Origin of the sequence: Bacillus cereus group sp. MG20 (assembly GCF_040459885.1) — a bacterium.
Taxonomy (GTDB): domain Bacteria; phylum Bacillota; class Bacilli; order Bacillales; family Bacillaceae_G; genus Bacillus_A; species Bacillus_A cereus.
Genome location: NZ_JARVHF010000001.1, coordinates 57,672 through 173,014, shown reverse-complemented (window position 1 = coordinate 173,014; position 115,343 = coordinate 57,672). Strand labels below are relative to the sequence as shown.

Below are 115,343 nucleotides of genomic sequence, written 5' to 3'. Positions count from 1 at the left end.
ACGGAGCAAATAATGAAGGGACATTTCATGAAGGGGTTAATTTAGCGGCGATTTGGAAGTTACCAGTTATTTTTATCGCAGAAAATAACGGTTACGGTGAAGCAACTACATTTGAATATGCTTCAAGTTGTGATTCTATTGCTGATCGTGCAAAAGCTTATAATATTCCAGGTGTTCAAGTAGATGGAAAAGATCTTCTAGCTGTATATAAAGCTGCTGCAGAAGCAGTGGAACGTGCACGTAATGGTGATGGTCCAACAATTATTGAATGTATGACATATCGTAATTATGGTCATTTCGAAGGTGAAGCACAAACATATAAAACATCAGAAGAAAAAGAAGAACATTTAAACGAAAGAGATGCAATTGTAAATTTCCGTAAGCATTTAATTCATGAAGGTTTATTAACGGAATCTGAACTTGTTGATATGGAAAAAGCAGTAGATGATGCAGTACAAAGATCCATTGAATTTAGTGAAAATAGTCCATACCCAGACGATGAAGAATTATTAAAAGATGTATACGTTTCTTACAAATAAGAGGAGTGTGAAAAATTATGACTAGAACAGTAAGTATGTCAACTGCAATTAATGAAGCAATGAAAATCTCAATGCGTCGTGATGAAAATGTAATTTTAATAGGTGAAGACGTTGCAGGCGGTGCACAAGTTGATCACCTGCAAGATGATGAAGCTTGGGGCGGTGTGCTTGGTGTTACGAAAGGACTTGTACAAGAGTTTGGCCGAAATCGTATATTGGATACACCAATTTCTGAAGCGGGTTATATGGGAGCTGCGATGGCCGCTGCTGCAACTGGGTTACGTCCGATAGCTGAGTTAATGTTTAATGATTTTATCGGTAGTTGTCTTGACCAAGTATTAAACCAAGGTGCGAAATTCCGTTATATGTTTGGAGGTAAAGCAAAAGTACCCGTTACAGTACGTACGATGCATGGCGCTGGTTTTAGTGCAGCAGCTCAACATTCACAAAGTTTGTACGCATTATTTACGAGCATACCAGGTATTAAAGTTGTTGTTCCTTCCACACCGTATGATGCAAAAGGCTTATTATTAGCGGCAATTGAAGATGATGATCCAGTAATCTTCTTTGAGGATAAAACACTTTACAATATGAAAGGTGAAGTGCCAGAAGGATACTATACAATTCCATTAGGAAAAGCAGATATTAAACGGGAAGGTTCTGATGTAACAATTGTCGCAATCGGAAAGCAAGTTCATACAGCGCTTGCAGCTGCAAAGCAATTATCGAAAAAGGGGCTTGAAGTAGAAGTAATTGATCCACGATCTTTATCACCACTTGATGAAGATACTATTTTATCATCTGTTGAAAAAACAAATCGTCTTATCGTCATTGACGAAGCGAATCCTAGATGTAGTATTGCAACAGATATTGCGGCAATTGTAGCGGATAAAGGTTTTGATTTGTTAGATGCACCTATTAAACGAATTACAGCACCACATACACCTGTTCCGTTCTCACCACCACTTGAAAAGTTGTATTTGCCAACACCAGAAAAAGTAATTGAAACTGTATCAGAAATGATCGGAGACCAATCTTTATTACATGTGTAATAAAACGATGAGAAGGGAGAGAGAGACATGGCTGTAGAAGTTGTAATGCCGAAGTTAGGTATGGCGATGAAAGAAGGTATTATTACGAGCTGGAATATTAAAGCAGGCGATAATGTAGCAAAAGGAGAACTAATTGCTAGTATTAATTCAGAAAAAATTGAAACGGAAATTAAAGCGCCAGCTGATGGTACGGTACTTGATATAGCTGTAAGTGAAGATGAAGGAGTGCCGCCTGGTACTGTAATTTGCTACATCGGTAAACCGAATGAAAAGGTAGAAATGCAGGAAAGCACACATGTTGTAGAAGAAAAAACATCTAATATAGAAGTACAAAATGTACAAAATGTACAAAATCAAGAAGCAAATGAGAAAGAAGTATCGAAGCAAAGAATTAAAATTTCACCTGTAGCCAAGAAAATTGCAAAGTCTGAAAATCTGGATATCAAGGCATTAGTTGGTACAGGTCCTGGCGGAAGGATTACAAAGGCAGATGTATTAAAAGTACTTGAGGTAAGAGTAAACGTTCCGGAAATATCTGAACGAGAAGAAAGTAAAGCGATTCCTGTTACTGGTATGCGTAAAGCAATCGCAAATCGTATGCACGCAAGCTTACAAAATAGCGCACAATTAACGTTAACGATGAAAGTAGATGTAACAGATTTAGTTGCTTTACATAAAGAAATAGCGGAAGTTGTACAAAAAAGATATGATAATAAATTAACTATTACGGATTTCGTCTCGCATGCTGTTGTATTAGCACTTGGAGAGCATAAAGAAATGAACAGCGCTTATATAGATGATGCAATTCATCAATTTGAACATGTGCATTTAGGCATGGCAGTCGCATTAGAAAAAGGGTTAGTCGTTCCAGCTATTCGCTTTGCAAATAATTTATCTTTAGTAGAGTTGTCTAAAGAGATTAAGAATGTGGCACAAAAGGCACGAGCAGGTAGCTTAAGTAGTGATGATATGCACGGAACGACATTTACAATTAGTAATTTAGGTAGCTTTGGTATTGAATATTTCACACCGGTATTAAATACACCTGAAACTGGTATTTTAGGTGTAGGTGCAATTGAACATGTTCCTGTATTTAAAGGGAAAAAATTAAGAAAAGGAAGTATGTTACCTTTAAGTTTAACATTCGATCATCGTGTATTAGACGGTGCACCAGCAGCTGCATTTTTACGCACAATTAAACATTATTTAGAAGAACCTATAACAATTCTTTTATAAAGAGAAGGTGAGAGAATGAGTAAATTAGTTGTTATTGGGGGCGGACCTGCTGGCTATGTAGCAGCAATTACCGCGGCTCAAAATGGCAAAGATGTCACTCTTATTGATGAAGCTGACCTTGGCGGAACATGTTTAAATGTTGGGTGTATGCCGACGAAATCACTGTTAGAAAGTGCTGAAGTACATGACATTGTGAGAAAAGCGAATGATTATGGGGTTACGCTTAATACAGGAAGTATATCAATTGATTGGGATCAAATACAGGCGAGGAAATCACAAATCGTAATGCAACTCGTCCAAGGAATACAATATTTAATGAAGAAAAATAAAATTAAAGTTGTAAAAGGAAAAGCGAAATTCGAAACGGATCATCGTATGCGAGTTGTACAAGGAAATAAAGAAGAAGTAGTTGATGGAGAGAGCTTTATTATCGCAGCTGGTTCCGAACCTACAGAATTACCATTCGCTCCGTTTGATGGAAAATGGATTTTAAATAGTAGCCATGCCATGTCTCTTGAGAGTGTACCATCTTCATTGTTAATCGTTGGTGGTGGTGTAATAGGATGCGAGTTTGCAAGCATTTATAGTAGACTTGGCACAAAAGTATCGATAGTTGAAATGGCACCGCAATTAATACCTGGTGAAGATGAAGATATCGCGAATACTTTAAGAGAGAAATTAGAAAAAGATGGGGTGAAAATTTTTACGGGAGCAGTTTTAAAAGGTTTAAATAACTATAAGAAGCAAGCTTCATTTGAATACGAGGGAATTACTCATGAAGTAACTCCAGAATTTGTTCTTGTTTCTGTAGGAAGAAAACCACGAGTGCAACAATTAGGATTAGAAAAGGCAGGGGTTCAGTTTTCAAATAAAGGGATTGCTGTGAATGAACATATGCAAACGAACGTATCGCATATTTACGCAGCTGGTGATGTGATCGGTGGAATTCAGCTTGCTCATGTTGCCTTCCATGAAGGAACGACAGCAGCATTACACGCAAGCGGAGAAGACATGAAAGTAAATTATCACGCTGTGCCCCGTTGTATATACACAGCTCCAGAAATAGCTAGTGTCGGGTTAAGTGAAAAAGGTGCAAGAGAACAATATGGTGATATTCTCATCGGAGAATTTCCTTTTACAGCGAACGGAAAAGCTCTTATTTTAGGAGAACAAGTAGGTAAAGTAAAAGTCATTGTAGAACCTAAATACCAAGAAATTGTAGGGATTTCTATTATCGGTCCTCATGCAACTGAACTTATTGGTCAAGGAACCATAATGATTCATACAGAAGTTACCGCTGATATAATGAGAGATTATATTGCAGCACACCCTACTTTATCAGAAGCAATTCATGAAGCGTTAATGCAAGCGGTAGGACATGCTGTACATGCTTAAATGGAAATATAATAAACCACTATTCTCTAAACAAATAAGAGAATAGTGGTTTGATTTTTTATTAATAGAATATCTTATTATTTTTTAATTTCAATCGCTGAAGTAATATCGTTCCAATCAGGAGCTAAATTAGCAGTTTTACCATACCAATCAGCGTGTTTAAATATAACACCTTTTCCATATCCTTGTGTTGAAGAGTGCTCCCAAAGTGTCGTTGAATAACTTGCAGAAGGTGAGGCTGTACTTACAGAAGAAATTCTGTCATTCCAGCTAGATGGTAAGTTTTTAAAGCCGCTGCTCCAGTAAATATATTGACCACCTTTATCTTTATGTTCGTAAAAATCAGTACTACCAGCACCGCTACCTAAAGGATTAATATTATTTTTAATTGCTTTTTTATCCTTTGCAATATACGCATCCAATGTTTCACGGCTAGTAAAACCATAAGCTAGCCAATCTCCATTTTCATTTTGCTCTGGTAATACCATAGTAATTTGGATATCTTTCTTATCCTGATCACTTAATTTTGCAAATGAATTAACATTTTGTTCATCCACTTTTAAATAATCAAATGACTTAATTGTGTTACTTTTTTCCTCAGCACTTACTGCACCTAGTCCTCCAGTTAATGCAAAACCCGCTACTAATGTCCCTGCTACTAATTTCTTCAACATATAACCATCCCTTTTTGTTTGAATTTTTGTACAGGTGAATCTTGTACAGCTAAAATGTATTCTAATTTTATACTTTTGTAAATATTCTGAAGTTTTAGAAATAATAGGCGGAATATTTACATTTTTACATTATTTCTTTAGAAAAAATGGTTATTGGAATGATATAATAAGTGGATGTATTGCTTTTACTGGATGTAAAGATATTTTAGGAGAGGTGTCATTGAAATATTTTACAAGAGAATGGTATAAAAAAATGCAAGTTTTAGAATTTATAAGTTTTATAGAGTCTATAAAAGAATGGTCGGAAATGGATATACAAAGTTTAAAGGAAGAAATAGAGGAAAGGAAAATAGATTTATTAAAATTCCTTCCTGAATCGATATACTCAATTATACAAAACATAACAATTAATTCAGAATACCCATCAGGTGAACTGAAAAAACTTATGCAAGAGTGGACAACAGATTATGAGAAAAGAATGGCACAATTAGATCAATCATACGTAGAATATTTTAATTCCATTGAGAAAAAACTTCCGTCAAATGTCGCTCAGTTACACAAGACATCACTACACGATAGTGTAATTAAAGTAATAAAGAGAGAATCAGAAGATACTTTGTCTATCGTATTAGATTGCAGTGGTACTTTTAGTGAATTTGATAAACTTGAAGTAACCTTTATAGGAGTAACACAGTGTTCTATGCCGGAAAACTTTGAAAATGCTTGGTGGTTATATCATGAAATAGCTCTTACTGAAGATGGTTTTGAACTTGGCGTTTTATTTGACTCTCCGTTTAGAGAAGTGACGATTTGCGCAGCAGATGTATTACTTGTGAAGAAATAATGTTGTATGGAGTATTACAAACGTTTGACATAATAAAAAAATAAAGTTAATGTAGATACATGAAGTCTACAATAGGAGCTGTACTATGAAATATTCTAAAGCTACAAATTATGCTCTTCATACAATGCTTTTTCTGGCAAAGGCCACACCAAATAAGTTAGTTAGTGTTCACCAATTAGCAGAAATGCAAAATGTTTCACCAACGTACTTGTCTAAAATACTAACTAAGTTGACGAAGGAAGGGATGATACACTCATCATCTGGTCCAAAGGGCGGTTACTCGCTTAGTAAGAATTGGGAAGATATTTCATTTTTAGATATTATACATGCAATTGAAGGCAAAACATCATTGTTTGACTGTTGTTTACATGACAAACCTGGATGTTTAATTAATGAGGCAATGCTCGCAGCAGAAGAGAAAATGGAAGAAGAGTTAAGAAATCAAAAAATCGTAGATCTTGCGAAAAAAATAAAAGTGGATTTTTAATCTGCTTTTATTTTTAAATTAATTAAGGATAAAAAGGCTCTTTAATATCTTTAATTGTAGTTAGAAAATGATATGAAGAAGGAGAGAAGATGATGAATAATTTTTGGAATGATCGATATAAATCAGATGAATATTTTTACGGGGAAGAACCTAATACATTTATTAAAGAACAAGCATTTCGTTTAGCAAATCACAATAAAGTAATAGCATTTGCGGAGGGAGAAGGTAGAAATGCTGTATTTCTAGCAAGACAAGGGAACGAAGTAACAGCTATTGATTATTCGGAAGATGGATTAGAAAAGACAAAAAAATTGGCAGAGAAGCATAACGTAAACGTGCATACAAAAAAAGTAGATTTATTAGCTGATAGTTTGCCAGAAAATGAATATGATGCAGCAATTATGGTATTTGGACATTTTCATGATGATTATAAAAAAATGATATTAGGTAAAATGATACAAACGATAAAGCCTGGTGGATTAATTATGTTTGAAGTTTACTCAAAAAAACAAATAAACTATGGTACTGGTGGACCAAAAGATGTTGATATGCTGTATGATCCAATTGATATCCTTACTTGGTGTGAAGAACATAAGGTAATTCATTTCTTTAATGGAGAACAAGAGCGAGTTGAAGGGAAAGGGCACACTGGTTTAGCTGATGTTATTCAAGTTGTTATTAGAAAATTAATATAAGTGTTAATGAAAGTGTTAAATGTATGAATGTAAAAAGACCAGTCGTATAAGACTGGTCTTTCTATTTAGATACTAAATTATCAAGCTTCCAATATGTATTTGTTAACGGCGCAGCTTTGCTATCTATGTATAAATACATATTATTTAAATCTTTTGGTGAAGTTTTCAGTTCAAATACAACGTCAGTAGTTAAAGAGAATTCGTGTGGAACATTTTTATAGTGCTCGTCATCTATCGGATGAGCTTCACCTTCATATTTCTCACCAGTTTTTTCATCTTGTATGAAATATTTTATTTCCGAAAGATCAATAGTTTGTCCATCGTCTCGAACATTATTAATCATAACACGAGTAGTAAGGCGCCGCTCTTTGTCTATTTTTTCAAACTTTGCATTCTCAACTGTCGCTCTATAGTATTCATTTTTAACTATTTCTCCATAGTGCATTGCATTCTTTTCGAGAGCGCTCTTTTCTTGTTTTGATGTAGTATTGCTATTACATCCTGTTAATATTCCAGTAAATAATAATGCTGTACATGTCGTTTTGATTAATGATTTCATAGTAATCCCTTTCTGTATTAAAAAGTAAAACATAGGAATAATTTCACATCAATAGGAAGGTAAATGGAAGTATTTTTGCGTAATATACAGATATACATTTATTTGGTTGTCAAGTTAACAGGATAGAAAGAGGGAGAAGACTGTATAAAACGGAATAAATAAGAATTGAAAATATTGTAAAACGGAAGAGGCATGCATATAATTAAAATAAAGTTTAAGTTTCTGAACCTTCAATAACGGTGGTGATAACATGTTTACTGAAGAACGTCGAGAGAAAATTTTAGAACTACTTAATACAGATGGAAGAGTAATAGCAAAGGATCTTGCGGAAAGATTTGATATGTCTATTGATTCTATAAGAAGAGATTTGTCTATTATGGAAAAGGATGGTTTATTAAAAAGAACGCACGGAGGTGCAATTGAACTTACGCGAGTGAGAAACTTAGCTGCGGAACCAACTAAACGTTATAGTGATAGCTCAATATATGAGGACACAATTGCAAGAGTTGCGGTATCTTATATACAAGAAGGTGATTCAATTTTTATTGGTGGGGCTTCCGTTCATAATGTGATGCTGAAATATTTACCGGAAGTATCATTTACGGTTATTACGAATTCTATAGAAATAGCTGGTTATCTACGAGAATATAAGAATATTGATACGTATTTAATTGGCGGAAAAGTAAAACCTTCAGGGAATATTACTGATACACTTGCCTCTGAATTGATAAGTAGATTTTCTATTGATCTGTATTTCTCTACAGGTGGAGGCATTTCATTACAAGGTATTAGTACCGCAACACCTGAAGTTGCTTATTTTAGTAAAAGAGTAAGTGAAATTGCTAGAAGAAATATTTGTTTAGTTCCGCATAATAAACTTGGAATAGATTGTTTTATAAGAGGAGAGTCTCTAAAAAAAATTGACATTATTATAACTGACGAAGAGGCTAGTAAAGAAACTGTTCAGGACTTTGAGAAACAAGGTAAACAAGTTGTAATAGCGCCATTATATTCATTTGAAAGGAGTTTGACATGATTGTAAAAGAGCAAGAGTTTCATATAAATGGATTAACTTATACAATTCGTTCTGCAGCTGAGAAAGATGCTGACCAGTTATCGAAAATTAGAGTTCAGATTGATGGAGAAACTGAAAATATGGATAGAGATGCTGGAGAGGGATTTATAGATAATCTAGGATTTCAAAAAATAATAAAAACAGATAGTGAAGAGACGAAGAATCTCTTTTTAGTTGCAGAAGTGCACAATCGAATCGTTGGATTTTCAAGGTGTGAAGGATCAAATTTTAAGAGATTATCTCATAAAGTGGAGTTTGGCGTTTGCATTATAAAAGAGTTTTGGGGATATAAAATGGGTAAGAGCCTATTACAACAATCTATTAAATGGGCTGACGAAAATGCAGTAAATAAAATATCTTTACAAGTATTAGAGACAAACGAGAAAGCTATTCATCTTTATAAAAAATTAGGTTTTGAAGTAGAAGGCGTTTTGAAAAATGACAAAAGACTATCGGACGGAAAGTATTATAATACGGTAGTGATGGGAAGGTTTACTGATACTTTTCATAAAAGAGGTGAAGAAGTATGTTTTACAGAAGGAAGTACTATGTAGTGAAAAATGAATTCATAGAAGTATTTAATGATCATTTCAATAACACGAACTTACCTAATCAATTAAAGCATGGTTCTAAGCTAATAGGACGCTGGATGAAAGATAATAAGAATGGTACGTCTGAAGTATTTGCCATATGGGAATATGATAGTTATGAACAGTATAAAGAAATAGAATCGAAAATTAGAAGTGACGAGAGGCATATTAGAAGAATACATGAATGGTATGAAAACCATGGCGGGAAAGAATATGTTTTACAGGAGTACATAGTAGAGATGAAAAATGAAGAGTTAGTATGTACTGTAAAGTAATAGGGGTGAGGGATAATAGGAATGAAAACAAAATTATATTTTAGTTTAGCATCCACTATTTTATTTGCAATAGCCGTGATTGTTTTCTTTATAAACGGTAATCCACAAAAGTGGTTTTGGTTATGTATTTTCTTTGCTTCCATTATACAAAATATAGTGCTACTAAAAAAGAATAAAGAAGTGCATTAAGATATTCAAATTATTAACATATTTGTGTCGTCTTTCTAGTTTTATTGAAAACGCTTTTATTCAGTTTTATAATAAAAGTATGTTTTTACAGATCTCCAAAACAATGAATAGGGAGATGATACAATGTTAGCTTCACCGTTTTACTTACATACATGGAAAAAGTTTATTAATGAAGGAGTCCTTGATTCGAACCGTATAAACGAAAGAATTTCAGAGTCATGGCATCGATGTAAACAAGCAAATGTGAATCCTCACATGAATAAAGGTCAGAAAATTTTATCTTCTAATTTTTTTCAAGATCAAAAGAAAAAGAGTGAAATCTTCCTAGATATCGCAATCCCTCAAATACAAAATATGAGAAAAACCATTGATGAACTACAAATGATGGCATTATTAATCGATCCAGATGGTTATGTTCTATCGTTAAGTGGAAATAAACAAACGTTAAAGCGAGCGAAACATATTAATTTTATTGAAGGTGTAAAATGGACGGAAGCAGCTGTGGGGACAAACGCAATAGGAACAGCGCTAGAAATTGAAGAAGCTATTATGATAAGTGGTACTGAACATTACTCCGTGGTATCTCATAACTGGAGTTGTGCGGCTGCTCCCATTCATAATGATGACGGGAAATTAATTGGTGTTCTAGATTTCTCCTGTCCAATTGAATTTTCGCATCCATATATGCTCGGTATGGTAACTTCAATTGCACATGCGATAGAACGTGAATGTAGCATAAGAGTTCATCAAAATGAATTACACTTAATTCATCGTTTTTTAGATGTCATTGATAGTGATGAACAAGTAGTTATTTGTAATCATCGTGATGTTATCGTTTCTGCGAGTAAGAGCGTTCGTGTACGAATAAATAATTGGTCAAGAATGAAACTTGAAGAGTTAATGCACCATGGATTAGAAACTAAATTAGAGATACCAGTATATAGTAATGAAAGAATGATTGGGAAATGTATGTATTTAAAGGAAAACGAACAAATGAATACATATTCTGCTCTCACATTTATAAAAGGAATTACTTTTCCAGGAGTTACTGGGACAAGCAGAGCATTTCAACACACACTAGAAGAAATTATGCTTGTTTCACCGACTGATGCTAGTGTGTATGTATGTGGTGAGACAGGAGTGGGAAAGGAATATGTCGCGAGAGCGATTCATGAAAATAGTCCAAGAAAAGACGGGCCCTTTATAGCTGTTAACTGCGGTTCTTTGCCTAAAGAATTAATAGAAAGTGAATTGTTCGGTTATGCTGAAGGTGCATTTACAGGTGCGCGACGTCAAGGATATAAAGGGAAATTTGAACAAGCGAATGGAGGAACATTATTTTTAGATGAAATTGGTGAAGTACCACCAGAGATGCAAGTAGCATTATTGCGTGTTTTACAAGAACGTACAATAACTCCAATAGGAAGTTCAAAAGAGGTACCAGTAAATATTCGTATTATTACTGCCACACATAAAGATTTACTACGGTTAGTAGAAGAAGGGAAATTCCGTCAAGATTTATATTATCGTTTGCACGTTTATCCGTTATATGTTCCATCGTTAATAGAAAGAAAAGAGGATATCCCATATTTTATACAACATTTTTGCGAACAGAAGAATTGGAATGTTGTATTTCCGAAGAGTATTTGCAATCAATTTTTACAACATACATGGCCCGGAAATATTCGAGAACTAGTAAATGCATTAGAACGCATTTACATTTTGTCGCAAGGACGGGAAATATGCGAAAAACAAGTCGCTCTTTTGATACAAACAATGATGGGAAATCAACAACAACTTGAGTTACAAGTTGAAAATAAAACCGAACATACATTGAATTTTCGCGAAAAAATACAGCGTGATAGCATGATTGAAGCATTACAAAAGACAAACGGAAATGTTTCATTAGCTGCAAAACTATTAGATGTACCCCGTAGTACATTTTATAAACGAATGCAAAAATATAAGTTATAAAGTAGATTTTTGTAATCTACTTTTTCTTTGTGGGCTCATGTTCTGTCGGAATGTGCGCTTACCGGGGAAATAATAGAATTGTTAGAAGGGAAATTTCCTAATGGGGGTTAGTGTGTGAAGTATATTGAAATTGGCTTCGGAAATAGGTGGTTCGTTCGAACAGAAACTGAAAATAAAGATGGAACTGAATTTGAAGAACGAGGAATTATAAAACCTATTTATTTTGAGTCTTTATATGTACGAGTGTGGTTTCGGAAAACGTGTTTAATTTTTGATACGAAAGAAAGGTTTAAAAAGGTTAAGAAGAGGAGGATTGAATATAAATTTATAGTTGGAATTGTAAGTAGACTGGATAAAGAAGAAGTGGGCTAACATGCGTAGTTATATTGGACAGGAAATTCTTTTGACTTATATCAAATTCATAAAAAGCAATTTTACTAAATATAAATTGTTAATACAACCACTAAAAATTATTATCAAGACCTAAAAGCTAAAAATCTTTAAAAAATAAAGGTGAGCGCATATTAGTCATGTATAATATGTACTCACCTTTATTTTCTTGTTCAAAGCACCCGTTAGTCACTCATGGAACATGGAATAAAGTGTGGTATTGATTTAAAATAAAGTTTGATAATTTATAAAAAAGATTGATAAAACCCTGTATTAATATAAGGTTTTTTTTTGCCCCTTAAATTTCAGTTGTATTGTTCAATTAAAGGGGGAAATTTCCCCATTTTTTATACCAGCTTAACGTTGATTCGGGAATATTGAACTTCGCTACCTGCTAATTGAATTCTACTTCATCTGGAGACCTTTAAATTAAAATGTTTCCTTTCTTCTGACAGACTTATTAAATTTCGAAAACAATCAATTCAATCATCTTTTCGTATAGAAAAACTTATTAAGAAACATGCACTAGAAAAAATATAAATCATATATAGGAGATATCCCGTTTGAATGCTTGAGGAGGATATTATGAAACCTATGTTACCTAGTGAAAAATATTTCGGTAATTTAGAACTAGTTTATGCATTTTATGGGGCTATGCCTACAGGTGTTACTGTTTCAGAAACCGGTCGTATTTTCATTTGCTTTCCGAAATGGGGAGACGATGTTAAATTTACTGTGGCGGAAATTTTTGAGGATAAATTGCAGCCTTATCCTAATTTACAAACCAATTTGGTTAACCCCGAGAATATCCCAATGACTTTCATCAGTGTCCAAAGTGTAGTTGCTGATGGAAGGGGAACGCTTTGGATATTAGATACAGCGGCACCCAATTTTCCTGAACCTATTAAAGGGGGGGCAAAATTAGTCGCTGTTGATTTAGAAACCAATACAATAAGAAAAGTATATACCTTTACAGAAGATGTTGTCCTGCCTACAACTTATCTGAATGATGTCCGTTTTGATTTTCGTGTTGGAAAAGCAGGTTATGCCTATATAACGGATTCTTCTTCAAGAGGACCAGGAGCTATTATCGTCGTAGATTTATCAAATGGAAACGCGTTTAGACGGTTAAATGGAGCAAATTCAACTTCACCCGATCCCTATTTTTTACCGAAAGTAGAAGGTCAAATTTTAATGAATCGAAACAAAGACGGTTCAACTTCTCCATTTAGATTGGCGTCTGATAGTCTTGCGATTTCTCCTGATGGAAAGATATTATTTTTTGCTCCACTAACCAGTCGGCATTTGTTCTCGATCTCAACAGAAGCCCTGAGAGACAGAACGATATCGGACATGAATTTACCTTATCATGTGGAGTATTGGGGAGAAAAAGGTGCGTCTGATGGAATGATCACTGATGCAAAGGGAACTGTTTATGCTGGAGATTATGAAAACAACAGTATCCGTAAGATATTGCCAAATGGCATAATGGAAACTATTGCACATGATCCGAGAATTTTGTGGCCGGATACTTTTTCAATTGGTCCGGATCAATATTTGTATGTCATTGTGAACCAATTACATCGACAGCCTAGATTTCATTATGGAAAAGACTTACGACAGAAACCTTATAGTTTACTTCGTATCAAAATTGATGAATTTCCTGCTCCGACCTTTTCATAATAAAAATAGTCAATTAATTGTTTTCATTGATAGAAAATGATCAAACTTTTTTATAAAACCAAAACATAAACCTGCTGGATAAGAATCCATTTTGATCAATCTTTTTCAAAATGGATTCTTTTTATTTACCATAGAATACGGGTTAACACGATATTTTTAATCAAACTTTATTTTAAAATTACGAAGAAACTCATGAATGTTTTAAAAAATATGGTGAAGTAGTAATACCCGAACTTATGAGTGAAATTAATGAAAAGTTAAAATGGGATGTTGTTAGTTATGTAGATCATAAGGAGTATGCTTTATGGCCACTACTAAAATATTTTAAAAAGATAATTAAACAAGATTCACAAGAATGGAAAACGCGAGGTTTAGAACTGTATAAATTATCTAGTGTAGCAGATATAAAGGGGAGTAATTTTCTTATCCTTTCTATATAGAAATTGCTATTGGTATTATTATACAATAGGTGTCAGAAAATACAGTTGTTTATTATTGGAGTGGGAGAGAATTATATGTCGATGTCGCTATATTATAAAAAAATCCGTGAGCAATTAGGCCGTGAACTAATTCTAATACCGAGTGTAGCTGCTGTTATTAAAAATGAGCAAGGGAAAATCTTATTTCAATATCCTGGTGGAGAATACTGGAGTTTGCCAGCTGGAGCAATTGAGCCTGGAGAAACTCCAGAAGAAGCGGTAGTTCGTGAAGTGTGGGAATAAACGGGTTTGAAAGTGCAAGTAAAAAAAAAAAAAGGGGTATTTGGAGGGGAAAGGTTCCGTCATATATATCCGAATGGCGATCAAGTAGAATATATTGTTGTTGTGTTTGAATGTGAAATTACTAGTGGAAAGATAGATGGTGAATCTTTAAAACTACAATATTTCTCATTTTCTGAAAAGCCTACTTTAGCGCTACCATACCTAGATAATATATTTTTATAGATGTAAAATAACACACCTTACTTATTGAAGGTGTGCTATTTATATAACCCGGTCGTATACATCTCCGTTAACGTATACACAATTTCCTCTAAGTTAATCTTTTTATCATTTTGCGTAATAGTCCAAAGAAACGATTCATTCATCGCGAACCAACCGCGTGCTACAATCTCTTTATTTAAATTAGGTTGTGCTAATCCACTTTCTTGAGAGTAAGTAATATCTTGTTTAATACTTGTTATAAAACGTTCCCGAATCTCATCCCATTTTTGCCGTATTTCTCTTGATAATCCTATCGCTTCCTCTACAACTTGCAAAATAGCGCGTTCTTCATCTGCTAATTGCAGGAATGCTCTAACTTGATTTTGGATCATTATACGTGCTTCCTCTTTTGTTTGTGGAGAAAAAGAGCGCTCAGCAATATTATAAAATTGATTCATAACATCTTCCATTAAACTAATTAGGAGATCATCTTTGTTTTTGAAGTATACATATGCTGTTCCATAACCAGTTTCTGCATGTTTAATAATTTGTGTAATTGTCGTTTTTTGAAATCCATTATTTATAAAAATAGTGTAACCAGAGTGTAATAGTTTCTTCTTCGTTTCTAAGGAGCGGTGTTTTCTTGATGAAAGAGTAGAGTTTTTCAAAGAATCACCTCTTTATACTGAAATATCTGAAAATATAACTATATTGTAAAAGAAGTTCATATATAAAGTCAACTGACACAATATCATTGACGTTGTATCAATTAAGGTGATATATTTCAATTAGTTAGAATAAAAAGAAAATTAAGAGAAGGTGACACCATGTATAAAGAACCATTTCAACCAACTTATGAGTATGCGCTTGAATGTGATAAACATGATGAACTGAAAGATTTTCAAACTGAATTCTATAAAAAAGAAGGTACTATATATTTAGATGGAAACTCATTAGGGCTACTTTCAAAAAGAGCAGAGAAATCATTACTTACGTTGCTAGAATCTTGGAAAGAGTATGGCATTGACGGCTGGACAGAAGGTGAGCACCCGTGGTTTTTCCTTTCAGAGAAATTAGGTAAACTTACAGCCCCTCTTATTGGAGCTTTACCCGAAGAAACTATTGTAACCGGTTCTACGACTACGAATATACACCAAGTTATTGCGACGTTTTATGAACCAAAAGGAATACGTACAAAAATACTTGCGGATGAATTAACTTTCCCGTCAGATATTTATGCACTTCAAAGTCAAATTCGTCTAAAAGGATTAGACCCAAATGAGCATCTAGTAAGAGTGAAAAGCCGAGATGGTAGAACACTTTCTGAAGAAGATATTATTTATGCGATGGAAGATGATATCGCTTTAATTTTATTACCTTCTGTTTTATATAGAAGTGGTCAAATTCTGGATATGAAACGTTTAACAACGGAAGCTCATAAACGCGGCATTCATATCGGATTTGATTTATGCCATTCAATAGGATCTATTCCGCATCATTTCAAAGATTGGGATGTCGATTTTGCTGTTTGGTGCAATTATAAATATTTAAATGCAGGACCGGGTGGCGTTGCAGGAATTTATGTAAATAATAAACATTTTAATAGACTACCAGGGTTGTCTGGATGGTTTAGTTCTAGAAAAGATAAGCAGTTTGATATGGATCATACATTAACAGCTGCTGATCATGCAGGTGCTTATCAAATTGGTACACCGCACGTTTTAAGTACAGCACCATTAATTGGTTCACTTGAAATTTTCAAAGATGCTGGTATTGAACGTTTACGTGAGAAATCTTTACATATTACGAGATACATGCTGAATTTAATTGGACATGAATTAAAAGATTTCGAATTTACAATTGGAAATCCATTAGAGGATGAAAAACGAGGTGGGCACATTTATTTAGAGCATGCAGAAGCAGCACGTATATGTAAAGCACTAAAAGCAAATGGAGTAATTCCAGATTTTAGGGCGCCAAATGGGGTGAGACTTGCGCCGGTCGCTTTATATAACACATACGAAGAAGTGTGGAAATCTTTACAAATATTAAAGAAAATTATGAAAAATGAAGAGTATAAGCAGTTTGAAAATAAGCGAGAGGTTGTGGCATAAATATGAAAACATCAGAGTGGATTGATATTTCACAACCGCTAAATAATAATATTGCAACGTGGCCAGGAGACACACCGTTCTCGTATGAAGTTTCATGGTCAAAAGAAGAAAGTGGCTCAGTAAATGTCGGAAAGTTAACGATGAGTATTCATACAGGCACTCATATTGATGCACCATTTCATTTTGATAATGATGGAAAGAAAGTATTGGATTTAGATGTTCAAGTTTATGTTGGCCCAGCACGGATTATTGACGTTTCTAATCTTGAAAGTATCGGGAAAAAGGAATTAGAAAGCTTTCATTTAGAAGGTGTAGAACGATTATTATTACGTACATCTTCACATGGAAAAGCTGAAGAATTTCCAGAGGTGATCCCTCATTTACGTGCAGACATAGCGTCGTTTCTTTCAGAGAAAGGTATTCGTTTAATCGGAGTAGATGTACCATCAGTTGATCCGCTAGATGATAAAGAATTAGCAGCGCATCATCAATTATTTAAACATGGAATTCATATTTTAGAAAATGTCGTACTAGATCATGTAGCAGACGGTGATTATGAACTTATTGCATTACCACTTGCATTAACTGATGCAGATGGAAGTCCAGTTCGAGCCGTTATTAGACCAATATAAGTAGAATCATATAAAAGGGGCGTTTGGCTAATATGAAAGAAAATGAAAAAGTAATTATGGAAAAAGGGATTCATACGGATTTTAAAGAGAATATGACGTATGGGGAGTATTTACAATTAGATAGTTTACTATCTTCTCAAAAAAGATTATCGGACCATCATGATGAAATGTTATTTATCGTTATTCACCAAGCAAGTGAGCTTTGGATGAAGCTCATTTTACATGAGCTAAATGCGGCGATTGAATCTATTAAACAAGATAAATTACAACCAGCTTTTAAAATGTTAGCACGTGTATCAAAAATTCAGTCTCAAATTATTCAATCTTGGGATATTCTTGCGACATTAACACCATCAGAATATATTGAGTTTCGTGATTCACTCGGTCAAGCTTCAGGTTTTCAATCGTATCAATATCGTATGATTGAGTATGCACTTGGCTATAAAACGCCACACGCATTAAAAATTTATGAAAAGGATCCAGAATTACATGCACGACTTCATAAAGCGCTACATGCACCAAGTCTATATGATGTCGCGATTCAAGCATTAGTAAAAGAAGGATTCCCTATTCATAAAGATGTGTTAAACCGTGATATTACGCAGCCTTATGAAGAAGATGCAACAGTAGAAGCAGCATGGTTGGAAGTGTATGCGGATGTGAAAAAATATTGGAATTTATATCAGCTTGCTGAAAAATTGATTGATATTGAAGACTGGCTACAACAATGGCGTTTCCGTCATATGAAAACAGTAGAAAGAATTATTGGACATAAAATGGGAACAGGTGGATCCTCCGGTGTTTCTTATTTAAAACGAGTACTTGATCAACAATTCTTCCCAGAGCTTTGGAATGTTCGTACGAAATTATAAAAATAAACCTGTCAGTTCATTATGGCTGACAGGTTTATTTTTATTTGAGCACAATTATGTTTAAAATGAAGGAACAAGATATAATAAATGGAGTAACTATATAAATGGAGGTAAAGTTTTTGGATTTCAAGCAACTAGAAAATAAATTCGAAAAGAAAAAAGTGAATACATTTCTTGTTTATCAAAAAGGGGAATTAACAACTGAGTACTATAAAACACCTGAATGTGCAAATAACTTATATAAAATAAATTCGATTACAAAAAGTATTGTATCTTTATTAATTGGTATTGCTCTTGATAAGAGCTATATAAATGATATACATACATCGATTACAGAGTGGATTGAAAATGTACCTGGGGAAAAACATGATTTGACGCTTTATCACTTATTAACAATGACTACTGGTGAGGATTGGAAAGAGTTTGGAAATGGAGTAGTATTCCCAAATGACTTTGTAGAATCAGAGAACTGGGTGCAGTACATATTAGAAAAGCCAATAATTGAAGAACCCGCTACAAAAATGAATTATAATTCAGGTTCTTCTCATTTACTGAGCTATATTATTCAAGAAGCTACTGGAATGTCGACAGAGCGGTTTGCAAAGAAATATTTATTTGATCCATTAGAAATTAACGAATACGAGTGGCAACAAGATCCGCAAGGTATATATGTCGGCGGCTTCGGTATGAAAATGAAATCTACCGATTTATTAAAATTAGGAAAGTTATGTTTGCAAAATGGATATTGGAATGAAAAAGAAATTGTATCAGCGAAATGGTTAGAAGAGTCAAGTAGGGCTCTATTTGAAACATATGAACATGTCGGTGCATATGGATATCACTGGTGGGTATTAGATAACGGAAGATTTCACATACCGTATTGTATATATTTTGCTATGGGATACGGCGGACAATACATCGTTATCATTCCTCAGTTAGAAATAGTAGCTATTATAAGTAGTCATATGCCAAAACGTGGGCTTGTTCCATTAAAACTATTTATTGAGCATGTACAGGGAAATTCTAATTATATATAAGAAAAGGAGGGAATGTATGAAGGATGAAAAAATTTTATCTTTATTTAGATTATGTTTAAGTCTTCTAGTGTGTAGCGCCATTGTTACGCAATTCATAATTAGGGCACAAGTGAAGCCGTTTAATCCAGTTAACTTTTTTAGTTTCTTCACCATTGAAAGTAATATTTTAGTTGCATGTATTCTCCTTTTAAGCAGTATCGGAACAGCTACATTTGGTCGCTCAGAACAGTTTAGTATACTTCGTGGTGCGGCAACGGTATACATACTTACGACAGGACTCGTTTATTTTTTGTTACTAAGAGGGTTAGAAGAGTCACTTCAAACGGCAATACCATGGGTAAATACTGTGCTACATTATATCATGCCGATTGCAATGCTTTTAGATTGGATTTTAAATCCACCTATTAAGAAAATCACTTGGAAACAAGCTGCAAGTTGGCTCTTATTCCCGTGTTTTTACGTTGTATATAGCTTAATACGTGGTCCAATCGTGAATTGGTATCCATATCCGTTTTTAGATCCGAGAATAGGTGGATATGGTAAAGTACTTTTATATAGCATAGGGATAGCTGTAGTAATTGGCGCTATTTGTATATTGGTAAGATTTTTAGGGAATCGAAACTTTAGGAAAGAATTTTAGAAATGCAAGGAACCCCACTGTTTCCATTTTTAACAGTGGGGTTTCATTTTATCCCGCATTAACGGGCAGCCCGATTGGTGAGGGCTGATTAAAGTTTCACTTTATCTACTCGTCTTCTGAAACGACAACTTTATAAATTTCTCCGTCTTCGTTTCAAATTCTACATCAACAAAAACACCATATTCTTTTCCATCTTCACGTAACCACAATTTAAATTTTTCAACAGTTATTTGAATTGTTTTTGGTTTTCTACCTATATGAAGATAGTCAATAATTTCTGCTTTTGGGTATTGTTCTTTCGTCTTTTCTACGGCAAGTTTACCCCATTTGGCATACGGCGGCTGCGCATGAACAATTGATGAGCCTGTATATATATTTGAACATGTTGTTAGGAACAGAATGACGAGTGCGACACGTTTTAACGATTTCTTCATGATGAACTCCTTTCATCCTTTTTTTATATTGTTTACATATTTTTTCAACGATATTAGTTTGGATTTTTTTGTCTTCTTTACATAAAAGCGAGGCTTTTACAAAACATAACCAAGAAATCATTTCCGTAATTAAGGAGGGAAAATTATGCGCCAAAAAGCTATTTTTAAAATAGCAGTTTTACTTGCGTTCATAGGACTGTCTTTAATGGTCAGTAGTATACAACTAAAGAATGTAGAAGCTTTTTCTAATCAAGTTATTCAAAGAGGAGCATCTGGCGAAGATGTCATTGAACTGCAATCTCGTTTGAAATATAACGGATTTTATACGGGAAAAGTGGATGGTGTTTTCGGATGGGGTACATACTGGGCACTTCGGAATTTTCAAGAGAAATTCGGATTACCCGTTGATGGTTTAGCTGGAGCTAAAACGAAGCAAATGCTCGTGAAGGCAACGAAGTATGACAAGTCAACTGCTAATAAAGGGACAACAACGAATAAAGGAAATAGCGGCGGAACTGCACAAGAGAATAAACCACCTCAAAATAAAGGGACAAATGTTCCGAACGGTTATTCTCAAAATGATATTCAGCTTATGGCAAACGCAGTATACGGAGAATCACGTGGTGAACCGTATTTAGGACAAGTTGCAGTAGCTGCCGTTATTTTAAATCGTGTTACAAGTGCGTCATTCCCAAATACTGTTTCAGGTGTAATCTTTGAGCCTAGAGCATTTACAGCAGTAGCCGATGGACAAATATATTTAACGCCAAATGAAACAGCAAAAAAAGCAGTTTTAGATGCGATTAACGGATGGGATCCAACAGGAAATGCTTTATATTATTTCAATCCAGATACTGCGACTAGTAAATGGATTTGGACTCGTCCACAAATTAAAAAAATCGGTAAACATATTTTCTGTAAATAGAGCGGAGGTGGGACAATGTTACGAGGTATTATCATTGTATTATTAACAGTCGGTGTAGTAGGAACAGGCTATTGGGGCTATAAAGAGCACCAAGAGAAAAATGCGGTTTTAATTCGAGCGGAAAATAGCTACCAACGTGCATTCCATGATTTAGCATACGAAGTCGATTTATTACACGATAAAATTGGCACAACACTTGCGATGAATTCACGATCATCTTTATCACCTGCATTAGCGGATGTATGGCGTTTAACATCTGAAGCTCGCTCAGATGTAGGACAACTTCCTTTAACATTAATGCCATTTAATAAAACGGAAGAATTTTTAGCGAATATCGGTGATTTCAGTTACCGTGCAGCCATTCGTGATTTAGAAAAAGAGCCGTTAAATGAGCAAGAATATAAAACGCTACAAACTTTATATTCAAATGCAGGAAATATACAAGATGAACTAAGAAAAGTACAACATCTTGTTTTGAAAAATAATTTACGCTGGATGGATGTAGAAATGGCACTTGCATCAAATCGTGATCCAGCAGATAACACAATTATTGATGGATTGAAAACTGTAGAGAAAAACGTAACATCATATTCTTCTACAAACTTCGGACCGACCTTTACAAGTGCGCAAAAAAATAAAAAAGGCGGATTTGAAGCGGAAGGAAAGGCAATTTCTAAAGATGAAGCGGCGAAAATTGCCAAATCGTTTTTGAATTTAAAAGGAAATGAAAAAGTAGATGTAGAGAAAAGTGGAAAAGGTGCGAAAGAATCCTTCTATAGTGTGAAAATTAAAGATGAAGCAACGAACAATGAGTTCTATATGGATATTACCGGAAAAGGCGGATATCCAATTTGGGTTATGAATAACCGCGAAATTAAAGAACAGAAAGTTAGTTTAAACGATGCAGGTAGTAAAGGTTTAAAATTTTTAAAGGACCATAAGTTTAATAATATGGAGCTTTATGATAGCTCACAATATGATAATGTTGGTGTATTTACGTATGTAGTAAATGAAAATGGAGTACGAATTTATCCAGAAGCAATCCAAATGAAAATTGCTTTAGATGACGGTTCTATCGTAGGGTTCTCCGCAAAAGAATATTTAGCGTCACATCAAAAACGAACAGTTCCATCGGCAAAGCTAACTGCAGCAGAAGCAAGAAAGAAAATCAATCCGGATGTAAAAGTAATGGAAGAACGTAAAGCTGTAGTAGTTAATGATTTGCATAATGAAGTACTTTGCTATGAATTTGTAGGTACTTTAGGAAAAGATACGTACCAAATATTCATTAATGCTAATAGCGGGGCCGAGGAAAAGGTAAAGAAAATGCAAGCTGTTGAAAAAATTTATGATTAAACCTTAAAAGTGAAGTGGTGAAAATAATGAAAACTCTAATATATATATTAATGCTTTGCTTCGTTATAACTGGATGCAGTATTGGAACAAAAGAAAACCCAAACGAAAAGCCGGAACAAAAAAATGTTTCAATGAAAAATATTAATTATACGAATAAATCAAATAAACCAAATGAAAAAGCGGCAGATCATTTAGCATCTTTAGCAGCAAGTGTGCCAGGTGTGAATGATGCGACAGCGGTCGTTGTTGGAAAATATGCTATTGTAGGTATAGACGTAAAAGCAAAACTTGATCGAACTCGTGTTGAATCAATTAAATATTCTGTTGCAGAAAGTTTAAAAAATGACCCTGACGGTGCTAATGCAGTCGTTGTAGCAGATGTTGATACGTATGAACGCCTCAAACAAATCGGAAAGCAAATTAAAAAAGGAAAAACAGGTGAAGGTATACTAGATGAATTAGCGGCTATTGTGGGACGAGTAATGCCACAAGTTCCAAATGATATGATTGAAAATCGAGAAACGAATCCAATTAAAGATAATGATAAACAATTACCAAAAGATGAAGAACAAGAGTTAAGAAAAGAACAGGATGATCAATCAAATAATCATTTGAATAAATGAAATTAGCCTCGTACTTAATTGTGCGAGGTTTTTAAGTATAATATTAAATATTCAGTTTATTTTTAAGGGAATATATGGTTTAATTATGATGGGAGGGACAACTGTTATGATGAAAAAAAGCGCATGTATATTGTTTAGTTTATGCTTAGGTTTCAGTATGACAGCGTGTGAAAAGAGAAAAGAAGTGAAAAATCAAACAGCAACTTCTTCTACTGTGATGGAAAGGCAACAGAAAGAATCTATCAATATAAATCATTTCTCGAACATAAATGAAGGAATGACTTATACAGAAGTGAAAGATTTAATTGGTTTTGAAGGGGATTTACTTATAGAAGAAGGGGTAGAACATTCTACACAAATTAAACAAATTTTTGCTTGGAAAGGAAACGATCCAAATTCATTTGTTGAAATTACCTTTTTAGATGGAAGAGTGCATTCAAAAGCACAGCAAGGTATAAGTTAATAAGCTAAAAAATGGGAGAGTTTAGCATGAACATACACACAGGGGAAATTCAATTAGTTCCGTATAAGGAGAAATATAAAGAAGTTATACAAACATTTACTTTACCAAGTGAACAAGTTCAGTTTACAGCAGATCCAAGCGCATTACTGGAAAAAGCAAAAAGTGATCGTACAAAAAATGTGATTGTTATTTTAGATTACAATAGGGTACCGGTGGGTCTTTTCGCATTGGAAACGGGAGATAGAGTAAAGGAGTTCACAGATAATGAGGATGCTTTACTTTTAACGTCATTTTCTATTAATCACAATAGACAAAGAAAAGGATTCGCTAAAAAGTCATTGTTATTATTAGAAGAGTTTGTAAAACGCTATTTTCCAATAAAAAATGAAGTTGTACTTGCTGTGAATGAAAGAAATATTCCTGCACAAAATTTATATGCAAAAGTCGGCTTCGAAGATAAAGGTTTTAGAAGAATGGGACCAATTGGCCAACAAATAATAATGCATTTACCTATAATGAAATAATGAGATAGAAAACTTACTCTTGAATATTCACGTAGTAGGTTTTTTTATTTTAGTAATATGTAATATATAATATATGTATATAAAATGAAACAGAAATGAAGGATATAAAAAATGAATCAAGATAGAAAATGGAATATCGTTGGGGGAAGAGTGATTAAAACTGGGATTGCAGTTTTTCTTACAGTGTTAGTTTGTGAATTTTTTAACATTCCAACTATTTTTGCTGTAATAACAGCAATTGTTACAATTGAACCAACTGCAACAGACTCAATAAAAAAGGGGCTTATTCGCTTTCCGGCCTCAACAATTGGATCGGCATATGCCATGACGTTCATATTTTTCTTAGGTCATCAAGCAATTTCTTATGCATTAGCTGCGATGTTTACGATCGTTACATGTCAAAAACTAAGGTTACATGCGGGAACATTAGTCGCAACTTTAACTGCTGTAGCTATGATTCCAATTACGGCAGATCATTATTTCACTGCATTTTTAATTCGTTTAGCTACTACATCTATTGGTATTATAGTATCTACTTTAGTGAATTTTTTCATTTTCCCACCACACTACACGAAAACGATTTTTGGATGTACAGAGGATCTATTTGCTAAAACAGCAAATATTATGGAAGAATGGATTACTGCATTAGTTGCAGGAAAAGGTATGAAAAAGGAGACCGCTCAGGATTTATCTAAATTGACTGTACTATTGCATAAGGCGATACAATTTGTTCAATATGAGCAGAAAGATTGGAAATATCATCAACATACAAAGAAGGAAATGAGAAGCTTTTTAACCATGCAGGACCAACTTCATATATTACAGCAAATCATTTACCATATAGATAATTTAGCTCGAGTGTCAATTGAGACTTGTGACTGGTCACAAAGTGAAAGGGAAATATTACAACGAACAATTCATTCTATAATTGCTATATCGAGAAACCGTTGTAATGAAATTGATGAGGAACATTTGACACTTATTGTTGAATTAGACAAGCAATTTTGGAGTTATAAAAATGATTTAAAAGATTATAAACCAAATCATTATCATCACCATTTTTCAAGTGAGTCTATTATTTTATTTGAGGTATTATCTATTCATGATATGTTAGAAGAATTAAAACAAATATCCGAGAAATATGAGTGGGAAAATCGATTCAATTGATAAGTTTATTTTATTGTGAGGGGAATAATATGACACTTTATATTGCATTACTAAGAGGAATCAATGTCGGTGGACATAAAGTAATCAAAATGGCTGATTTAAAACGAGTGTTTGAATCAATAGGGTTAAAACAAGTGAAAACATATATACAAAGTGGTAATATCGTGTTCGAATCTGAGGAAGATATAAACTTTCTAAAGGACCGAATACAATCTGAAATAAAAAATGAATTTGATTTCGATGTTCCAGTCATGCTAAGAACATATGGTGAATTTATAAATATTATTAAACAATGTCCGTATGAAGTTCATTCATTGTTAGAAGGAGAAAGTGTTCATGTTGCTTTTTTAGCTAATGTACTTTCTGAAGAGGAAAGTAGTCAATTGCTTACATTTAAAAGTGAACTTGAAGATTGCTATATAGATGAGAAGGTTGCTTATTTGTTTTTCAAAAATAGCATTCGAAATTCTAAATTAATGAACCAGTTTCAGAAGTTACATACACCAGCTACAGTTAGGAATTGGCGTACTGTGAATAAATTAAAAGCAATTGTAGAGAGTATGTAAATATAAAAAGATGAGGTTTTCTACATGTAGAAAACCTCATCTTTTTACTTATATTGTTTTGCAACTATGAGTTCGACAATAGGATAAATAAAGAATGAAGAGCAAATTGCGATGAACAGAGGGAGGTTTTTAACGCCATCTAAATTAGCCCCCATAGAAAATCCTTCGGAGAAGATTAATAAAAGGAACATTACAACTACAAGCACAAAATACGCAATTTTAAAGCTTTTATATGTAATTTGTTGGCCCATTTCATCTTGACTTTCTTCTGATACACCGTGGGGATCTCCCCAAGTAATGTGATTAATTAAATTACTAAGTATTAACGAGATAGCAAAAATCGTACCACCCAAAATAGAACCTTCAGTGATGTATTTATATGTGCCATGTACTAGTATTGCAATTAACGCTAAAACAATGATTATAAAAATAGTTTTTTTAGTATTCAATAAATAATTGCCCCCCCTCGATTGTAAAAAACTCTTTACAAATATAAGTATAAAATCGGAAAAGTATCATGTCAAATACTTTTTACATATAATATGTAAGTATGCAATATTTTGGTTTTATGATAAATAAAAAATTACAATACATTTGAATGTAAAAGAATGGGCTCGCATATATTTGGAAGGGATGTCAGATTAATTTAGGGGGTAGTTATGTCTATACTTTTAAAAGCTGGTGCAGATGCAGGAAACAACGGTTTGAAGTTAATGGTGAAAGGGCAAGACCCTATTTTTATTCCGAGTATTTATTCTTTATATATAGGTGAGCCGACAGGACTCTTAGATGAGGTAGATGTTTCATTATCTGAATTAGAAAACCACATTGATGTGACTATAAGTTCACCATCGTTAATGCTTAATAATGTACGATACATCGTTGGAGAAAAAGTCATTCAAGATCAATTAAAAGGTACTGAGGTAGAGAAGAAATCAAATAAGTCAACGGATGAGTTAATGGTTATTACAATACTATCAGGTTTGGCGGTAAGCGCTATGCGTCAAAGTCCAACTTCTAGCCATATTAATATTCGTTATGATTTATCTGTCGCTCTTCCTATGCAGCTTATTACACAAGAAATAGCTGCTGAAAATGCAAAACGTTATATGGGAAATCATAAGGTTATTTTCCATTATCCGAACGGACGCGATGTGACAATTAATGTTTCAATTGAGTATTGTAAATGCCTGCCTGAGGGTGCTTCTGGGACGTGGGGCATTGTATACGATGAAGAAGGAAATGTTGTGAAACATAAAATAGAATGTGAGCAAAATCAAGTTTCTGAAATTGATTTTGTAGATAAAACTCTACTCTCTTTTGATATTGGTGCAGGGACGACAGAAGAAGTTGTTTCATTAGGGGTAAATTTCCGTCCGCAACTAAGTAAAGGTTTATCTTATGGTGTAAAAGAGACGTTACTACAAATCATTACGAGATGGAACCGGAAGTATCCAACTAAGACGATTGATAGTATTACAGAATTCAATCAAATTTATTTAAATGATACGCATCCGAGAAATACCTTATTAGTTGAGGAATCACAGCCGGCACTATTAGGTTTAGCAGCGCGTGTCGCAACAGATATTATAAATAAAATTGATGATATGAAAGACGATCCATACGTGTTTATTTATGGCGGGGGTGCAGTAATTATTAAAAATAGTTTAAAAATGATTTTAAAGCAAAAAGGACGACTCAAAAATGTAATCTTTGTAGATAATCCGTTATTTACAAATGCACGAGGGTTATTAGTATATACTTGTTCGCCAAAATATAGAGAGCATAAGCAAAAAGAGTTAGGATTTACAAACTTAACGATAAGTTAGTTGGTGGAAGTATGCGATCTAGGCGATATAAACGTGGTGATCGAGTAAAAATCAATATTCATAAATCGGTATCACCTGAAATGCTTGCGTGGCTGAATAAACAATCAAATCCAACTAATTTCTTCTTTTTTGCTGCGCAGCAATTATTTAAACAAGTAGGAGATATTGACGTTTCAAAAGCTTTACCAAGCAGCCATGTTTTCTCATTATATGTGGAGCCTTCATCCTTATTAAAAGTCGAAGTAAACCCTTTTAAAAACATGACACTAGAAGCAAATACATCCACCGAAAATGCAAAAAAAAAATTATGGGAATCTGTTGATCAATTAGATTGTCCATTTTTTTAAACATAGAAAAATATAAGAAGTCCCATCACTATACATACGAATACAGTGATGGGTTTTTGTTTGTAAATGGAAGGGGGCACAATACAATTTGTGCCCCTTCTGTTAATTATTTGTTTTTCTAAATTTCAGATGTATGTTTAGAAACCGCAGTAATTATGCTTTCCCAATCATTTGGATGATTTTCATGACCTGCCCCTTTAAGAGTTAATAGTACTGAGCTTGGAATTTCATCAATTAGTGCGAGGCCATGTTCAAATGGGAGTGCTGTATCGTCTGTTCCATGAATAACCAATGTTGGTGCTTGTATGGAGTGAAGTACACCTTCATATGCATCATCACCTTGAAGTAAAGCGTGATTAAACATACTTAATAAATTGTTTGCGCGTTCTATTTCTTGTTTTACTTGTGTATAAACTCTATTTTCATCAAATATTCGTTCTGATCCACATAATAGACGAGATCCTGAAACTAAATACTCTGCCACATCATTTTTATTTGTCCAATCAATACTTGCGCTCTTTACATGATGTGTTAAAATCCTTTCATCCATTGGGGGTAAATCGCGAGTATTATTATCAGATCCTATTACACTAGTCGCTAGTAAAGTTAGCGTCAAAATTCTTTCGGGATGTTTTACAGCGGCAATTTGAGCAATCATACCACCTAATGACATACCAAAAAGATGGGCTTTATCAATATGATAAGCGTCTAATACCCCGATTGCATCTTCAGCCATATCTGTTACTGAATAATTTAAAGTGCCAGGTTCATATGTAACAGAGCGTCCAACATCGCGATTATCAAAGCGAATAACAAATTTTCCTGTGTTCGCCAACTGTTCACAAAATTCTTCATCCCAATATATCATTGAACAAGTAGCTCCCATAATTAATAAAATAGCGGGATCATTAGAGTTACCGAAGCTTTCTGTACATATATCAATACCGTTTATTATAAATATCTTTTCACTCATAAAGTTATCCCCATTTCTTTTGAATTTAATTAATAATACAGTTTTGAATAATTCTAAGATGTGTGTAAGATTCTTTTTGAAATTCATCCCGCTATTTGCCGGGCAGTAAGAGCCCGATTGGTGAGGAATGATTAAAGTTTTACTTTATAATGCTTTTTGCATAATTACCCCCAAAAATAAGTATATGGTAATTCAAGGCAAAAAATTTTGAGAAATAATTGTATGTTATTAAAATAAACAGTAAGGAGGAGAGGAAATGAAAGCAATTGTTATTGATCGATATGGCAGTGTTGAAGAATTAAAAGAAAGACAAGTTTTAAAACCGGTTGTTAAGAATAATGAGGTATTAATACGTATTCATGCAACATCTGTTAATCCAGTTGATTGGAAAATAAGAAAAGGTGACTTACAAGAACAGTTACGCTTTTCATTTCCAATCACTTTAGGATTAGATGTAGCTGGAGTTATTGAAGAAGTTGGAGAAGATGTAGAGTGTTTCAATATAGGAGATAAAGTGTTTACGAAACCTGAAAATATAGGAAGCGGCTCTTATGCTGAATTCATTGCAGTACAATTAGATTTAGTATCACATATGCCTAATAATATTAGTTACGAAGAAGCAGCTTCTATTCCTCTTGCAGGACTTACAGCGTGGCAAAGTCTTGTAGATTACGCAAAAATAAAAGAAAATGACCGTGTATTCATTCATGCTGGAGCTGGTGGCGTTGGAAGTTTGGCAATCCAAATCGCAAAATCATTTGGAGCTTTTGTTGCAACGACTGCTAGTAGTAAAAATAAAGAATTTTTACAGTCTTTAGGAGCGGATCTCGTTATTGATTATAAAAAAGATAAATTTGAAGAACTAGTATCAGATTTTGATATTGTGTTAGATACAATAGGTGGCGAAGTGCAAGAAAAAAGTTTTCGAATTATTAAACCTGGTGGTGTTCTAGTTTCCATTGTTCATGAACCACTACAAAAAGTAGAAGGAATAAAATCAGGATTTTTATGGCTAAAACCAAATGGAAAACAATTAGAAGAATTATCAGCTTTAATTGTAAACGGAAAAATCAAACCAATCATAAGTAAAGTGGTGCCATTTAATGAAGCAGGAGTTCGAGAAGCTCATATTTTGAGTGAAGGACAACATGTTAGAGGAAAGATTGTAGTTAAAGTGGAATGATAATCAAGATTACAGCTTATAGAGTAACTAGATTTGAATAACGAAAAAGCTCAACAATAGATAATATTCCATACTATACATTTTCATTTGCGGGTATTATTTATTGTTGGCTATTGTGATATTACTTCTAACAAATACTGTTTCGTATTGTATCGTGTAATTTCTCTAATCCAATTTCCATATCTTTCTCGTTTAACATTGAATAGCTAATTCTTAATTGGTTATCATTTGTTTCGTAGTTTAATAGACAAGCTGTTCCTGGTAAAAAAGAGACATCTACTTCATTTGCTTTTTGTAATAAGGTAAAGGGATCTATCGAATCAGGTAGTGTCACCCATAAATTAAAACCTCCATTTGGTATTTCAAAGTGTAGTTCTTTTAATGGCGATAATATATCAATTGTTAAATCACGTCTCATTTGTAAAGCTGTACGTAATTTTTCTAAATGGTTTTTCATACGCTCTGCACGTAAAAACGGTAGAAGTGCCTTTTGTGTTAATAAAGGACTACCGATATCCATTGAACCTTTTACTGCATATAGCCATTCAAAAATAGGACCATCGGCAATAAGTGCCGCGATACGCAGTCCTGGTGCTAACGTTTTACTAAATCCTTTTATATATATTACGTGGCCATCCTTATCAAAACTTTTGATTGGGGGCGGGATTATAGCATCCTCAAAATATATTTCTCCGAAAGAATCATCTTCAATAATAAAAAATTGATATAGCTCCGATAGTTCTATAAGTTCCATTCTTCGTTCTTTACTCATTACTGTACCTGTCGGATTCTGGAAGGTGGGATTCGTATACAATAAAACGGGATTTTTACTTTGACAAATATCATCAATTAAGTCGGAGCGAACTCCATGATTATCAAGAGAAACGGGAATGATTTGAACACCTTTATTGATGAAAATATCAAGCGCAGCACTGTAACATGGACTTTCTACCAATACAATATCTCCAGGTTTTAATAATGTTTGAGCAATTAAATCAATTCCTTGTTGTGCGCCGCTTGTAATTAATAATTGAGATGGGTCTGTCACTAATTTCTGGTGTTCATTTAAGTAATTTGCTATTTCAACTCGCAATTCATAATCGCCTTGAACTGGCCCATAAGTTGCTAACAACATCGGATTTTTATCCAGCAATTTATGCATTTCATCTGCCAAAAATGGATTTGGTAACAGACGAGGATACAGAATTGCTTGTGAAAAATTATAATATTTACGGTGCTTATTCATTGCATATTGAGAACGCATAACATTAATCGTTTTCGTTTGTTGCCATTTATACGGAATTGGTTTGAAATCTTTCTTTACCCGTTTATATATGTAAGCACCTTTTCCTTGTTCGATGCGTATATACCCTTTCGTTTCTAACTGTTTATACGCTTTACGAACTGTTAATACATTGATTTGTAAATCTGTGGCCATACAACGTAAAGAAGGAAGAGATTCACCATGTGAAAGCATACCACTTTGTATTCTGTCAACAATTTGCATATATATTTGCTTGTAATACGGTATGTTTGTTTCTTTACGCAATACAATCTTCATAGGTTCACCTATTTTTCTTTTTAATTTAATTAAAGCGAAAAATATATAGGGAATCAACTACAACTTGAAGTAACTGTTATATGTACCGATACACTGTTATACACCATAGCCTCTATACTCATTTTAAGAGTAAAAAGGAGGAAGTAAAATGGTCATTTTTAATTACATTTTAGTATGTATTATTTTCGGGACAACATTTTTAACGATTAAAATTGGAATTGAAGCAGGGGCGCCACCGTTGTTTTCAGCAGGAATTCGCTTCTTTTTAGCGGGTATAATCCTTATGATTATTTTTAAATTAAAGCGAAAAGAAATTATGCCACATATATTTTCAAAACGTATTATGTATGCTGGATTTTGTTTAACATTTATGACATTCGCAAGTTTATATTGGTCAGAACAATATATTTCTTCGGGATTAGCTGCTGTTCTTTCTGCTACGGGACCAATGATGATTTTATTAATACAAGCAAAGAGGAATAGGGAGAAATTACAAAAGGAACAACTCGTTGCTTTAGTTATTGCACTAATAGGTGTTATATTTGTTTCTTTACCAGGAATGCATCAACAAGTAAGTTTCATATGGAGTATTGCTTGTATTGTTTTAGTTATAGGAGAGTTATTTTACGGAATAGGCTCTATTCGTTCAAAAGAAATACTTTCAGATTTATCAAATGTATCACCATTTCTTATTAACGGAATTCAAATGTTTTATGGAGGGATTTTACTACTAATCGCATCTATTATTGTAGAACAACCAAATGTAACTGTATTAACTTCATGGAGTGTACAATGGCCTATTTTATATCTCATATTTATCGGATCGATCGGTGGACACGGATTATATTACTGGCTCTTATCAAAAACAAACCCAGTATTTCCATCGACGTGGTTATATGTATCACCATTAATAGCAATTATCGTAGGGTATATCGTATTAGGAGAACCCTTAAATCCTACAATGGGAATGGGGGCTTGTTTCATTTTGATAGGTGTATTTTTAGCAAACCGTACAACAATTGGAGCTTATTTTAAGCAAGGGAAGCTATTAAAGAAGGAGCTTTAAATAGAAACGACTGAAGTGTTTTGAGAACTTAAATAAATAGATGACACAAAAAACATGCTATTACTAATTTGTAGCATGTTTTTCTTATTGGAGCCGTTACCATAATTTTCTTAGAGAATAACGAACACTGTACTTTACGAACAGTGTTCGTTATGTTATAAATAGAACAAGTAATTCAAAAACATGTAAGGTGTGATTAATGATGGAAAGAACGAAAAATACGAAAAAAAGAATTGCCATTATAGGCGCTGGACCAGGAGGATTAACATTAGCTCGTATATTACAACAACATGGTTTAAAAAGTGTGGTGTATGAAAGAGAAACATCCCCAATGAGTCGTCAACAAGGAGGTTCATTAGATATCCATCATGATACTGGTCAAGAAGCGCTAAAAGAAGCAGGATTGTTAGAGAAATTTTATGAATTTGCTAGATATGAGGGAGAAGATTTTCGATTATTTGATAAAAGTGGAAAAATATATTTAGATGAAGAAGCAGATTCAGCTGGCGGGAATCGTCCTGAAATTGATCGTGGTACTTTGCGTGATTTGCTTTTAAACTCTGTTGATTCAGAATGTATACATTGGGGATATAATTTAATAAAAGCCGTTTCTCTAGAAAATGGTATGCATAAACTTCATTTTGAAAATGGACATGTAGATATTGTGGATTTAGTTGTAGCGGCAGATGGTGCTTTTTCACAAATTCGCCCACTTGTCACAGATTCGGCACCGCAATATACTGGAATTAGTATGATTGAATTGAATTTGCAAAATGTCACGGAAAATCATCCGGGAATAGCGGAGTTTAATCGACGTGGTAAAGTCTTTGCACTTTCGGATCAAAAAGGTATTTTGACACAGTTAAATGGAGATGACAGTATTCGAGTATACTTAAGTTTTAGAACTAATAAAGAATGGCTTGATAATTGTGGGATTCCATTTGAAAATGTAGAAGAAGCAAAGAGTCAACTTCTACAATATTTTGAGGACTGGGATGAAACTCTTAAAAATTATATTAGATGTGCAGATGGTGCAATTTTTCCTAGACGAATTTATATGTTACCTGTGGGGCTAACTTGGAATAGTACACCTGGTGTTACTTTAATTGGTGATGCTGCTCATTTAATGTCTCCATTTGCTGGAGAAGGTGTGAACCTAGCTATGCGTGATGCAGCAGAACTTGCACTAGCTATTGTAAAGTATGACGATTTGAACGAAGCAATCAAAACTTATGAAGGAAAAATGTACGATTATTCTTCACAATCTGCTGCTATCTCAAATGATAACCTTGAAATTTGTTTTTCAGAAGATGCTGCTATTAAAATGTACAATCTTATGAATCAACTTCATGGACAACAATAAAACTGGATGTAATTAAGGAGAACTATGGAAGAGAAAACAAATACAACGAATAGCCGTCGTTCGCGACCAGCAAAAGAACCATTGAGTAAAGAAATCATTGTGAAAACCGCATATAACCTCCTGGAGTCTGAAGGAATATCAGGCCTTAGTATGAGAAAAATTGCAAAAGTGCTAGATACAGGACCATCTTCTTTATATGTTTATGTTAAAAATGCTGATGAATTAAGAGCGTTTGTATTAGATTATGGTCTAGGAAACATTGAAGAAATAGATGTCAAAAATGAAACATGGAAAAAAGAATTATTTGAACTTGTATATTCATATTTCAGAATTTTGTTCAATTCCCCTGGAATGGCAGAATTGGCTTTAATGACAATTCCAATTGGACCAAATTCGTTAGCTCTTACCGAACAGATTTTGCACCAATTACACCTAGGAGGAGTAAATGCGAAATCATCAGCATGGGGAGTAGATATTCTACTGTTATATGCTGCTTCAGTCGCCTTTGAACAAACAGCACGTAAAGAAAAGGGAACTACACTTGACGCAATTCGTGCTTCGTACGAAACATTAGATGTAGTAAAGTATCCGATGATTGTAAGCTTAAAAGATGATATGTTGTCTGGTGGAGAAGAAAGGTTCCGCTGGGGATTAGAAGTTGTACTTCAAGGTATTTTACATGCACAATAATAAGGATTTTAAAATCGAGAATTAATGGCGATATTTATATAAAATAAAAAACACACTATGTCTTTAAAATATAGTGTGTTTTTTATAATTAATTCACTTTTTTAATAAAGCCTTTATAATGACGTTTTACAAGCTGGCTTTCTAACGTCTTCATAGTTTCTAGTGCTACACCGACAATGATAAGTAAGCTTGTACCACCAATTTGAGCAGAAGGTGGTAACGTAGCAATTTTCGTGAATACGAGCGGTAATATAGAAATTGCACCTAAGAAAATTGCACCAATAAATGTTAAACGGTATAAAATTTTAGTTACATATTGTTCAGTTGCTTTACCAGGACGAATACCAGGAACATATCCATTTTGCTTTTTCAAATTCTCAGCCATTTGTTCAGGATTTACTTGAATAAATGCGTAGAAATATGTGAAAGCAACGATAAGACCGACATAAAGTGTCATTCCAATTGGATGTGCGAAATCAAGATTTGCAACTAACCATTTTGATACGCTTGAATCAGGGAAGAGCTGCGCAATTGTACGCGGCGTCATTAAAAATGCAGAAGCAAAGATAACTGGTATAACACCAGCACTATTTACTTTAAGCGGTAAATGAGTGTTTTTTGCTCCTTGATATTGATTGTTTCCTGAAACAGCTTTTGCATATTGGATCGGTATTTTACGTACAGCTTGTTGAATGTAAATAACACCAACAACTATCGCTAAAATTACGAGTCCAATTAAAACAATTTTTATTATGTGCATAAATAGCTGATCGCCAGCATTTTGGAATTGTTGTAAATAAATTTGATTTGCAACATTTGGAATCGCGGCAACGAGACCTGCGAAGATAATCATCGAAATACCATTACCAACTCCGTTAGCGGTAATTTGTTCGCCTAACCAAAGTAAAAATGCAGTACCTGCAGTTAAAACTGTCGCAATAAATAAGTATGTAGTCCAGCTTTGATCTGTTATTAATTGTCCACCTGCTATATTATTAAAGCCATAAGACATTCCGATGGCCTGTATGAATGCGAGAATGATTGTAAAGTATCGAGTGAATTGAGCTGATTTCTTACGGCCCATTTCTCCTTGCTTTGCCCATTCCGAAAACTTAGGTATAACATCCATTTGTAGTAATTGTACTATGATGGAAGCTGTAATATATGGTGTAATACCTACAGCAAAGATTGAGAAATGTTGCAATGCTCCTCCACCAAATACGTTTAACATACCTAGAACGTTAGCTTGATCTTGTACTTTTAATACCTCTGCGTTAGTATGAGGAACTGGAATAAACGTGCCAATTCGAAAAACGATTAACATCGCTAGTGTAAAAAGGATTTTCCTTCTTATCTCAGATACTCTCATGAAATTTGAAATCGTACGAAACATTATGTCGCCTCCTATATTTTTATCAGTAAAAAACTGATTATTATACCCTATGAAGTAACCACAAACCTCCTTCCGCACTAAATTCATTTGACAAATGGATTTTCATACACTTTGTAGTTTTCACGGATATAAAAATATAAGGTGTTATATAAGCGACCTATACACTTCACGTAATCATTCAATACCCATAATATATCGAATAAATTAACAAATGTACATACATACGCATTAAAAATGAATAAATAGGGTCATTTTTTACATTTATTTAATGATAAATTGATAGGACATTACTATTCAAGATGGTTATACATGTTATAAAAATAAAAGCGAGCCATTATGATTTATAACTAATATTCATTCAAATGTGTCAGCTAATAGTGTCTCCCAATCTTTAAAGGATAATTTATCATTTATATGTTTTAGTGCGTTAGGTACAAAAATATGACAAATAAGTTCTAAGCTATTACCATCTGGATCAATAAAATAAACAGATGCATTACCTTGATGTGGACGCACAAATGGTTCAATAGATTCATTACTCCCAAACGGAACAGCTTTAATTTGAAGTGAGTGTAACCAATGTAATGATTCTTTTAAATCCTCATAGGAAACTCTAAATGCAATATGACGTAAAGAAGGATGATATTTTGTTTCGTATTCAGAGCCCGCCCATAATCCCAGCCAACTTTTCCCGTCCTCAATCCAAAAGAATGCTGTTGATTCATCGCTCCAGGCTAACTTCAACCCTAGTTTTTCATAAAATTCGATAGATTGTTGTAAATTACTCACTGGTAAATGCGCTTCGTATATTCCTTTAATCAATTAAAATCCTCCACCTTTTTATTTTCTTACAATTAATATATCGATTTAAAAAGAATGTAAAATCAAATAAAAGTATGAAAGTACATACTACTTTAGTAGTAATAGTAATCAATTATATTTCAATTCAAATTCATCGCCCGCTGATTAAAGTTTCACTTTATGTGATTAGAAAATTCTTTTTGTTTAAGAAGGAATAAATATTAAAGAAAGCTAAATAAACAGTGTACGTATTTATAGAGGAGAAGATGTAAATGAAAGTTGTTATAAAAAAATTACCATCATTAGAAGTAGCGTATATAAGACGAACTGGTAGCTACTTTGAACCGCAAGATCATTGGGGAAAGTTACTGAACTGGTCAATTGAAAATAAACTGTATCCACCAGAGCAATCATTTATCGGAATATCATTAGATAATCCTGAACTTGTTGCAAGCCATAAGTGCCGGCATGATGCATGTGTTACGATTCCTGAAAACTTCGATAAAGAAAAGTATCATGATGTGCAATTTAAAAGGTTAGATGGAGGTAACTATGGTCTATACCAGTTTTATGATGAACCTCATAAATTAAGTGAAGCGTATCAATACATGTATGCAGAGTGGCTACTAAATAGTGAGTATGATGCAGATTATGATAGAGATAATTTAGAGTTTTGCTTAAATAATGTTGCTGAAGATCTAGAAGGAAAGTTAAAGGTTGATTTATTTGTGCCAATTAAAAATATACAAAAAAACAAATAACTTCATTTGTGGCTTTAAAAGGAAATTGGAATAGTAGTGAAAGAAAATCTTTTTTCGAAGATAATATTTCTAGCGTAGAAATTAAGTATGTAGGTTACAATGAAAGGAGAATCCACATGGATACATTTGTAAATGACAAGTTTTATGAAACGAGAAATCAATTAGTTGAGGAAATTTCTTTGTTGAGTGATGCTCAATTTAATAGGAAACCAGATAAGGATAAATGGAGTATTGCACAAGTTTGTCATCATTTAGTTTTATTAGATGAGAGAGTGATAACAGTTATTTCCTCAGGGTTAAAAAAGTTAGATAGTACCCAAAATGAGCGTAAAGAAATTCACACTATTTTATTAGATAGAACGAAAAAGTTTATAGCTCCAGAAATGATTGAACCAAGTATAGAACCATTTGAAGTGGAGCAAATGCTCAATATGCTAAACGAATCAAGAAAAGAATTGATTCGTTTCCTGAGTACAATAGAAGATGAATCTATATTAGCGAAAAAATCAGTGATGCATCCAGCTCTTGGAGAATTGCCCCTTGATCAGTGGATAGAACTGATCTATTTGCATGAACAGCGTCATATGTTACAAATCAAAGAGATAAAATTGCTTTGTGAAATTGAAAAGTAAAAATTATTCCCTATTTATTGATACGTATTATAAACAAGGAAAACAATTGATTCATATTGATTCAGAAGAAAACAAAAATAGAATGAAATTTGTTGAAAGTGACCAATAAGCTTAAGAAAATATGAAACTATCCGATTTTCTGTATAAGTGTAACCCCGTCTTAAATGAAGAGCGGGGTTATTTTTTTGAAAGTACACTTCACACGCTTAAGGAAGGAGTATTCTGTCAGAAAACGATAAAATACAATTCTGTTAGGGGATGTATGCAATTTATTCTCTTTATTTTTGCAACAGAACCACCTTCAAAATTATCTTTTGTAGTTGAAGTTTCCTGAATAATAAGTTACATTTTTAAAGTTCAAGCAACTTTATGAAAGTACAAAAAGGGGAGAAATATTATTATTATGCAAAAAATGAAATGGAAGAACTATGTATGTTACTTTGTAATTCTATTACTGCTTGGAACGGCAGTAATAGTCAAACCATCTATCTCTAAGGCTGAGGAATCTGAAGTTAATATTACATTGTTAGGTACTGCAGATATTCATGGTAGATTTATGCCTTGGGATTATGCGCTTGATGGAGCAAATATGAGTGGAAGTTTGACGCAGCTTTATACGGTTATAAAGAAGGTCCGTCAAGAAAATCCAAATACCATATTAGTAGATGCCGGGGATACAATTCAAGGAAACTCAGTAGAATTATTCAACGATAAGCCACAATCGCCAATGATGGTAGCGATGAATACAATGGGATATGATGCCTGGGCATTTGGAAATCATGAATTCAACTTTGGATTAGATACATTGAAAAAAGTTAGTGAGCAATATAAGGGAAAAACGTTAGCAGGTAATATTTATAAGGAAAATGGAGAGCGCTTTCTTCCTGCATATACAATTGTAGAAAAAGGTGGAATTAAAGTCGGGATTATTGGTATGAATACCCCAATGATTAGTGACTTTGAAAAAGGAACCGATCATTTAGAGGGTTTAGTGGTGAAAAATCCAGTAGAAGAGACAAAAAAGGCAATTAAAGAATTAGAAGGTAAAGTAGATGTAATGGTAGGAGTTATGCATATGGGACTAGAAAATGAGAATGGTATCCCTGGTACTGGTGTTCAAGATATTGCAAATGCTTGTCCGGAACTAAGTGCTATTTTTGCGGCTCATATGCATAAACTTGTAAAAAAAGAAGTTGTAAATGGCGTAATTATTACAGAACCAGATAAATATGGAACACATATTTCACGTATTGACCTTACTTTTACAAAGCAAGATGGGAAGTTGGTTTTAAAAGATAAAACTGCTACCGCTATACCTGTAAAAAATGCTGATGGAACAACGATATTATCTGATCCTACACTTGAAGAAACACTAACACCTTTTCACGAATATGCGAGAGGAGATGCAAATGTTGTAGTCGCTCAATTAAAGGGTAGAAATCTTGTTCCTGAAAATGAAATAAAGGGTATCCCAAGTGTTCAGATTCAAGAAACACCTTTATCAGATTTCTTTCATGAAGTCATGCTCTACTACAGTAAAGCAGATGTAGTAGCCCATCAAATTGATAATGATTATGCCCGTTTGGATACAGGTCCTATTAAGAAAAAAGATATCGCGTATAATTACCAATATGCCTTGGGAGAAATTACAGTATATAAGATTTCTGGAAAAGATTTAAAAGACTATATGGAATGGGCAGCAGGATATTTTAACTCATCTCGTGCCGGAGATGTAACCGTTAGCTTTGATAAAACCCGCCGTGCATCTAAATACAGTACGAACGATTTCTTTGGAGGCGTAAAATACGAAATTGACTTAACAAAACCATACGGAAGTAGAATTACAAATTTACGCTCTATTCGTACAAACAAACCAATCAAAATGAGCGATGTTATGACGCTGGGAATGAATGCATATAGAATGGAGGCTCTTCAGGCAAAAGGAGGAGCTTTAGAGGGGCGTAAGTTTGAACAAATTTGGTCATCTAAACAAGAGAATGCATTTGGAGAAACAGGTGGAACCATTCGTAACCTTGCTATTACATATTTAAAAGAGGTAAAGAACGGTGTATACACACCAAAAGTTATGCGTAATTGGAAAATTACTGGTGTAGATTTACATTCTTCAGAGCATAAGGCTGTAGTTGATCTTGTGAATAAAGGGATTTTAGAAATTCCAAAAACAGAAGATGGAAAATACACAAATATAGCATCTATAAATACGAAAGACTCAATTTCAAAAGAAGAGATTGTAGCACTCTCACAAAAAGCAAATATTAATCCAAATCAGTTTAAGCATATAAAAACGAAAGGTGAATTTTACAAAAAACTTAGTAGGATTACTAAAAAAATATAAATTATAAGGTTTCTTATAGTAATTGTTATTTTAATAACATTAAACCCACTCTTACAATAGTAAAGAGTGGGTTTTTATGTTGTTATTTAGAGGTAAGTATACTTTTATTACAATGAATATAGATAATTAATAACTAACCAATTGGATGAGCGCCTATAAGGACTCTCTTTTATTCAAATTAATGTACATATGTGTTCCGTTCATTATTTATAATATTGCCCACAATTTATGTAATTTTGCATAATGTTACATAAATTGTGTATTTTCTCTTTTTTCCGACAGAAATAGACAGTATACTTTGTACAAGCTTTCTATTTCAAAAATTATACGAGGTGAAATAATGAAAAACAAAAAGACATTAACTAAGGTAGCATTAACAACAGGATTAGCTTTAACAGCTGTGGCACCATATGGGGTAGGTCATGCAGAGGAAACAGATCAACTACAAGTTCAAATTCAGGAAGAATCGTTCCGTTCGGGTGAACTGACACAACCGTCACAAAAGACACCAGAAAATGTAGTAAAGGATGCACTTAAGGAGAAAACAGAGCAAGCTCTCTCCAAAAAACAAGTCAATGGAGAAGCAGGAGTAGATTATAAAGTCCTTCAAAAACGTGGTTCGTATGATGGAACTACACTTGTACGTATGCAGCAAACATACGAAGGAAAAGAAGTATATGGTCATCAATTAACTGCACACGTAGATAATAATGGTGTTATTAAAAGTGTTTCTGGTGATAGCGCGCAAAATTTAAAACAAGAAGAATTGAAAAAATCTATTAATCTATCAAAAGATGAAGCAAAACAATTTATTTATACGAAGTACGGGAACGATATCAAGTTTATTACTGAGCCAGAAGTTAAAGAGGTTATTTTTGTTGATGAAAATAATGGACAAGCTAAAAATGCATACCAAGTTAAATTTGAAGCTGCAACACCAAACTATGTTTCTGGTACTTATTTAGTAAATGCACAAAATGGTGATATGTTAAAAAATATGGTACAAGAATCTAACTTAAAAGCCAGTGACAAACTAGTTGGCGCTTTAAAGAAAAGTAAACAAAGCAGTCTTACATCATTAACCGGAACAGGAAAAGATGATTTAGGTATTAATCGTTCATTTGGTATCTCTAAACAAAGTAATGGCAAATATGCTCTTGCTGATTATACAAGAGGGCAAGGAATTGAAACATATGATGTGAATTACAGAGATATTACTAAAGAAGAAAGCTATTATCCTGGTACATTAGCGACTAGTACTTCGGCAACATTTAACGATCCAAAAGCAGTAAGTGCTCATTACTTAGCAACAAAAGTATTTGATTTTTATAAAGATAAATACAAGCGTAATAGCTTTGATAATAAGGGACAAAAGGTAGTTTCAGTTGTACACGCTTGGGATTCTGAAGAGACGAATGATCCGAAGAATTGGCAGAATGCATTAAGTGCTAATAATGGAAGTATGCTTGTATATGGTGATCCTATTGTTAAAGCATATGACGTAGCTGGACATGAATTTACACATGCTGTTACTTCTAGCGAATCTAATCTTGAATATTACGGGGAATCCGGTGCGATTAATGAGGCACTATCTGATATTATGGGAACATCTATTGAGAAATACGTAAATAATGGAAACTTTAACTGGACAATGGGAGAACAAACGGGATCTGTTTTCCGTGATATGGAAAACCCAGCTTCTGTTCCATCTTCACTTGGAGTACCTTATCCAGATGATTACAGTGAATTTAACGATTTTAATGGATGGGATCAAGGTGGTGTTCATTTTAATTCAAGTATTATTAATAAAGTTGCGTATCTCATTGCAAAAGGAGGAACTCATAACGGAGTGACTGTTAAAGGAATTGGTGAAGATAAAATGTTTGATATTTTCTATTATGCAAATACTGATGAGTTAAACATGACTTCTAATTTCAAAGAATTGAGATCAGCATGTATTCGAGTGGCAACTAATAAATATGGTGCAAATACAGCTGAAGTTCAAGCAGTTCAAAAGGCATTTGATGCAGCAAAAATTAAGTAATTTAGAAATATAGTTATCATTCATATATTAATACATTATGAAAAGCAGCTAATATCATTTTAAGGATATTAGCTGCTTTTTTACTTAGCAATGTATTGTTGGAAATAAACTGACTAAGCAATAATTAGGTGCGTTATCTGTAAGAAGTTGCGACAAATAAATAAGGTTTAAAGTGTGTAAAAACAGAAAATTAATAATATATTGACCTCTTGATAGAAAGTCTATAAAATGAAAGCGATAACAAACGATTGCTTTAAAATGATTTCCCTGACCTTTTAGCATTTACAAATATATGAGGGCATACACAAATCTATTTTTTTAAGCATTAATGCAAACGTTTTCGTATTAAAAGGTCATTGAAATACATACGTGAAAATAGCCAATATGGAGGTGAATTAAAAGAGATTTCTAGATTAATTTAAGCAGTGTTATTCAGTGTAAGCATAATAAATCGCTAGTAATATTTGAAGAAAGGGTGTATGTGGTGCAAATTACAAAAAGGTTAATTAACAAATCATTCTTATTACTTACCATAATCGTTATGTTATCATCTGTTTTCTCCTTTCAGAGTGTGAAGGCAATTTCAAATTCGAAAACAACTGAAATTATCATTCATTACAAAGAGAAGCTTGGAAATACAAAAGACTGGAATCTTTGGTTATGGGGTGAAAATGCAAATGGTACATCTTATGAATTTACTGGTGAAGATGAATTTGGAAAATACGCTAAGATAAAAATAGACGGTGACTATAATCGTGTAGGATTTATAGTTCGAACAAATGAATGGGAAAAAGATGGTGGAGATCGTTGGATTGAAAATATAAAGGACGGTCGTGCTGAAGTATGGATTCTTTCGGGTGATGAAAAAGTATATAACTCTAAGCCTTCTTCAGATCTCTCAATTCAAAAAGCAACTATTGATAGTTTCCATGAAATTACTGTAACGACTAATGTCCCATTTAATATTAGGGAAAAGAAAATTGAAATTGAAGGCATTAAAATTAAGAATATTAGTCCTTATGATATAAACAGTGGAGATATTACTAATAAGGTTAAAATAATTACGGAACAGAAAATTGATTTAAAACAAACATACAAAGTTAAAATAGAAAACTTAGCTGATACGAATACTGAAATTGGTAAAGTCATTCGTAGCGAGGAATTTGATAATTTATTTTATTATAGTGGTAACGATTTAGGGAATACATATACCGCGCAACATACAAAGTTCCGTGTATGGGCTCCTACTGCAAGTGAAGCGAAGTTAGTTACATATAAAAAATGGAACGATAAAATAGGTACTGAAATAAACATGCAACAAGGTGAAAAGGGAACTTGGACAGCAGAACTAAAAGGGAACCAAAAAGGGCTCTTTTATACGTATAAGGTCAAAATTGGTGATAAGTGGACAGAAGCAGTTGATCCATATGTGCGTGCTGCTTCTGTAAATGGGGATAAAGGTGCAGTCGTTAATTTAGAAGAAACAAATCCGAAAAAATGGAAAGCAAACAAAAAGCCAAAATTTAAAAATCCGGAAGATGCTATTATTTATGAGTTACATGTACGTGATCTTTCCATTCAACCTGAAAGTAGTATTAAACAGAAAGGGAAGTATTTAGGTGTAACAGAAAAAGGAACAAAAGGGCCAGAAGGTGTAAAAACAGGACTTGATCATATAAAGGATCTCGGTGTTACTCACGTTCAGTTTTTACCGATATTTGATTATGCTTCTGTAAATGAAGAGACTTTAAATGAACCGCAATATAACTGGGGATATGATCCTAAAAATTTCAACGTTCCAGAAGGCTCCTATTCTACAAATCCTTATGAGCCGACTGTGCGAATAACTGAATTGAAGCAAATGGTTCAAACACTACATGATAATAATCTTCGAGTAGTGATGGATGTAGTATATAACCATATGTATAACGCTGCTGAATCTAATTTCCATAAGTTAGTTCCAGGTTATTATTATCGTTACAATGAAGATGGAACATTTGCAAATGGAACTGGAGTAGGAAATGATACTGCTTCAGAAAGAAAAATGATGAGGAAATTTATGATAGATTCCGTCACATATTGGGCGAAAGAATACAATTTAGATGGATTCCGTTTTGATTTAATGGGTATTCATGATTATGAAACGATGAATGAAATACGTAAAGCTGTTAATCAAATTGACCCTTCTATTATACTACACGGAGAAGGATGGGATTTAAATACACCTCTTGCAGCTGAGCTGAAAGCAAATCAAAAAAATGCAGAGAAAATGAAAGGGATTGCTCATTTTAATGATAATATACGTGATGGATTGAAAGGTAGTGTATTTGAAGAGAAGGAAAATGGTTTTATAAATGGAAAGGAAAATATGGAAGATCGTATTAAAAAAGGTATTACGGCAGGTATTGACTACGATACAAATTCGTCTACCTATCAAGATCCAGAGCAGGTGCTAACTTATGTGGAAGCACATGACAATCATACATTATGGGATAAACTTGAGTTAACTAATCCAGGTGACAACGATGAAGTGCGAAAACAAATGCACAAATTGTCTTCTTCAATTTTATTAACATCACAAGGAATTCCATTTTTACATGCAGGGCAAGAGTTTATGCGGACGAAATATGGTGATCATAATAGTTACAAATCTCCAGATTCAATTAACCAGATGGATTGGCTGCGCCGTGCAACGTTTAATAATGAAGTAGATTATATGAAGGGCTTAATAGAATTACGCAAAAAGTACTCAGCTTTTCGAATGACATCTGCAGAGCAAATAAAAACACAAGTTTCATTTATAGGTGCCCCGAAAAATACGGTAGCTTATACAATAGAGGGGAATAAAAATGAATACTTTACGGTGGCTCACAATGCAAATAGAGAAGCGGTTGAAATAACACTTCCATCGAATGGGCCTTGGAAAGTACTAGTAGACGGGAAGCAGGCGGGAAGTAAACCACTTTATGTTGTCCATGACAATAAAATTAAAGTTCCTGCATTAAGTTCATTTGTTTTAAAGTTAAAATAATATAATTTCACATACTGTAATTATATTACAATTTAATAAACAAAAAAAGAAGAACTCACCAAGGTTCTTCTTTTTTTTATGTGAAATTAGCGTTTCCATAATTGTAGATATAAGAGTTCTTAAAAATAGCAAAAGGCAAGACGATGAACCTATTTACAAAATGACAAGAAAATGACAAAACTGTAAGAATGCATGAATGTTTGTAAGAAAGTTCGATGTTTTCCTTTTTCTTTTTTTATTAAAGTGAAAAAGAAGAAAGTGATGTCATAAGAGGTTGATATTTTTAGATAGATACAATAACCAAAACTATTTATGTAATGAAAGTATATGGAAATCAGTAAAACACCTTACTAAAAAGGAGGGATTTGAAATGTCTTTTTCTCAATTCAATATTGATATTTTTCGAGCGATTAATGATTTAGGTAAACAATATTCATTTCTAAACTCAGCCATGGTATTTTTGGCAGAATATATGGTATATATTTTTGCTTTAATTATTTTAGCTTATTGGTTTACTGGGTCCAGAAAAAGTAGAATGATGGTTATTCAAGCGCTGGTTACTTTTGTAATTGCCGAGGTAATCGGGAAAATAGCAGGGAAATTTCATTTGAATTATCAACCGTTTGCAGTATTACCTGATGTTAATAAACTTGTCAATCATGCTATAGATAATTCATTTCCTAGTGACCATACGATTCTCTTTTTTTCGATTTGTTTTTCATTTTGGCTTGTTCGTAAGAAGACTGGATGGTTATGGATTATACTTGCATTTTGTGTGGCAATCTCTCGTATTTGGGTAGGAGTTCATTATCCTTTTGATGTAGTAATAGGGGCTTTAATAGGATGTGTTTCAGCTTTATTTTCGTATTGGTTTATACCGAAATTTTCTTTTATCAACAAGTTGCTTACTCTATATGGAAGAGTAGAGAAACTTGTTTTACCATCAAAAAACAAATCAAAGGGATTTTGAGTATACAAGTATGTGAGTCTTTTGAATTAACCAAATGGCATTACATTAAATCGTCTTGGAGGTCATTTTAAAGGAAAAACTGTTTTACATTGGAAAGTTGGAAATTATATTAAGGCATTTTGCTAACAGGTGATATTTTTCAAGTGATTGCCAACTGTCAGTGAGTGAGTTTCATGTACAGTTATCTACATCCACTGCTAGTAAAGTAAAATAGCTGACGGATATAGTAAAAGGGCTACCATTCAACCGTATTTATAATGCTTTTCATCGAGTCGTGTCAAAGCATGTGGACCTTGCTGTTCAGAAGTCAGCAGATCGATACATAAATGTACTGCAGGGAACACTTTTTAATACATGGGATGTTTCAATATTATCTATAGATATCTGTAAGAAATAAAAATAAATAGATAAGTTTAGAGCATGTTATTATCATTTTTTTAAACATGCTCTTTGTATTTAAAGTAACACCAGCATTACTGACACGTACAAGTTATCAACAATCTTTATGTTGAAAGAATCTTAGTGTACGAATGTTGGTACTACCCCTTACTTAGTAATCTCACAATTTAAGACCTGTCATTGGATAAATGTGGGGAGTTCAATCGATTCTGAATAAAATTAATAGTATCAGTTGCAATTTTTTTACGTTTAAGAACTATCCCGGCATGCCCACATGTATAAATATATCGTGTAGGCCTTTCCCAAGATTTCCACAAGTAGTCTGTATCCTCAGAATGCACATATAGATCGTGCTTACCTGAAATTAATAAAATATTTTCTTTTTTTACTTTTGGTAATGCTTGACTCGGTTCAGTGATTTTCCAATAATCTATTAAATCATCATACGTTACACCATGATGTTCCAAGTCTTCTCTAATAAATTTACCTGGAGTTGTATTCCAAATTGAATAAGAGAGTCGATTTGCATAGAAAATGGATGCTAACACATCAATTTCTTCTTCAACAAGAGAGGTTAAGTTAGTAATAAATCCACCTAAACTAATTCCTATTAGAATCAGGGGACCATTTTTATTTGCTTTAATCCATTTAATCAAAGCTCGTAAATCAGCTACCGCTTGTCTAGTTGCTTGTACTGTTCGTTCAATATTTGCACTTACCATATACTCTCCACTGAAAAAGGATTGATCGGGTGTTCTTTCAAAATGATAGGGTAGAGTGAAATAATACATATTCCACTTCAGGCTGGTCATATGATCGTGGAATATTTTTTTCACACGTTCGTTAGAATCCATTCTCCAACCGTGAACAAAGATAACATGAGGTGCATTTTCATTTTCATGTAAGAATAATTCCCCAGTTACAGAGTCGTTGCGTGAATCACCGGATTGAACCGAGCTTTTATATTTGAATTGCCCAACCATGTATTCCTTTTCCTGTTTTGAATGCTTAATGTCAAAATGAATATAGGATGGTTTTACTTTATAAAAAGATTCTATGTCCTTTATATTTAATGAAGTGTTAGAAAGGGAAGTATACTGAAACGCTACACTTCTTTTTTTGTGTAAATCATATAAGGCGTACCGATCAATGAGTTTTGAAAAAATCAAATTAACCTCCTCCAAAATACATATTGTTTAAAACATGGACAAAATTTATGTTGTAAATTAATTATAAAATATTCTCTTTTCCTAATAGTAGGTGATAAATTTGTATATCATATTATAAAGCTTGCAATAAAATAAAACTATAAATAAATTATACTAAAATCTAAAAAGCAAGTTAATATTCTTATTCATATAAGAGAATATTAACTTGCTTATTTTCGTATTAAAAGATGCACCTTTTAAAGTGACGTGATTTGTATGAGATACAGTAACTATATTAATCCCTATTATAGATATCCAAATAGGTTTCTCTATATTTATTGTATAGAAATTACACAGTAAATATTTTTTGTGCTACATACATTAAATTAATCTTAACCTTTTATATAAATTTATTAAACGGAATAACTCCTTACCAATATTCAAAAACGGCTGCGTTTTTGAATTTGTGTTCTAGCTTTTCTGAAACAGGTAAATAACTACACATAAACTCCTTATATCTCTAGTTAAACTACCGATTAGCTCCATATAAACTCTAGATAACCTATATAGAATACAAGATATCAAGGAGGTAAGAAAAAATGAATTTTATGAAACGAGCAATTCTCAGTATGAAAAAAAGGATAGGAACATCATTAATTTTGATGGCAGTTTTTCTGATTGTTACAAATTTGGTTCTTTCAGGTTTCACAATCCAAAATGCGTCAAAAAAAGCAGCGGATGCTGCGAGAAAAAAACTTGGTGCAGATGTTACTTTAGGTCTTGATTTCGACAAATTAGGTCAAAAAGCTAAGGAAACTGGAGAAATGCCAAATCCACCGCAGCTCGATACAAAAGAAACAGATCAATTAGCGAAATCCAAGTATGTAAAAGACTATAATTACATAGCTAACACTTTCGGTATTTCTGATGGACTTAAACTAGTAGGAGCTTCAGAAGGAGAAGAAGAAGGAAAAGGTAAAGCCGGAATGGCGGCTGTGCGAGGCGGTTCAAGCTCTGGTACAGAAATAGATATGAATGCTTCTTTTATGATTGAGGGAGTTCGCAAGACTGTATTACAAGAAAGCTTTAAAAACGGAAAAAGTAAAATCATTGATGGAAAACCAATTACAGAGCAAATGAAGGATCAGAATATAGCTTTAATGGAAAAACGATTAGCGGAATTAAACAATTTGAAAGTAGGAGACAAAGTTAAAGTGCAATCAGGGGATAAGAAGGAAACCCTTGAGGTTGAAATTATCGGTATTTACGAAACAAATGAGCAAGCAATGGGTCAACAGGCTCCTCCTATTATGGATCCAGCTAATAAACTATATATGCCGCATTCAACTATGAAAAAATTAGAAGTAGACCAAGGTATAAGTAGTGTTCAAGTCGTGTATTTCTTGAATGATCCACAATATATTGATGCATTTAAAAAAGAAGCAAAAAAATCTAATATTGATTTTAATTATTATAAATTAGATGCGCATGATTCATTGTACAAGCAAATGATTGGTCCTATCGAAAATATCTCTTCGACTTCTCAAATGATCATTTATATTGTATCGATTGCAGGTGCGATCATTTTAGGATTAATCATTATGCTATCAATTAAAGGGCGTCGTAAAGAAATGGGAATTCTATTGTCTATTGGAGAGAAAAAGTGGAAACTGATGGCGCAATTCGTAGTAGAAGTAGTGTGTGTCGCTATTTTAGCGTTTGGATTATCCATAACAACAGGAGCTAAAGTTTCTCAATATATCGGGGATAATTTACTTTCGAATGAAATTGCTACTGCAAGCGAAGAAACAGATACCTCGCAACATGGTACTGTAATGATGGCTGGACCTGGTGGTACTCTACAAAATCAAAAAGAAGATCCAATTGATAAAATTGATGTAAGTGTAACAGGAGAAGATGTAGGGAAAATGGGTGGAATTGGACTAGCTATTGCTATAATAGCAACGCTTCTTCCAGCATTATCTATTCTACGTTTAAACCCAAAACAAATTCTTTTAAAAGATGAATGAGGAGGCTCGATATGGAGACGATTTTACAGTTTAAAAATTTGGATTATTATTATGAAAGTAACGGAAAAAATGTAGCGATACTAGATAATGTTAACTTTTCTTTTCAAAAAGGACATTTCTACACGATTTTAGGACCATCTGGATCTGGTAAAACTACAACTCTAAGCTTAGGTTGCGGACTAGATGTCCCTAAAAATGGTTATGTACTGTATAATGGCAAAGATATTAGAAAAATTGGCTTGGATCGATACCGTAATCAAAATGTATCTGTAATTTTCCAATCTTATAACTTAATTACCTATATGACCGCTCTTCAAAACGTCTTAACAGCAATGGAAATTACAGGTGTTAAAGTGCAAAATAAAACAGCAAGAGCATTAGAATTATTAGAGAGGGTAGGACTCTCAGAAGCTGAAGCGAAACGAAACGTCCTGCAACTAAGTGGCGGGCAACAACAGCGTGTAGCAATCGCTCGAGCACTATCTTGTAATGTTGATTTACTAATTGCAGATGAGCCGACAGGAAATCTCGACGAGGAAACCGCAATGGATATAATAGAACTGTTTCAAGAACTTGCACATAAAGAAAATAAATGCATTATTGTTGTGACGCACTCACAGGAGGTTGCAAAAAAATCAGATCGTGCTGTGTATTTAAGTAAGAAGAAGTTGGTCGTAAATGAAATCTAATATAAACATCGTAGTTATTAAATTCACATAATTTTCAAAATCTATCCCTTTCAAAAGTTTATATTTGATTTATAATAATATCAAGCCATAACCAAAATGGTCTCCCTGTACTGAATGTTAAAATAGTTTGTTGTTCCCGTTTTAATAATATTTGAAAAAGAACTTGTATGATATTCTACAAGTTCTTTTTATTATAATTGGTTACCTATATCATGGGATAATCACACATAGTTATTGCAGAATTAAACCTACAATCATAATTAAACTAAATACTATTATCCAACCAAACACACAATAGCCAAAAATTCTAATCCATTTAGGTAATTGATTCATGTTAATTTTATTTGAGGGAACTCCCTGCATAGAAAACATCATTTTTTGATCTCTATCTCTATTATTTTGCTGTTCATACATAATATCATCACCTTTCCAGATATATTGAGTTTGTAGTATATCAACCTAAAGAAATTCATGTACAGAATAAAAGGGGATAGCATATATATTATGTGGTGGACTTTATAAATAAATGCATTTAATCACCATGGTTCTAAGCACTAATCCGTTATAAATACTGAAAAAGAGCCCTACATAAATAGGACTCATTCTCTTCAAATGTTAAGTTGCTGGATATAAATCAGAACCAAGGTAACGTTCTTTTATAATTTGAAGATGATGAAGCTCATGACCAGCAATGATGTATGCTAATGCACGAACTGTAACTTCAGAATTATTCGCATTTCCTCTTTGTGACCAAGCTTCTTTATCTAAGCTTCTAAGTAAATACAGGGTAGATTGGCGAACAACTATTAAATTCTCAAGAAGATCTTGCATAGATTGCTTATCAAAAGCAGCTCTAAGAACATACATATCATCATTATAGCCTGGAAGTTCTGCTGTCTCGCCTCGAGCGATTGATAGCAATCGATACGCCATAATCCGTTCTGTATCTGCTATATGACCGATTACTTCTTTTATACTCCATTTAGTAGGAGCATACCGGAAAAGCCCCTCACTATTAGAAATTCCCTTTAATAAAAGATTCGTTTCCTTCATTTGTTGTTCTAGAATATGTATGATATTTCCGTCTGATACTAAGTTGGTATACGTTGCATAATAGGAGTTATATTCACTTACCTTTGGTCTTATTTGCATACGAATCATCCTTTTTGTTTTATGTTTAATCTTTACATATAGCTTATCATAAAAGAATTCCAAATTAATCTGAAAAATGGAGGCAAATATGCATTTTTCATCCTCCTTTTTAGTTTCATAGATGAAATGCATCTCAAATAAGAGAATCTAATTTGCGCTATGCGGAATTTCGTTTTTTTGCTGTTATAGTAGAAGATAAATATGTAAATTGAATACAGTTTGTCACTACTTATGATAATCGCCATTTAAGAAACAGCATTTGTCCATTAAGTGAAAAACCTGTTAATAAGTTTATATTTACTACAAAAACAAACAAACTCGTCCTATTTAAAGGAGAGTTTGTTTGTTTTTGTGTTTAGATAATGGAATACTCATGCGAAATTGCACACTATGTTCCATATTTTTTATTGAATACTTTATATCTAGCGTTTCAAGAATTTGTTTAACAATATATAACCCCAAACCACTTCCTCCAGTATTTCGATTTCTTGATTTTTCAATTCGATAAAATGGTTTGAAAATTTGTTGTAAATCTTCATCTTTAATATTGACACCTGTATTTATAATTTGCATTTCGATTTGACCTTGTTTCGAATCCTCACTTAACTTTATATAGACTTTTTCATTATGTGGTGAATACATAACCGCATTGTGAATAATATTTTTACATGCTTTTTCTAAAAGAGCACAATCTGTATAAATAGAAAGATCAGAATCAATTTCTTTTATTATTTCGATGCTCTTTTGAGAAGCAAAAAATTCGAGATCTTTTGTGATTGTACCTATTAACTTTGAAGGATTAACTTTCTCTACTTTTAGTTTGAAGGTGTGTTGTTCTAATTTCGATACGCTTAAAATTTCACGAACTAATTGTTCCATACTTTCAATAATTTGATGATTTTTCTTTAAATATTGATCGCGATTTTGATAAGGGCCAATATTATAAATCATCCCTTCTAAGTAGCCTTTCATTACAGTAAGAGGGGACTTTAATTCATGTGCTACAATCGCAAAAAACTCTCTGCGTTTTGTTTCTATTTCTCTTTCTTTTTCAATATCATTTTTTAATTGTTCATTTGCTTTTTTTAAATCAAACATAGCTTGTTGTAAGTTAATAGACATGTCATTCAAACTATTAGACAATTCTCCTAACTCATCTGTAGAGCGAACCTCAATTTTTTCGGAGAAATCTAAATTTGCCATCTTTTGTGCACCTTCATTAATATAAATAAGTGGCTTTGTAATAAACCTGGAATAAAAATAAGCACTCCCTATACCAATTACGAGTACAATGATACTAATATAGGGGAGAAAGCGTACTAAAACCTGTGAAGCTTCATCAATCGGTTGAAATGTAGCAAAGACTATAAGCGTTAAACTACCATCTTGGAATTGAATTGGTTTCGTAACGTTATATGAATTGCTAAGGGTACTTGCATTCTCGAATCGTGTTGCTTTAGTAACTACTGTTTTTTGCGTACCACTTTGAATAAAAGAAAATGAAGGAGAGTAAATAATTACTCCTTCTTTATTTTGAAGGTAAAGCATCGCATTATTTTTTTTTGCGTATTCATCAAAAAGTGGTATCGCATCTTGAAACGTAAGATTTTTAGACTTATCAATGATTTCGTTTATCCCTGTTTGAAGTTGATCTGTTTTATATTGCTCATAAAATGTAGGAAGAAAGAAGTATAAAGTTAAATAAATCAATACTGCAAAGGATAACAAAATGAGAGATGTAGTCATAAAGAGTTTATAAGTGATTTGCTTCATTTTCATGAGTTTCACAATACTATTCATCAATTTTATAACCAATACCCTTTATTGTTTTAATATAAGGGATAGCTAATTTTTTGCGTAGATTTTTAATATGTGTATCAATTATTCGTGTTTCTCCAAAATAATCGTACCCCCAAACTTTCTCTACGATATTTTCTCTTGTAAGTACTTTTCTCTCATTTTGAAATAGTAGTTGTAGAATTTCAAACTCTTTTGTCGTTAATATAATTTCAACGTCATTTACATACACTCTATATGCATCCACATCGATACGAACTTCTTTAAATATCAAATGATTATTTACATTTTTATCATAACTTCTTCTAAGTACAGCTTCGACTCGTCTAATCAAAACATGAAATGAAAAGGGTTTTGTTATATAATCATCGATCCCAAGATCGAATCCTTTCATTTGATCTTCCTCTTCTTCCAACGCAGTTAGCATAATAATTGGTACGTTTGACTGACTTCGAATCATTTTAGAAACTTCAAACCCATTAAGATTGGGCATCATAACATCTAGAAGAATTAAATCAAATGATTGCTTATTAAATTGTGTCATACCCTCTAGTCCATCTGAAGCGACTACCACTGTATAATGCTGTGTCATTAAAAATTGTTTAATTAATTCCTGAATTTCTTGATCGTCCTCAACCACGAGGATATGATAATTTTTCATAATATCACCTCTGGTAGTCATTATAGCCGTACAATCTGGAGTTTATGTGGAGATACAGTAGTAAACTTCATAGGACGTTTACTATCAAAAAGTATTATTAGCTATATTACTTTTTTATGGAGAAATAATTGCTTAAAAAAACTTATCGTATGAATTGATGTACGATTAATATTTACGAAAAACTAATGTATAATAACGTGAATTGTATGTAGTTTCTTAAAATTCTCGAAAATATACTTTTGCTTCTTTACCAAAAGAGGAAAAGGAATTTCAATATAGAAGAAGCTACTGTAATACTAGAGTGTGTGCCAAGAACTATGGATTTCTTTCATCTAGTTTTTATTTAATCGTTAATCACTACATAACAATGTTCTTGCTAAACCAAAAGTTTAAAGGTACAAACTTGGAGAGATTTATATAATGCTAGAAAGGTTGTGAAATGATTTGATGGGTTATAAAGCGATGCTGTTTGATTTAGATGATACATTACTTGATAGGGATAAAGCAGTAGAGGCATTATTTTTAATTGTTTTAGAAAAGTGTTATGAAAATGTAGATAGTGCGGCTAAAAGCAACATGTTACAGAAATTCAAAGAATACGATAAAAGAGAATATGGCATAAGTAATAAAACGACAGTTTTAGAATCATTGTTTGATGAATTCACGCCGAAGTATAGATTGCCACGCAATTACATCCAAGATTTTTGGAATAATAATTTCCCTAGATGTTTTTCAATAGACCAAAATACTATTCATTTCTTAAATCAAATAAAGAAGCACTTTAAAGTTGGAATTATAACAAATGGCTCAACTCAGAGGCAAAAAGCTAAAATATTTAACACGAATTTAAATAGGTATTTTGAAACAATCATTATTTCTGAAGAAGTGGGATTTAGTAAACCTGATAAACGTATATTCGAACTAGCATTAAATAAGTTAAATTTACAACCGGAAAATACTTTATTTGTTGGGGATGACTTAGAAAAGGATATTGCTGGTCCTCAAAATGTAAATATAAAAGGTGTGTGGTTTAACCCTCAGAAGATCAAGAATACTACCAAAATACAACCGTATGCCGAGATTAACACTTTGGATAGTTTGTTAAGTTATGTTACTCCACAATATTTTTATAACAAGTAAAAGTAATCTCATATATATTCAAAAATATAAAAAAGAGAAACTATCATTAATTTCATTGACCGTATTAGTAATAAAAAATATATACTTACAATAAAAAATAGGGGCGATTTTAATAGCTGTGGCTAATTTAATCTATGATTAATACAAAGTTTTGTAAAACAATTTTACTCATACTGTGTAAATTATAAAGGGGTGGGACTATGGAAATAAAGAAAGTAGTAATCGATGGAATCAATATTGCGGTCATTAGAAACGATAAGGTATTAATATCGGATGTTCAGTCTGCATTAGATATTATGGCAACAGTTCAATATGAGGTAGATGCGAAACATATTATTATCCATAAATCTTTAATAAGTGAAGATTTCTTTGATCTAAAAACACGGCTTGCGGGCGATATCCTTCAAAAGTTTATAAACTACAAGGTAAAGATTGCTATTGTTGGAGATTTCTCTATGTATACTAGTAAAAGCTTAAAGGATTTTATTTATGAATGTAATAAAGGGAATGACATTTTTTACTTAGCAACTGAACAACAAGCAATTGAAAAACTAAGTACATTAAAGTAATAATTATATCCTGCTAAATTCCCCCATTTCACTTAGTTCATGATTATATACGATATAGAAGAACTGATGTTTGTGGTAAACTAAGAGATGGATAAAGGGGGAGTTTTTTTGAACAATTTTAATGATACGATCCGAAATTTAAACAATATAGTTTACAAACCTAACAATTTAATGATTACGAATCTAAAAGAAGAAAAGCAAAACGCAGAATATGCAGGATGTTTATTCCACTTAAATAACAAAACCATTCGTTTTAGAAAATCAAAAGTTACTCCTAATAAAATTGGGCAATTTGTTTCTTTTTGGGAGAAAGATGAAAATATGCGAAATAGAGCTTTCTCTTATGAAGCTGCTCCTGATTTATTAGTAATCACTTGTATTGCTGATAATAAACTAGGGCAATTTATTTTTCCTAAAGAGATTCTTCTTAAAGAAAAAATATTGAGAACACAAAGTCAAACAGGGAAAATGGCAATGAGAATTTATCCTGTTTGGGATACCACTGTTAGCAATCAAGCTAAAAAGAGCCAAACGTGGCAACTTCAATATTTTGTTGATTTAAGTGATATTAATAATTTGCCTATAGATAAACTATTAAATTTCTATTCGTAGCTTCTTATCTTAAGTGATCTTGTCGGTTAGACTTTTTGTACCGGTACAGTTAAACGAAATGTACATTGTTTCAGTACCCCATCAAATTTACAATCAGCATATACTATTTTAACTTATACATTTTAAGGGGTGCTGACTATGACAAGTCTACAACATAAGCTTTTTACAAGATTGAATCTTGCAAAGCGTACTGAAGTGAAGTTTGAAGAATTAAATACAATTCTCTTTGCATTTGCACACACTATACCATTTGAGAATTTAGATGTTATAGCGTGTAATACGAATCAAATCTCTCCGGAAAACTTGCGAGAGAAAATTTTAACTAGTTCCCGTGGTGGACTTTGCTACGAATTAAACACTCTTTTTTACTATTTTTTAAGAGACTGTGGCTATGATGTACAACTGGCATTAGGTACGGTTTATAAAAACGATATAAATGCATGGGCACTTGAGGATGGCCATATAACAATTATTTTAACTTATAATAATGTACAGTATTTAATTGATGTAGGTATAGCTTCGTTAGTACCTCTTGTTCCTGTACCTTTTACTGGTAAGTCTGTTTCTTCAAAAAATGGTTCGTACCGGGTGAGACGAAAAGATACGAGTAAAGGGAATTATGTTTTAGAAAGAATAGATACTGATGGAGAATGGAAAGTTTGTCATGCTTTTTATAAACATAATATTGATGAGATAGTAGTAAATGATGTTCAAAGAAGAGTGATAGAAGATGAGAAGTCTATTTTTAATAAAGGACCAATTGCAGTAAAGTTGACGAACTCTGGCCATATTTCATTAACGAATACAAGTTTAACCGAAATTATTCATGGGGAAAAAACTAAGCGTGAAATTACAGAAGATCAATATAAAGAGTTTTTATATACTTTATTTGCTATTAAGTTATGAATAATAAAGATAGCCAGTTCTTATTCAGAAGCGGCTATCTTTATTATTTTTGGTGTAAATGGTTTTCTTCTAATATGTTTCGGAAACTGCGGTATAGTTAATGTTTTTAATGTTTCCTCAGCTTCTTCATATGTATGAAAAATTGGTTCTTTTCCATCATCCCCTTGTAAAACTAGCCCTTCATCTCGGATTACATATGGCATAAAACCACCCCATCTAGTAAAGAATTATGTTCTTTTGCAGCAGAATAATACGATTTAAAGTTTGATTTTCTTAATACATATAATACACTAGAACAGTACGAAAAAGTATGTACAATGAATTTTGAATGTAAAGGAAGATTATTATGTCAGTTATTGATAAATTGAAACTTAATAAGTATACAAATATGGTCGTTATTAACGAACCAAGTGATTATGACATTTTTACAGGTAAAGAAACTGCATTCTCAAAAGAACACGATGCTATCTTTATATTTGTAGAAACGCTTGATGAAATGGTGAAACAAACGAATTTTATTATAAGTAATGAAGAATTACTAATTGAAAAAGGTTACGTATTCTTCGCATATCCGAAAAAAGGTAATGCTCGTTATAGTACGTTTATTCACCGTGATGAGATGTTTCCGGCATTAAACGTTGGAGAAGATGGTTATGTGGGAGAAAGCGATATTAAATTTGCACGAATGGTAAGTATGGATGAAGTCTTTACTGTTGTAGGTTTAAAACGTGAAAAGAAAAAAACAACGAAAACATCTGCTATGAGTCAATGTGTTGCCGATTATGCAGATCGAATTAAAGATGTTGAAGCATTATTAACAAATCACCCGAATGAACTTAAGTTTTATCAAAGTTTAACGCCTGGATATCAGAAAGATTGGGCACGTAATCTTTTTTCTGTAAAACAAGAAAAAACACGTGAAAAACGTCTAGAGAAAATGATAGAAATCCTTTCACAAGGCTATAAAACAATTGAATTATTCCGTAAGAAGAAAAAATAATGATTAAGAAAGTCACAATGCTGCAACAATTAATTGTGATGAGTACATTGAAAAAAGCATTCCTTCCATTATACTAAGGAATGTTCTTATATTTATATAATTAGCAAAAGAGAAAAGGTGTTTGAAATGAAATCGTATATTGTAGTTGGATCTGGAATTTTAGGAGCGTCTACTGCTTATCATCTTGCTAAGGCAGGTGCGAATGTTACTATCGTGGATCGCCAACAATTAGGGCAAGCAACTGATGCAGGAGCAGGTATTGTATGTCCATGGCTATCACAGCGTCGTAATAAAGCATGGTATAAAATCGTTAAAGGCGGTGCACGTTACTATTCTTCGTTAATTCAGCAATTAGAAGAAGACGGTGAAACTGACACAGGATATAATCGTGTAGGTGCAATTAGTTTACATACTGACGAGAAAAAGTTAGATCAAATGGAAGAGCGAGCTTATAAACGACGTGAAGATGCCCCAGAGATTGGTGAAATAACTCGCTTATCAGCTGAAGAAACAAAAAAATTATTCCCAGCATTATCAGACGAATATAGTTCTGTTCATATTAGTGGTGCTGCACGAGTGAATGGAAGATTATTACGCAATGCATTAATAAGTGCTGCGAAAAAACATGGTGCAACTTTTATAAAAGGCGATGCCATATTAGTCCGTGAAGGAAATCATATTACTGGAGTTACAGTAAACGATGAAACAATTTTAGCAGAAAAGGTTATTGTAACTGCAGGCGCATGGGCGAATGAAATCTTGAACCCATTAGGAATTAATTTCTTAGTTACATTCCAAAAAGGACAAATTGTTCATCTGCAAATTGAAAATACAGCAACAGAAAATATGCCAGTTGTTATGCCACCGAACGATCAATATATTTTAACGTTTGACAATGGGCATGTCGTAATTGGTGCAACACATGAGAATGATACTGGTTTCGATCATCGTGTAACAGCAGGTGGTTTACATGAAGTGTTTCATAAGGCATTAACAGTTGCGCCTGGCTTAGAAAATGCTACAATGCTTGAAACGAGAGTTGGATTCAGACCATTTACACCAGGATTCTTACCTGTTATCGGACCGCTACCTAACTTTGAAGGAATTCTCGTTGCGAATGGATTAGGGGCTTCGGGTTTAACAGCTGGTCCATACTTAGGAGCGGAACTTGCTAAACTAGCGCTCGGACAACCGATTGAATTAGATTTAAATGATTATGACGTTGCTGGCGCAATTGAATAATATGGAGTACTGCTAACATTTATGAAAAACCATGCTAAACAAATTCGACAGAGAATAAGTAGTTTTTCCTCTGTTAAGAGTAAGCCTGTTTATGAAAAATAAAATTATTTAAAAATAGAGGGCCGACATTATAAACCTGCATTAATAATGTAGAATTGTGATGTCGGCTCTTTATTCATATTGATTTAAAACTTATTTTCGAGAGGAGGTTAAGTAATGAGAGCGCCATATCAAGTATTGATATTTCCTTATATAAAAACTGCCGATTCTATTCAATATGCCATTTTTAACCGAAGTGATTATGGTTATTGGCAAGGAATAGCTGGTGGCGGAGAAGACGGTGAGGTTCCTATTGAATCAGCAAAACGGGAAGCATTTGAAGAGGCTGCTATTACAAGAGAATGTCCATATATACAATTAGATTCTGTGTCTTCACTATCAGTAGAAGATGTAGTTGGAGGATTCCTTTGGGGAGAAGAGGTTTATGTAATAAAAGAATTTTCTTTTGGAGTTAAAGTCCCTACAAAAAACATATCATTATCTAAAGAACACTTTAATTATAAATGGTTATGCTTTGAGGAAGCAGTAACGCTTTTGAAATGGGATAGCAACAAAACAGCATTGTGGGAATTAAACAAAAGACTATTAAAACAATAAAAGTTTTTGCTAACAAAAATAGTTGCGGAAGAAGAATTGAACCATTAACAAACCCTTGCTACACTTCTAAACAATGTTTTATAGATTTGGCATGGGTAATGAACGAACAGAACTTGCACTAAGAAAAGCCCTATACACTTGCCTCTGAAAAAATGAAAATAGTTAGAAATATTTTTATATCGTACGGTTTTTGGCTATGAATAACGGAATAAATATTAAGTATTCAACAGTTTAAATAAAATGAGTTAGCTTTTTATTTTAGGAAGAAAGATGACTCGTTTTATGCTAAAATTCGCTTAGTGTATATTTTCGTTAAAATGTGGGTGGGCCCCCTTTTAGCAAAACCGGAGTGGGAATGATGAGTATAAATAGTTTTGTAGGATTGATAAATGACGAATTATTAAAAGAGGTAAGTATAAGAAGTGAGGATGAATTCGAGCCTGTAGTAGTTAAAGATATTCCTAGACTTTGGAAGTGTTTAGGAACAGGTAATTATGCCGCAGTATTCATGCACAAAGAATACAAAGATTGGGTAGTGAAAGTTTACGTGCGAGAAGGAGAAGGAATTAAAAAAGAGTCAGAAGTATACCGAAGAATTGGAGATCATCCTTCTTATTCAAAGCTTATATATAAAGGGGAAAATTTCATAGTATTGAAACGTTTAAAAGAAATTACCTTATACGATGCTATTCATAAGGGTATTAAAATTCCTAAGCAAGTAATACTTGATATTAATGAGGCTTTAGAGTATGCGAGGGAACAAGGGTTAACTCCTTGTGATGTTCACGGGAAAAATGTGATGATGGAAAAAGGAAGGGGATATGTAGTCGATGTATCTGATTTCTTAAAAACAAAAGAAGATAGTAAGTGGAGAGACCTAGAAAAGGCATATTTCACCTTTTATTTTCCTTTCATTTATAAATTGCCTTTCCCCGTTAAAATACCGTATTTTATGTTAAACATTGTTAGACGTTCGTACAGAAAATATAAGAAACTTAAAAAGAAATTCAAATTGTAAAAGGACCACATATGTTCCTGAAAACGATTTGAATTCACATAAATAACTTTAGAAAAATTTAAAATTTTGTTTAGGGGCTACTTCAAGACCTTAGCTTGCTGGGCATATGGTGCTACCTCAAAATATAAAAAGATTAGGAGTGAATCCTAATCTTTTTATTTATACATATTTTTGTTATGAATATCACTATCAATTCCAAAACGGCATATTTTGAATAAATGAAACCGTCAAAATAAGTGTTGATACGGAACCAGCAGTTACTAAAGTTACTATTTTTCGTCCATTCTGTTCTTTTGAAGGTTTTATAAGTTCTGTAATTAACACAATCCATATTATGATAGAGATTATTGAAATACATCCCTTCTTGTTTTCACATAAATATTTCTTCTTTTATAAAATAAAAGCAATTTAACAAGAAAATATGTAACGCATTACAAATCAATATTTTCCTGTTAAACCACCTTTTTTAAATAGAAATACGACTGATAAAACGATAACAACAGCCTTCAAACTTCCCCAATATGGATAAATAGCATGATCTGTTAGACTAGCATATTGAAAAATATTCTCTAAACCGAAAATTCCTATCATGACTGCTAAAATGAATGAAGCTGATCCATACGTCCCGTTATGATAGAGGGTAAATAAATAGACTGCGAAAATTAGTGGTAAGATGATTTGTAGTACGATTATCATAGTTCGTCCCCCATATTATTTATAATTATATTATATACAAAATTGTAATAAAAAGGAATACGACTTATTTGATACTAACAGAACTACTCTAATCATATTCTTCTATAAAAAGAAGAAAAAGGGGTGTACAGTTAATTGACGAAAGTTAAAGTTAGTTTACGACCCATTGTTCATAATATAAATTTACCAACCGTATTGAAAACAACAATACTTCCAGGCGGATCGACCGAAAGACTATTTATCGCAACCCAATTAGGAGAGATTTTTTACATAGGGAATGGAGTTATAAAGATATTTTTAGATATTCGTTACCTAATTATTAAATTAGGTACATTTGAAGAAGGTGTTTCTAGTAGCGGTTATGATGAACGCGGATTGCTGGGACTTGCGTTCCATCCACAATTTTATCAAAATAGGTTATTTTATCTACATTATTCAGTAGCCGGAACTCAAGGGCCAGGTGCACTTTCTGAACAATTTAAACCGAATCCTTGTGACCCTAAAACGTTAAATTTAAAGTGGGTTAATAGAAATACGCAATATGATCACATTGATACTGTGGAAGAATGGACTTTACAACCTAATGGTCAAGCTCAAAAGCGACGAACATTACTGAATGTAAGAAGACCATTTTTTAATCATAACGGAGTCAATAGTTTAAACTTTTCACCTGAGACTGGAAAACTTGTTTTTACAAATGGAGATGGCGGATCAGGTTATGATCCATTTAACTTAAGCCAAGATGATTTAGAAATAGCAGGAAAAATAATTGAAATCGATGTAAGTAAAAATACATTTATAAATAACCCTCCTGTAGTTACACGCTTTAATGAACTTCCTTTATCTATACAAGAAACACTTACAGTAATTGCAAAAGGAGTACGTAATATAACCGGCATTTCATTTCAAAGGTTTTATAATCAATATATCAAATACGCCGGAAATGTCGGACAAGATATTGTAGAGTCTATTTTTTCATTTGTTCAATATAAACCTATACCGGTTACAGAACTTGTTCAAATGCATTTTATGAGGCTCACTCCCAATCAAGATGGGTTTATCAATTTTGGTTGGAGAGGATGGGAAGGGGATTTACCTACTTCTTTTATACGGCATTGTTCCGAAAATCAGACTTTGGATGAAAGAACAATGACTTATTATGATGAAACAATACAAACTTCAGCGAGGCGTATTCTGCCTCTACTTAGTTATTTTCATAAAGATTCTAGAACAGATAAGTTTGGAGGAACTTCCCTTACAGGAGTTCAGCCATATATGGGAAATGCAATTCCAAATTTAACAGGTAGCGTAGTGTTTACTGACCTTGCTAAGAAAGAAGATTCTCGACCGCCAGTTAAAGGTGTTTTAGTCTATACTAGAGCAGGTACAGACGGTAAACATGCTGACTTTCATGCTATTGAAACCAATTATGATTTTGGTACGCAAGCAGCTTATTATATGAGTTTAGGAACAAATTTGAATCAAACTAAATTATATTTAGGAGTTTACGGTTCTATGAAAGTAACTGATTTTAATAAAGGTACCATTTTTGAAATTATCCCTTAATACGATACAAATTATCAGTCTAAAAATATAATATAAGGAATTCATTCTGTTCCCAAAACGCACGACTTAACTTATCCCCCTAAAAATCTTCAATTTATGAGCATCTATTAACTTGCAGAAAGTAACTCATAAACCGTATGTGTATGAATAATATAGAAAGTAATGAATGAGGTGTCTTTAGGGGGATTTTAATGAATCGGTTTGTACGTTATTGGTATCAACTGATGATAGAGCATGATATAAGCTTTGTTCATAAAAGAAAATTGTCCCTTGCGAATAAGTTAGTACTTACAGCTTTGATGAGTGCATTAGCCACCATGTTTCAAGCAGCGGGTAACTTAGTTCCTGGTATAGGTTTGCTCATTAGTCCATTTTCGACATTACCGATTTTTTTTGCTATTTTCTATTCTATTCGTGAGGGAATACTTTCTTATATTCTTACTATTTTTCTATTATTTATTATTGAGCCAAGTGAACTAATTATCTTTCCTTTTACTACAGGCTTATTAGGTCTAGCCTTAGGACTAGCCTTTTTAAAATTTAAGAGGAGAATTTGGATAGTTTCTTTTTCAGCAACGTGTCTACTTATAGGTATTATGATCGTTCTCGATGTTTTCAGTTTTCCGGTACTTGGTCCTACTGTTCATACAACTATGGACATGAAAATTATTTTATTAATATTTATACTGAGCTTTCTATATTGCTGGATTTATGCAGGTTTTTGCAGAATAATGATGAATAGATTATGTAAAGTGTTGTATTGACAATGGCATAATGAAGATTGGAGAATGTATTCATGACTAACGTTGCAGTTAGAAGACCGAATTTGAATGATGTAGATGAACTATATTTATTTTTCCGTATCGTTATTACGAATACATACAAAAATGAAGGATTATCACAACTATTGGATGACATAGAAAATGAAATTAACATGAAAAAGCAATATTTGAAAACAGATTTTGATAGTAATGGAGAAAAACGTTACTTTTTATTAGCAATTGATACAAATAACAATAAAATCATTGGAACAATTGAAGTTGGTCCAGCAAGTACATTGATTAATAGTTGTACAGGTGGTGTACTTAAGGATTTGTATGAAATAGGAACTGTATTTATACTTCCAGAGTATCAAAGAAAGGGTATCGGGAGTTTACTGCTACATACAATGTTTCTTACGTTACTTAGCAGAGGAATAACAGAATTCTGTTTAGATAGTGGATACAGAAAAGCGCAAAGTATATGGACAAAGAAGTTTGGAGAGCCTAGTTATGTACTGAAAGATTATTGGGGAGAATCAAGTGATCATATGATTTGGAAGAAGAGTTTACATGATACACCTATAATATTTGAATTATAAAATGAAATATACCTATGAACGTAGCTTTTCTTACATATGTATGCTATTATTTATCTTTATAATAAAAGAGGACGTGAATGAACTTGATTAAAATTAGTATCCCTGAAGTTGATGTTACAATTACTGAACGTAAACAAGTTATTAAAGGAGACGAGCCAATCATTACTCCAATTAATGGATTTATCGATTTCCACTTGTTCCCTAGAGATAAAGGCGGCATTTTTATGTTTTACAATATTAATGACGAACTACTTTTCGTAGGTAAAGCTCGTAAAATTAGACAACGTATTAAGAAGCATTTTGAAGATAATGTTTCACCAATTAAAAATCACCGTGATGAAGTATACCGCATTGATGCATGTATCGTAGAAGATCCAACAGAAAGAGAAATTTACGAAACATATATCATTAATGAATACAAAGCGAAATATAACGTTGATAAAGTATTCTACAAATAATCAACATTAATAAAAAACAATCCTAGCTAATATGCCAGGATTGTTTTTTATTTAGATTTATTCTTCATATCTTTCTCCTTTTTTCAAATGATTAGCCACAATAAAACAGAATATCCCTATAAATATAAGTACAATACCAAGCGTTTTATGGTTTCCCTCAAAGAAAGGAATATCTGAAATAACATTTGTCATACATATTCCTAAAAATACAAGGATAGGGCCCATCCAAAGTAATACATTACCGAATTTTGTGTGCTTCCACATAATAACCCTCCTTAATTCTCTTTACATATATATCCATAAACTAAAAGTAAATTCATAGAGAAATATAGTTTTTTTCATATCGAAAATTTAACCCTCATATATTGGTACAAGCAAAAGAGAAAGGAGACCATCATGAATTGGTTAGAAGCTTTCATATTAGGTATAATTCAAGGTTTAACAGAATTTTTACCAATCAGTAGTACCGGACATCTTTATTTAGGAAGGCATTTATTTCAATTAGATGAAGCAGGCTTATTTTTAGATACGATGTTGCATATTGGGACTTTACTTGCAGTGTTTATTTATTACAAAAAAGAATTTATATATTTAATTAAAAACCCATTTTCAAAGCTCATGTTATTACTTATTGTTGGGACGATACCTGCAGTTGTTATTGGTTTATTGTTTAAAGACTTCTTTGAAGATATTTCAAAAACAGGAATCACGATCGGTTGGGAGTTTTTAGTGACCGGATTCTTTCTCTACATGGCAGATAAACAAAAGAATGGTCGTAAAAAAATGGATGACATAACATATAAAGACGCATTAATTATCGGTTCATTTCAAGCTGCTGCTATTTTTCCAGCCATTTCCCGTTCTGGAATGACAATTGTCGCTGCATTATGGAGAAAATTAGACCGTGAAACTGCTGCTTACTTTTCTTTTTTACTGTCGACACCAGCTATTGTTGGAGCTATCATTTTGCAATTTGCAGACGTTTTTCAAGGGAAAGCAGAATCTATTTCTAGTACATCTTTAATTGTCGGAACGTTATCAGCAGCGTTTTTTGGATACATAGCCGTTTCATGGATGATTCAATATTTAAAACGTCACTCCTTAAAAGTATTCGCGTATTACGTATGGGGATTAGGTATTTTAATTTTAACGTTGCAATTTACTGATGTATTTTAAGTATAATGATAAAGAAGTTAATTAGTTTAAGATCCTGTTTCATTCATACAAGGCAGGATCTCTTTTTATTAAGGGGGAAAATATGTTTAATAAGGCTATCGTTATTGGTGGAAGTATGGCAGGAAAGTTTGCAGCAAAAGCATTATCAACTTTTTTTAAAGAAGTAATCATTTTAGAAGTCGGTGAAAAATGGGATGGAAAAGCTTCAAGAAAAAGAGTTCCACAAAGTAATCATCCTCACGTGTTATTAAAAGGTGGAGAAAAAGCAATTGAAGAATTGTTTCCTACTATTACGAATGAATTAATAGAAGCGGGTAGTATTATAAACAACTTTACACGTGATTTGAAATGGCATCAATTCGGTCTATGGAAACAACCGTTCATAGGGGAAGTACATATGATTCAACAAAGTCGTCCTTTACTAGAATGGCATATTCAAAAACGAATACATCAGATTTCAAATATTACTATTAAATATGAAACATTGGTTAAAGGATTATTGGTAGATGAAAAGCTTAACAAAGTGTGTGGAGTAAAAGTTAAATATTTAGAGACAGACATACAAGAAGAAGTTCATGCAGACCTTGTAGTTGATGCGAGTGGATTTGGCTCAAAAAGTATAGAGTGGTTACGAGAATACGAAATTGAAGTACAAGAAGAGAAAGTTCGTATTGATTTATTTTACGCAACGAAAATGTTCAAACTTAAAGAAAATGAGAAATTAGACTGTTGCAATGTGCTAATGTCTCCGAGTTTCCCTGATAACCCTTATGGCGTTCTTATTCAAACGATAGAAGATAATCGTTATTTTGTTACTTTCAGTGGATACGCAAACGAGAAAGCACCACAAACAGATGATGAGTTTTATGATTTTGCTGAAAACCTATCAATTTCTAATGTTACAGACTTCCTAAACAAGGCTGAGGGAATTACTGATATAAAGACATACAAAATTCCCTATCAAGTACGCCGGCGATTTGATTTAGTGAATAATGTACCAGAAGGCTTATTAGTTGTTGGAGATGCGCAATGTCGTTTTGATCCCGTTTTCGGCCAAGGCGTATCAGTTGCTGCTATGGAGGCTCACCAGTTGCAATTACTTCTGCAAGGTAGAAAACAACTTGATAAAACATTTACACAACAATTTTATAAAAAGGCAGCTAATATAATAGAAACCCCATGGGATATGACAACAACGGAAATATCACGTCATCCGCAACTAAAGAGAGAATTAACTACAAAACAAAAATTTCAGCTATGGTATACGAAACAAATATATCGACTATCCGCAAGTAATTCTGATGTTTATATTCGGTTAGTACGAGTGATGAATTTAATTCGTAGTCCATTTCATCTTTTTCATCCGAAAGTGCTACTATCTGTATTACTTAATCGAAAGTAATAGCAGGAATATAATTGATTAAAAAAGAATGTATAACAGTTAGTAAATCTAGAAGGAGAATACGGGATGGAAATATACATAGAGCAACTAAAGAAACAAGATGCTAAGGATTTATTTACGTTTGAACTTACGAATAAATCTTTTTTTGAAACAATGGTGCCAAATCGTGGCTCAAAATATTTTGAATTTGAATATTTCCAAAAACTACTAGACGATTTATTAATAGAACAAGCAGATGGAGATTCTTATTTTTATTTAATTCGTAATGAAGAAAAAGAAATTGTAGGGCGAATTAATTTAGTAGATATAGATACGGAAACTCAAATTAGTTCGCTAGGGTATCGGGTCGGAGAAAAATTTACTAAAAAAGGAGTTGCTACAGCAGCCGTAAAATTAATTTTAGATGTAGCGAAAAATAATGAAATTACTGAAGTTCATGCTAAAACAACTACTAATAATCTCGCATCACAAATTGTACTAGAAAAAAGCGGATTTTCTTCTTATCAAAACGAATCAGATACAACTTCTGTAGAATTAAATGGAGAACATGTGAAGTTTGTACACTATATTTGGAGAAATACTTCACGCTTATAATAAGGAGGACTTATTCATGAATGATTTACGTTATCCAATTGGCCAATTTACATACAAACGTCCTATAACTGAAGAAATGATTGATACATGGATTCAAGAAATTGAAGATTTACCAAATGAACTAACAAAGGCAATTAAAGATTTAGATCAGAAGCAGTTAGATACACCATATCGCGTTGGAGGTTGGACTGTACGTCAAGTAGTTCATCACGTCGTTGATAGTCATATGAATAGCTACATACGCTTTAAATTAGCACTGACAGAAAAGAATCCCACTATTAAGCCGTATAAAGAAGAGAAGTGGGCAGAGTTACCCGATTCAAAATTACCGGTAGATGTTTCACTAGTAATGCTAGATTCATTACATAAAAGATGGGTTAACCTTTTATATTCTCTAGAAATTGAAGATTTAGAAAAGACATTTAACCATCCTGAAACTGGTGAAACAAAACTTGCTGTTGCAATAGGACTATACGCATGGCATGGTCGTCATCATACTGCTCATATTACCTCGTTAAGAAAGCGACTTAATTGGTAACATGGAGATTACATTAGAGAAGGCGACAGAAAGTGATGCAGAAGTTATATTTCAAATGCCAATAGACTCATTTAGCCCTTTATTACATAAATATAAAGACTATGAAACAAATCCAGCAAATGAAACTATCGAAAAAACTATTTGTAGAATAAATCATGTAGACGGTGGCTTCTATAAAATAATAGTGGCAATGAATCTTGTTGGAGCGATATGCATTTCACAAAAAGAAACACCCTCTAAATTTTGGATCAGTCCAATGTTTATTCACCCGAGTTATCAAGGAAAAGGAATTGCCCAAAAGGTACTTACATTAATTGAGGAAATGTTTCCTGAAGCAACGAGCTGGGAACTTGCTACTATTTTAGAAGAAGAGAAAAATTGTTTTTTGTATGAAAAGATGGAGTATAAAAGAACAGAAGTTATAAAGAAATTAAATGATGAAACTACACTTATTTATTACAAAAAAGAAAGGTAAAGCATATAAAATACGCTTTACCTTTTTATGTTATTTTAGATTAAATATACAAAAACAATGTATGTTCTTCCAAAATACTCGGGTTAGTAATTTTAAAAAATGAATAAAAATACAAAAACCACTACTTTGTCGTAAAGGTTACTAACGCTTTTTGAATGCTTAAAATACTATCGTCACCTTTAAATTCTTTCGTAATTGGATCCTCCATACTAGACACCCAAATTTTAAGTTCTGCATCTAAATCAAAATGCCCAGCCGTTTCGATGCTATATTGTGTAATATTTTTATAAGGAATAGAATGGTATTCTGTTTTTTTGCCAGTTACTCCTTGTTTATCTACTAAAATAAGACGACGATTTGTAAATACGATTAGATCACGAATTAATTTATAAGCATGCTCTACTTTTTCATCATCTAGCATAATCTTCTCTAAATCACGTTCTACACTTTCAGAACTCGTATTTGATGCATTTCCTAAAATACCGCTAAATAAACCCATATTAAATTCCTCCTTTAATATATGTGGAATGAATTACTTATATTGTAACATGTTACTCACAAAGATATTATGACATTACTTTAGTAGTTTCTGGTTATTGTTGTAATTAGTTTATATAACCTCATCTTAAAATCTTATGCTAATATGAAATTAAGAAAAAAGAAGCAGAGGGATATAACATGAAGAATATTGGTTTAGTATTAGAGGGCGGAGGAATGAAAGGATTATATACTGCAGGTGTACTCGAATATTTCATGGAAAAGAACTTATTCTTTCCGTATGTAGTCGGCGTATCAGCTGGAGCCTGTATGGGAGCAACCTATTTGTCACGTCAAAAAGGTAGAAATAAGAAAGTAAATACAGAGCTAGTATCAGATTACAGGTATATATCTTATCGAAACTTAATTCGAAAACGTGAATTATTCGGAATGGATTTTTTATTTGATGAAGTACCTAATAAAATTGTACCATTTGATTTTCAAACTTTCTTAAAATGTAATGAACAGTTTGTCATAGGGACGACTGATTGCGAATCAGGACAAGCCATTTATTATAATAAAGCAGAACATGGAAATGATATTTTAAAAATCATTCGCGCCTCAAGCTCTGTACCGTTTATAGCACCTGCTGTAGAATATAATAATCGAAAATTATTAGATGGAGGGATTATAGACCCTATACCAGTTTTGAAAGCCCAAAAGGATGGTTATGAAAAGAACGTTGTCATTATGACAAAGCCAGAAGGATATGAGAAGCAGCGAAATAAATTTTCAGGCCTGGCTAAAATTTTATATAGAAAATATCCGAAAATCGCAGAGAATTTAGTAGACCATTATCGTTTTTATAATGAGACGATATCTTATATGAATCGAGAAGAACAAAAAGATAATTTTTATGTAATTCAACCAAGTGTACAGCTTCCTATAAGCGGAATAGAAAGAAATAAGGAAAAGCTCGTTAATCTATATAATCTTGGGTATATCGATGCTCAATATCATTATGAAAACTTATTAAATTGGATAGATAAATAAAGGGGTGGAAAGTTGAAGTTAGGAAAACGAATTATTTTTAAGGAATTGCAAAAAATGCATAGTCCACTTCATAAACCGTTTCCTTATCGTGCTACAGCAAAATTGCAGCGAGACTTAAAAAGTAAATTTACCGAAGATGACTGTATAAACTCTGATTTTAATCATTATTGGATGCATACAGCAGCTACTTTAAATTCTGTACTAAATGGAAACGAACAGAACATTACGTTTCAACAAATAAAGTGGTTAAGAAAATCGTTTTTCGAGTGGTTTCCGCAATATCGTTTTCTAGAAACAGAAATTGTGAATTATCCCATTTTGTATAGAGATTTCATAAGTTATGAGAAGACCAGGAAGCTATTACTTTATTACCTTATTGAATAAAAGCGAAAACGTACAGGTTACATTACTTGTACGTTTTTTTGTTCATAAAACATTCAATATTAACAACTAGTTTATATAGGAATTCTAATGAGAAGAAAGAAGTAAATATAATAGAATGATACAGGGGAGGAGAGAGGAATAGCTGTTTTACTTTAAGTTATTGTCCAACTCGAATACAGTTAGTTATTTATGTTAAAATATTTCGAGTGAAATCAAGCTTTTAAGGATTTCATTAAACATTAAACAAAACAAGTTAGCAACGTAGAAGGGATAACATTAACATGAAAAACGTATCAAATATAGATAAAGTAGAATCAATAAAATCTTTACAGTCAACAATTAGTAAACTTGAAAATGCCTTATCACAGATGACTCAAAAAGGATCAAATACTACTTTAGTGAAAAAAAGACTCAAAGCAGCTAGTATCGGCTTAGCTATGTTAGAAAGTGTTTGGAAGCAAGAAACTCATCATTATACTCAGGAAGATTTAGCAGAAGCTCGTAATGTTCTAATTGGTTTGCTTCCATCAATTGAAAAGATTTACGTTAAGTCAAAGCTTGGGAGTCCTCAAAGAACGCTTTTAGAAAGAAGAATAAAATCATTAGAACTTTCTATTCAGGCAATTGATTATTTTTCTAATAAATAACTTCGCTAAACAAATAACTTACGACTACTTTTATATAGGGATTCTAATGAAAAAAACTACATATAGAATACTACAAAGGAGGAAGAGAGGTGACTACAATAATCAGTCCTAAGTTAGAGAAGCTTAAAAATCAATTAAAGAATGGAAACGAAAAAGCTCTTTATACTTTTTTGCATGAAATAAAGTCAAATCACACGCCACTAATAGAACAATGCCCTGCAGATAATCAGTATAAGCTTATAACGTATATATGGTTAGGGGATCAAAACACTGAAAACGTTTATGTATTCGGTAGTTTTCCTGGTTGGGATTTGTCTGTAAATCAATTACAACGATTGTTACAGACAGAAATTTGGTATGTAACGTTTAGGACGGATAAGAGTTTTATTTCAACGTACTATTTTTCAGTAAACGATGTTTTCGAAAATGATTGGATAAAGCGTAGTGAACAGTACGAAATAGACCAATTTAATCGAAATACATTTGGAGAAGGTACCAATAAAGCGTCTGTGTTAAACATAGGAATGGAGGTGCAATATAGCAGTCGTTTTCCTTCAAATGATTATCCATCCGGAAAGATTGAAACATATTCTTTTTATAGTTCGATTTTAAATAACACACGCAAAATTCATATTTATACGCCTCATGATTATTCTCACGCTTTACATCTTCAAGAACTTCTCATTGTATTTGATGGGAATTCATTCATTAATGACCTTTCAATCACAAAAACACTTAATTATTTAATTTACGAAAAAGAAATCCCATCGTGTATTGCTGTTGCTATAGATCCTGTCGATCGATTAGAAGAGCTAACTTATAACGATAAAATGAATGCATTTTTAACGAAGGAATTACTTCCGTGGATTCAAGCTAAGTATCACGTTTATCAAGAAAAGAATCATACAACAATTGCTGGTTTCAGTCTTGGTGGCTTAGCAGCTTTTTATGCAGCACTTCAAAATCCACATATTTTCGGAAATGTGTTGTCAATGTCTGGATCCGTACATTGGAAAAAGGATAATTATGAAAATACAAGTCCTTGGATTGAAAATCAAATTTCATCAATAAATTCTAATGCGACTCATCTACATTCTTACATAGCAGTAGGTGAACTCGAAAACGAACCTCTTTTAACGGCTAATAGACGGCTATATAAAGCTTTAGAAGAAAAGAAACACCAAACCACTTACGAAGAGTTTCAAGGCGGACATGATAGCGTATGGTGGCGAGAAAAGCTATTCGATGGATTAAGGGCATTAGAATTTACAAAAACGACATTAGAAAATAAAAAGGAGAGAGAATCTATGAATCAAGAAGAACTAGATAAAAAACTAAAAAAACAAGAGATTTTAGTAAAAGATGAGAAAGTTTGGTCTTATACGTATGAGGATCATATTAGTTCTATCGTTAAACAAGCAGAACAGAAAGGAGCTTTTGATAATTTACCTGGTAAAGGGAAACCTCTTAATCTTGATAAAGATCTTTCTTACAATCCTGAAAAGCAACTTTATAGAACTTTAGCAAATAATCATGTTTTACCTAGGTGGATTGAGCTTTCAAAAGAAATTGATGATTTAAAAGAAAAACTAAAAGAAAATACAAATACTGCAGAAGCAGCGGACTTAATTCGAACTATTAATAAAAAGGTTTTAGAACATAATCTACTTTGTCCACCAAGCGCGCAAAAAATGAGGGTGAAAATGGATTTTTAACGATTTTCAATTAAGCTATCGCTTGCTATATAATTAAGTTAGGCATTTTCAATTCATTACTAAAGGGAGGCAAATGTAGTGAAGAATACGTATCAACTTCAAATTCCGAAAGAACTAGAACAGTATCGTAGTATTTTAGAAGAAAGTGTGAAACCGTATGTTAAAGTGTCTGGAACGCAAGCAGAGACAACGCTTTTTGAAAGTAAGTTTGGTGGATATCCGTATTTACCTATAGATCAAGAGCATCCTAAAGACTCAAACGGACAACCTATGATGTTACTTGCGCAGTTAAACTTTGAAGAAATTCCGCATGTTGAATATATGCCTCAACATGGAATGTTACAGTTTTTCATAAGTGCTGAAGAAGATCTTTTTGGAGCAGATTTTGATCATCCAACAGTCCAAAAAGACTTTCGAATTGTTTATCATTCTACAATCACAGCGGATTTAACTAAGGTGATTACTGATTTTAGTTATTTAAACACTTTAGATTTAGAGAATTTTATCATACCCAAAGCAGCAAAACTAAAGTTTGAGTTGGCATATCAACCAGTAACACCAAGAGATTATCGATTTGAAATGATTTTTAGTGATAACATTGATTGGGAAGAAATTGTTGATGAAGAAAATAATACAGAATTAGGCGAACTGTATGATGATTTATGTAAGGATCAAGGACATAAAATTGGTGGTTATCCATTTTTCACACAGACAGATCCAAGAGAATGGGAAGAAAAATACCAGCAACATGACATATTATTGCTGCAAATCGATACAGACGATTCATTAAATATTATGTGGGGCGATTCTGGGGTTGCTAATTTCTTTATATGTAAGGAAGATTTGTTAAATCTAGATTTTTCCAATGTCATTTACAATTGGGATTGTTACTAGAAGATATAAATAAAATAATAGCAAACAAAAAATCTTCCTGAAGGTGAGGAGGGTTTTTTTATGTTAAAAATAAGCGTTATGTTAACTAGAATAAAAAACAATGAGTGTAATGAAAGTCAAGTCTAAATAACAGAAATAACAACAAATAATGTAAAGTTGTAAAACATGTGCAAATAGCAATAAATTCATTAAGTAAAACATAAAATAAAATTACTAATTTATATTTTGTATAGAAATAATTTTTCTGTATAAAAATTTATTGCCAATCAAAAATGTTTTTAATTCGTTAAATCTTAAGCGATTATTGATTAAGATTTGCTGTGATGAATTTATAACAAATAAAAACGATAAAAACTGAAGAAATTTGTTTAGATAAGATTTCATGTGAATCTCACTAAAAATCCCTATTTCGTCTCATTAAGTATAGTTTACTTGGGTTTTGATATCTGATATTGCTTTGTTTCTGCAACTGCCTATAATATATATTATGTTAACTGGATAAAAGTAATAAACTTATTATATGTTAGTGCAGATTGTTACGCTCCCCTTTTCATCGGATTCATTCTGTGTAATCGATTGTGTGCTTATTTGTTTTTGTTTTATGAGTTGTTGATGATAATGTCTCCAGATATAAATTATATTTAAGACAATAAAAAATGCAATTCGTTTTAAATGAACGCATTAAACGAATTGCATGGATATGATTCATAATAAGTTTTTAAAATTAGTTTGCTACAGCAATTGCTTCGATTTCAATTAAAAAGTTATCGTTAATTAACTTTCTAACTTCTACAGCTGAACTTGCTGGTGGATTTTTAGTATCAATGTATTGATCTCGTATATCTCTAACAGTGGCCATTTGAGAAATATCTGTTAAGAAAAATGTTAATTTTACTACATCATTAAATTGTAATTCCAAAGTATCTAATGCACTTTTAATGTTTTCGAATACTTGTCGCGTTTGTATAGCTATATCGCCAACACCAACTATTTGACCATCGGTATTGATCGCTACTTGTCCAGATATGTAAATTGTTCGTTTAGCGTTACTAACTTCGACTACATGCGAGTATCCAAAAGTTGGTGACATCGTTTCCGGATTGATAAATTTCTTTTGCACGGCTCTACTCCCCTTTAAATATTTCATTTTCTTCATATGTTAGATTTTAATTTCAGATTATCCTCTATTTACTAATAATTATTTATCCATTTAGCTGCTACATTTGTAAAAGTATATTAGCACTTTAATTTAAAGTTATTAATGGATTATGTACGTTTGATTTTCTTGTGCGCTTGTTATAATTACACCTTGTTTTATTAATTCTTCAGTTACTTTTGTATAGAAAAAGTGATACCACCAGATAAAAAACTCTTCATAAGTTATTTCTTGTGAGTATCTGCTGCTCGCAAAGTATTCTTTTAAAGGCTTATCGTTTTCTTTAAATAATAAGACTAAATCTTTACTGATTGTGTTTGCAATGTCGTTAAGCCTAGATACGTCTGCTTTTTTAAACATCGGGATGATAGGTTGTGAATTTTGATATAAACCTAATTTTTCATAAACTACATTTAAATGTAAATCTATTTGTCTATCTGCTGCTACGTAACCTTTTACTAATTGCTTTTTCTTATAATTAATATCAGTATTAGTGTTTTGAAAATATTCTTCAAATGTTTCGTTATTTGCTGTTATTAAATTTAATGTTGAATATCGAGAATTTCCATAAAGACCAATTTGAACTTCTCCTAAATCTAAATACGTATTACCATACATCCCGAAAGCCTCTATATCTGCTAGTTCTTGTTCTTGAATAGCATAATAATATCGTTTCTTATTTCTTAAAGGTCGTTTCTTTTTTAAATAGTTTTCTTCAATGTAATTTATTTGTCCAAAATCTAATAACACACCACTATACAGTAAAAAACTATACGATTCTTTAGATAAATGATTAAACGTGTCGATTCTTTTTGAAATAAATTCAATTTGATTTGAATGATTTTCAATGATCTTAAGTGTTGGTTTAATTAGAGGTTCACAAAGGTTATAAAGTTTTTTTCCTTCACAAGCTGTTATCACCATGCACGTTGGATAGTACCTCCCTCCTGTTTGTTTCAATAGCCCCTCTACTTCTAATGAATTAACGTGCTTTTCAAATTCATCATTTGTCCAATTTAGCATCATTTTTATAGCATTTGACTCAAAACCAAGATGAACCAATACAAGTAAATATTGAAGTTTCGTTCCTTTTATTTTTATAGATGGCGAATTATCTCCAGATGAAATCATTTTAGTTTCATAAGCCGTATGTAATATATTCTCCGGACTATTATTAGTGAGCATTTCATATTCCCTTCCTTACTAATAAATTCATTGTAAAATCTATGTATTTATTAAGTTCTATAAACGAAAATGAGTGTCCTCTAATAATCCAAAATTAAAAACCTTAGCATAGATATACTAAGGTTTCTTGCGTTTTTATAATGAATGAATTCTTTCATAGTCTTTTTTAAATTGATTATCATTTTTTAGCCAACTTTTAAAAGTTGGCTCCTTTATTTCTAAAATGGAACAAGTTTTAGCGATACATTTATTTTTCATATATTCCTTAAGGAAATTTTGTTTTCTCTGCTTAACAGCAGCTTGAGTTCTTTTTAGCTTTCGATCTTTTAATTGATCTAGACTTAGACTTTCTTTCTGAAATTCTTCATATTTTCTATGCAGATAAATATCTTTGTCTTTATAAATCCACTTTGAAAATAGTTGTATTGGTTTTCTTCCGGTTAAAATGACGCGATAATGTTTATTTTGATTTAGTAAATCGGCTGGTAAATTTTGATTTTGTAGTACCTGATTTAAAGAATTCATAAAGTTATATGATCCTCCTACAAAGCTTACTGTATAAGTTTCATACTTGACGTAACCATCCCCATCAAAATATCCACGAACAAAATGATGCAAATATTCTTCTGGTACAAAAGGAAATTCGATGTTAAATGATTTACATGGCATAATTCCATGTATGTTCATAAGGTCGTCTTTTATTGTTTTGCTATTAATGTTTAGCATATATACGCCTGTTTTTTTATTTCGATATAGTGGCTGGTTGGTGTTTAGTTCTTATTTTATATCTTCTAAAATATAACTTTCTTTTTGTGATATACTGACACATTGATTTTCTTTTGGTATAGCACCGTCTGCTGCTATAAACCCTAATATATAAGCCATATTATTTGACCAAGTTTTAAAATAATCTTCTTTTATGTCATACTTTCTCTTCCAGCTCCCTATAGCTCGCCTTGGAACGTTGTTGTCTGTTAGAACCATACGAATATACCTTGCAGATACATTAGCAAGCATAGCGATTTCTGAGGTGCTCTTCCCTTCAGTATACAAATGCATGATTTCAGATTTTGATAGTTTACATTTTGATTTCTTTTTTCGTTCTATGTGCACTTACATCCTCTCCTTCCTTTCTTTTATTAGAGACATATTTTCTTCTATAACATACAACGGAACATATGTTCTTTGTTGCGTATAAGAAGGAATTTACTAAATAAAAACAATTTACATGTACTTAATATTTGTCTTAGCTGCTGCTGTGCGATTTGTACTTTATAGATACAAATAATGAATTTGACGGATTTATGAAATACAAGGCATTTTAGATGAAAGGTAAAATAATATAGTTTAAACTACAAATAGCTACAAAAACAACATACGTAAATTGTTAATCGTAAAAAGGAGAACGAATGAATAAGAAATATACAAATCAAATTCATACTGATATGAGTTTTAAATCGAAAGATATTATAAGTTTAATGACGGATTACTTTAAAATAAAATCAAAGCTGCGTCCTATAAAGGATTTGCCTATCGTTTTATCAAATAAAGATAATGAATCGTTAGAGAGTGTTACATGGTTTGGCCATTCTGCTTCTCTTTTGAAAATAGAAGGTAAAAAACTATTATTAGACCCTATGTTTGGAGATGCCTCTTCCCCATTCCCTTTGTTTAATAGTAAACGCTATAGTGGTGCTTTTTCTTTAGAACGTGATGACCTTCAAGAAATTGATGCGATTATCATTTCTCATAATCACTATGATCATTTGAATTACAAAAGTATTATGCAGTTAAAAGATCGCGCAAAGCACTTTTATGTTCCAACTGGAGTTGCACAATATCTTATTAAATGGGGTGTTTCGCCTAGTAAAATTAGTGAACATAATTGGTGGGACGAAATTACGTTTGATAATATTAAGTTAGTATGTGCGCCTGCAAGGCATTTCTCGGGACGTGGTATGACAGATAGAGATCGTTCATTATGGTGTTCATGGCTTATTCTTGGTCAAGAGACTAAAATTTTCTTTAGTGGTGATAGCGGTTATGCCCCTCACTTTAAGGAAATTGGTGAGAAATACGGTCCATTCGATCTTACATTAATGGAATGCGGGCAATATGATCCGAGGTGGTCTGCTATTCATATGTTGCCTGAAGAAACGATACAAGCTCATATTGATGTTAAAGGAGAATTACTTCTTCCGATTCATTGGGGTGCCTTTACGTTAGCATTACACGAATGGAGTGACCCGATAGAACGTGTTACGAAAGAAGCTAACCGTTTAGGAGTTAAAATTACAACGCCTCAAATTGGTGAATCTATTACGTTAAAATCTACAAATTATCCTTCATCCACTTGGTGGAAGGAAATTTAATTTTAAAATATAAAAAGAGCGAATCCTCTTATAAAGAATTCGCTCTTTTTTCTGTATTTAAACTTATTTCACAATATTGGATTTCCCACTATCTAAAACTCTATTTGCTGGTACACTGGACATTTCAACCACTGTATTCATACTCTTATCAGTCAGTTCAATGAGTTCGTTTTCATGTTTTATTTTATTTAAATCCCACACCATCCCATGAAATTCATTATGCTGACCACTTACCTGTATAATGCTTTTTGTTTTATTTGAAGGCTGTATTTGAAGATTTGTAAATTGATTCCCACTAATTTCATTTGGCGTAGTTACTTGACTATCCATATAAATCATATTTACACAGTCTTCTAAAGAAAAGTTCATAAAACGATTGGCATTTATCCAAGCTTGTCCGGTGCTCGGTTTTTTTGCTACTAATTTTAGTCCGGTTTCCATTCCTACAATTTTAATGTTTTCGAAGTTAACAAACGAAATTTCATTTTCTTTTCCAGCAGAGTATAAAGAAATTCCGGTACCTTTATTCGTTTCCGTCCAATTAATAATATTTATATCTTTTATTTGTGTTTTGTTCCAAGTGTTATAATATTTATTTTTACCGTCTAAATAAATAACTTCAGAGTTAAATTTAGGATCGTCAATAGCTATATACGCTCCTTCAATGGATGCGTTTTTCTCTAGTTCTAGAACTCTAAAGTTTCCCTCAACCACAAATTGTGATCCATAACCAAATAATAATTTTACACCTTTTTTAACAGTGATTGGTGACGTGATTTTATACTTTTTATCATCAAGCAATACGGTTTTTATTTTACTAGACGCTGCTTTATTAATAGCAGATTGTATTTTTATTGAATCATTTGCCCCTTTAAAGTCTTCTACATACAAGTTAGTACTTTTAGCTGCATAGTCTTTTTTATTGTATTGATAAAAAGCAAAAATAATTAAAACTATACCAATGAGTAAAACAATTACTTTCTTCATCGTACTCACCCCATATCGATTAATCTATGGCTTTTATATTTAGGTTATTATTATTTTGCTTTGTATTTCAGATTTCCATTGCTGCTTTGTCTATGATTGAATTATATTATGTAGGATTTAGTAAACTGTTTGCTATACTAATACATCATTCTTATAATGTATTAATTTATGATTTCATAAAACAAAAGTCTGCTTGTACCTAATGTAATCCCTTCCTCTATCCCTAATAAGCTCTTACTGGTGATATAAGATGTACTGCTGCAGATTGCTCTCCTGCTTCAATCAATATCGGTCTCATAGAACCGCCAAAGCTTAAAGTAATCGTTTCTTCTTTTATTGCTCTTAAAGCATCAACCATAAAACGCCCATCGAAAGATATATTTAATTGTTTTTCACCTTGAATCGCATCTATTTGTTGCGTTTCGGATATTTGCCCAATTTGAGAAGCGTTTGAAGAAATTTTAATTGTAGATTCGTTTATGATTTCTAAGTTAACATTGTTATTGGCCCATTCACTTGCTAATAAACTTGATCGGTCTACACCTTGTAATATCTTTTTTCTATCTATGTTAATAATCGTTTTAAAGTCGTTCGGAATAAGGTTAGAAATATTAGGATATTTCCCTTCAATTAGTCTTGAATATAATGTAGTTGTTCCAAACGTAAATATAATATGACTCTCTGAAAGGTAGATATATACGAATTCCGAATTGCTGTTCATTAATTTTAGAAGTTCACTAATGGTTGCGCTCGGTACAATACAATTTGCTTTTACATCTGAGGAAAGTAGCGTTTCACGTATCGCTAGTCTATGTGAGTCAGTTGCAGCACAAATTAACTTATTATTAGATAACTCTATATGCACCCCAGTAAGAACAGGTCTAGATTCATTTTTCGCTACCGCAAAGACTGTTTGTTTAAATACTTCAATCAATTGCTCTGTCTCTACTTTGATTTCTGCATGATTGTCTATAAGCGGTACATTCGGAAACTCATCTGCAGGAAATCCATTTAAACTTAATGTGATTTCTTCTGATTGTATCGTAATTAATTGCTCATTCTTACTTTTTATTGCTATATCACTTGGCATTTTCTTTATTATTTCAATGAAATACTTTGCAGGTACAACAATAGTTCCTGCCTTTAAAATAGTTGCAATCTTTTCGTCTTCAATTGAAACAGGAATGAATTTTTCGATAAAAATATTCGAGTTACTTGCAATTAAAGTAATTCCAGATTGATCTGCAGTTATTTTTATACCAGATAATATAGGAATTAAAGATTTTGTTGATATCGCTTTGTTAACTTCTGAAAGTGCTTGAGTAAATTGTTTGTGATTAACGATGAACTCCATGTTTTCCCCACCTTACATGAGATAATATTTTTATGAAGATTGATGAACGATTGTTCCGTTAAAAAAGTACGGTACTGTTTCTTTCCTTTGTAATAAATCTAGTAAATGTTCTGGTATGCGTAAATATGGAGCTGCTATATGTAATTCCATCCAAGTAATCTCTTCGATTTCTTTTGGTCTTGATATATATGTCTCCCCACCAATTATTTCGCCTAGAAAATTAAAGAAAATTGCATGATGATCTCTTTCCTCGAAAAAGGCTTCGCTGATAGAACAAATCCCTTTTACGTTTATATGTAACCCTGTTTCTTCTTTTACTTCTCGAATTACTGCTTCTTCTAACGTTTCTCCTAATTTAACTGCGCCACCTGGTAATGTATAATAAGAACCATTTTCCCCTTTGTTTTTTACCATTAAGATCTTTTCATTAGTTTTATTGTACAAAATCGCGTATGTAACATTAACTTTTTTCATATGTACCTCCTCTATTTTTAATAAAAGGAATTTTCTGTCTTCTATCCATTCTACCATTAACTCCTTTTAATATATATAAGTTAGTAAAGTCTTGCCTTTACCGCTATTGATGGAGTTAATAAAAATAGGCTACTGATATAAAAAAGAACGTACCTTAGGAAGATTATCCAAAGTACGTTCTTACAGTTTTAGTATGAAAATTGATTCAATTAATACTTAAATTAATAATAACCTCGCCCTTATTGCATTTGTATTCCAAATACTAATGTTAACAAATTCTATGTACTTTTTAGCCGTTTTTCTAAATAATAATGATTATGTCCTTTCGGATGATCTTCACTTACTCCAATTACTTTATATCCATGTTTCTTATAAAAATCAGGAGCTTGGAAACTAAAAGTATCTAAATTAATTAACCTACACCCTTTTTCAATTGCAAACTCTTCAATAAGCTTTATTAACTTGCTTCCGTAACCTTCATGCCTATACTCTTCAGAAACCCATAGAAAGTCAACGTGTATATGGTGCCAAAAAGTTATTGCTGTTACCCCACCTACTATTTCTTCTTTTTCATTTCTTACTATGAAACTAACCTTTTCTGAAGGTGTTTTTTCTTCATCTGCGAGATATTTTTGATTATATTCAATTACTTTCTCTCTTATGTAATCACTATCTTCTTGTACCCACTGCTGTACTATTTTCATTTTAAGTGTCACGCTCCTTTTTACTTATCTATTCAATTTTAAAATGATATTGTCCTGTCTTTAATGAGTTGGTAAAGAAGCAAAGTTAATGGAATAAAAAAGAGCCCTAGTATGAGGACTCTTTTTAAAATTAAGCTACTTTCCGATGTAAATGTTTTAGTTCCTTTTTCTTTTCTACATTTGGTGGACGGATTAATATTGAAATAATGAAGGAAATAACACTTAAAACACCAATTATAATGAAAGTTGGTTGAAATCCTCCAAGTATCGCTCCAATGAATGATCCTGCAAGCGCACCAAATCCGAAACCTTGGTAGACAATCCCGTAATTTGTACTATGGTTTTTTAATCCAAAGAAATCTCCGACAATAGCTGGGAATATAGTTATATTACCGCCGAAGCAAAAGGCGACACTTGCTACACAAGCAAAATAGATTCCGTAATTTAGCGGAATAAAACTTAAAGTAAAGACTGACAATCCTATAATAATAAACGTTGCAGAGACAATTTTCATTCGCCCGATTTTATCTGATAACGTCCCAAGAATGATTCTACCTACTGTATTAAAGATTGCAATCATAGCAACGGCGTTTGCAGCGGTTGCTGCGCTAAGTCCAACAAGTTGTACGCCGATATCTTTTACCATACTGATTAAATACAAACCACCCATACACGAGGTGAATAACATAAAAAATAGCAGATATACTTGTTTCGTTCGCATCATTTCACGCGGAGTATAGTCATTGTGTAATGTTTCAGTTACAGTATTACTTACAATTGCCTCACGTAAGAAGAACGATCCGATTAACACTAAAAGTAACACGATAATACCCCAATATAAGAATGCTTGTGATACACCAAGGTTATCGATAAGATTTCCGTTTATATATCTAAAGATTAAGCTGCCCATTCCATACGCTGATACAGATATACCTGAAATAAGCCCTTTCCGATTTGGAAACCATTTAATTAAATTAGATAGTGATGTAATATAAGCTGTTCCATCCGCATAACCAACAACGACACCAGCTAATAAATATAATAGTGGTAAGGAAGAAATTTGTGAACTAAGTATTAAGCCGAGTCCTAAAACAATTCCTGCAGTAGCAATAAGTTTCCGAAGGCCTAATTTTTTCTGCAACTTTGCTGCAAATAAAGTTGAGAATGATAAAGAAAAACTAGTTATGGAGAAAGTTATCGCTACTGAATTAAGATTCCATCCAAACTTACTTACAAGGGGTTGATTAAATAAACTCCATGTATAAATTGTTCCAAGGCCAATTTGAACAATGATTGTACCTAGAACAATTAGTAACGGATTTATAGAAGTTTGTTTCATACTAACTGTCCCCTTCTTTTATCTTGACATGAATTTTCACAGTTAGTATATCCATCATAAATTGCAAGATACTGTACGGAAAATGGTAATTAAGTTCATATACACAAAAAGACACTTCATAAAGAAGTGCCTTTTGCAGGTTATATCAGATTTTTCTAAAGAAAGCTTTGTTAAGATAAGACATTTTCAAATGCTTATGTATATATGTTACCAAATGATTTCTTATATGTGATGGGACTTAAGACGTATTTTTCATTCATCATATAGTCGGATGAAAAATTAATATTCGATTTCATCAAAATCTTTCGGCTGCGGTACAGTTTGCATATTAGCTGCATCTTTAGGATCGCTATAGATCGCATTTTGTTCTGTATTTACATCTTTTATATTTTGCTTTTTATCTTTGTTCACTTTATCTTTCACTTTCAATCACTCCTTTTTGTTATAGGAGTAATTATGCCCTATTACCGTTACTAAATGTATCAGCGACTAAATTACTAAATTCACGTAGATAATATAAGTAATTATCACCGCCGTAGTTATATCTTTTGTTATACATTTTTGCAACAACTACATTATATTCAGGTATTACTAAAATAGTCGGTCCAGTAATCCCTAATATTTGATACGATCCTTTTGGAATACGTTCACCAAGTTCGCTTAATTGTGCAGGCTCATTTTGGATGAACCAAAACACCCCATTTTGTGGTAGCTCTTTGTTTATAAATGTTGGGCTCTGCAAACTCGTAGCGATTTTTATAACTTCTTTTGGAACAATTTGTTTATCATCTATCATACCTTGATTTAAATGAAGATTACCCCACTGCGCAAATTCTCTAGCTGAGACAAATAAATTTTTTTCAGTACCGTCATCTACCGTACCAATTTCACTAATTGCGTCTTCATTTGGATCATTAACAACGTCAACTAAATTTTCATCTCGCTGAACTCTCCAACCTGTTTCTTGAAAATTAGCAGGTTTAAACACACGCTCCTTTAACAATTCAGGAAAACTTTTGTTATATAGCTGATAAATAAGACGTGTCATCATTCTTACATTAATATCTCTATACGCCCATGATTGTCCCGGTGCAAATTCACGAAAAATTGTCCTGTCATTCGTTTCTTCTAATCCGTGCGAATGTGTTACTAAATGTCTTATCGTCGTTTTACTAAGCAATGCAGGATCAAAGTCTTTAAAATATTTTATCGCTTCATCATCAATAGAGTTTATTTTCCCCTCATAAAGCGCATACGCTATCATTAATCCTAAATAACTTTTTCTAGCAGAAGCAACGTTAAATTGTGAAGATGCTGTTACTTTCTTGCTTGTAGATGTATTTGAGTGATAACCACTATAATGCTCTAGTACGATTTTATTATCTTTTATAATACAAAGTGCTGTAGCAGAACTATGATTTTTTTCTTTTATATCCTCTACCCAAGAAATCAACTTATCATATGTATACAAATAAATCCCCCTTAATACACATCAAAATTACAGCATGAAAGAAAAGTGCAAAATAGTTTTTACACCTTTCTTTCATATAAAATAACTTGGATTTTCTATACTTAAATAATCCACCAGTTCCAGCAATTAAAGCAACTGAAACATCCTGCGCATCCTATACATCCGCCGCAACGACCTGCACAACCACCACATCTACCGCCACATCCACCGCAACGTCCACCACAACCTCCACATCCGCCGCAACGACGTGCATCGTCTTGAATGTAATAGTATGGATATTGACTTTGTTGTTGATCCCAATACACAACATTGCCAGTTTGATAATCATTAAGGTTTAATGATTGTAGTTCTTGTTGAAACTGATTCATTATGAAACCCTCCATTTATAAATGTAAATTCCGTCCAAATATTAAAGTTAATAAATTCTTTTAAACAAAGTAGAAACAAGACTATAGACTAAATGCGTACATCAACAAAATATGAACTTACACTAGGTAATGTACCTTGTTTTTCAGCCTATTTTCTTTATATTCATTCGATGGACGTATTTACTATAAATAAAGTGATTTAAAAATTACTAATCCAACAATTTAGGAGTTCATCATTTAACTTACTTTCTAGTAATTCCTTTACTAAAGGCATTGGCATGATTTCATAATGATTTAAGGCTTCTTTATTATAAGCTATCCAGTGAAATGCTAAATGAGACTCGCTAGATTTCGGTGTTAAGTCCGTATGTAAATCTTGTGACTCTACTTCAAAAATGTGGTTAATTTCATGATGAAGAACTTCTTTATCTTGCCATTGATTTTCTATGACGCCTAAAAATTGTTGTATACTACAGTTTACTCCAAGTTCTTCTCTTAACTCTCTTTTTAATGCATTCTCTGCTGATTCTCCAATTTCAACATGGCCACCAGGTAAAAAATAATGATGGCCGATATATTCAGCAACTAATAATTTTTCATCTTTTATCATGACTGCTCGTACAATATGATGAAATTTACTTTTCAATTGATATTCCTCCTAGTTATTTAATGTATAGTTTCTCAAAATAGTCATTTAGTATTGGTATAATATAAATCATAGGTGTTTCATACGGATGAATATCATTAATAACTTCAAGAGCATCTTTTACAAGTTCTCGTTTACACTTTATTTCAACTTTACATTCTTGTCCTTCGCATATTTGACCAATTTCTCCATTAAAAGGAGATGCCTCTTCTAAAGGTCTCCAATATCCTTTCACTGAACTATAGGAAAGACAATGGTCATATTCGCCCGTTTTACATGATCCAATTTTATATAATTCATCCCTTAATGTTTCAATATATTCTTCAGGAATGAACACTTCAATTTTCACTTCAGTAAATTGCATATTTCATTTCACACCTTTACTTCCTAATAGTTAAACAAATAAACGATATACTTGCTCACCATCATACTCCTGTCCTAATGATATGAAACCATATCGTTCATATAATTTCTTTGCAGAGATATTATCTTTATGTACGGTTAATCTAATTTCTTTACACGCCTTAAACGTATTTTTTATTATATTAATACTTTCTTGTAATGCTGCTTTTCCATAACCATTACCTTGTTGCGATTGATCAATAATAAATCCGTTAATCCAATACATATCCGATGTCTCTATTACAACAGCATGCATAACAAAACCAACCATAAGGTCACCATCGTATATAGCGAATGGTATGTACTCTACATTGTCACCATCTGGTTTTATATATACTTTAGCAAGTGAAACTGATACAGCGGGGACAAATTTTCTTTGATCTTTTTTAACTTGTAACTTTAATGCATCTTCCCAATTGTCTCTCGTAACAACCTTTAACTGGACATTCAATATTGTAAGCTCCTTTATCTAGAGGATGTATTTTTATATTCAACGCATTGAAATAATTCCCTTTTTCGACAGCAACTTATAACATGATTTTTATAAAATCTTGAATGAATTTTTGTTCATCTATTTCTAGTGCTATATGGGCTCCTTCAGATAAAGAGCTAGGGCGAAAATCAGCAAATGTTTGTCCTTTCGTATCTCCGTATGTATCTACATTTACTGTACGATGCACAAATTCAAAAAAACTTGGATTTACTAATCCACTTATTGCAACCACATCATGTAGCAAAGGCCCTTCCATAGATGGATTAAGTTTTTGGTATGCGGATAGATAGTAATCATACATTGGTTTCATTATCATATGAAATGGATTCTTTGTATTAGCTTGAATATAGTTAAATACATTTGGTGTTAACACAGCTTTGTTTGTTACATTTAAAGGGAATATTAATAAATTCTTTGCTTGATGGAAAACAATTTTACTTGCTATCGGATCTCCATACACGTTTGCCTCTGCTAATGGCGTAACGTTTCCTACTTCTAAAAAAACACCACCCATGAAATAGATTCCTTTTACATTTAGCATTAAATCATTCCATAAATTAAAAGCAATTGCTAACGAGGTAGATCTTCCTACATCAACAATCGTTAAATCTTTTCCGTACTTTATAAGAATCGCAGCAATACTGCCGAAATTATATATTGGAATAGATAATATATTTCCTGGAACATGGATGGGCCCTAATCCTTCTGCTCCGTGAATTTCAGGATAGTACGTAGTGATTTCTTCTGTCAGTGGTTTTGTTGCACCACTAATGACAGGAATGTCTTGTCTATTTGCTAACTGTAAAATATACGCTGCATTATGTGCAGCATGTATATGCTCAACATTTCCGTATCCGGTTACAATACCGACAATTTCAATTTCGGGATGCAGTAAACCATACATAATGGCAAATGAGTCATCAATACCTGGGTCTCCGAAAAATAATACTTTTTCCAAGAAATACTCTCCCTTCATAAAAACATAGAGTCATCAATAACTATGTATATGAAAAAAGCAAGTATATCTATGCGAATTTTAGAATGGATAATGTTTTACAAAACATTAAAAAGGAACTAGCGAATGCTAATTCCTTTCTTCAGTAACCATTCTCAAATTTAATTAATTATCGTATCCTTCATAAATTGCATCATTTATTAGATTTTGTGTTTTTTTATCATCAGGTACAGGCTTCCACCAATTTCCTGTAATAAATAACATAGTTAATAAATTATAACTATCACTAAAATAACTTTCTCTCTTATTCTTCATCCAATCCCAACCACTATTTACCCACTTTTGATTATTGCTACTCGTTATACTTGCAGCAATAAACGGTGAAACAAATACAGCAGTTGGATAACTACCAATATTGGATCCATTTAATTGATAACCATCCACAATTTTAGAAGGATTTCCATTCGTTTTATTTTGAATCCATGAAGAGACTTTATCAGAAATGACTTTACTTCGCTTCTCGCCGTACATCGCATAGTCCATTACAATTCTTAAAGGTACTCGACTAGCATTATAATAATATGCATTTGTATATTCTGACTCATCTAAGAAGTCTTTAGGTGCGGGTTGTGGTGGGTTTTTTACAACGAAATCTGAAATAAGTCCTGTATTTGGAGAGTACTTATTACTAAATTGCGTATAAACATCGTACAAATTATTAATAACAGTAAGCCAAGTTTTATCACCTGTAAATTCATAAAATGCTCTAAGGTGTGACATCATCCAATCAGATGGTCTCGTATCAAGTGAACTTTTAGAATCCCAATCTCCTAAATTTAGTCGGTTATTATTTGTAACATTACTAGCTTTAATACCTTTTGTAATCATGTCTTGTGCTTCTTTCAAATAATTAACTGTTCCATTAGATCCCCACTGCTTATGAGCAAGAAGAAGAGAATACGCAATATCTAAATCTCCATCAGTAGCAGAATCAAAATGACCTTGTGCTTTTTTACTATCTGCGACAACCCATCCCATTAAATTAGGATTTTGAGAGCTTTTAAAAGTTCTTGCTGTTTTAAATAATCCGTCATAGATTTTTTGAGCATTCGAATCATAACCAGCCATTAATACTGTAATTATCATCCCATACCCTTGACCTTCTGAAGTTCCAAGTGGCTTAAACCCATCCGCATCACCTGTAATCTCTCCTTTTACGTAATAACCACCAGGTAAAGAAGATAAATCATTTTTCAAATATTTCTTTTTCCAATTATCGTAGTAACTTCTTACAGAAGCATTTAAACTTTCCTGTGTAACATGATTCGGTTTTATAACACCTGCATAATTAACTTGCTGGGGAAATGGTTTCATTTCCTTTGCAGCAGCTACTTGTTGATTAACTACGGGAATAGAATTTTGTATTGAATTGTCCGTTACACTTGCTGCGAAACTAGAATTAGAAAAACTAGCTAGTCCGATTCCTACAATAGAAATACATGTGAAAAATTTTCTTTTTCCATTCATTATGTTGTCAGCTCCTTTTAAAATGCTTACTACATAAAATGTAACATACAATATTTAACTGAAATACAAAATATTATATTTATCAACATAAGAAAGAAACTATATGAAAAAGTATCATAAAATCATTATTGAATTACATTATACGGATTGATTATTTGCTAAATTCCTATGTTTTTCTTTTCTTAATACTGGTATATGAGCAATCACAATTCCAAGTATAGTAATTCCTCCGCCAATTATCGAAACTAAAGTTGGCACTTCTCCTAACCATATCCAAGCAATGAAACACGCAGTTATTGGCGTTAAATATAGAGAACTTGTTGCTTCAGAAGCACCAGCACGAGATATAATATAGGCCAATGCAATATACGGGAGTACTGTTGGAAAGACACCTAAATATATAACGCTCAAGTTAACTTCAAGAGGAGCTACTAGTATTTCTTGATAAACTCCGGGTAAGAAAATAAGCATACATACAGTACTAGACAAAATTGTATATATGGTAAATGGTAAGAAGCCGTATTTTTTTAAGGAAGATGTTTGGAAAACGAAAAATAGACTTTCTGAAATCGCCGCTAATAATATAAATAATCCCCCGCTATTCAATTGAATAGCATCGCCCTGGCTAAATGAAATTAAGGCAATTCCTGCAAAACTCATTACACCACCGATCCAGCCATTTAATTTCATTTTTTCATTCAAAAAAACAGAAGCAAGAATTGCCGTCACTATTGGAGTGACTGAAATTATTAAACTTGCAGATCCAGCATTTACTGTTTTTTCGCCGTAGTTTAATGCGATGTGATAAATAGTAAATCCTAGAGCACCAAATATGAAAATTGCTGGGATATCCTTTAAATCCGGTAGTCGTAGTTTGTATATAAATGAAAATAACAAAAGTATAAATGAGGCGATTAATAAGCGTAGTAAAGTAAGGTGTTCAGGCGTATAAGATTCAAGCCCCAGACGAATTGCTGGAAAAGCAGTTCCCCATATAAGAATTGTAAAAGCGTGAGCACATATAATGCGTAAATCCCATTTTTTATTATGCATATTTTCTCTCCTTCCCTAAAAAACCAACCATTTTTAAATTACCAATTATTTCTTTTCATCATATTTAATAGTTGATACAATGTCTTCAACCAGTTATTTATCGGAAAAACCAACCACTTTGAATCTTTTAAATAAACGAAGGAGTTTTTTATATGACGACCGATAAAAAAGTGCCCAAATATCAGCAGATAATAGACTATATGAAAGAAAAAATTGAAAACGGAGAATGGCCAATTGGAAGTAAAATCCCTAGTCAGCGGCAGTTAGCAAAATTATTTCATGTAAATCGAAGTACTGTAATTACTGCGCTAGATGAACTTATGGCAGATGGTTTAATTCAAGGACAAATCGGAGCAGGAACAATTGTAATGAATAATACATGGTCATTATTAGCAACTAATCCTCCGCCCGATTGGAGTGAATATGTAAAAGCCGGTATTCATAAACCAAGTAAGTTAATGGTGCGAGAAATAAATGAAGCAGAAGCAAATAAAACGCTTATCCATCTTAGTAAAGGTGAACTTGCACCTCATCTTTTCCCGCTCGAAACTATGCAATCTATAATAAAAAACGTCAGTGAGGAATTAGATTATTTCGGATACGAAGAACAAAAAGGTTTTTATCCGTTACGTGAAGCAATAAGCAAATATGTAAGATCATTTGGAATACATGCATCACCGGATTCTATATTAATAGTCTCTGGTGCACTCCAAGCATTACAATTAATATCGATTGGTCTTTTACATAGAAAATCAACTGTTTTACTTGAACAACCTTCTTACTTATATTCACTTCATGTTTTTCAATCAGCAAATATAAATTTATCCGGTATATCAATGGACCATCACGGTATTTTACCTAACGACTTATTAAAACGAATTAAATATAGTCAAAAGAATAATATTTTATATTCAATCCCTTGTTTTCAAAATCCAACGGGGATATTGATGTCCAAAGAGCGAAGAAAAGAAATATTAAAAATATGTGAAAAAGAGCAGTTGCCTATCATCGAGGATGATATTTACCGAGAGTTATGGATTGATGAATCACCTCCAGCTCCTTTAAAGTCGATGGATAAACATGGACATGTATTATATATTGGTAGTCTCTCTAAAACACTTAGCCCAGGACTTAGAATTGGATGGATAATCGGACCAGAACCTGTTATTGATAGATTGTCAGATATAAAAATGCAAACAGACTATGGATCCAGCTCTTTATCTCAAAGAGTAGCTGCTGAATGGATAAATGAAGGTTTTTATGAAGAACATGTAGCAAACGTAAGAATGCACCTGAAAGAGCGAAGACAAATAATGATACGAGCTTTAAATAAATATTGTGCAGATATTGCATCGTGGGATATTCCTAGTGGTGGATTTTTTATATGGCTAAAGGTTGTACATAACATTCCGATGAAAAAACTATTTTCAGAGGCTCTATCAAAAGGAATTCTTTTAAACCCAGGACGTATTTATGAAGAAGAATCAGATCAGTACATTCGTTTATCATATGGATATGCTTCACCAGAACAAATGACTTACGGGATTAAATTGCTCAGTGAATTAATTCGAAAGTTAACGGCATAAAAAAATCCTCTTTTGTTTTTGGAGGATTTTTTTACGTATCTTATTTACCACAATTTCATTTCCTGCCCTAATAAAATAAGTTTTTCATAAGGATCTCCGTCAATATTTAATACTTGAGCAAAAGCAGGTTCTGTTTTTAAACCTTGTTCCTTTAAGCGAATAACTTCTTCCCTTATATGGGGATGTTGCATTAATAACATGTGTTCCACTATCATATGTCTATATGCATTTTGATTACGCACTGGCTTCGGTTGAGCAAATAATTCAAATTCAAAACCTTCGAATTTAAAATTCACCTTTATCGATTCAGTACCTTTAATTTTTTTCTTTTTTATGTTGAACCCTCCATAAGAGCCATATAAAGATCTCATTTCCTGCTCAAAAACATCAAAGTTATATACTTCCATTACAATATCTAAGTCAGATTGAGGAGTATCAATTCTTATAGGGATTGTCCCGCAAAGAACGGGATTATATAAAGCTAAATTCTCCATTATGTTTAGGCTATTCAAAACATCATATATTTTTTGTTGCTTGTCATTGCCCGATTGTAAATATGTAATAGATGTAAACATAGAAGTCTCTCCTTCATTTAACATAATAAGCATCTCACTAAACATTTAAATCATTGGGTTTTGTTCTAGGAATACCTTTATTTCAATATATTAAGCCGAACTAACTATATTTTTCAACTTTTCTCCTATACTGCAATACTATAAAAATAAAAAAGGAGGAATTATTATGAGCATTTTTAACATTCTTTTAACCATACACATCCTATTTGGAACAATATGCTTAATCACTGGTATTGTAGCGATGGTTGCCCAAAAGAAGAAAGGAAAACATACCGAATGGGGCGAAATATATCATGCATCCTATGTTGTCATTACCCTTACGGCAATAATATTATCCATTATCAACTGGGATAAAATCGCATATTTATTTTATGTAGCAATCTTCTCTTATTCATTTGCGATTTATGGATACCTTGCACGAAAAAAACGTTGGAAAAATTGGCTCCATCACCACATTAGAGGTATGCTAGGTTCTTATATTGGTGCAGTCACCGCACTTTTAGTAAATATCGGCATCCATATTCCCATTTTAAATTTACTTCCACCAATATGGTTTTGGTTTTTACCCACTTTAATTGGTATCCCCCTCGTAGCCAGTGTATCAAAAAAATATAAAAAGCGTAGTTGAAATTAATTACATTTTGATTACTTTCTGATTATTAGAATGAAAAATTATACTCTATGTATTACAAATAATATTATGAATGCTCGTCCTATGAATATTTAAAATAAAATGCCGCCCAACAGGACGGCTCTTATTTTTACTTTACAAACGTAACATATTCACCAGAAACCCATTGATTTCCACCAACATTATACCAACCATCTTTATATCCAAACGATTGATATTTTTCACCTTGGTACACGTTTTTCACAATGCCGTAATTTGTTCCTGGACCGGTACGAACACGCAATACATCAGCGATTATAGTAACTACACCTACACCATCGTTTGATGATTGTGAAGTTGCTGGTACATTTCCTCCCGTATAACGGATGTATGATGGATCGTTATAAACCCACTGATCGCCACCTAGATTTAACCAACCATTTGTTTGTCCAAATACTTTGTAGGACTCTCCTTTCCCTAATTGACGAATAACGCCATATCCAGTACCAGGTCCTTTTCTTAAATTTATATTACTACCGTTAATATAAGCAACCCCTACACTATCATTCGACGTGGGAGGAGTCACTACGTTTTGAGCACCTTTTCCAAAAGTATCCGTTCCATACCCTTTGTAGTTATATTGCAAATGCGGGCTATCCACAAATCCTTTCCAGTCACCGCCCCATTCAAAACCAATTTGTTTAGCATAACGAATTGCTGAAGCCCACGGTTCTTTATTATAGCCATTCCAATCTTCTGTACCATTCGACTGAATTGGAACAAAATCTAATGCCTGTCCTACTAAGTGATATGAGCGCATCGTTTGTGATGCTCCTTTACGAACATATTCACGTTGTTGCTCGACTGTACGGATTGTTTCATAAATTAATACTTCAATTCCATTGTCGATACAGTACTGATACCACTTAAAAGCTGCAGCTTTCGTATTATCCGCTAATTTATTCAGATTATTTACGTTTCTAGTTTGGTATTTCAATATGCAACATCTCCTTTTCTATTATCATATGCAAAACTCGTCTCATGGGTTGTACATATACCTAGAACGATCCGAAGTACAAATACATAAGAAGCCAATTCATCTAAATAGATTTACATTTCTAGCTTCAAACTTTGTAAACTGAAATCGAAGCAATAAAAAAACCGCAAGCCAGGTCTTCCAGTTGCGGTTTTTGGTATTTTCTTTTTATATGCAACATGCCATCTTGCATTGATAATCCTAATATATAGGTTGTGTAAATTTCCCTTTTATGAATAACACTTCTTATTCATGACTTTTCAAATCCAATATTGAATGTAAACGATCCGGATAATTAGTAAACATCCCGTCGACTCCCCATGAAAGTAACTTTTTCATATCTTTTTCATATCTTTTGCATTATTTACTGTAAATGGATGAACTTCTAATCCGTTTTTCTTTATTTTATTTACATAATCTGAATCAATATATTTGTAATTCATACCAAGACCTATACAGTACGTTTTATACTTTTCTATCTCTAATTCTTTTAATTGAACTGCTTTTTTATAAGGTAATAATTGTACTAAAGATATATTACTATTTAAGCTATGAATCTTTTGTAGACTTTCTTCACTAAACGATTGAATAATAACTTTATCCTGTATTTCGTAGTGATTAATAATTTCTAATAATTTTTCTTCCATTCCTGGATATTCATTAGGTGATTTTGTTTCAATATAATAGTTCGCATTTTGCCCAAACGTTTTAACAATTTCTGTTAATGTAGGGACTTTAGCATTTTCAAATTCTTTCTTTGCTAAGTTCGGATATTTATCATTTAAAAAAGAACCAGCATTTAGTTGCTTTATTTCTTCTAATGTATGCTCTTTCACTAGCCCAGTACCATTTGTTGTACGGTTTAAGGTTTCGTCATGCATTGCCACTAAATGCCCATCTTTTGTCATTTGGAGATCAATTTCTATATAATCTCCATTCATTTTTTGTCCTAATTTATATGCTGCTATTGTATGTTCAGGCGCATGTGCAGAAGCACCTCTATGTGCGATATTTTTTATATGATTTGATTGATTAATAGCTTTAGTATACTTATGTTCATTTATTTTCTGAAAAACAAAGATACTTATTATTATAAAGGCACAAATTATTGTAACGAGATATATCTTTTTCATAACGATTTATAAGCTCCTATATAAAGACGATTTAACTTGAATGATTTACTCAATTAAATGTCGATTTTCCAATACAGTCATTTTGCCGATAGCTTGAAATCCAGATTTTTTATAAATATTGATTCCATCGGGTGAAGCTTGTAATACACAATACGTATTTTTAAATTTATGTGCTTCTTGCAGCAGGAAATTGAACATAGCAGATCCGAACCCTCGTCCTCTCATTCCTTCTTTCGTTGCTATGTCATAAATACCAATACTATCTTTTGAACATATCAATGAACCAACAGTTACGACTTCACCTTCATATAACCCTAAAAATAATTTCAGATTCTCACTGTTACATATATCAAGATTAGAAATTTGATTATAGAATGCTTGTACATGTATACCTTCTTCTGATGTGCCGAATAGATCAGCTAACGTTTCTCCAAATTTATTTATTTGTCCAGGTGAAGATGCTTGTTGAATAGTAAAACTTACTGGCATGTTTATTGTTGGGGAAATTGTTTTTAAGTCTGCTACCATCGCAATATTCTGTTCCACTTCTTTTAAACCGATTTTAATTAACTCACTTTTTATATCCCGCTCTTGCTCCTCATCCCATAACCAAACACTCATTGGAAAATTTCTTTGATAATAGTATTCTACCTCTTTATATAATTTCTCGATCCCTTCCGTTAAATTATTGTTTAGTAGAGTGATGATATTAAATGTATCGGCAGGTAATCCACAATCAACAGCAATATAATCTTTCGTTTTTTTTATACTCATTCCGGGCACAAATTGTGCAACATATGAAGTTTTAAATGCAAAGTTATCTAGTAGTAGTTGTTTATAATTCATCAATAGTTCTCCTTTTCATAAAAAGTAACACTCGAATTTTTCTATATTAAATATAACATATTAGAAATTTACCATTTTCTATAAAAAGTACCTCTTTAAATTGTGCTCTATAGTTTAAAATAATTAAAAATGATATAACGTTGTCGGAATGAAAAAAGTGGTATATAATAAATATTAACATTACTAGTAATTATTTTAGGTATTCCTAGAATAAAGGAGCGATACATATGAAAATTACTATTTATTTCGGAAGTCATGAAGATCAAGATGTTCGTACTATGGACTGTCATTTAGATGTAGAAGATACAGAAGAGATTGTTTCTGTATCATAATATAAATAGTTAGGGTAAACCCTATCCCTTACAGCGTTTAAGGCACCTTTTATAAGGTGTCTTTTTTGTTATATTTTCATCAAAAACCCTTTACTTTATAGCGTTTTAATAGTAAAATATAAATATACGAACAAACGTTCTTTTTATTTTAAACGTACATGAAGGGATGATTTTAACAATGGCTCCATTAAAGCGCAGAGGAAGAAAAAAGCAAGCACCTATTATTTCAAATACAGGCTTTATCGGCTCTGTCTTTATTGATACATTGGAGTTACAAAAGAAATCCTATTATTTCGCTCGTAAAAAACTTCAAATTGTTCATCACGTACTAGATGGTCTCTCTGGAGCAACAAGTGCTTTATTTAAAGAACATAACATTTCAGCATACATGTCATGTGTGTATTTACATAAACAAAAGAAAATTGGTTTTGTTCTTTCAACGAAACCATTTGAACAAAGTGATGGCGTTGCTTATTTTGTAAATTATTTAATCGAAAAGAATTTTTATGGCGGCCATGATGAAGATGTAGAATATCAAGAAGTATTTAATACAGGTTTTATCGGTGTAGTATTCGCTGATTTATCTAGTATAGATCGCTTTAATTTCGAATTTGAAATGGGTATGCTAACGAAATTAATGAAAGATATGATTATTCCGGTTAAAGAACTCTTTTTACGCCATAATGTACCGGCTTACATCTCCACTTCTCACTTAGAAGAACAAAACAAATTAGGTTTCGTTCTCTCTGTAAAGCCATATGACGAACGCGCTGAAGCAGATTTATATTTTGAAGCATATTTAAAAGAACGCGGATTATTTATTGGTGATGAAGAAGATGATATTGATAAGATTGTCATTAGAAAAACCGCTGAATTACGATAGAAAAGCGCAGGATGCTGATCCTGCGCTTTTTATAATTTATGAAATTGATTTACCAAATAAACGGTATTAATTTTTTTGTTTTCTGTTTATAGACTGTAAATTGTTCTCCATACTTTTTCTGTAAGTAACCATCAGATTTTGGAATATATTCAAAAACGAATACAAAAAACAAGCCTAGAGGTAGAAATAAACTATAAATATTGCTAGCGATAAATGCTAAACCTAACACCCAAAGGCAATCCCCCAGATAATTAATATGAATCGCATATTTAAATAAACCACCTGTATATAGCTTACCTTGATTTACAGGATTGTCTTTAAAGGATTTTCTAAGTAGCTCTGAAACTGTGTTTAACATACTTCCTCCTAAAAACAATATCCAACCTATTGTAAGTAATATTAAATTAGGATCCTGATTACTAGTAATCATTAAGATTGGAAAACCTAAATAATAAATTCCAAAAGCAATACTGTTCATAATGGCTTCTTGCCATGAAATCCCTCTAGGCAACCATATAAACATCATAGCCGTTAATCGTAAAGCGGTGATAATCAAAGCTATAAACAGCCCTATTGAAATGCCTGGTTTGAAATAAGTAATGAAAAGTAAGTAATACGCAATGATTAGATAGATAATCTCAGTAACTAAAATTAATATTTTTTCTTTTATTGTTGGCCGGTTTATACCATACATTGTGATACGCTCCTTCCTTTATTCATTTTATAGGAAAATAAACTTCTATGATATTATTCTCCTCCTGTGTGCTATAAGGATTCGTTTTATAAACTTCAAACGGAGCTCCATTCAGTTTATAGTTATTTTCTTCAATCCAAACATGTAGCTTTGTATGAATAAAAGGTAATTCTTCGTAAGAACCAATAAGCGTAGCCATTGCGCAAAGACCGGGATTAAACACTTTTGTTTTATTTGTGGCTTCTGCAAGGGGAATCGCAATTTCAACATCATAATTTTCAGGTACATATTCTGAACTATGGAATATAGCAAGTGGTTTTGCACTAGGTAATAAATTTTCAAATAAAATTTTACTAAACAACTCATTAAAGTGTATTAGGAAATCAGCGGTATTAATTTGTTTTCGCTGAGATAATATATTATAGGTTAAGTGATTTACAAGATTAATCTCAATACGATTTAAGTAACCTATGATACTTTCCTCTTCATTTAATTGTTGAATATCAAGCTTTAAGTCTTTTAATAAAGAAGAATAATATGTTATCTGCTGTGTTAGATTTTCTTGTTTGCCTTTCATTTTAGAGTTAAGCAATTCAGTATTCTCCCGATCTTCTAAAATATCCTTAATTTCTTCCAGCGAAAATAAATAAGTTTTTAATCGTGTAATCAATAAAGCTATTTCTAATTGGAAAATCTCATAGTAGCGATAGCCATTCTTAGCGTCTATGAAAGCTGGTTTTAAAAGCCCAATTTCATCATAATAGCGCAGCGTCTTCATTGTAAGATGAGATATTTTTGAAAACTCTCCAATTGAAAGCATAATACTCACCTCCTGTATTTAATTATTTTAAATATACTGCTTCCTGTAAGGGGAAGGTCAATCAACAAAGTTAAATTTTATTATTGTATTTCGGAACGATATTCATCCCCTCAACCTACAATTTTAAAGTATTCTCCAAAACGAATATGTAATCTTTTCAAAATTGTTCATGGGAAATTAGCCGATTTTTTCATTTTATAGTATTTGCATTTCTTATCTTGAAAAATGTAGCAGTATCCATTATATAAATAATCTAAGATCTACTAAGCGCTATAATCTTTCAAATGAACTTCTAATATGAAACAATTCGATGAAACTTTAATTACTATTAAATATAAGATTCCCCCTACAATTGTAATCATGTAGGCTGGAATATAATTTAATAATAGACCGGATAGCGCCATTGCTATAGGAAGCATCATTTTACTTATACTTAATCCAATGCTGAGAACTCTCCCTCTATATTCATCAGGAATCTCTTTTTGCATGAAATAAGCTATAGGTATATCAATAAGCACTATAATTAGTCCTAAAAAGAACATAACAACACAATAGGTAATAGCGTATACAAAATCATTTACCTCAAAACTTTTGAATAAAACTGGAATTCCTGAAATAATCATAAAAACCGCCAACATAAAGCTTAACTTTTTCAAAAGATAAGCGTAAGAAAAACGATCGGTTATCTTTTTTACTAAAATCGCACCAATTATCATGCCTACTGGAAAAGTCCCTTGAATCATACCAAATTGTTTAGAACCAAGATCGAGAACTGTATTAATAATGTATGGCAATGGAACAGTTACAGCAAACCCTAAGAAGAAATTAAGTGAAATTAAAATACTGAACGTATTTTTTAAGCTTTTCCGCTCCATTAAGTAAGAGTATCCCTCCTTTATATCTTCAATAAAATTAATTTTTCTAATTGAACATTCCTCATTTATGTTTTGCTCAAACAATTTAAAGTTAATAAATAATATGGAAATAGCCGAAAGGATAAATGAAATACCGTTTATAATTATAAAAATTTTAATATCAAAGACTGCAAAAACAATACCACCTAACATAGGACCTAGAATTAAAGATATAGAATCGATAATTTTACTTATAGAGTTAATACTCATTAGCCTCTCTTTGGAGACGATATTTGGTTTTGCAGCTTCTAATCCTATTCCAAAAAATGTTGTAAATACCGTTATAAGAAAGGTAGTAGCATAAATGGTGAATAAGTCTAATCCATAATTACTGCTAAATATATAAACAGTAATTAATAAGCTTCCACTTAGTAAATCCATACAAATGACCAATTTCTTTTTATCAACTTTATCTGCAATTACACCAGCAAATGGATTCATAACAATCATCGGAATAGTTCCTAAAATAAGCGTAATGGCAAAATTTAATGCTGATCCGGTTATATGTAAAACATATAATCCTAATGCAAAACTATAAATAGAGCTACCAAATATTGATACTGTTTTCCCGAATGAATAGAGACACATATTTCTTAGTTCTTGGTTTCTTTTTTTATTTTCTATATGTAATCGTAAACTTCCCATCACTTTTCCCCCTACCTAACTTTGTGTTACGTACATTGTAAGTTCTTGGGTCAACCCAATAGCAATATGTACTATTTGAAAAGTTTTAAGGGGAAATAAATAAAAGATGGGGTTAACCCCATCTTTTTCCGAAAAATGAATATGTATAAATTTCTTCTCCTTGAACAAAGAAATCCTCGTACCTTCCCCCTCGTATCAAATAATTTGAAGTACTTTCATCAATAGATTGAAACTGTAAATTTTCGATTTCTTTTGTTACTTTTGCAGATGTAAAATTCTCTCTGAGTCTAGGTGCAATTTGGCTATTTATGCTGAATTTATTAAATAAAATAAATGAACTTAATAAATAACAATTGTGTTTAAAAAGGGAATTTAATTCACACAATAAGAACTCCTCATATTCAAAACTATAATTACTTGTACCTGATTGATCGATTACAATATCAACAGAATTATTCTGAATAGGTATGTTTAGAAAGTCGGCACAGATAAATACAATATTTCTTTTCACATTTCTTCTCTCAATTACATCTTTTAAAAGTAAAAGTTTATTCAAATCTCGATCAACAGCAATATATAAACACTCTTCCGGTAGTTCTTCATAAATATTTCGTAAAAAGAACCCAATACCAGACCCTAAATCAAGTAGTATTTTTTCATTTAAATCTAATTGCATTAGTTTCTTTTTCGCCCATTCTCCTCCTCTTTGAACATTTTCCAAAAAAGCAGTATCTGTTTCATGGATATAATCTGAAATAGAATCTTCAAGTGATTTCCTCTTATACACCTCAAATAATTTTCCAGCTGTTAAAACTCCGGAAGTAATCGCGTATTCTTCACCACAATTACAAATTAATTTCCCCTCAACAATTTGATTTTTATTAATAATGCCATCTTCAAGAATTAAATTTCCGTTACACTTAACACATTTAAATAAATGAAGTACTTTTAAATCTACCCCTAAAATTGAACTCGAAATTTCAGTTTCTATAGATAAATTATTTAACGTTTTCTTTAATTTATCTTTTCGTTCCTTTAAGGTTTTTATCTCTTGTTCAATCTTTTCATATTTTACTTTAAATAAAGATTGATAAAAAATATCCTTTTCATAGTCTAAGGATTTCCCTAAATTTTTATAAAGAAACAGTTCTTTAATTTCATTCAAGCTAAACCCTAGCCATTTGTACTCTAATATAAGTTCTATATCCTTTTGACAATACTCGTCAAAAAAATAGTGACTTCCTTTTTTCTCAGGAATAACGAGTCCGAGATCCATATAATGTCTAATCGTATCTACACTTACATTATTTACTTCTGCAAACTTACTGATTTTCATCCTAATCACTACCATTTATATATTTGTTTATACATACTTCTTTATTATTTTAAAAAATCCTTTCATCTCCCTATATAAAATTGTTTATATTATGAAAAAGATGTAATTAATTTTAGAGTTCCGCCACATATCCATCAAGCTAAGCTTATTTAAGTTTAGCTACTCTTTTTAATCTTGAATTTTAAAAAAGAGTAGCAGGTAGTACGGTTATGTCTATATATCTAAAAAACTTAAAATTAAACTATGAGTTCATGGATAAATTAAAAACTGTGGCGTAAGTACGACAGTTTTTTTCCTTTTTCATTGGGTTGGAATATGTAAAGTTACGTACTTTAACTGTAGAGGACTAGTACTACCCGTTCATATTAATTTCATAGACGTTTAGGATATTGTTTTATGGGAAGTGTTCTTGCTGTGAAATCAGGATTGTAAATATAGATGAACGTGATTCAAATCAAAAAAAGGTACTCCTAGAAGTACCTTTTTTACTATTCTATATGTGCGAACGCTTTCAAAATTATTGGATATAAATTGATGTACGCATTGTATTAAATGGTGCATTTATAGATGTCTTTTGGTACTCAAAAGTTCCTTGTTGGTGTCCAGAAGCATCCCATTTATAATACCAGCCAACGATTGGTCTTCCGCCAATTATAGTGGAATCAATACTTTTTACATTAGAACCATTCATTTTAGCAAATGGGTTTTGGCCATAGCCCATTTCTTTCGTTGTAATATATAAGTATTTTCCCCCGTGGTTACGCGATGTGCTGAAGCTGTTCTGATTAATTGTTTCTACCCCGCCTAGCTCAGACTCTACTTGTACGACGTTTAGTGAAGTAAGTGGTGCTGCTGGTCCAGCTGAAGCTTCTGTTGCCATTCCTAACCCGACGAACGCTGTGATTGCTAACGATGAAATCCCTAGTGCTGCTTTTTTAAACATAAAAAACATCCCCTTCCATCTATTGTTTTCTCTTTCATTTTCAATATAATCCTAATAACCTTATATGTAAATAGATTGTAGCTGTATAAATATTAGTGCGAATATTCTATTATATATTTCTACAATTCTATTACTTAATATGAATGATTTACAGTGCAAAACGAAATAGACATTACAAATTGATTCTATTATTTTCATTATTAACTAGCATATACCGAATTTAAACCATATGAACCATTGTCGCTATTTTTTTTTGGTTCATAAACAGATGCCTATATTTCTTGTTACTGTATAATAATGTTACATCAAACTGATGTCAGTACACATAGAAACAATAAAAGAGAGCATATTTTAAAAGATTTATTAAAACAAGCTCTATTTTTATTAATTTGAATGAATCTTTCAGTAAAAAAGTACATTGATTTGTATCCTTTATGTAACAGAAATAATCGTTTTAAAAATCTTGTTTTTATGCTTTTTCCTATTATTCTTAAAGATAATTTATTGAATATTTTTATTGTATTCTAATTGATTTTGAATTCCTGATCTATCAATTTGAATCCAATACTCTGAAATTTTCCCGTTTTCTATTCTATACACTGCACTTGCTATTTGAATTATAGGGAGACCTGTAGGTTCATACCCATCTATTTCTCCTATGTGTGTACCTACTTGTTTCCAGCGTACATATACTTTACTATCTTGTACTAATAATTCTTGAATTTCTAAAGAGAAATTCCCATATACTTCAACCATCTCTCTTACATGCTCAGCGTAATCTTTTGGCGATCTATATACTGTTTGTTCCTCTTCAGATATAACTTGATGTGCCAATACTTTATCTGCCATATATCGATTTGAAAAATCCGGATTACTCCCTGAACGCACTTATTTAAAGAAATTTCTGATAATTATTTCTGGTTTCATTAAACATCCCCCTTAAAAATAAATCCAATACTAATAACCCCTGAATGTATCGGATAAGTGTTATATTTTCATTCTCACTCTTTCTCAATAAGTATGTCAAGTTTGAAGTATTGACATTAAAAATTGTAAATTTGCATAGGGTTAGCTGAGCAATGGTTTAAAAATACAATATTACTAAGTTCGATGGAGATATGTCGAGATCCCATTTTGTTTTAATTAAATAAAAAACCCGTGAATAATTCACGGGTTTTACTTTAATAACTAATTGCTATTGTACCTTCACCTGCATGAACCGCAAATGAAATTGGTAATGGATATAATTTGAAATCCATTTCAGGGAATGCTTGTCTAATATCTGCAATCCATTCCTCGGCTCCATCTTTATCATTAGCATGGAACATGTGAAGTACTTTTGGTAATTCTTTTTCAAGTTCATTTTTAATATATTCTCGACATTTTTGGATTTTACGAACTTTCTTTTCAAGTAAAAGCTCTCCACCTTTTACTTCTAATATTAAGTTAACACTTAATAAACTTCCAAGTAAAAATTGAATGCCCTTTACACGACCACTTGCATAAAGGCCTTTTAAACTTTTCGGGAATACGTGGAAAGGTCTTCTTTTTTCATCTACTAATGTTTTGTGTATATCTTGTAAAGTCATACCATCATTGTATAACGATTTCGCTTTTCTAATTAGTTCATCCATTGGATAACTTGTTGTTTCACTGTCTAATACCGTTAATGGAAAACCTGCCATTTCTGCAGCTAGCTTCATATTTTGATAGGTTCCACTTACTTTTCCGCTAATAGCAACTGCAAATCCTTCTTCATATTCTTCTTTGCATTTCGTAAATAACTCTACCATTTCCCCAATATTAGGTTGTGAAGTAGTGACTGTTTTACCTTCGTTTAACGCATTATAAACACGTTCACGTACACCTTCTTCACAATCTTTGTACGACATTCCATCAATAATAACTTCGATTGGGATAACAAAGTTATCTCCTTCTGTTTTTAAATTCGCAGTTGTACTATCAGTAATCCAAGCAACACGCTTCATGTTGTTCCTCCCTTAATTCAATTCCTCTTTTCTAATTTTTCTATATATTTATGTTATAAAAAGAGAATATCCCTGTAATAGTAACAGGACTTTATTGTTTTGGCTATAGTAGATGTATATTAAATGTGACTATTTCTTGTCTATTTCACAAATAAAAAAGAAAATCAAGGAATTTGCTCGATTTTCTTCTTATCATATACTATTTAAAAGTTTCATTATCTAAAATTACAACATAATCATTCGTTAATCTTCCAGCTTCTTTTGTATAACTAACAAGCCTTTGTATATTATCACAGCAAATTTTTGCTCCCCATACGAGTAACGGTACGCCAATAAAATCGATATGGAACCTTCTAGAAAACAGACCACCAAAAGTCATTGGTAAAGGTACAGTTGGTGATGTATTAGAAAAAATAATTTTTTCATGACTTTGATAATGTTTTTGCAAGATTTCTCCTAAATGCTTCATCGCAGGTACAACAACTTTTGATGCGCCACATCCAATCGTATATACAGGATGACCATGTTCATCAATTCCATGAAAAATAATTTTTCCCATATCTTCTGTTTTCAATTTATTAAAGTAATCTACATTCAAAATTTCTTCTTTCGTTAACTTACGATCCGTTGGTAATTTATTTAAATGATACGCTGCAGCAAGTGAAGTTGTATGAGTACCGCCGAAGTCTGTGTAAATGTATATCATATTATCATCCCTTGTTGTAAAAGTTCAATGTTAATTAGTATTACCGTTCTTAGCAATGTTAAACAAGGGATGAATGTATTTACGCTTTTTGTGTTAATTCATTATATTTTTTCCAAATATAATAACGTCTACTAATCACGGTGCCTAATGTAATACATAAAAAGGCGTTTGTTACAACCATTAATGTCTGATACGTACTACCAGAAAACATACTTTGTTTAATTATAATTTTTGCTCCTAAAATAACAAGAAGGATTATTGTACTTACCCAATTTCCTTTTCGTAGTACATGACCTGTTTCACTATCTACTCGAAATGTTAAAGCTCTTCCTCGTATAATTCCAAGACCTAAGCCGATTCCAAGCATTACAACAAACAGTAGTCCTTGCAGCAAAGTTATTTGTCCCATATGAATAATGGACTGGATTGTTACAAAGCACAACAAAGCCGGAATGAGCCAAATACGGTTTATTTTCACTTTTCGTTCTTTACTTTGCATCAAAACAATAATAAGAACAACAAGTAAAATATCCATTTAGAATCCTCCTATAAACTTGTTTATCTTTAAAAATTATATTCTCCTCTTTTCATTCCATACTTGAAATACGATAGCTACTTTCAAGTGTAAGATGGAAAATGTGATTTCTCATCAGCCTTAAGCATTATTTATAAAAATAAAAAGACGTACTTTTTACTCGTACGCCTTTAATAACTCGTTTAAACTCCTATTTATCAACTAATTCCACACCTTTAGAATTAGTTTTACCCAACACTCGAATGTTAAATTTATTAATGGCTTTTAAAAAGATATTATAAATAGAATATCCAATAATAGAACCTATAACATTACAGATCACATCATCAATATCAGTAATACGTCCCACTCCACTAAATAAAGACTGAATTAATTGTAGCAATTCAATACTAACTGATATAGTAAATCCCAATAAAATAGTATTTTTGAACTTTTTATATTTATCCCATAAAATTGGTGCTAAAAATCCTAAAGGCATTAATAATAAAATATTCCCGCCTACATTTCTTACAATTAGACCAATCATAAATAGGGCATCCCCATCATAAGCACTACCAATTTGATTGATGTCTTTAATAATTGATGTAAATGGAATTATATTGACCGAGCGATTCAGATTTTCAATATTAGAAGGAAAACCGATTGGTAAAGGGAATAAAGTTACTGCAACAACCATACAAATGTAGACCACGAATAAAAAACTTATTATTTCTTTCCACCAAATCATATGTTTTTTATTTTTTGTACCAATTAATATTCCACGTACAATTAAATAACAAATAACCCCTAAAATAATAAACAAACTACCGTTGATCATATACAAATTGTTAACCCATCCTTTCATATGAATTAATAATTTAAATTTACAATTATATAGTAATGTTTTTTAATTTAAAAATCCATATAAACATATGTAATTGTGCAGAATTACAAAAACCCCTTATTTAATAAATAAAGGGTTCCTCGTTAACTAAAATATTTTTCAGAACAGAAACAATCATAAACCCGTTTAAATTATTTTCGTATCTCTTCTTTTATATCCATATAATTAAAAAGCTCTTTCTATTTCTGTCATTAATTTTTCAGGTCCTGCCCCTTTATTCGATGGAATAACTAAAATGATTCCTAATTCTGGATATATGGCCGAGCGAAAACTGACGCCTGGATCATATCCCATTACATGATATTTGAATACCTTGTTTTCTCGTGTTTCAATCCATATTCCATATCCGTAAGACTGTTTATCATTTACATGAATGTGGGGAGTTAAAAGTAACTTTGTATATTCCTTTCCTAAAATTTCATTATTAAATAGTGCCGCCCAAAATTTCAACATGTCTGGTGCAGTAACATATGCACCTCCATCAGCCCCTCCTTTTATTGGTATAGCGTAAGCGTTTGTTCTCCAATTTTGGTTGGTTTCGTCCTTTATATATCCTAGAGCTGTATGTCTTGGTAATTTATCTAACGAAAAATAGCCAGAATCATTCATGCCAATCGAATTAAAAATGTTTGTTTCTATATACTCCGTAAATTTAAGTCCCGTCTGTTCTTCTATTATTAATCCAAGTATGATAAAACCTGCGTTGTTGTAGTGAAACTTACTCCCAGGTGCAAACATCATATTACTGTTTTGGAATAATGGTAAAAAGTCTTTTAAGCTCTTTAATAGATACATAGGTGTTTGTTTCCAAAGATCCTCGAAGTTATCCATAATACTTTCATCAAAATAATCTGGTATACCAGAGCTATGCGTTAGTAGTTGATGTATTGTAATATCTTCATCGAAGTTTGGAAGTTTTATCTCTAGACAATCCTTTAATTTTGTATGAAAAGAAATAACACCTTTTTCAACAAGTTGACAGATTCCAATTGCAGTGAAAATTTTACATCCTGAGGCAATGCCAAATCTTGTTTGTATCGTATTGTTTATACATTCACTTTGGTTTGCGTAACCCATTGCTTTTTCATAGATTATGTCTTTTTCTTTTTTTACTAAAACTACCCCAGAGAAATCTATTTTCTTTTGTATTTCTTTTACAATTTTATTAATTTCATCTTTTGTTTTTATCACAACAACCACCCTTATCTTTCGGTATTGTTCTTTCCCCTTATTAAATACGATAAATTATTAATGAGAACACAAAGTTCATTTCGAATGTATTCCGCTATTTGCGGGCAGTAGGACCCCCATCTTAAAATTCAGCGAAAGCAAAGAAGTTAAGTGGGGACCCTGCTGCCCGTAAAAGCCCGATTGGTGAGGGCTGATAATCAGTGGGGGATGCCCCCTGATTAAAGTTTCACTTTATTGATTCAGTAGAATACAACTTAGATTGTGATGGGAATAAAGTAAACACACACAAGACGATAGTAATAAATAACATGATCAATGAACCTACAATAACTACAAGTTGTATAGAAATGAACTGAGTCGCAACACCAGATAATATTGTAATAAAGATTGTTACTAACGCAATAACAAGTCCATATATACTTCCGATCCGTCCCATTATATGAACGGGAACGTTATTTTGGTAAAACGTATAAAATCCTGTATTTGCATATGCCATAGAGAAAGATAAAATAAAGAATCCAATAGCAGCTATTAAAAATATATTTGAAAAAGCATAAATTAAATAACCAATTGCGATGAATAATGATCCTATTCCAATTAGAAATGAATGTGCTAATTTCTTTGACAAAATTGTATTTGTTATGGCACCTAAAATAAATCCTGCACCAGCTATACTAACTAGAAAACCATATTCACTATCTGTTAGTAGTAATACCTCTTTCGCAAACGATAGTTCAAGTGAATCAGTAGCAGTTGCTAATACGAACATACTTTGAAATAAGAAATACACACATACGACATACACATGTTTTCTACTAAAATTTATAACAGTGTTCCAATCTTTTTTTAATACTGTAAGAGATAATGTATTACTTGTTGTATCCGAAGCTTCTTTCTTATCAAGATTAGGTAAAAGTAATGTAATGAATCCTGATAAGAGAAATGCTATAGCATTCATATATATAGCAAACTCTGGTGTACCTGCAATTAATAATCCCCCCGCTACTGCTGGTCCAATTAATGATGCACCAGATCCTATTAAAGTACGTAATGAGTTGAAACGTTGTCTTTGCTCTACTGGAATTAATTTCGTCATATACGTCATAGCAGTTGGCTCATAAATTGCACTGGCCATACTTATAAAGAATACGAATACATAAACAATCCAAAGTGACGGAAGTAAAGGTAAAATAGCGATAAATAACGCACGATATATATCGAGGTGAATCATTAATTTCCGTTTATTTAAACGATCAATCATACTCCCAGACCAAGCGTTTGTAAATAAAGTGGCTAATGGTTTTATTACATATAAAGTAGCAACAGCTAAGGCTGAGCCACCCATATTATAGACAAGTACATTCAGTGCTATTAAGTAAATCCATGCCCCTAAATTCGCAATACCAACTCCGGACAATAGTAATAAAGGATATTTCCAATCTTTAAGTAAATTTTTCATTTTTGGCCCCCGCTTTCAAAATTGTTTTACAACAATAAAAAAATCCCACCCCCAAGACTTTTAATCTTAGGGACGAGATTTATCATCGCGGTGCCACCCTAGTTTGTTAATATGTCACCATACTAACCTTATCAGGTACTGCATTCTAATTCATGCTTATACCATAGCTCTATAACGGGAGCTCCCGTCACACCATCCCCTAATAATAGGTTCCGATGTGCTGCTCAGAGGCTTGGTTCAATAAAGAATTTTTACTCCTTTTCAGCTACATGGAGCTCTCTGTGAAAAATTCATTTTATTTACTCTTCTCTTCACTGCATTTATTTTTTCCATATTATCACATATACATTTAACTGTAAATAAACAATAATCAGATATTTAACAACGTGTCACTGTTAGTTCTTTTATTTATTATTTTTTCTAAAAATTACGGTGCGTGAAATTACTCGCAACTCTAAAGAAAGAGCTATTTGCATATAGCTCCTTCCAAATGCCTGGATTAATTCGTATTCGCCTCTGTTAACGGTTGTAACGGCGGTTCTAATTCTAGTTCTAGTGTATCTCCTTCTTGTAAATCTTGTCCTTTTTCAATACTTTGACTCGTTACATAACCCGTACCAGAAGTTTTCAAATCTAATTTCAAAAGTTTAGAGAAATACATAACATCACGCATGGACCACCCTTTTACATTTGGCATTTGTGCGTTATTCCCTAATAAAAATATACGATCACCTTCACTCATTACCTCGCCAGACTGTGGATATTGTTTTATTATTTTTCCTTCTCCTAAAATTACCGGCTGTAGCTTCTCTTTTTCTACACTTTTCTCTATTGTATCCATCGATTGATTTACATAATTTTGTACTTTTAATTGAGATTGTTTCGCTGCATCAGCTATTTGTTTTTCTGTATACGGTTTCACCTTTAAATATTCAAGGCTGTTTTTTATAACAGGTTTAAATATTTCAGCAAGAGGCTGAGCTCCATACTCATCTCCTTTTAACTTTGGCTGCTTAATAGCTAAGTATACGATTAACTCCGGATCGTCAATTGGAGCCATTCCTAAAAAGGAGAAAATGTAATTCTCTTTCCCTTCCATATATCGGCCATTTTCAGGATTCGGGATTTGTGCTGTTCCTGTCTTACCTCCAATTGGATAACCATCCACTTTATACATTGTACCAGTTCCTTTTGAAGATGTTATAACACGCTCCATTAAGCTTCTAACCTTGTCCGCTGTTTCTTTTTTTATCGGATTCCCAATTTCTTTCGGTTGATTTTCCATAATAACTTCTTTGTTTGTTGGATTTACAACTTTATCAACGATATATGGTTGCATCATTTTCCCGTCATTTGCTATAGCAGTAGCCGCTTGGATTAATTGAATCGGAGTTACTGTAGAACCTTGACCGAAAGAAGTTGTAACCTGTTGAATTTGTGTATTTAATAATAAAGTATTTTTCCTTTCTCCAGGTAAATCTATCCCTGTTTTTTGATTGAATCCAAATTTATTCATATATTGCTTAAATTTATTTGGTTTCAGTAACTGATCTTCTAAAATAGAAAAAGCTACGTTTGATGACCTTTCAAATCCTTCATCAAATGTAATTGATCCCCATCCAAATCCACCATTATGGTCTTTTATATCAGATGAACCAACGGAATATTTTCCAGATTGAAAATATTCTTTTCCGTTATATACACCTTCATTAATGGCAGCTGCTAATGTAAAAACTTTCATTGTTGAACCTGGTTCATATGCATTTGCAATCGGGTCATTTAAAAAGTATTCGATATCACCTACATTAGGATTGTAACTAGGTTTACTAGACATCGCTAAAACCTTTCCTGTTTTTGGATCAGCAATAATGCCAATTAACATAGAAGGATCATAATGTTCTTGCGCTTTGTTCATCGCTTCTTCTAAAAAACTATTAATTTGTTTATCAAGCGTTAAATATACGTTATTCCCATTTTTAGCTGGTTCTACTTTACCTATATCATTTGTAAGCGGAATTCCCCTTCGTGTACCCACATATTCTATATTTCCGTTTGTAGAGCGCAAATATTTATCCAAACTCTTTTCAAGCCCAAACTTCCCTTCCGTATTCCCTTTATCATCTGGTCTAGCAAAACCAAGTATATAGGATGCAAAATCTTCATTCGGATACACTCTTGCTTTTTCCGACATAAAAGATACACCTGGTATTTTTAAATCATTAATTTTTTCCTTCTTTTCCCTAGATAAGTTCCGGCCAATTTTCCCAATTTCAACTTGCGTACGCCCTTCATGAAAGTTTTTTAATACTTCTTCTTTATCAATTTCAAGCGCATCGGCTAATTGTTGTGCGGTTTCATCTTTATTTTTCACTTTATCTTTTCCTTTTAAATTCACAACAACTCGATACGTTGTAGAATCTTGTACTAACACCTTTCCGGTTTGATCATAGATAGTGCCACGATTCGCTTCTAAAACACCTTTTTTATTATGTTGTTCATTCGCGAGATCCTTTACATTCACATTATGCACGACTCCTACTGCCTGAATATAGAATATACGCAAAATCATAATAAGAAACAAAACAATAAAAGCAATCATCATATATCGAGCGCCTTTATTCGTTTGGAGTTTTTGCATACTTATCTCCTCTCTTTTGGAATGGATTCGTACGAAGATCCGTTTTAAAATTTGTAGTTTTTGTTTGCGATACTATATGTTTCGAAGTTTTCTTTTTAATTCCTTTAAAACAATGCAAAACTAACTGTTGTTATTTTGTGTCATTATTTTATATATTTTAAATACGGTGCGTGAAATTTCAGAATATTAATTAGTACAACTTGATTACAGAGCACTCTAAACTCTTTTCGTATTTCCTATAAAAAAATTCCCCTCTGGATGTCCAAAGGGGAATTTTTATAGGAAAATTATGCGATATGGTTATATTTCGCTAAGAAAGGAATTCGTCTCGCTACTAATGCATACATTTTGAATACAAGTTTCGCTATTGGTTCAAACATACGTGTACTTTGCATTACTAAAGCGCTCGTAATAAGTGTTAAGAATGCTGCACCAAGTATATCTAAAGGATAATGAACACCTACGTACATACGTGATATACCGACTAGTACTGCCCATAATAGCGCGATATATTTCAGTTTTTCTCCTCTAAGAATAAATACGAAGGCGATTGAAAATACAAGTACAGAATGATCACTAACGAATGATGAATCTGCTGCATGTGGTACTAATTGATGTACATCATGTGATACGAACGGACGCGGATGGTAATATACCGCGTGTATAAGAACATTTACTAATAATGCAATAATAACCGAAAGCGTCGTATATAAAACTGTATATTGTTTTCTAATTGCCTTTTCTTTCTTTCCATTATTAAACCATAAGATAAACATAAATAGAACGGCTACGTATGCAGCGCTATTTGTAATAGCAATCATTAACGTATCTAATAGTTTGGATGAATCAGCAAAATTATTAAACCACTGAAATACTGTGTAATTCATTAAACTCTCTCCTTACATACAAGTGTTCTTGATTTACACAGTATACAATACCATTATGAAAATAGGCTTAAACTTTTTTCATCTAATTCTCATTTTACTATTACTCATGTGACAATTATAAAACAAATTTTATACGCTATTTATGTATAAAGCCGGTAAGCCTTTATAATAAGGCGGTTCGTATTTTTTTCATGTTTGAAATACATAACATATTCATTTAAATATACTAATTGCAAAATCATATTTTTTAATTCATTTGAAGTACAATATTTCCGAATTGTTCCCCATGTTCCATACGGCTTAGTGCACTAATTGCTTCTTCTAACGAGTAAACCTTATCAATAATTGGTTTGATTTGATATTTTTCAATAAACTTTATCATCTCATTAAATTCCTCACGGCTACCCATGGATGTTCCCATAATATCAATTTGATTATAAAATAATGCGCGTAATGGTAATTCAATTTTATCTCCTGAGCTTGCACCAAAATTCACGATTCTTCCATTTGGTTTTAATACATCAAAATATTTCAAGAAAGTTGCCGGGCCTATACTATCTATTATTAAATCTACTTTTTCACCTTGTAAGCTCTCTTCCCAATTTCCGGTACTATTAAAAGAAATATCTGCACCATATTTTTCAGCAAGCTCCCTTTTATTCTCTACCCTTGAAGTAACACTCACTTTTGCGCCGATTGCTTTCGCGAATAACATGGCAAATGTAGCTACACCACCTCCTATTCCCGGAATTAAAACATGTTCACCGCACTTCAATCTACCCTTTGTAAAAAGTGCTCTATATGCTGTTAATGCGGATAAAGATAAAAC

At 32.5% G+C, this 115,343-nt stretch carries 119 protein-coding genes, 4 pseudogenes and 1 other annotated feature (2 of these 124 cut by a window edge); of the genes and pseudogenes, 68 read left to right on the top strand and 55 right to left on the bottom strand.

Translation table 11 applies throughout. From position 1 onward, the window contains the following. The 4 genes in view from acoA to lpdA are tightly spaced (at most 27 nt apart) and all read left to right on the top strand, a layout consistent with a single transcriptional unit that may run on beyond the window. Window positions 1-539, top strand: partial view of an acetoin:2,6-dichlorophenolindophenol oxidoreductase subunit alpha gene (gene acoA, locus QCI81_RS00905; protein WP_000921277.1) — the 3' portion only. It extends 460 nt beyond the left edge of the window; 539 of the gene's 999 nt are visible here — the last part of the coding sequence; its start codon lies beyond the left edge, outside the window; it ends in the stop codon at window positions 537-539. 17 nt (window positions 540-556) lie between these two features. Next, complete coding sequence (acoB, locus tag QCI81_RS00900; protein ID WP_000198898.1) at window positions 557-1,591, top strand: acetoin:2,6-dichlorophenolindophenol oxidoreductase subunit beta; 1,035 nt, start codon at window positions 557-559, stop codon at window positions 1,589-1,591. A 27-nt stretch (window positions 1,592-1,618) separates the two neighbouring features. Continuing rightward, window positions 1,619-2,827, top strand: coding sequence for a dihydrolipoamide acetyltransferase family protein (locus QCI81_RS00895; protein WP_071732126.1), 1,209 nt, complete (start codon window positions 1,619-1,621; stop codon window positions 2,825-2,827). A gap of 15 nt (window positions 2,828-2,842) precedes the next feature. After that, window positions 2,843-4,222, top strand: coding sequence for a dihydrolipoyl dehydrogenase (lpdA, locus tag QCI81_RS00890; RefSeq protein WP_071732127.1), 1,380 nt, complete (start codon window positions 2,843-2,845; stop codon window positions 4,220-4,222). Between the two features lie 77 nt (window positions 4,223-4,299). Here the strand turns inward: lpdA and QCI81_RS00885 are convergent, their stop codons facing one another. Beyond that, window positions 4,300-4,896 carry a hypothetical protein gene (locus QCI81_RS00885; RefSeq protein WP_071732128.1) on the bottom strand — a complete coding sequence of 199 codons (597 nt, stop codon included), beginning with the start codon at window positions 4,894-4,896 and terminating at the stop codon, window positions 4,300-4,302. A 220-nt stretch (window positions 4,897-5,116) separates the two neighbouring features. On the opposite strand from QCI81_RS00885, the gene QCI81_RS00880 reads away from it, so the two are divergent. The 3 genes from QCI81_RS00880 to QCI81_RS00870 all read left to right on the top strand — a co-directional run bounded on the left by QCI81_RS00880 (window position 5,117) and on the right by QCI81_RS00870 (window position 6,922). Further along, window positions 5,117-5,740: a DUF4085 domain-containing protein gene (locus QCI81_RS00880; RefSeq protein ID WP_063547502.1), complete on the top strand. Its 624-nt coding sequence runs from the start codon at window positions 5,117-5,119 to the stop codon at window positions 5,738-5,740. Between the two features lie 85 nt (window positions 5,741-5,825). After that, entirely contained in the window at window positions 5,826-6,227 is a 402-nt protein-coding gene (locus tag QCI81_RS00875; protein WP_000877649.1) for an Rrf2 family transcriptional regulator, read from the top strand. A gap of 89 nt (window positions 6,228-6,316) precedes the next feature. Continuing rightward, window positions 6,317-6,922, top strand: coding sequence for a class I SAM-dependent methyltransferase (locus tag QCI81_RS00870; RefSeq protein WP_053564252.1), 606 nt, complete (start codon window positions 6,317-6,319; stop codon window positions 6,920-6,922). Between the two features lie 61 nt (window positions 6,923-6,983). Here the strand turns inward: QCI81_RS00870 and QCI81_RS00865 are convergent, their stop codons facing one another. After that, complete coding sequence (locus QCI81_RS00865; RefSeq protein WP_053564253.1) at window positions 6,984-7,481, bottom strand: hypothetical protein; 498 nt, start codon at window positions 7,479-7,481, stop codon at window positions 6,984-6,986. 250 nt (window positions 7,482-7,731) lie between these two features. Between QCI81_RS00865 and QCI81_RS00860 the strand changes: the two genes are divergently transcribed. The 8 genes and pseudogenes from QCI81_RS00860 (at window position 7,732) to QCI81_RS00825 (ending at window position 14,601) form a co-directional block, all read left to right on the top strand. Continuing rightward, on the top strand, window positions 7,732-8,517 hold the full coding sequence (locus tag QCI81_RS00860; protein WP_071732130.1) for a DeoR/GlpR family DNA-binding transcription regulator: 786 nt from the start codon (window positions 7,732-7,734) through the stop codon (window positions 8,515-8,517). Further along, a complete protein-coding gene (locus QCI81_RS00855; RefSeq protein ID WP_071732131.1) occupies window positions 8,514-9,110 on the top strand; it encodes a GNAT family N-acetyltransferase in 597 nt (198 codons plus the stop codon). The genes QCI81_RS00860 and QCI81_RS00855 overlap by 4 nt, the downstream gene beginning before the upstream one ends. Beyond that, the gene (locus QCI81_RS00850; RefSeq protein WP_000499988.1) at window positions 9,083-9,421 is read left to right on the top strand and encodes an NIPSNAP family protein; all 339 of its coding nucleotides are present in this window, start codon (window positions 9,083-9,085) and stop codon (window positions 9,419-9,421) included. Before QCI81_RS00855 ends, QCI81_RS00850 begins: the two co-directional genes overlap by 28 nt. 312 nt (window positions 9,422-9,733) lie before the next feature. Then, the gene (locus tag QCI81_RS00845; RefSeq protein ID WP_071732132.1) at window positions 9,734-11,584 is read left to right on the top strand and encodes a sigma-54-dependent Fis family transcriptional regulator; all 1,851 of its coding nucleotides are present in this window, start codon (window positions 9,734-9,736) and stop codon (window positions 11,582-11,584) included. 114 nt (window positions 11,585-11,698) lie between these two features. Then, window positions 11,699-11,956 carry a DUF3977 family protein gene (locus QCI81_RS00840; protein ID WP_000873830.1) on the top strand — a complete coding sequence of 86 codons (258 nt, stop codon included), beginning with the start codon at window positions 11,699-11,701 and terminating at the stop codon, window positions 11,954-11,956. A 603-nt stretch (window positions 11,957-12,559) separates the two neighbouring features. Next, a complete protein-coding gene (locus QCI81_RS00835; protein WP_071732195.1) occupies window positions 12,560-13,657 on the top strand; it encodes an L-dopachrome tautomerase-related protein in 1,098 nt (365 codons plus the stop codon). A gap of 236 nt (window positions 13,658-13,893) precedes the next feature. Beyond that, the gene (locus tag QCI81_RS00830; RefSeq protein ID WP_001289827.1) at window positions 13,894-14,097 is read left to right on the top strand and encodes a hypothetical protein; all 204 of its coding nucleotides are present in this window, start codon (window positions 13,894-13,896) and stop codon (window positions 14,095-14,097) included. Between the two features lie 75 nt (window positions 14,098-14,172). Continuing rightward, window positions 14,173-14,601: pseudogene (locus tag QCI81_RS00825) on the top strand (NUDIX domain-containing protein). A gap of 35 nt (window positions 14,602-14,636) precedes the next feature. On the opposite strand, the gene QCI81_RS00820 reads toward QCI81_RS00825, so the two are convergent. Next, window positions 14,637-15,248: a TetR/AcrR family transcriptional regulator gene (locus QCI81_RS00820; RefSeq protein ID WP_000798537.1), complete on the bottom strand. Its 612-nt coding sequence runs from the start codon at window positions 15,246-15,248 to the stop codon at window positions 14,637-14,639. Between the two features lie 159 nt (window positions 15,249-15,407). Here QCI81_RS00820 and kynU point away from each other — a divergent pair, with 159 nt between their 5' ends. The 5 genes from kynU (at window position 15,408) to QCI81_RS00795 (ending at window position 19,875) form a co-directional block, all read left to right on the top strand. Further along, window positions 15,408-16,694, top strand: coding sequence for a kynureninase (gene kynU / locus QCI81_RS00815; RefSeq protein WP_071732133.1), 1,287 nt, complete (start codon window positions 15,408-15,410; stop codon window positions 16,692-16,694). A gap of 2 nt (window positions 16,695-16,696) precedes the next feature. After that, on the top strand, window positions 16,697-17,326 hold the full coding sequence (kynB, locus tag QCI81_RS00810; RefSeq protein ID WP_000858074.1) for an arylformamidase: 630 nt from the start codon (window positions 16,697-16,699) through the stop codon (window positions 17,324-17,326). 32 nt (window positions 17,327-17,358) lie between these two features. Continuing rightward, window positions 17,359-18,198, top strand: coding sequence for a tryptophan 2,3-dioxygenase (kynA, locus tag QCI81_RS00805; RefSeq protein ID WP_000661957.1), 840 nt, complete (start codon window positions 17,359-17,361; stop codon window positions 18,196-18,198). Window positions 18,199-18,317: 119 nt separating this feature from the next. Beyond that, the gene (locus QCI81_RS00800; RefSeq protein ID WP_071732134.1) at window positions 18,318-19,235 is read left to right on the top strand and encodes a serine hydrolase domain-containing protein; all 918 of its coding nucleotides are present in this window, start codon (window positions 18,318-18,320) and stop codon (window positions 19,233-19,235) included. A gap of 16 nt (window positions 19,236-19,251) precedes the next feature. Next, entirely contained in the window at window positions 19,252-19,875 is a 624-nt protein-coding gene (locus QCI81_RS00795; protein WP_071732135.1) for a Pr6Pr family membrane protein, read from the top strand. A 101-nt stretch (window positions 19,876-19,976) separates the two neighbouring features. Here QCI81_RS00795 and QCI81_RS00790 read toward each other — a convergent pair whose 3' ends face one another. Then, window positions 19,977-20,309 carry a DUF3889 domain-containing protein gene (locus QCI81_RS00790; protein WP_029442516.1) on the bottom strand — a complete coding sequence of 111 codons (333 nt, stop codon included), beginning with the start codon at window positions 20,307-20,309 and terminating at the stop codon, window positions 19,977-19,979. Between the two features lie 145 nt (window positions 20,310-20,454). Between QCI81_RS00790 and sleB the strand changes: the two genes are divergently transcribed. From sleB to QCI81_RS00755, 7 genes are all read left to right on the top strand, one after another. Next, window positions 20,455-21,234 carry a spore cortex-lytic enzyme gene (gene sleB, locus QCI81_RS00785; protein WP_001249053.1) on the top strand — a complete coding sequence of 260 codons (780 nt, stop codon included), beginning with the start codon at window positions 20,455-20,457 and terminating at the stop codon, window positions 21,232-21,234. Between the two features lie 15 nt (window positions 21,235-21,249). Then, window positions 21,250-22,590, top strand: a complete 1,341-nt coding sequence (gene ypeB / locus QCI81_RS00780) for a germination protein YpeB (RefSeq protein ID WP_016081334.1) — start codon at window positions 21,250-21,252, stop codon at window positions 22,588-22,590. Between the two features lie 26 nt (window positions 22,591-22,616). Beyond that, window positions 22,617-23,213, top strand: a complete 597-nt coding sequence (locus tag QCI81_RS00775; RefSeq protein ID WP_071732136.1) for a YhcN/YlaJ family sporulation lipoprotein — start codon at window positions 22,617-22,619, stop codon at window positions 23,211-23,213. A gap of 106 nt (window positions 23,214-23,319) precedes the next feature. Then, window positions 23,320-23,676, top strand: coding sequence for a hypothetical protein (locus QCI81_RS00770; protein ID WP_050843873.1), 357 nt, complete (start codon window positions 23,320-23,322; stop codon window positions 23,674-23,676). An 11-nt stretch (window positions 23,677-23,687) separates the two neighbouring features. Beyond that, on the top strand, window positions 23,688-24,200 hold the full coding sequence (locus QCI81_RS00765; RefSeq protein WP_141435877.1) for a GNAT family N-acetyltransferase: 513 nt from the start codon (window positions 23,688-23,690) through the stop codon (window positions 24,198-24,200). Between the two features lie 111 nt (window positions 24,201-24,311). Continuing rightward, entirely contained in the window at window positions 24,312-25,367 is a 1,056-nt protein-coding gene (locus tag QCI81_RS00760; RefSeq protein WP_071732138.1) for an aromatic acid exporter family protein, read from the top strand. Between the two features lie 29 nt (window positions 25,368-25,396). Next, entirely contained in the window at window positions 25,397-25,933 is a 537-nt protein-coding gene (locus tag QCI81_RS00755; RefSeq protein ID WP_000177384.1) for a DUF1697 domain-containing protein, read from the top strand. A 44-nt stretch (window positions 25,934-25,977) separates the two neighbouring features. Here QCI81_RS00755 and QCI81_RS00750 read toward each other — a convergent pair whose 3' ends face one another. Next, window positions 25,978-26,382: a hypothetical protein gene (locus QCI81_RS00750; RefSeq protein WP_001093141.1), complete on the bottom strand. Its 405-nt coding sequence runs from the start codon at window positions 26,380-26,382 to the stop codon at window positions 25,978-25,980. A 210-nt stretch (window positions 26,383-26,592) separates the two neighbouring features. Here QCI81_RS00750 and QCI81_RS00745 point away from each other — a divergent pair, with 210 nt between their 5' ends. Next, the gene (locus QCI81_RS00745) at window positions 26,593-27,762 is read left to right on the top strand and encodes a ParM/StbA family protein (protein ID WP_000025623.1); all 1,170 of its coding nucleotides are present in this window, start codon (window positions 26,593-26,595) and stop codon (window positions 27,760-27,762) included. An 11-nt stretch (window positions 27,763-27,773) separates the two neighbouring features. After that, entirely contained in the window at window positions 27,774-28,109 is a 336-nt protein-coding gene (locus QCI81_RS00740) for a hypothetical protein (RefSeq protein WP_001257761.1), read from the top strand. 118 nt (window positions 28,110-28,227) lie between these two features. Here the strand turns inward: QCI81_RS00740 and mleBCA are convergent, their stop codons facing one another. Next, a complete protein-coding gene (gene mleBCA / locus QCI81_RS00735) occupies window positions 28,228-29,082 on the bottom strand; it encodes a BCA family alpha/beta fold macrolide esterase (protein ID WP_071732139.1) in 855 nt (284 codons plus the stop codon). Window positions 29,083-29,338: 256 nt separating this feature from the next. On the opposite strand from mleBCA, the gene QCI81_RS00730 reads away from it, so the two are divergent. Next, window positions 29,339-30,265: an NADP-dependent oxidoreductase gene (locus tag QCI81_RS00730; protein WP_029442511.1), complete on the top strand. Its 927-nt coding sequence runs from the start codon at window positions 29,339-29,341 to the stop codon at window positions 30,263-30,265. Between the two features lie 127 nt (window positions 30,266-30,392). Here QCI81_RS00730 and pdxR read toward each other — a convergent pair whose 3' ends face one another. Beyond that, the gene (gene pdxR / locus QCI81_RS00725; protein WP_071732140.1) at window positions 30,393-31,826 is read right to left on the bottom strand and encodes a MocR-like pyridoxine biosynthesis transcription factor PdxR; all 1,434 of its coding nucleotides are present in this window, start codon (window positions 31,824-31,826) and stop codon (window positions 30,393-30,395) included. 148 nt (window positions 31,827-31,974) lie between these two features. Here pdxR and QCI81_RS00720 point away from each other — a divergent pair, with 148 nt between their 5' ends. From QCI81_RS00720 to QCI81_RS00710, 3 genes are all read left to right on the top strand, one after another. Beyond that, a complete protein-coding gene (locus QCI81_RS00720; RefSeq protein WP_000234338.1) occupies window positions 31,975-32,892 on the top strand; it encodes a DMT family transporter in 918 nt (305 codons plus the stop codon). Window positions 32,893-33,091: 199 nt separating this feature from the next. After that, window positions 33,092-34,255 carry an FAD-dependent oxidoreductase gene (locus QCI81_RS00715; RefSeq protein WP_071732141.1) on the top strand — a complete coding sequence of 388 codons (1,164 nt, stop codon included), beginning with the start codon at window positions 33,092-33,094 and terminating at the stop codon, window positions 34,253-34,255. A 24-nt stretch (window positions 34,256-34,279) separates the two neighbouring features. Further along, window positions 34,280-34,945: a TetR/AcrR family transcriptional regulator gene (locus QCI81_RS00710; RefSeq protein WP_053564269.1), complete on the top strand. Its 666-nt coding sequence runs from the start codon at window positions 34,280-34,282 to the stop codon at window positions 34,943-34,945. A gap of 88 nt (window positions 34,946-35,033) precedes the next feature. On the opposite strand, the gene secY is transcribed toward QCI81_RS00710, so the two are convergent. Together secY and QCI81_RS00700 are read right to left on the bottom strand one after the other, a co-directional pair. Continuing rightward, on the bottom strand, window positions 35,034-36,338 hold the full coding sequence (gene secY / locus QCI81_RS00705) for a preprotein translocase subunit SecY (protein WP_065224882.1): 1,305 nt from the start codon (window positions 36,336-36,338) through the stop codon (window positions 35,034-35,036). A 354-nt stretch (window positions 36,339-36,692) separates the two neighbouring features. Further along, window positions 36,693-37,160 carry a VOC family protein gene (locus QCI81_RS00700; protein ID WP_000589636.1) on the bottom strand — a complete coding sequence of 156 codons (468 nt, stop codon included), beginning with the start codon at window positions 37,158-37,160 and terminating at the stop codon, window positions 36,693-36,695. A gap of 251 nt (window positions 37,161-37,411) precedes the next feature. On the opposite strand from QCI81_RS00700, the gene QCI81_RS00695 reads away from it, so the two are divergent. The 7 genes and pseudogenes from QCI81_RS00695 to QCI81_RS00665 all read left to right on the top strand — a co-directional run. Further along, the gene (locus tag QCI81_RS00695; protein ID WP_071732142.1) at window positions 37,412-37,900 is read left to right on the top strand and encodes an AraC family transcriptional regulator; all 489 of its coding nucleotides are present in this window, start codon (window positions 37,412-37,414) and stop codon (window positions 37,898-37,900) included. A 116-nt stretch (window positions 37,901-38,016) separates the two neighbouring features. Next, a complete protein-coding gene (locus QCI81_RS00690; protein ID WP_071732143.1) occupies window positions 38,017-38,532 on the top strand; it encodes a DinB family protein in 516 nt (171 codons plus the stop codon). 403 nt (window positions 38,533-38,935) lie between these two features. Then, a complete protein-coding gene (locus QCI81_RS00685; protein WP_071732144.1) occupies window positions 38,936-40,888 on the top strand; it encodes a bifunctional metallophosphatase/5'-nucleotidase in 1,953 nt (650 codons plus the stop codon). 340 nt (window positions 40,889-41,228) lie between these two features. Continuing rightward, window positions 41,229-42,932, top strand: a complete 1,704-nt coding sequence (locus QCI81_RS00680; protein WP_071732145.1) for a M4 family metallopeptidase — start codon at window positions 41,229-41,231, stop codon at window positions 42,930-42,932. A gap of 484 nt (window positions 42,933-43,416) precedes the next feature. Next, entirely contained in the window at window positions 43,417-45,963 is a 2,547-nt protein-coding gene (gene pulA / locus QCI81_RS00675) for a type I pullulanase (RefSeq protein WP_071732146.1), read from the top strand. Window positions 45,964-46,333: 370 nt separating this feature from the next. After that, on the top strand, window positions 46,334-46,933 hold the full coding sequence (locus QCI81_RS00670; protein ID WP_071732147.1) for an undecaprenyl-diphosphatase: 600 nt from the start codon (window positions 46,334-46,336) through the stop codon (window positions 46,931-46,933). A 39-nt stretch (window positions 46,934-46,972) separates the two neighbouring features. After that, window positions 46,973-47,330: pseudogene (locus QCI81_RS00665) on the top strand (MBL fold metallo-hydrolase); the annotation flags it as partial. 169 nt (window positions 47,331-47,499) lie between these two features. Here the strand turns inward: QCI81_RS00665 and QCI81_RS00660 are convergent. Next, window positions 47,500-48,501: an alpha/beta hydrolase gene (locus tag QCI81_RS00660; protein ID WP_071732149.1), complete on the bottom strand. Its 1,002-nt coding sequence runs from the start codon at window positions 48,499-48,501 to the stop codon at window positions 47,500-47,502. A 578-nt stretch (window positions 48,502-49,079) separates the two neighbouring features. On the opposite strand from QCI81_RS00660, the gene QCI81_RS00655 reads away from it, so the two are divergent. Beyond that, entirely contained in the window at window positions 49,080-50,510 is a 1,431-nt protein-coding gene (locus QCI81_RS00655; RefSeq protein WP_071732150.1) for an ABC transporter permease, read from the top strand. A gap of 11 nt (window positions 50,511-50,521) precedes the next feature. Beyond that, on the top strand, window positions 50,522-51,199 hold the full coding sequence (locus tag QCI81_RS00650; protein ID WP_000447852.1) for an ABC transporter ATP-binding protein: 678 nt from the start codon (window positions 50,522-50,524) through the stop codon (window positions 51,197-51,199). A gap of 231 nt (window positions 51,200-51,430) precedes the next feature. Here QCI81_RS00650 and QCI81_RS00645 read toward each other — a convergent pair whose 3' ends face one another. The 4 genes from QCI81_RS00645 to QCI81_RS00630 form a co-directional block, all read right to left on the bottom strand. Beyond that, window positions 51,431-51,613, bottom strand: coding sequence for a hypothetical protein (locus QCI81_RS00645; protein ID WP_000273230.1), 183 nt, complete (start codon window positions 51,611-51,613; stop codon window positions 51,431-51,433). Window positions 51,614-51,814: 201 nt separating this feature from the next. Next, window positions 51,815-52,351 (bottom strand): DinB family protein, encoded by a 537-nt coding sequence (locus tag QCI81_RS00640; RefSeq protein WP_016512709.1) that lies wholly within the window; start codon window positions 52,349-52,351, stop codon window positions 51,815-51,817. A gap of 327 nt (window positions 52,352-52,678) precedes the next feature. Then, window positions 52,679-54,130: a sensor histidine kinase gene (locus tag QCI81_RS00635; RefSeq protein WP_078401664.1), complete on the bottom strand. Its 1,452-nt coding sequence runs from the start codon at window positions 54,128-54,130 to the stop codon at window positions 52,679-52,681. 13 nt (window positions 54,131-54,143) lie between these two features. Further along, a complete protein-coding gene (locus QCI81_RS00630; protein WP_000800727.1) occupies window positions 54,144-54,809 on the bottom strand; it encodes a response regulator transcription factor in 666 nt (221 codons plus the stop codon). Window positions 54,810-55,256: 447 nt separating this feature from the next. Between QCI81_RS00630 and QCI81_RS00625 the strand changes: the two genes are divergently transcribed. The 4 genes from QCI81_RS00625 (at window position 55,257) to QCI81_RS00610 (ending at window position 58,036) form a co-directional block, all read left to right on the top strand. Next, window positions 55,257-55,949, top strand: coding sequence for an HAD family hydrolase (locus QCI81_RS00625; RefSeq protein WP_071732151.1), 693 nt, complete (start codon window positions 55,257-55,259; stop codon window positions 55,947-55,949). 200 nt (window positions 55,950-56,149) lie between these two features. Then, the gene (locus QCI81_RS00620) at window positions 56,150-56,518 is read left to right on the top strand and encodes a DUF4180 domain-containing protein (RefSeq protein ID WP_071732152.1); all 369 of its coding nucleotides are present in this window, start codon (window positions 56,150-56,152) and stop codon (window positions 56,516-56,518) included. A gap of 108 nt (window positions 56,519-56,626) precedes the next feature. Beyond that, complete coding sequence (locus tag QCI81_RS00615) at window positions 56,627-57,130, top strand: MepB family protein (protein ID WP_071732153.1); 504 nt, start codon at window positions 56,627-56,629, stop codon at window positions 57,128-57,130. Between the two features lie 138 nt (window positions 57,131-57,268). Next, window positions 57,269-58,036, top strand: coding sequence for an arylamine N-acetyltransferase family protein (locus QCI81_RS00610; RefSeq protein WP_071732154.1), 768 nt, complete (start codon window positions 57,269-57,271; stop codon window positions 58,034-58,036). Window positions 58,037-58,056: 20 nt separating this feature from the next. Here the strand turns inward: QCI81_RS00610 and QCI81_RS00605 are convergent, their stop codons facing one another. Then, a complete protein-coding gene (locus QCI81_RS00605) occupies window positions 58,057-58,239 on the bottom strand; it encodes a hypothetical protein (protein WP_001147158.1) in 183 nt (60 codons plus the stop codon). Between the two features lie 143 nt (window positions 58,240-58,382). On the opposite strand from QCI81_RS00605, the gene QCI81_RS00600 reads away from it, so the two are divergent. From QCI81_RS00600 to QCI81_RS00585, 4 genes are all read left to right on the top strand, one after another. Continuing rightward, the gene (locus tag QCI81_RS00600; protein WP_000110846.1) at window positions 58,383-59,036 is read left to right on the top strand and encodes a YdeI/OmpD-associated family protein; all 654 of its coding nucleotides are present in this window, start codon (window positions 58,383-58,385) and stop codon (window positions 59,034-59,036) included. Between the two features lie 126 nt (window positions 59,037-59,162). Beyond that, window positions 59,163-60,278: an NAD(P)/FAD-dependent oxidoreductase gene (locus QCI81_RS00595; protein WP_048538316.1), complete on the top strand. Its 1,116-nt coding sequence runs from the start codon at window positions 59,163-59,165 to the stop codon at window positions 60,276-60,278. A gap of 216 nt (window positions 60,279-60,494) precedes the next feature. Next, the gene (locus QCI81_RS00590; protein WP_071732155.1) at window positions 60,495-60,935 is read left to right on the top strand and encodes an NUDIX hydrolase; all 441 of its coding nucleotides are present in this window, start codon (window positions 60,495-60,497) and stop codon (window positions 60,933-60,935) included. 358 nt (window positions 60,936-61,293) lie between these two features. Continuing rightward, the gene (locus tag QCI81_RS00585) at window positions 61,294-61,953 is read left to right on the top strand and encodes a protein kinase family protein (RefSeq protein ID WP_071732156.1); all 660 of its coding nucleotides are present in this window, start codon (window positions 61,294-61,296) and stop codon (window positions 61,951-61,953) included. 189 nt (window positions 61,954-62,142) lie between these two features. Here QCI81_RS00585 and QCI81_RS00580 read toward each other — a convergent pair whose 3' ends face one another. Both QCI81_RS00580 and QCI81_RS00575 read right to left on the bottom strand, forming a co-directional pair. Further along, window positions 62,143-62,277 (bottom strand): hypothetical protein, encoded by a 135-nt coding sequence (locus QCI81_RS00580; protein WP_353810590.1) that lies wholly within the window; start codon window positions 62,275-62,277, stop codon window positions 62,143-62,145. A gap of 114 nt (window positions 62,278-62,391) precedes the next feature. Then, window positions 62,392-62,649, bottom strand: coding sequence for a hypothetical protein (locus QCI81_RS00575; protein ID WP_000587696.1), 258 nt, complete (start codon window positions 62,647-62,649; stop codon window positions 62,392-62,394). A 135-nt stretch (window positions 62,650-62,784) separates the two neighbouring features. Between QCI81_RS00575 and QCI81_RS00570 the strand changes: the two genes are divergently transcribed. The 4 genes from QCI81_RS00570 to QCI81_RS00555 all read left to right on the top strand — a co-directional run bounded on the left by QCI81_RS00570 (window position 62,785) and on the right by QCI81_RS00555 (window position 66,033). After that, window positions 62,785-64,215 (top strand): PQQ-dependent sugar dehydrogenase, encoded by a 1,431-nt coding sequence (locus tag QCI81_RS00570; protein ID WP_071732157.1) that lies wholly within the window; start codon window positions 62,785-62,787, stop codon window positions 64,213-64,215. A gap of 191 nt (window positions 64,216-64,406) precedes the next feature. Further along, window positions 64,407-64,979 carry a hypothetical protein gene (locus QCI81_RS00565; RefSeq protein WP_071732158.1) on the top strand — a complete coding sequence of 191 codons (573 nt, stop codon included), beginning with the start codon at window positions 64,407-64,409 and terminating at the stop codon, window positions 64,977-64,979. 32 nt (window positions 64,980-65,011) lie between these two features. After that, window positions 65,012-65,575 carry a GNAT family N-acetyltransferase gene (locus tag QCI81_RS00560; protein WP_000185959.1) on the top strand — a complete coding sequence of 188 codons (564 nt, stop codon included), beginning with the start codon at window positions 65,012-65,014 and terminating at the stop codon, window positions 65,573-65,575. Between the two features lie 77 nt (window positions 65,576-65,652). Continuing rightward, window positions 65,653-66,033 carry a nucleotide excision repair endonuclease gene (locus QCI81_RS00555; protein WP_001048947.1) on the top strand — a complete coding sequence of 127 codons (381 nt, stop codon included), beginning with the start codon at window positions 65,653-65,655 and terminating at the stop codon, window positions 66,031-66,033. Window positions 66,034-66,090: 57 nt separating this feature from the next. Here the strand turns inward: QCI81_RS00555 and QCI81_RS00550 are convergent, their stop codons facing one another. Then, window positions 66,091-66,297 carry a hypothetical protein gene (locus QCI81_RS00550; protein ID WP_071732159.1) on the bottom strand — a complete coding sequence of 69 codons (207 nt, stop codon included), beginning with the start codon at window positions 66,295-66,297 and terminating at the stop codon, window positions 66,091-66,093. A gap of 132 nt (window positions 66,298-66,429) precedes the next feature. Here QCI81_RS00550 and QCI81_RS00545 point away from each other — a divergent pair, with 132 nt between their 5' ends. From QCI81_RS00545 to QCI81_RS00525, 5 genes are all read left to right on the top strand, one after another. Next, entirely contained in the window at window positions 66,430-67,209 is a 780-nt protein-coding gene (locus QCI81_RS00545) for an undecaprenyl-diphosphate phosphatase (protein WP_053564291.1), read from the top strand. 82 nt (window positions 67,210-67,291) lie between these two features. Beyond that, window positions 67,292-68,611: an FAD-dependent monooxygenase gene (locus tag QCI81_RS00540; RefSeq protein ID WP_000482039.1), complete on the top strand. Its 1,320-nt coding sequence runs from the start codon at window positions 67,292-67,294 to the stop codon at window positions 68,609-68,611. A gap of 66 nt (window positions 68,612-68,677) precedes the next feature. Next, complete coding sequence (locus tag QCI81_RS00535) at window positions 68,678-69,205, top strand: GNAT family N-acetyltransferase (RefSeq protein ID WP_000409236.1); 528 nt, start codon at window positions 68,678-68,680, stop codon at window positions 69,203-69,205. Between the two features lie 16 nt (window positions 69,206-69,221). Beyond that, entirely contained in the window at window positions 69,222-69,743 is a 522-nt protein-coding gene (locus QCI81_RS00530; RefSeq protein ID WP_000999070.1) for a YfiT family bacillithiol transferase, read from the top strand. Between the two features lies 1 nt (window position 69,744). Continuing rightward, window positions 69,745-70,218: a GNAT family N-acetyltransferase gene (locus tag QCI81_RS00525; protein ID WP_353810589.1), complete on the top strand. Its 474-nt coding sequence runs from the start codon at window positions 69,745-69,747 to the stop codon at window positions 70,216-70,218. A 121-nt stretch (window positions 70,219-70,339) separates the two neighbouring features. On the opposite strand, the gene QCI81_RS00520 is transcribed toward QCI81_RS00525, so the two are convergent. Further along, window positions 70,340-70,717, bottom strand: a complete 378-nt coding sequence (locus QCI81_RS00520; protein WP_071732160.1) for a PH domain-containing protein — start codon at window positions 70,715-70,717, stop codon at window positions 70,340-70,342. Between the two features lie 179 nt (window positions 70,718-70,896). On the opposite strand from QCI81_RS00520, the gene QCI81_RS00515 reads away from it, so the two are divergent. The 5 genes from QCI81_RS00515 to QCI81_RS00495 all read left to right on the top strand — a co-directional run bounded on the left by QCI81_RS00515 (window position 70,897) and on the right by QCI81_RS00495 (window position 75,388). Continuing rightward, complete coding sequence (locus tag QCI81_RS00515; RefSeq protein ID WP_000789276.1) at window positions 70,897-71,748, top strand: patatin-like phospholipase family protein; 852 nt, start codon at window positions 70,897-70,899, stop codon at window positions 71,746-71,748. Between the two features lie 12 nt (window positions 71,749-71,760). Then, entirely contained in the window at window positions 71,761-72,132 is a 372-nt protein-coding gene (locus QCI81_RS00510; RefSeq protein ID WP_071732161.1) for a YxiJ-like family protein, read from the top strand. 281 nt (window positions 72,133-72,413) lie between these two features. After that, a complete protein-coding gene (locus QCI81_RS00505; RefSeq protein ID WP_000800305.1) occupies window positions 72,414-72,779 on the top strand; it encodes a hypothetical protein in 366 nt (121 codons plus the stop codon). A gap of 89 nt (window positions 72,780-72,868) precedes the next feature. Continuing rightward, window positions 72,869-74,494, top strand: a complete 1,626-nt coding sequence (locus QCI81_RS00500; protein WP_146632318.1) for a DnaJ family domain-containing protein — start codon at window positions 72,869-72,871, stop codon at window positions 74,492-74,494. 78 nt (window positions 74,495-74,572) lie between these two features. Continuing rightward, complete coding sequence (locus tag QCI81_RS00495) at window positions 74,573-75,388, top strand: YwqG family protein (RefSeq protein WP_071732162.1); 816 nt, start codon at window positions 74,573-74,575, stop codon at window positions 75,386-75,388. A gap of 724 nt (window positions 75,389-76,112) precedes the next feature. On the opposite strand, the gene QCI81_RS00490 is transcribed toward QCI81_RS00495, so the two are convergent. The 3 genes and pseudogenes from QCI81_RS00490 to QCI81_RS00480 form a co-directional block, all read right to left on the bottom strand. Continuing rightward, window positions 76,113-76,508: a RidA family protein gene (locus QCI81_RS00490; protein ID WP_050843840.1), complete on the bottom strand. Its 396-nt coding sequence runs from the start codon at window positions 76,506-76,508 to the stop codon at window positions 76,113-76,115. A 138-nt stretch (window positions 76,509-76,646) separates the two neighbouring features. Next, window positions 76,647-77,729 (bottom strand): hypothetical protein, encoded by a 1,083-nt coding sequence (locus tag QCI81_RS00485; protein WP_071732163.1) that lies wholly within the window; start codon window positions 77,727-77,729, stop codon window positions 76,647-76,649. Between the two features lie 135 nt (window positions 77,730-77,864). Then, window positions 77,865-78,842, bottom strand: a pseudogene (locus QCI81_RS00480) (LAGLIDADG family homing endonuclease). A 296-nt stretch (window positions 78,843-79,138) separates the two neighbouring features. Between QCI81_RS00480 and QCI81_RS00475 the strand changes: the two are divergent. Then, a complete protein-coding gene (locus tag QCI81_RS00475) occupies window positions 79,139-80,101 on the top strand; it encodes an MBL fold metallo-hydrolase (protein ID WP_071732164.1) in 963 nt (320 codons plus the stop codon). 63 nt (window positions 80,102-80,164) lie between these two features. Here QCI81_RS00475 and QCI81_RS00470 read toward each other — a convergent pair whose 3' ends face one another. The 14 genes from QCI81_RS00470 to QCI81_RS00405 form a co-directional block, all read right to left on the bottom strand. Continuing rightward, window positions 80,165-81,088 (bottom strand): hypothetical protein, encoded by a 924-nt coding sequence (locus QCI81_RS00470; RefSeq protein ID WP_053564299.1) that lies wholly within the window; start codon window positions 81,086-81,088, stop codon window positions 80,165-80,167. A 223-nt stretch (window positions 81,089-81,311) separates the two neighbouring features. Further along, window positions 81,312-82,442, bottom strand: coding sequence for a DNA polymerase III subunit beta (dnaN, locus tag QCI81_RS00465; RefSeq protein ID WP_071732165.1), 1,131 nt, complete (start codon window positions 82,440-82,442; stop codon window positions 81,312-81,314). A 30-nt stretch (window positions 82,443-82,472) separates the two neighbouring features. Continuing rightward, window positions 82,473-82,916: an NUDIX hydrolase gene (locus QCI81_RS00460; RefSeq protein ID WP_053564301.1), complete on the bottom strand. Its 444-nt coding sequence runs from the start codon at window positions 82,914-82,916 to the stop codon at window positions 82,473-82,475. A 278-nt stretch (window positions 82,917-83,194) separates the two neighbouring features. Continuing rightward, window positions 83,195-83,620 (bottom strand): GNAT family N-acetyltransferase, encoded by a 426-nt coding sequence (locus QCI81_RS00455; protein WP_053564302.1) that lies wholly within the window; start codon window positions 83,618-83,620, stop codon window positions 83,195-83,197. 130 nt (window positions 83,621-83,750) lie between these two features. After that, the gene (locus QCI81_RS00450; RefSeq protein WP_053564303.1) at window positions 83,751-84,959 is read right to left on the bottom strand and encodes an L-lactate MFS transporter; all 1,209 of its coding nucleotides are present in this window, start codon (window positions 84,957-84,959) and stop codon (window positions 83,751-83,753) included. A gap of 279 nt (window positions 84,960-85,238) precedes the next feature. Continuing rightward, a complete protein-coding gene (locus QCI81_RS00445; protein ID WP_071732166.1) occupies window positions 85,239-85,382 on the bottom strand; it encodes a hypothetical protein in 144 nt (47 codons plus the stop codon). Between the two features lie 31 nt (window positions 85,383-85,413). Further along, window positions 85,414-86,430: a serine hydrolase domain-containing protein gene (locus QCI81_RS00440; RefSeq protein WP_071732167.1), complete on the bottom strand. Its 1,017-nt coding sequence runs from the start codon at window positions 86,428-86,430 to the stop codon at window positions 85,414-85,416. 101 nt (window positions 86,431-86,531) lie between these two features. Further along, a complete protein-coding gene (locus QCI81_RS00435) occupies window positions 86,532-86,798 on the bottom strand; it encodes a heterocycloanthracin/sonorensin family bacteriocin (RefSeq protein ID WP_001071389.1) in 267 nt (88 codons plus the stop codon). 199 nt (window positions 86,799-86,997) lie between these two features. Continuing rightward, entirely contained in the window at window positions 86,998-87,444 is a 447-nt protein-coding gene (locus tag QCI81_RS00430; RefSeq protein ID WP_000836831.1) for an NUDIX domain-containing protein, read from the bottom strand. A gap of 16 nt (window positions 87,445-87,460) precedes the next feature. Beyond that, window positions 87,461-87,808 carry a divalent cation tolerance protein CutA gene (gene cutA / locus QCI81_RS00425; protein WP_071732168.1) on the bottom strand — a complete coding sequence of 116 codons (348 nt, stop codon included), beginning with the start codon at window positions 87,806-87,808 and terminating at the stop codon, window positions 87,461-87,463. A gap of 30 nt (window positions 87,809-87,838) precedes the next feature. Continuing rightward, window positions 87,839-88,297 carry a GNAT family N-acetyltransferase gene (locus tag QCI81_RS00420; protein WP_071732169.1) on the bottom strand — a complete coding sequence of 153 codons (459 nt, stop codon included), beginning with the start codon at window positions 88,295-88,297 and terminating at the stop codon, window positions 87,839-87,841. Window positions 88,298-88,373: 76 nt separating this feature from the next. Continuing rightward, window positions 88,374-89,297 (bottom strand): nucleoside hydrolase, encoded by a 924-nt coding sequence (locus QCI81_RS00415; RefSeq protein WP_071732170.1) that lies wholly within the window; start codon window positions 89,295-89,297, stop codon window positions 88,374-88,376. A gap of 162 nt (window positions 89,298-89,459) precedes the next feature. After that, window positions 89,460-90,821: a family 8 glycosyl hydrolase gene (locus QCI81_RS00410; RefSeq protein ID WP_071732171.1), complete on the bottom strand. Its 1,362-nt coding sequence runs from the start codon at window positions 90,819-90,821 to the stop codon at window positions 89,460-89,462. A gap of 138 nt (window positions 90,822-90,959) precedes the next feature. Further along, a complete protein-coding gene (locus QCI81_RS00405) occupies window positions 90,960-91,874 on the bottom strand; it encodes a DMT family transporter (protein WP_069355696.1) in 915 nt (304 codons plus the stop codon). Window positions 91,875-92,026: 152 nt separating this feature from the next. Here QCI81_RS00405 and norG point away from each other — a divergent pair, with 152 nt between their 5' ends. Further along, the gene (gene norG / locus QCI81_RS00400) at window positions 92,027-93,460 is read left to right on the top strand and encodes an efflux pump transcription regulator NorG (protein WP_071732172.1); all 1,434 of its coding nucleotides are present in this window, start codon (window positions 92,027-92,029) and stop codon (window positions 93,458-93,460) included. Between the two features lie 44 nt (window positions 93,461-93,504). On the opposite strand, the gene QCI81_RS00395 is transcribed toward norG, so the two are convergent. Beyond that, window positions 93,505-94,035, bottom strand: a complete 531-nt coding sequence (locus tag QCI81_RS00395) for a DUF4269 domain-containing protein (protein WP_071732173.1) — start codon at window positions 94,033-94,035, stop codon at window positions 93,505-93,507. 166 nt (window positions 94,036-94,201) lie between these two features. Here QCI81_RS00395 and QCI81_RS00390 point away from each other — a divergent pair, with 166 nt between their 5' ends. Further along, window positions 94,202-94,663, top strand: a complete 462-nt coding sequence (locus QCI81_RS00390) for a DUF2306 domain-containing protein (protein WP_053564312.1) — start codon at window positions 94,202-94,204, stop codon at window positions 94,661-94,663. A gap of 133 nt (window positions 94,664-94,796) precedes the next feature. Here the strand turns inward: QCI81_RS00390 and QCI81_RS00385 are convergent, their stop codons facing one another. The 3 genes and pseudogenes from QCI81_RS00385 to QCI81_RS00375 form a co-directional block, all read right to left on the bottom strand. Continuing rightward, the gene (locus QCI81_RS00385) at window positions 94,797-95,642 is read right to left on the bottom strand and encodes a M15 family metallopeptidase (RefSeq protein ID WP_071732175.1); all 846 of its coding nucleotides are present in this window, start codon (window positions 95,640-95,642) and stop codon (window positions 94,797-94,799) included. A gap of 285 nt (window positions 95,643-95,927) precedes the next feature. Next, window positions 95,928-96,814: pseudogene (locus QCI81_RS00380) on the bottom strand (glycerophosphodiester phosphodiesterase). Between the two features lie 45 nt (window positions 96,815-96,859). Then, the gene (locus QCI81_RS00375) at window positions 96,860-97,660 is read right to left on the bottom strand and encodes a GNAT family N-acetyltransferase (protein WP_001107086.1); all 801 of its coding nucleotides are present in this window, start codon (window positions 97,658-97,660) and stop codon (window positions 96,860-96,862) included. A gap of 510 nt (window positions 97,661-98,170) precedes the next feature. On the opposite strand from QCI81_RS00375, the gene QCI81_RS00370 reads away from it, so the two are divergent. Next, a complete protein-coding gene (locus tag QCI81_RS00370; protein ID WP_000035355.1) occupies window positions 98,171-98,875 on the top strand; it encodes a hypothetical protein in 705 nt (234 codons plus the stop codon). 49 nt (window positions 98,876-98,924) lie between these two features. On the opposite strand, the gene QCI81_RS00365 is transcribed toward QCI81_RS00370, so the two are convergent. From QCI81_RS00365 to QCI81_RS00295, 15 genes are all read right to left on the bottom strand, one after another. Continuing rightward, window positions 98,925-99,569, bottom strand: a complete 645-nt coding sequence (locus QCI81_RS00365) for a methyltransferase family protein (protein WP_071732178.1) — start codon at window positions 99,567-99,569, stop codon at window positions 98,925-98,927. 22 nt (window positions 99,570-99,591) lie between these two features. Next, window positions 99,592-100,389 (bottom strand): MerR family transcriptional regulator, encoded by a 798-nt coding sequence (locus QCI81_RS00360; protein WP_071732179.1) that lies wholly within the window; start codon window positions 100,387-100,389, stop codon window positions 99,592-99,594. 263 nt (window positions 100,390-100,652) lie between these two features. Next, window positions 100,653-101,948, bottom strand: a complete 1,296-nt coding sequence (locus tag QCI81_RS00355) for an MFS transporter (RefSeq protein WP_071732180.1) — start codon at window positions 101,946-101,948, stop codon at window positions 100,653-100,655. Between the two features lie 112 nt (window positions 101,949-102,060). Beyond that, window positions 102,061-103,284 (bottom strand): methyltransferase domain-containing protein, encoded by a 1,224-nt coding sequence (locus QCI81_RS00350; protein WP_353810588.1) that lies wholly within the window; start codon window positions 103,282-103,284, stop codon window positions 102,061-102,063. Window positions 103,285-103,801: 517 nt separating this feature from the next. Continuing rightward, entirely contained in the window at window positions 103,802-104,227 is a 426-nt protein-coding gene (locus tag QCI81_RS00345) for a DUF4879 domain-containing protein (RefSeq protein ID WP_000472916.1), read from the bottom strand. A 501-nt stretch (window positions 104,228-104,728) separates the two neighbouring features. Beyond that, window positions 104,729-105,115 (bottom strand): ester cyclase, encoded by a 387-nt coding sequence (locus tag QCI81_RS00340; RefSeq protein WP_353810587.1) that lies wholly within the window; start codon window positions 105,113-105,115, stop codon window positions 104,729-104,731. 293 nt (window positions 105,116-105,408) lie between these two features. Next, the gene (locus QCI81_RS00335) at window positions 105,409-106,215 is read right to left on the bottom strand and encodes a DegV family protein (protein WP_000831926.1); all 807 of its coding nucleotides are present in this window, start codon (window positions 106,213-106,215) and stop codon (window positions 105,409-105,411) included. 199 nt (window positions 106,216-106,414) lie between these two features. Further along, window positions 106,415-106,921: a DUF3189 family protein gene (locus QCI81_RS00330; protein ID WP_000639421.1), complete on the bottom strand. Its 507-nt coding sequence runs from the start codon at window positions 106,919-106,921 to the stop codon at window positions 106,415-106,417. A gap of 79 nt (window positions 106,922-107,000) precedes the next feature. Further along, complete coding sequence (locus QCI81_RS00325; RefSeq protein ID WP_071732182.1) at window positions 107,001-107,456, bottom strand: CcdC protein domain-containing protein; 456 nt, start codon at window positions 107,454-107,456, stop codon at window positions 107,001-107,003. A gap of 190 nt (window positions 107,457-107,646) precedes the next feature. Then, entirely contained in the window at window positions 107,647-108,279 is a 633-nt protein-coding gene (locus tag QCI81_RS00320; protein WP_071732183.1) for a VanZ family protein, read from the bottom strand. Window positions 108,280-108,504: 225 nt separating this feature from the next. After that, window positions 108,505-109,530 carry a serine hydrolase domain-containing protein gene (locus QCI81_RS00315; RefSeq protein WP_071732184.1) on the bottom strand — a complete coding sequence of 342 codons (1,026 nt, stop codon included), beginning with the start codon at window positions 109,528-109,530 and terminating at the stop codon, window positions 108,505-108,507. Window positions 109,531-109,756: 226 nt separating this feature from the next. Beyond that, window positions 109,757-110,989: an MFS transporter gene (locus QCI81_RS00310; RefSeq protein WP_097822175.1), complete on the bottom strand. Its 1,233-nt coding sequence runs from the start codon at window positions 110,987-110,989 to the stop codon at window positions 109,757-109,759. Window positions 110,990-111,054: 65 nt separating this feature from the next. Then, window positions 111,055-111,313: a binding site (T-box leader), on the bottom strand. A 175-nt stretch (window positions 111,314-111,488) separates the two neighbouring features. After that, window positions 111,489-113,627: a penicillin-binding protein gene (locus tag QCI81_RS00305; RefSeq protein WP_071732186.1), complete on the bottom strand. Its 2,139-nt coding sequence runs from the start codon at window positions 113,625-113,627 to the stop codon at window positions 111,489-111,491. Window positions 113,628-113,914: 287 nt separating this feature from the next. Then, a complete protein-coding gene (locus tag QCI81_RS00300) occupies window positions 113,915-114,514 on the bottom strand; it encodes an undecaprenyl-diphosphatase (RefSeq protein ID WP_001110124.1) in 600 nt (199 codons plus the stop codon). A gap of 247 nt (window positions 114,515-114,761) precedes the next feature. After that, window positions 114,762-115,343, bottom strand: partial view of a zinc-binding dehydrogenase gene (locus QCI81_RS00295; RefSeq protein WP_071732187.1) — the 3' portion only. The gene runs 408 nt beyond the window's last position; only the last 582 of its 990 coding nucleotides appear in the window; its start codon lies beyond the right edge, outside the window; it ends in the stop codon at window positions 114,762-114,764.

Coding starts and splice junctions, on each gene's coding strand:
- sleB (WP_001249053.1), top strand. CDS start 20,455: ATGCGCCAAAAAGCTATTTTTAAAATAGCAGTTTTACTTGCGTTCATA.
- QCI81_RS00325 (WP_071732182.1), bottom strand. CDS start 107,456: ATGGATATTTTACTTGTTGTTCTTATTATTGTTTTGATGCAAAGTAAA.
- QCI81_RS00485 (WP_071732163.1), bottom strand. CDS start 77,729: ATGCTCACTAATAATAGTCCGGAGAATATATTACATACGGCTTATGAA.
- QCI81_RS00770 (WP_050843873.1), top strand. CDS start 23,320: ATGATGAAAAAAAGCGCATGTATATTGTTTAGTTTATGCTTAGGTTTC.
- QCI81_RS00715 (WP_071732141.1), top strand. CDS start 33,092: ATGATGGAAAGAACGAAAAATACGAAAAAAAGAATTGCCATTATAGGC.
- QCI81_RS00345 (WP_000472916.1), bottom strand. CDS start 104,227: ATGTTTAAAAAAGCAGCACTAGGGATTTCATCGTTAGCAATCACAGCG.
- ypeB (WP_016081334.1), top strand. CDS start 21,250: ATGTTACGAGGTATTATCATTGTATTATTAACAGTCGGTGTAGTAGGA.
- QCI81_RS00620 (WP_071732152.1), top strand. CDS start 56,150: ATGGAAATAAAGAAAGTAGTAATCGATGGAATCAATATTGCGGTCATT.
- QCI81_RS00460 (WP_053564301.1), bottom strand. CDS start 82,916: ATGAAAAAAGTTAATGTTACATACGCGATTTTGTACAATAAAACTAAT.
- QCI81_RS00875 (WP_000877649.1), top strand. CDS start 5,826: ATGAAATATTCTAAAGCTACAAATTATGCTCTTCATACAATGCTTTTT.
- QCI81_RS00635 (WP_078401664.1), bottom strand. CDS start 54,130: ATGAAAATGAAGCAAATCACTTATAAACTCTTTATGACTACATCTCTC.
- QCI81_RS00300 (WP_001110124.1), bottom strand. CDS start 114,514: ATGAATTACACAGTATTTCAGTGGTTTAATAATTTTGCTGATTCATCC.
- lpdA (WP_071732127.1), top strand. CDS start 2,843: ATGAGTAAATTAGTTGTTATTGGGGGCGGACCTGCTGGCTATGTAGCA.
- QCI81_RS00565 (WP_071732158.1), top strand. CDS start 64,407: ATGAATCGGTTTGTACGTTATTGGTATCAACTGATGATAGAGCATGAT.
- QCI81_RS00370 (WP_000035355.1), top strand. CDS start 98,171: ATGGCTCCATTAAAGCGCAGAGGAAGAAAAAAGCAAGCACCTATTATT.
- QCI81_RS00795 (WP_071732135.1), top strand. CDS start 19,252: ATGAAGGATGAAAAAATTTTATCTTTATTTAGATTATGTTTAAGTCTT.
- QCI81_RS00530 (WP_000999070.1), top strand. CDS start 69,222: ATGAATGATTTACGTTATCCAATTGGCCAATTTACATACAAACGTCCT.
- QCI81_RS00790 (WP_029442516.1), bottom strand. CDS start 20,309: ATGAAGAAATCGTTAAAACGTGTCGCACTCGTCATTCTGTTCCTAACA.
- kynA (WP_000661957.1), top strand. CDS start 17,359: ATGAAAGAAAATGAAAAAGTAATTATGGAAAAAGGGATTCATACGGAT.
- QCI81_RS00680 (WP_071732145.1), top strand. CDS start 41,229: ATGAAAAACAAAAAGACATTAACTAAGGTAGCATTAACAACAGGATTA.
- QCI81_RS00720 (WP_000234338.1), top strand. CDS start 31,975: ATGGTCATTTTTAATTACATTTTAGTATGTATTATTTTCGGGACAACA.
- kynU (WP_071732133.1), top strand. CDS start 15,408: ATGTATAAAGAACCATTTCAACCAACTTATGAGTATGCGCTTGAATGT.
- QCI81_RS00710 (WP_053564269.1), top strand. CDS start 34,280: ATGGAAGAGAAAACAAATACAACGAATAGCCGTCGTTCGCGACCAGCA.
- QCI81_RS00535 (WP_000409236.1), top strand. CDS start 68,678: ATGGAAATATACATAGAGCAACTAAAGAAACAAGATGCTAAGGATTTA.
- kynB (WP_000858074.1), top strand. CDS start 16,697: ATGAAAACATCAGAGTGGATTGATATTTCACAACCGCTAAATAATAAT.
- QCI81_RS00600 (WP_000110846.1), top strand. CDS start 58,383: ATGTCAGTTATTGATAAATTGAAACTTAATAAGTATACAAATATGGTC.
- QCI81_RS00740 (WP_001257761.1), top strand. CDS start 27,774: ATGCGATCTAGGCGATATAAACGTGGTGATCGAGTAAAAATCAATATT.
- QCI81_RS00830 (WP_001289827.1), top strand. CDS start 13,894: ATGAGTGAAATTAATGAAAAGTTAAAATGGGATGTTGTTAGTTATGTA.
- QCI81_RS00360 (WP_071732179.1), bottom strand. CDS start 100,389: ATGCTTTCAATTGGAGAGTTTTCAAAAATATCTCATCTTACAATGAAG.
- QCI81_RS00895 (WP_071732126.1), top strand. CDS start 1,619: ATGGCTGTAGAAGTTGTAATGCCGAAGTTAGGTATGGCGATGAAAGAA.
- QCI81_RS00670 (WP_071732147.1), top strand. CDS start 46,334: ATGTCTTTTTCTCAATTCAATATTGATATTTTTCGAGCGATTAATGAT.
- QCI81_RS00395 (WP_071732173.1), bottom strand. CDS start 94,035: ATGTTTACATCTATTACATATTTACAATCGGGCAATGACAAGCAACAA.
- QCI81_RS00745 (WP_000025623.1), top strand. CDS start 26,593: ATGTCTATACTTTTAAAAGCTGGTGCAGATGCAGGAAACAACGGTTTG.
- QCI81_RS00455 (WP_053564302.1), bottom strand. CDS start 83,620: ATGAAAATAGTACAGCAGTGGGTACAAGAAGATAGTGATTACATAAGA.
- QCI81_RS00765 (WP_141435877.1), top strand. CDS start 23,688: ATGGGAGAGTTTAGCATGAACATACACACAGGGGAAATTCAATTAGTT.
- QCI81_RS00330 (WP_000639421.1), bottom strand. CDS start 106,921: ATGATATACATTTACACAGACTTCGGCGGTACTCATACAACTTCACTT.
- QCI81_RS00595 (WP_048538316.1), top strand. CDS start 59,163: ATGAAATCGTATATTGTAGTTGGATCTGGAATTTTAGGAGCGTCTACT.
- QCI81_RS00775 (WP_071732136.1), top strand. CDS start 22,617: ATGAAAACTCTAATATATATATTAATGCTTTGCTTCGTTATAACTGGA.
- QCI81_RS00305 (WP_071732186.1), bottom strand. CDS start 113,627: ATGCAAAAACTCCAAACGAATAAAGGCGCTCGATATATGATGATTGCT.
- QCI81_RS00610 (WP_071732154.1), top strand. CDS start 57,269: ATGACAAGTCTACAACATAAGCTTTTTACAAGATTGAATCTTGCAAAG.
- mleBCA (WP_071732139.1), bottom strand. CDS start 29,082: ATGAGTGAAAAGATATTTATAATAAACGGTATTGATATATGTACAGAA.
- QCI81_RS00515 (WP_000789276.1), top strand. CDS start 70,897: ATGAAGAATATTGGTTTAGTATTAGAGGGCGGAGGAATGAAAGGATTA.
- QCI81_RS00645 (WP_000273230.1), bottom strand. CDS start 51,613: ATGTATGAACAGCAAAATAATAGAGATAGAGATCAAAAAATGATGTTT.
- secY (WP_065224882.1), bottom strand. CDS start 36,338: ATGTTTCGTACGATTTCAAATTTCATGAGAGTATCTGAGATAAGAAGG.
- pdxR (WP_071732140.1), bottom strand. CDS start 31,826: ATGAAGATTGTATTGCGTAAAGAAACAAACATACCGTATTACAAGCAA.
- QCI81_RS00450 (WP_053564303.1), bottom strand. CDS start 84,959: ATGAAACAAACTTCTATAAATCCGTTACTAATTGTTCTAGGTACAATC.
- QCI81_RS00555 (WP_001048947.1), top strand. CDS start 65,653: ATGAACTTGATTAAAATTAGTATCCCTGAAGTTGATGTTACAATTACT.
- QCI81_RS00690 (WP_071732143.1), top strand. CDS start 38,017: ATGGATACATTTGTAAATGACAAGTTTTATGAAACGAGAAATCAATTA.
- dnaN (WP_071732165.1), bottom strand. CDS start 82,442: ATGGAGTTCATCGTTAATCACAAACAATTTACTCAAGCACTTTCAGAA.
- QCI81_RS00630 (WP_000800727.1), bottom strand. CDS start 54,809: ATGAAAAATTATCATATCCTCGTGGTTGAGGACGATCAAGAAATTCAG.
- QCI81_RS00365 (WP_071732178.1), bottom strand. CDS start 99,569: ATGTATGGTATAAACCGGCCAACAATAAAAGAAAAAATATTAATTTTA.
- QCI81_RS00650 (WP_000447852.1), top strand. CDS start 50,522: ATGGAGACGATTTTACAGTTTAAAAATTTGGATTATTATTATGAAAGT.
- QCI81_RS00375 (WP_001107086.1), bottom strand. CDS start 97,660: ATGAATTATAAACAACTACTACTAGATAACTTTGCATTTAAAACTTCA.
- QCI81_RS00390 (WP_053564312.1), top strand. CDS start 94,202: ATGAGCATTTTTAACATTCTTTTAACCATACACATCCTATTTGGAACA.
- QCI81_RS00505 (WP_000800305.1), top strand. CDS start 72,414: ATGAAAAACGTATCAAATATAGATAAAGTAGAATCAATAAAATCTTTA.
- QCI81_RS00625 (WP_071732151.1), top strand. CDS start 55,257: ATGGGTTATAAAGCGATGCTGTTTGATTTAGATGATACATTACTTGAT.
- QCI81_RS00865 (WP_053564253.1), bottom strand. CDS start 7,481: ATGAAATCATTAATCAAAACGACATGTACAGCATTATTATTTACTGGA.
- QCI81_RS00860 (WP_071732130.1), top strand. CDS start 7,732: ATGTTTACTGAAGAACGTCGAGAGAAAATTTTAGAACTACTTAATACA.
- QCI81_RS00835 (WP_071732195.1), top strand. CDS start 12,560: ATGAAACCTATGTTACCTAGTGAAAAATATTTCGGTAATTTAGAACTA.
- QCI81_RS00435 (WP_001071389.1), bottom strand. CDS start 86,798: ATGAATCAGTTTCAACAAGAACTACAATCATTAAACCTTAATGATTAT.
- QCI81_RS00585 (WP_071732156.1), top strand. CDS start 61,294: ATGAGTATAAATAGTTTTGTAGGATTGATAAATGACGAATTATTAAAA.
- QCI81_RS00605 (WP_001147158.1), bottom strand. CDS start 58,239: ATGCCATATGTAATCCGAGATGAAGGGCTAGTTTTACAAGGGGATGAT.
- QCI81_RS00355 (WP_071732180.1), bottom strand. CDS start 101,948: ATGGGAAGTTTACGATTACATATAGAAAATAAAAAAAGAAACCAAGAA.
- QCI81_RS00870 (WP_053564252.1), top strand. CDS start 6,317: ATGATGAATAATTTTTGGAATGATCGATATAAATCAGATGAATATTTT.
- QCI81_RS00685 (WP_071732144.1), top strand. CDS start 38,936: ATGCAAAAAATGAAATGGAAGAACTATGTATGTTACTTTGTAATTCTA.
- QCI81_RS00545 (WP_053564291.1), top strand. CDS start 66,430: ATGAATTGGTTAGAAGCTTTCATATTAGGTATAATTCAAGGTTTAACA.
- QCI81_RS00575 (WP_000587696.1), bottom strand. CDS start 62,649: ATGATAATCGTACTACAAATCATCTTACCACTAATTTTCGCAGTCTAT.
- QCI81_RS00760 (WP_071732138.1), top strand. CDS start 24,312: ATGAATCAAGATAGAAAATGGAATATCGTTGGGGGAAGAGTGATTAAA.
- QCI81_RS00520 (WP_071732160.1), bottom strand. CDS start 70,717: ATGGGTTTATTTAGCGGTATTTTAGGAAATGCATCAAATACGAGTTCT.
- norG (WP_071732172.1), top strand. CDS start 92,027: ATGACGACCGATAAAAAAGTGCCCAAATATCAGCAGATAATAGACTAT.
- QCI81_RS00855 (WP_071732131.1), top strand. CDS start 8,514: ATGATTGTAAAAGAGCAAGAGTTTCATATAAATGGATTAACTTATACA.
- cutA (WP_071732168.1), bottom strand. CDS start 87,808: ATGCAATTTACTGAAGTGAAAATTGAAGTGTTCATTCCTGAAGAATAT.
- QCI81_RS00470 (WP_053564299.1), bottom strand. CDS start 81,088: ATGAAGAAAGTAATTGTTTTACTCATTGGTATAGTTTTAATTATTTTT.
- QCI81_RS00655 (WP_071732150.1), top strand. CDS start 49,080: ATGAATTTTATGAAACGAGCAATTCTCAGTATGAAAAAAAGGATAGGA.
- QCI81_RS00730 (WP_029442511.1), top strand. CDS start 29,339: ATGAAAGCAATTGTTATTGATCGATATGGCAGTGTTGAAGAATTAAAA.
- QCI81_RS00405 (WP_069355696.1), bottom strand. CDS start 91,874: ATGCATAATAAAAAATGGGATTTACGCATTATATGTGCTCACGCTTTT.
- QCI81_RS00885 (WP_071732128.1), bottom strand. CDS start 4,896: ATGTTGAAGAAATTAGTAGCAGGGACATTAGTAGCGGGTTTTGCATTA.
- QCI81_RS00640 (WP_016512709.1), bottom strand. CDS start 52,351: ATGCAAATAAGACCAAAGGTAAGTGAATATAACTCCTATTATGCAACG.
- QCI81_RS00540 (WP_000482039.1), top strand. CDS start 67,292: ATGTTTAATAAGGCTATCGTTATTGGTGGAAGTATGGCAGGAAAGTTT.
- acoB (WP_000198898.1), top strand. CDS start 557: ATGACTAGAACAGTAAGTATGTCAACTGCAATTAATGAAGCAATGAAA.
- QCI81_RS00335 (WP_000831926.1), bottom strand. CDS start 106,215: ATGAAGCGTGTTGCTTGGATTACTGATAGTACAACTGCGAATTTAAAA.
- QCI81_RS00475 (WP_071732164.1), top strand. CDS start 79,139: ATGAATAAGAAATATACAAATCAAATTCATACTGATATGAGTTTTAAA.
- QCI81_RS00755 (WP_000177384.1), top strand. CDS start 25,397: ATGACACTTTATATTGCATTACTAAGAGGAATCAATGTCGGTGGACAT.
- QCI81_RS00845 (WP_071732132.1), top strand. CDS start 9,734: ATGTTAGCTTCACCGTTTTACTTACATACATGGAAAAAGTTTATTAAT.
- QCI81_RS00525 (WP_353810589.1), top strand. CDS start 69,745: ATGGAGATTACATTAGAGAAGGCGACAGAAAGTGATGCAGAAGTTATA.
- QCI81_RS00590 (WP_071732155.1), top strand. CDS start 60,495: ATGAGAGCGCCATATCAAGTATTGATATTTCCTTATATAAAAACTGCC.
- QCI81_RS00350 (WP_353810588.1), bottom strand. CDS start 103,284: ATGAAAATCAGTAAGTTTGCAGAAGTAAATAATGTAAGTGTAGATACG.
- QCI81_RS00550 (WP_071732159.1), bottom strand. CDS start 66,297: ATGTGGAAGCACACAAAATTCGGTAATGTATTACTTTGGATGGGCCCT.
- QCI81_RS00310 (WP_097822175.1), bottom strand. CDS start 110,989: ATGAAAAATTTACTTAAAGATTGGAAATATCCTTTATTACTATTGTCC.
- QCI81_RS00560 (WP_000185959.1), top strand. CDS start 65,012: ATGACTAACGTTGCAGTTAGAAGACCGAATTTGAATGATGTAGATGAA.
- QCI81_RS00410 (WP_071732171.1), bottom strand. CDS start 90,821: ATGAATGGAAAAAGAAAATTTTTCACATGTATTTCTATTGTAGGAATC.
- QCI81_RS00695 (WP_071732142.1), top strand. CDS start 37,412: ATGAAAGTTGTTATAAAAAAATTACCATCATTAGAAGTAGCGTATATA.
- QCI81_RS00850 (WP_000499988.1), top strand. CDS start 9,083: ATGTTTTACAGAAGGAAGTACTATGTAGTGAAAAATGAATTCATAGAA.